Consider the following 114,456-nt stretch of genomic DNA (forward strand, 5'->3'; position numbering starts at 1 on the left):
CCGGGATCGCCAGGCAGAAGTAGGCCCCGTAGTAGGCGGACTGCACCAAGGAGGACTGGAAGTTGTTCATGGAGAACACGGAGCGGAAGACCTTGACCAGAGGATCGGTCATGTTTCCGGCCAGGCCCCAGGCGGCGAAGCAGGAGACCAGCAGACAGAAGGGCAGCACCATGCCGGGATACAGGAACCCCCGTTTGGCCGTCCCCTTTCCGACAGGGGCCTCCTCAGCCACGGACTCACGGATCGCAGTCATCACAGCACGCCCTTCTTGAGAATGAGGTTGCCGTACAGGACAGTCTCCCCAGTGAGGACGACGGCGTAGACGCTGGGGGTGTAGTCGTAGAAGGCCATGCGCTCAATCGTCTTGACGCTCACCGGTCCGGCGTCCTTCTCGGCCTCGTTCCAGATCTGCTCGTAGACGTCCCAGACCGGCGGCCGGGGGTCGTCGCCCACCGTCTCCATGAGGGCCACCTGGTAGCTGCTGTAGCGGTCCAGGGGCATGAGCGTGAGGATGGACCGCAGCAGGTCGGGGATCCCCAAGCCGTCGGCCCGCACCGTGGTGGGGTGGAGGTGGTGCCCGGGGAAGTTCGCGTCAGCCAGGAGAATCTCATCCCCATGGCCCATCTCGAGCAGGATCTTGACGAGTTCGGGTGACAGGTTGGCGGGAATGTTGCGGAGCATCGTTGCTCCTTTCGTGTGGTGGGTGTTCAGTTCAATGTGTGGTTGCGCTCGACGTGCCAAGTGGTCAGTCGGCGGTGGCGTTGCCCAGCCGTTCCCGCATGGCGTCGAAGGCGCCGGGATCGGCGATGGCCCCGGAGGCCTCGACCTCCACGGAGCCGATGCTGCGGCGCAGCACCTCGCCGCGCGCGCCGGGGTCGAGGACCTCGGCGGCCTCGAGCTGGGCGAGGATGTTGCCCAGGGCACTGGCCTCCGGTGTGCCCACGATGACCTGGCGGTGGCAGGCCGCCGCCGTCATGGCCGGCAGGAGGCTGTTGCGGGCCCCGCCTCCCACCAGGTGGATCGGTGCCGCCGGGTCCAGCTGGTCGCCGACGACGTCCTGCAGTCCCTGGGCGTAGGCGGCGTGGGCGCAGGAGAGCGACTCGAGGATGAGCCGGACCGTCTGCGCCGGCCCCTCGGGAGCCACCTTGTAGTGACTGCGGCACCACTGGGCGATCTTGTCCGGCATGTCGCCGGGACTGGCGAAGAGCTCGTCGTCGGGGTCGATGACGACGCCGAGGGAGGCGCAGCCTCCCGCCGCCTCGACCAGCGCACCGGTGTCGGGCTCGTTCCAGGCTCGCTGGCACTCCTGGAGCAGCCAGAAGCCGGTGAGGTTGCGCAGCAGGCGGATACCTCCGTCGGTGCGGACCTCGTTGGTCAGTCCGGCCCGCAGCGCCGCTTCATCCAGGACGGGGCTGGGAACCGCGGCTCCGATGAGGCTCCAGGATCCTGAGGAGATGAACAGGCGCACCTCGTGACCGGCCAGACCGAGGGCATGGACGGCGCAGGCGGTGTCGTGCCCGCCGGGACGCACAATGGTGATCCCCTCCGGGGTCGTCCCGGCCACCGTGGCGTCATCGACGAGCGGGGGCATCCACCCCTCGGGAATCCCGGCGGCCTGGAGCACGCGAGCGGACCACTCGCGCGCCCCGGGTGAGGCGAGTCCGGTGGTCGAGGCGATCGCCCGCCCCGCCTGCGCGGGGGCTCCGAGCAGATGGGCCACGAGGTCGGGCAGGGGCAGGAAGCGATCCACGCGATCGATGAGGTCGGGCTCCTGCCTCAGGTCCGCGTAGAGCTGGTAGACCGTGTTGATCTGCTGGGGCAGGATGCCGGTCTCCCGCCAGGCGGCCTCCACAGGGAGGGCCCGGTCCAGGTCCGCGGCCCAGCGGGCCATGCGCCGGTCCCGGTAGGCACGCGGGTCGCGCAGCAGCTCTCCGTGGGCGTCGAGCAGGCCGTAGTCGACCCCCCAGGTGTCGATGCCGATGGAGTCGGGGGCCCGCCCCAGGCGCTGCGTCGCCATGGCGATGCTCCGACGAACACCATCCATGATGCGCTCGAGGTCCCAGGTGAGGGTGCCGTGGTCGTCCACCGCCTGGTGGTGGAGGCGGAAGACCTCCTCGGTGCTGATGACCCCCTGCCGGTAGGTCCCCAGGACCGCTCGCACAGAGCTGGAGCCGAGGTCGAGGGCAAGGGCGTGGTGCTCGCCGGTGCTCGTCATGGCGGCACTCCGTCAGCGGTAGAGAGGACCGAAGGTGGCGCAGGCCCGGAAGTCAGCGCTCTCGGGCTCGGCGGTACCGAAGGGCACCCAGGCCTTGGGGCGCAGGATCCTCTCGCGCTCGACGTTGTGCATGTAGACGGGGATGCGCAGCATCGAGGCCAGGGTGATGAGGTCGGCACCGAAGTGCCCGTAGCCGGTGGCCGTGTGGTTGGCACCCCAGTTGGCCATCCAGTCGTAGACAGAGGTGAAGGCGCCCTGGCCGGTCAGGCGCGGGACGAAGAAGGTCGTCGGCCAGGTCGGGTCGGTGCGGTTAACGATCTGGTCACGCACGTCGTCGGGCAGCTCCACGGTCCAGCCCTCGGAGATCTGGAGGACCGGCCCCTGGCCGGCCACGAAGTTCAGGCGGGTCGCAGTGACGGGCATGTTGCCGGCGGTGGTGAAGTGCGTGGAGAAGCCGCCTCCGGGGAAGTACTCGCGGGTGGCGGCATGGAAAGTGGAGGCCTTCAAATCCGCCTCGATGTCCGCCTCGGTGATCTCCCACCAGTGCTTGATGATGGGGTTGCCCTCGGCGTCCTTCTCCTGGCCGGTGGCGTTGAGGGTGGTGGCCCCGGAGTTGCGCAGGTCGATGAAGCCGTTCTCGGCGCGCCCCTCGAGCTTGTAACCGGTGACCCGCTCAACGGCCTCGGGGCTCCAGTAGGTGCGCACGTCACTGAAGAGCTGAGGACGGTGGGTCAGGACGGAGTTGAAGAGCATGGCCACGGCGTTGCCGGCGTCGCCCTCCGTGGCGAAGACCTTCTCGGGCCGCTTGCCGTTCCAGTCGAAGGTGGTGTTGAGGAAGGTCTCGAGGATGTCGCCGTTGGGCTTGTAGTCCGTCCACTGACGCTGCCCCTGGAAGCCCGCCGCGATGGCGTCGTGGCCCTCGGCCTCCTCGACGAAGCCCAGCTCGGCCAGGGCGGGGTTGCCCTCCATGAGGTCGCGTCCGATGAGGAGCATCTTGATGCAGTAGTCGAACTGCTCGTCGTACTCCTCCTGGGTGAAGCGGTTGGCCTCCGGGTTGCGGTTCTCCCCGATGGTGAGGTGCTCCCGGGCCCAGGCCAGGGCGGTCTCGTACTCCTGGTGGTCGTAGATGCCGTGCGCGATACGGCGGTCGATCTCGATCATGTCGATGTACTCGGCGCGCATGCCCAGGTAGTCGACGAAGAACTGCTCGGGGACGCGGCAGCCGGCGATCCCCATGGAGACGGTCCCGATCGAGAGGTAGCTGCGCCCCTTCATGAGGCCGACCCCCAGGGCGGCGCGCACGTAGCGCAGGATGTTCTCGACGACGTCGTCGGTCAGGCCCGAGTCGTTGGCGTCCTGCACGTCGTGGCCGTAGATGCCGAAACAGGGAATGCCCAGCATGTTGTAGGCGGCGGCCGCGGCGGCCAGGGTCACGGCCCCGGGGCGCTCAGTGCCGTTGAAGCCCCAGATGGCGTGCGGGATGGAGGGGTCGAGGTCGAGGACCTCGGTGATGTAGTTCCAGGAGGCGGTGACGGTCAGGTCGGCACACACGTTCTCGGTGCGGAACTGCTCCTTGCAACGGTTGGCCTCGGCCACGCCCCCGATCGCGGTCTCGGAGACGACGCAGCGCACTGGGCTGCCGTCGGGGTAGGTCAGGCGCGAGGAGATGAGCTCGGCGACATCCTTGGCCAGCTGAGCGGTCTTGTCCTCGAGGGACTCCCTCACGCCACGACGACGTCCGTCGATGAGGGGACGGATTCCGATGGCGGGGTAGGACGCAGCGGACATGGCAAGTTTCCTTTCACTGGGCGACGATGACCAGGACCCACATCGATGTGAGCGCAAACATAGGATGACTCCGACCGAGCGGTCATGTCAAGCATGAAAACAGAAACGCGAAATCGTAGACATGAGAGCGCCAACATGAGACGATGCCTCGGTACCACTTCTGACGCAACGGGGCGCGCAGCGGTACGCCCCGGGGAAAGAGCCCATCATGCTTCTCAACGACGCTCGACAGCAGATCGCCGACGCCTGCTCCCACCTGTCCGACGACGGCCTGGTCGTCGGCACCGCCGGCAACCTGTCCGTTCGGGAGGGGGACCTGGTCGCCATCACCCCCTCGGGGCTGCCCTACCAGGAGATGCGCCCCGACCTGGTCGCCGTGGTCGAGTACGCCACCGGCAAGCAGGTCGAGGGGCCGCTCAAACCCGCCAGCGAGCTGGACCTGCACCTGACCGCGCTGCGGGCGACCGGACAGATGTCGGTCGTGCACACCCACTCCTATGCGGCCACTACCGTGGCCAGCCTCGAGGGCGTGAGCGCGCTCCCGGCCGTGCACTACTACATCTGCATGTTCGGCGGCAGCGACGTGCGGGTGGCCGACTACGCCATCTACGGCTCCCCCGAGCTGGCCGCCAACGTCTCCAAGGCCCTCGAGGGACGCACCGCGGCCCTCATGAGCAACCACGGATCCGTGGTGACCGGCCCGGACCTGGCCTCCACCTATGTCCTGGCCCAGGAGCTGGAGTGGGTCTGCGAGCTCTATCTGCGCACGCTCGCCGTCGGCACCCCCAAGCTCCTCACCGACGAGCAGATCGAGGCGGTCGCGTGCAAGATCCGGGACACCGGCTACGGTCAGCACGCCCCGGCCGAGGAGGGCTGAGCGCCGCCGCGGCCACAGAGGACGCGGCCTGCCGGCCGGGTAGGGTCTTCCCCATGACGAGGATCGTGGCTGGAACCGTGGGCGGACGCAGGATCGAGGTGCCCCGGTCCGGGACGCGCCCCACCTCCGAGCGCGTCCGCGAGGCTCTTTTCGCCCGCCTGGACCACTACGGGGTGCTCGACGGCGCCCGGGTGCTGGATCTGTGCGCAGGTTCCGGCGCCCTGGGCCTGGAGGCCGCGAGCCGGGGAGCCGACGAGGTCACGCTCGTGGACTCCTCGCGCGGTGCGTCGCAGACCTGCCGACGCAACATCCACTCACTGGGCCTGAGTGGGGTATCGGCGGTGACCGCGAAGGCGGCCGCCTTCCTGGCCGGCCCGGCGGGCGCTCCGGCGGACCTGGTGCTGATCGATCCTCCCTACGAGCTGAGCGAGGAGGAGCTCACCGCGATCCTCACTGCCCTGATCCGCAGCGAGGATCCGTGGCTGGCGCCGCGCGCCGTCGTCGTCGTCGAGCGTTCGACGCGCTCACCGGAACCCACCTGGCCGGCGGGGCTGGAGCGCTTCGCGGACAAGCGGTACGGCGAGACCACGGTCTGGTTCGCCGAGCCGGCCTGAGCCGGAGACGCTCCTCGGCCCTCACCCTGGTGCCTCAGGCTCTTTCGAGGAAGGCCTGGGACTCCTCATCGAGGCGCTCGACGATCGCTGCGGCCAGGGCCCGGTGGTCGCTCAGCTGAGGATCGGCGGCCACGATCCGCTCGGCCTGACGCCTCGCGGTGGCGATGAGGCGGGCATCGCGGGTCACGCGCAGCAGGTCCAGCCCGGAGGTGCGCCCCGACTGCGAGGCCCCCAGGACGTCACCTTCGCTGCGCAGCTCGAGGTCGGCCTCGGCCAGCGCGAATCCGTCCGTGGTGGAGGCGAAGGCCTTGAGCCGGTGGAAGGCGGTGGAGCCGACCTCCGCACCGGTGACCGCCACGCACAGGGACGGTCTGCTGCCGCGCCCGACCCGCCCGCGCAGCTGGTGGAGCTGGGACAGTCCGAAGCGCTCGGCGTCCAGGATGACCATCATGGAGGCCTCAGGCACGTCCACCCCCACCTCGATGACAGTGGTGGACACCAGGACCGGGGTGTTGCCCGAGGCGAAGTCGGCCATGGCGGCTGCCTTGTCCTCGCCACTCATGCGTCCAGTGAGAACCCCGACGCCGATGCCCCCCAGAGCGGGCTCGCCGGCCAGCCGCTGCCTCCAGTCCTCGACGGCGGCCAGCGGGCGGTCGGGATGCGAGCCGTCCCCTTCCTCCGCGAGCGCCTCCTGCTTCGGCCCGTCATCGGTCTCGACAGCCGCCGCGCCGTCCATCAGCGCCTGCCGGGGCTCGTCGTCGACCTCGATCCGTGGGCACACGACGTAGACCCTCCCTCCGGAGGCGACCTCCTTGGCGGCGCGCCGCCAGATGCCCTCCACCCAGGAGGTGCGCGACCACGGGACGAGGTGGGTGGGTACGGCGCTGCGCCCAGCGGGCAGCTCGTCCAGGACGGAGGTGGCCAGGTCCCCGAAGACCGTCATGGCGATGGTCCGCGGGATCGGGGTGGCCGTCATGACCAGGAGGTGGGGCGTGTGGGTCTGCCCAGTGGCCGGGTCGGTCAGACCGCCGCGCTCGCGCAGGGCGTCGCGCTGGGCAACACCGAAGCGGTGCTGCTCGTCGACGACGACCAGGCCGAGGAAGGGGATCTGCACCGTGTCGGACAGCAGGGCGTGGGTACCCACGACGATCGCCGGCTCGCCGGCGGCCAGCTCAGTGAGGATCCGACGGCGCTGAGCGGCGGGGGTGGAGCCGGTCAGCAGGTGGACGCGGGTGGCGCGTTCGGCGCCGCCGAGCATCCCGAGGCGGGCCATGGGCCCCAGGACGGCCTCCAGTGAGGAGTGGTGCTGGGCGGCGAGGACCTCGGTGGGGGCCAGGAGGGCGGCCTGCCCGCCGCCTCCGACCACCTGGAGCATGGCACGCAGGGCCACGAGAGTCTTGCCGCTTCCCACGTCGCCCTGAAGAAGGCGCTGCATGGGAACGGTGCGGGCCAGGTCGGTGGAGATCTCCTGACCGACCCGCTTCTGCCCGGCGGTCAGGTCGTAGGGCAGGCGGGCGTCGAGGTCCGCTCTCAGGGAGCCCTCCGCCTCCGGTACGGGCCAGGCGACCGCGGTGCGGGTCGCCTCATGATGGGCTCGGCGCTGGGCCAGGGCGACCTGCAGGATGAGGGCCTCCTCGTGGCGCAGCCGTTTCCGGGCGGCTTTCCACTGCCCGGAGTCCTCGGGCCGGTGCACCCAGCGGTAGGCGGTGTAGGCGTCGACCAGCTCCGCCTCGCGCCGCAGTTCCTCGGGGAGGGGGTCGGCGACGTCGCCCGGTTCCAGCTGGTCCAGGACGCTGCGCACTGCCTTGGCCACCAGCCAGGACGGGAGGGCCTCCGTGCCGGGGTAGATGGGCATGGGTCGGGCCAGCAGGGCCTCGCGCTCGTCCTCATCGAGCTCGTCGAGGACGTACAGGCGCGGGTTGGACAGCTGCTTGCGTCCGCGGTGGAGTCCCACCTTGCCGCTGAGCAGGACGGTGGTTCCGGGGGCCAGCTGGGCGGCTCGGGCGCGCATCTGGCCGGCCGCACCGAACTGGACGAGGTCCATGGTGGAGGCGCCGTCGGTGACGGTGGCCTCCATGAGGGCCGGGACCCGTCCGGAGCGGGTGCGCCGGGAGGAGGCGCGCACGACCTGGGCCTGGATGGTGGCTTGCTCACCCTCGACGAGGGTGCGCATGTCGGTCAGCTCCCCCCAGGTGTCGTAGCGCCGGGGCAGCAGGCGCAGCAGGTCCGCGCCGGTCTCCACCCCCTGCTTGGCGAGCTGTGCGGCCGTGCGCTTGCCCACGAGCCGGGTCACAGGCCGCTCGAGCAGGCCGACGCTACCGGGACGGGGCGTGCGGGTTGAGCGATCAGACGAGCCGGACACGGCCCCACCCTATGACGAAGGAGCCTGGGAGCCCTTCAAGACCCGAGGCGCTTGCATATGCGGGCGACCTCGGGGCATGGCAGCGCGCAGAGAGGGCTACTCGATGGCGATGAGGACGTCGGGGTGCTCCTGGCCGCCGGCATGAACAGCGACCTCCACGTCCTCGCCGACCACGTGACCCCGGGCCCCCACCGCCGCGCTGGCGGCCAGGGCACCGACGTCCCGGCCGGCATTGCGACCGGTGATGACGGTGAGCAGCTCATCGGAGGGCCGCAGCGCCGAGGCCACGGCGCGAGCCACGGCCTCACCGTCGGCCTGGGCTCCGTTGAGGGCGATGGTGCGCAACCCCGCGGCGGCGCTCCAGGCGCGGCGGGCCAGCTCGGCCAGCTCTGCCTCCTCGCCCCTGCCGGCCAGGGCCACCGCGGCGGCCAGGACCCGGGCCTCGTCGTCGGTGTCGCACACGAGGAGCTGAATGCCCTCGGCCTCATAGCGCTCCGAGGCCACCCCGGCGCGGGCGGTCTCTCGAGCGGCGCCCATCTTTCGGGTGGTACCCACCGGAGGGCGGACGGTGGAGACGGCGGAGCGGGCCGCCAGGAAGCGGGCGGCATCGTGGGCCGCCTCGGTGCAGGCGGCGTCACAGGGCAGCACGATGACCTGGGAGGACCCCAGGTCCGCTGCGGCGCGGGCGATCCCCTCCCGGTCCGGGTTGAGGACGACGGCGGCGTCGGAGCGGGCGAGCTGCTCGATGAGCCCGGGAGCCCGGGTACAGGCGATGACGCCGACGCCGGACTGCCGTGAGCGCACGGCCAGATGCGGGGCCTGCGCCGGTGCGGTACGGGGGGCGGCCGCCTGGGAGGGGTGCATGCGCACCGACTGCGCCTTGCGCTCGGCCCGGCGCGCAGCCAGACGCTCGAAGGAGACCACGTGCCCCGTGGGGTCGGAGTCGAACGCCTCCCACGGAGAGGGCGGCTCGTCCGTGGGGCTCACCAGGGCTGTGGGGTGGAGGTGGTGGATGCAGATCTGCCGGGCACGGCCCGCGTGCGGCAGTGCGGCACGCGGGGTGTCGGTGTGGACGTGGACCTGGTAGAGGCCCACCCCCAGGGCGTCCGGGGTGCCGACGACGCCCACGGAGTCGCCGATGCGCTCCAGATCCCGGCGCAGCTGACCGGCCTGGACCGCGGTCGCCTCCAGCAGGTACATCACCTCGAACTCGCCGGTGGACATGCCCAGGGGCTCGGGACCGACGCTGTGCGGAACCCCGCCGGCGGCCAGGTCGGTGAGCATCTGACGGGCGACGGCGGTGTAGGGGGCGTGCTCGTCAGCGTCCTCGTGGCCCTGGCGCAGCTCTGGGTCCTCAGTCGTCCCGCGGCCGGCGTCCTGCATCGCGTCGATGGTGTCCGACAGGCAGGTCAGCAGCAGCATGAAGGCCGCTCCCCCGGCATCCACCGGGCCGTGCCCGAGGCCCGCGGTCTCCACAACGGACTCCTGGGCGCCGAAGGCGGCAGCGGAGGCGATGAGGCTCAGGGTGGCGGGCGAGCTCGCCGTCGCCTCCTCCAGGGCGGAGCGGGCCGCCGTGGCCGCGTCCCGGGCGACTGACAGCAGGGTCCCCGAGACCGGGCGTGAGACCGCGGCCCAGGTGGTGTCCGCCATGGCCTCGTAGACGTGGACAAGCTCGACGGGACGCAGGCCGGTGGGGTCGGGGGCCTCGGCGCAGACGTCCGCGAAGGCGGCCAGGGCCTGGGAGATCAGAAGACCCGAGTTCCCTCGGGCTCCCCGGACGGCGCCGTCGGCTGCAGCGCGGGCCACCTGGGCGGCATCAGCGGCCCGGCCCAGTCGGTGGAGGGCGTCGGAGGCCGAGCGCAGGGTGAGTAGGACGTTGGTTCCAGTATCCGCGTCCGGCACGGGGAAGACATTGAGCACATCAACCAGATCCCGGGTCTGATCGGCAACGATCTCCGCCAGCGCGATCCAGCGCCGCACTGCGGCCCCCTGCAGCACACGGGTCCCTGAGACAGGGGTAACGGGGCGGTGTCCTTGAGACTGCGACATCTTCGCCTCCCCTGGGTCCTGGCTACGACCAGCACACCATGTGTGTCACGCTACGAACACCTTCTGTTCCATTGCATGATCTGCATATGTGCAGGCGTTCAGCGAGCCTGGTTCATGGCTGGGCCGAGCCTTCGGTTTGATATGTGGTTTTAGAGTACCGTCCCAGGCACATTCCTCCCACCGGAGCGAGGCGCCCGCGCACGGACCGCGCCCTGGGAGACGCGAAACCGAAGGGACACTCGGACCACCGGAGCGCTGGTCAGGCCGCTACCACCACACCCGCCCAGGACACACGACCTACAGGTAGTGAGATGCAGCACATCTTGAACTCATGTCACCCTACTCCCCGGACACCACGCAGAGCAGCATGTGCCCGAACGCACGCCAAGGCGGCTTGGGGCGCCGCACACGGGTCCGCTATTGTGTTCGGGTTGCCCGGCGCCCGCGCCTGGGCGGTAAGACCTGGCGCCAGGCATCAGCCTGAGCGTTGAAGCATTGAAGATCAGGAGTGAGACCGTGGCTGCTGTGTGCGACGTTTGCGGCAAGGGCCCCATCTTCGGCAAGAGCGTCTCGCACTCCCACGTGCGGACCAACCGCCGGTGGAACCCCAACATCCAGCGTGTGCGTGCTCTCGTGGGCGGCGCCCCCAAGCGCCTCAACGTGTGCACGTCCTGCCTCAAGGCCGGGAAGGTGACGCGCAACATCTGAGCGCATCATCTCGAGTCCTTCGAGCACGAGGCCGCCGCTGCGCAAGCAGTCGGCGGCCTTTGTCGTACCCCGTGTCCCTCAACGGGTGACGGCCCGTCATGTGTGGGAGAAGTGGTCCCATCCGGTGTGCTCCTGCGCGGGCTCTCCTGCCAGCAGGACACCCGGTCGGTGCCCCAGCACCCGGGCCGGTGAGGACTGCGGGCTCAGGACCCGGCCGATCACCCGGGCGCCGGCGGGCAGCCGATCAAGTGCGTGTGCCGGGACGGTGGCAAGCAGTCCGTGGTCCTCTCCCCCGGTGAGCAGCCAGCTGCGGGCCAGGGCGTGAGCGGCCGATCCGTCACAGCCGCCCACGAGCGCAGCCACCGGCTCGAGGAAGGACGCGTCCGGCAGGTCGCCAGGATCGTCGAGGTCGATGACGACGCCGCTGGCACGGGCGATCCGACCGGCATCCCGCAGCAGCCCGTCGGAGACGTCCAGCATGGAGGTGGCGCCGGCCCGTGCCAGGTCGCGGCCCGCAGCCAGGGGCGGGGCGGGGGCGCGGAAGGCCTCGATGCAGGCCCACGCCTGTGGATGCTCCTGACCTGAATGAACCACGGCTCCCGAACCTGATGCGCAGTCAGAGCCCGCACTGAGCAGGGCGAGTCCCGCTGCGCTGCGCCCCAGGGTTCCGACGTGCACCACGGCGTCGCCGGGCCGGGCTCCGCTTCGCAGAACCGGGGCTCTGCCCTCGAGGTCGCCCAGGACCGTGACGGACACGATCAGCGAGTCACCGCCACTGAGGTCACCGCCCACGACGCCCGCCCCGCAGGGCTCACAGCCCTGGGCCAGTCCTCGGGCGAAGTCCCGTACCCAGCCGACCGGGGTGGACGCGGGCATGACCAGGCCGACGACGAGCGCGACGGGCCTGGCCCCCATGGCGGCGGCGTCGGCCAGGTTCTGGGCCGCGGCCCTGGCCCCGACGTCGCGGCCCGTGGACCAGTCGGTACGGAAGTGGCGCCCTTCGACCAGGACGTCGGTGCTCACGGCCGTGCGCGAGTCGGGGAAGGACAGGACCGCGCAGTCGTCCCCCGTGCCGACGGGGGTCTGCGGGCCGCGGGGCAGGAGGGGGGTGATGACGGCGAGGAGCTCCTCCTCGCTGAGGTCACCGACCCGTGCGCCCTGCCCCGCTGCCTCTGCGCCGGCCGGGGCCGGCTCAGCGGTTGACATCGGTGGAGCGGGCCACGGCCAGCTCGATGAGCTCGGAGACCAGCTCGGTATAGCCCAGGCCGGAGACCTGCCACATGTAGGGGTACATGGAGAAGGGGGTGAATCCGGGCATCGTGTTGATCTCGTTGACGACTGCCTCACCGGCATCGGTGAGGAAGAAGTCGACCCGGGCCAGTCCCTCGCAGCCGAGCGCCTCGAAGGCCCGGGCGGCGGTGTCCATGAGGAGATCGCGCGCCTCGGGGCCGATGCGCGCCGGGCACACCATGGCCACGGCGTCGTGCGCAAGGTACTTGGTCTCGTAGTCGTAGAACTCGCCTGCGCCCTGGGAGGCGTCCATGGCGATCTCGCCGGGCTCGGCCACCCGGGGGGCGTCGTCGCCGCGGCCCTGAAGGACGGCGACCTCGACCTCGCGTCCCACGATGCCGCTCTCCACGAGGACCTTGGGGTCGACCGCGCGGGCCGCCTCGATGGCCCCGGCCAGGTCCTCGGGGCGGTCGACCTTGCTGATGCCCAGGGAGGAGCCGGCGCGGGCGGGCTTGACGAACAGGGGGTAGGTCAGGGACCGGCAGGCCTCCAGGATCGCCTCGGGGTCGCGCTTCCAGGCATGGGGGCCGACGACGACGTGCGGCGCCGTGGCGATGCCCGCGGCCCCCAGGAGCACCTTGGTGACCTGCTTGTCCATGCCCGCGGCACTGGCCAGCACCCCGCAGCCGACGTAGGGAATGCCCATCATCTCCAGCATGCCCTGGATGGTCCCGTCCTCGCCGTAGGGCCCGTGCAGCAGCGGCAGGACGACGTCGACCCGCCCCAGGATCTCAGGCCCCGTGGGGCCGAGCACCGTGAGCTCGCCGCCTCCCAGGGGTGCGGTGAGCCTCCCGCGTCCCAGGCCCTCGGCGGTGATGGTCACCGGGGGGCGGTTATCGCTGAGCTCGAGGGCTGCCGGATCATCCTCGACGAGCAGCCACTGGCCCTCGGGGGTGATGCCCACCGGAAGGACCTCGTAGCGGTCGCGGTCGATGGCTGACAGGACACCGGCGGCGGTGGCGCAGGAGATCGTGTGCTCACCGCTGCGTCCGCCGAAGACGACGGCAACACGCAGGGTGGACTTGTCAGAACTGGGCACGGAGGGGCCGGTTTCCTGGAGGGCTGTCATAGGTCCCACGCTACCGCGCTGCGCCCGACATGCTGATAATGCACAACGAACCCGGGATAAAGCAGGCCTCCACACCCCTGGGAGGCTAGGCCTGCGACGGTGCCGCGTGCACGCCCTCGGACTTGCGGGGACGAGCCAACAGCGCGTCAGTGACCTGCGCAACGCTGGCGGCGCCCTCGACGACGGTGACGACCCCGGCGGTGATGGGCATGTCCACGCCGTGGGCCCGGGCCAGGTCCAGGACGGCACGGGCCGACTTGGCGCCCTCGGCCACGCCCCGGGAGGCCGCAGCGGCCTCGGCCACGCTCATCCCCTCGCCGAGGTGGCGGCCGAAGGTCTGGTTGCGGCTCAAGGGCGAGGAGCAGGTGGCCACCAGGTCCCCCATGCCGGCCAGCCCGGAGAAGGTCTCCGGGCGAGCCCCGAGCTTGAGGCCCAGCCGGGTGATCTCCACCAGGCCCCGGGTAATGATCGTGGCCTTGGAGTTGTCCCCCAGGCCCCGGCCCGCGGCCGCGCCGACGGCCAGGGCGATGACGTTCTTGACCGCCCCGCACAGCTCGACGCCCAGGACGTCGGTGTTGGTGTAGGGACGGAAGGTGCCGGTGGCGCACAGTGAGGCGATCCGGGCGGCGACCTGCTCGTCGTCGGCGGCCACGACGGTGGCGGTGGGCTGGCCCGCAGCGATCTCGTCGGCGAGGTTGGGGCCGGAGACGACCACGACGCGGGAGGAGTCGATACCCAGGGCCTCGGCCAGGACCTCGCTCATGCGCAGCCCGGTACCCAGCTCGATGCCCTTCATGAGGGAGACGGCCACGGCGTCGTCGGCCAGAGCGCCCCTGAGGGGCTCCAGGACCCTCCGGGCCTCCTGGGAGGGCACGGCCACGACGACGATGCTCGCCCCCGTGACGGCCTGGGCCAGATCGGTGGTTGCCTTCAGGCCCTGCGGCAGGCGGTGACCGGGGACGTAGCGCTCGTTGGTGCCGGCGTTGATCTCCTCGGCCACCTCCCGGCGCCGGGCCCAGATCGTCGTGGGAGTGCCGGCCTGGGCCAGGAGGCTGGCGAAGGTGGTGCCCCAGGCTCCTGAGCCGATGACGGCCGCGGCCGGGCGCAGCGGCGCACTCGTTGCGGGATCGACGCCGCTCACTGGTCCTCCTCCTGAGTATCCGCCTCGGGCAGCGGGTCGGGGCGGCGCACACCGATCTTCCCCTTGCCGGGGTCGCCGTCGTAGTGCATGTCGAAGGGGCGGGGGGCCTTCTCCCCGCGAAGCTCCTCAACCAGGGCAGTGATGGCCCGCATGATCTCGGCGGTGCAGGCGCGCACGGCCTCGCGGTCCTGGGTGTCCTGCCCGAAGCGGGACAGGTCCATGAGCTCACCGATGGTGACGCGCACGTCCTTGCGGGGGAAGGGGTGGAAGGAACGCCCGTAGGTGTCCAGGATCTCGTGGGCCCCCCACTGCCCCATGGGCAGGACGGGGGCGCCACTGGTCATGGCCAGCCGGGCCGCCCCGGTCTTGGCCACCATCGGCCACTTGAGGGGGTCTCGGGAGAGCGTGCCCTCGGGGAAGATCATGATGGCGCCGCCGTCGGCCAGGACCTCACTGGCGGCCTTGAGGGCCGTGGCCGCGTTCTGGGTGCCCCGCTGGACCGGGATCTGGCCGCCGGCCCGCAGGATGGAGCCGAGCACCGGTACCTTGAACAGGGTGGACTTGGCCAGCGAGTAGACGGGGACATCAGCATCGACCAGGGCTCGCATGGCCGTGAGCGAGTCGAGGTCGGTCAGGTGGTTCGCCACGGCGATGAAGCCGCCCTCGCGGGGGATGTTCTCCAGGCCGCTCACCGACTGCCGGGAGACCATCTTGAGGAACGGGATGATCGCCCCGCGCGCGGCGAAGCGGTAGAACGGGGTCATGGGACGTGTTGCAGGCACGGGTGAACTCTATCGGCTTCAGCGCGGTGAACGCGGCCGTCCGAGCCGAGCCCGCGGCCCGCACGGCTCTGGCCTCGCGAATCCTCGGGCAGGGACCGGCCCGCCTCAGGCCAGGCGGGTGACGGCGGCGTTGAGGGACTCCAGCTTGGACATGAAGTGCTCGTAGCCGCGGTCGATGAGGTTGACGCCCTCGACCCGGCTGGTGCCCTCGGCGGTCAGGGCCGCGATGAGGTGGGAGAAGCCGCCGCGCAGGTCGGGCACGACGATGTCGGCACCGGTCAGCGGCGTGGGCCCGGAGATGACCGCGGAGTGGTAGAAGTTGCGCTGGCCGAAGCGGCACTCGGTGCCGCCCAGGCACTCGCGGTAGACCTGGATGGTGGCCCCCATCTTGCACAGGGCACCGGTGAAGCCGAAGCGGTTCTCGTAGACGGTCTCGTGGACGATGGACAGGCCCTGGGCCTGGGTGAGCGCAACGACGAGGGGCTGCTGCCAGTCGGTCATGAAGCCGGGGTGGACGTTGGTCTCCACCACGATCGACTTCAGGTCACCGCCGGGGTGGTAGAAGCGGATGCCCTCATCGGTGACGTCGAAGGCGCCCCCCACCTTGCGGAAGGTGTTGAGGAAGGTGGTCATGTGGCTCTGGTGGGCTCCACGCACGAACACGTCCCCGCGAGTGGCCAGGGCGGCCGAGGCCCAGGAGGCGGCCTCGATGCGGTCCGGCAGGGCCGAGTGGGTGTAGCCGCACAGCTCGTCGACGCCCTCGACGTGGATGGTGCGGTCGGTGTCCACCGAGATGATGGCGCCCATCTTCTGCAGGACGTCGACCAGGTCCATGATCTCGGGCTCGACGGCGGCATTGCGCAGCTCGGTCAGTCCGTGCGCGCGCACAGCGGTGAGCAGGGTCTGCTCGGTGGCTCCGACCGAGGGGTAGGGAAGCTCGATGACGGTGCCCTTGAGACCGTGTGGCGCGGTGAGCCGGATGCCCTGGGCCTGCTTGTCGACCGCGGCGCCGAACTGGCGCAGGATCTCCAGGTGGAAGTCGATGGGGCGGTCACCGATGCGGCACCCGCCCAGGTCGGGGATGAAGGCCTCCCCCAGGCGGTGCAGGAGCGGACCGCAGAAGAGGATCGGGATGCGCGAGGAGCCGGCGTGCGCGTCAATGTCGGCCATGTGGGCCGACTCGACCTTGGACGGGTCCAGCTGGAGGATGCCTTCGCGCTGGTCGTAGTCGATGCTCACTCCGTGCAGGCTCAGCAGCCCCGAGACCACGTCGACGTCACGAATGAGCGGGACGTTGCGCAGCACTGAGGGAGTCGACCCCAGCAGCGCCGCCACCATCGCCTTGGGAACCAGGTTCTTGGCTCCGCGGACGGTGATCTCACCAGTCAGCGGGCGACCACCCTCGACCTGGAGCAGACCGTCGACCATGCACACCTCCATGCGTCATCTGGGCGTGCCGCGCGCGTGAGCCGCTCACCCATCCCCGCGCAGGCGCGCGAGGCCGTCCCAGCATAAGCGCACCGAAGGGGCTCCCAGGACCTTTTTCAGGGCCGTATCAGGTGGCCTTCGACTCACAGAAAGTGCCGATTAATCCCAACCAACGCCGTGCCAATACCGATGAAACTCGGAGGGGGAGCTCTTCCGCGCGCCGACTTCGAGCCTTCCGGTCCTGCTCAGGGCCGGGGCATATCCGCGGCCCGCGCCGAGACGACCTCCTGGGCCGGCAGGTGCTTGGCCGGCAGGGTGCGCGGCTTGAAGGCCGGGCGGGCCTCCTCGTAGGCGCGGATGGCGTCTTCCTGGGTGAGGGTCAGGGAGATGTCGTCGAGTCCCTCCATGAGAATCCAGCGGACGTAGTCGTCGATGGAGAAGGCACACCGGAAGGAACCGGCCTCGACCGTGCGGTTCTCCAGGTCCACCGTCACCTCGGTGCCCGGCTCAGTCTCGAGGATCTTCCACAGCTGCTCGCAGTCCTCCTGGGAGACCACGCCGGCCACCAGCCCCTGCTTGCCGGCGTTGCCGCGGAAGATGTCGGCGAAGCGGGGGGCCAGGACGACCTTGAAGCCGTAGTCCTTGAGCGCCCACACGGCATGCTCCCGCGAGGAGCCCGTGCCGAAGTCGGGACCGGCGACGAGCACCGATGCCCGCTTGTAGGCCTCCTGGTTGAGGATGAAGTCGGGCTCACCGGCCCGCCAGGAGGCGAACAGGGCGTCGTCGAAGCCCGTGCGGGTGATGCGCTTGAGATACACCGCCGGGATGATCTGGTCGGTGTCGACGGCGCTGCGCCGCAACGGGGCGCCGATGCCGGTGTGTCGGATGAACTTGTCCACGGTCGTTGAGCTCCTTGCCTCTACTCGGCCCCTACCGGGCCTGTCCTCGCCTGTATGCCTTCATCTCCTGCGCGCCGGCCCCTACTGGACGGTTGCCTCAGGCGCGGCGGAGACCGGCGCAATCGCCGGGACCGTCGGGATATCGCCCGAGTCCTGCGTGGCCTCGGGACGCGGCGGCAGGTCTCCCGGGGCCGACAGCGCCCCGCGCACGGCGGTGGCCGCGGCGACGACGGGCGAGACGAGGTGGGTTCGTCCACCCTTTCCTTGACGCCCCTCGAAGTTGCGGTTGGAGGTGGAGGCCGCCCGCTCCCCGGAGGAGAGCTTGTCGGGGTTCATGGCCAGGCACATGGAGCAACCGGCGTTGCGCCACTCGGCACCGAAGCTCGTGAAGACCCGGTCCAGGCCCTCGGCCTCGGCCTGCAGACGCACTCGGGCCGAGGCCGGCACCACGAGCATGCGCAGCCCCTCGGCCTTCTTGCGCCCGCGCACCACCTCGGCGGCGGCCCGCAGGTCCTCGATACGGCCGTTGGTGCACGAGCCGATGAAGACGGTGTCGACCTTGATGTCGCGCAGAGGCGTTCCCGGAACGAGGTCCATGTACTCCAGGGCCCGTTCGGCGGCCAGCCGCTCGGTGGCGTCGGCGATGTCCTCGGGGTCGGGGACCCGCGCGGACAGCGGCAGGCCCTGTCCGGGATTGGTTCCCCAGGTGACGAAGGGCTCGATGTCCTCGGCCTGCAGCACCACCTCGGTGTCGAAGACGGCGTCGGGATCGGTGCGCAGGCTGGACCAGTACTCCACGGCGGCGTCCCAGTCCTCGCCGACGGGGGCGTGAGGACGGCCCTTGAGGTAGTCGAAGGTGGTCTGATCCGGGGCGATCATGCCAGCCCGGGCCCCACCCTCGATGCTCATGTTGCAGATCGTCATCCGGGCCTCCATCGAGAGCTGCTCGATGGCCCGCCCGCGGTACTCAATGACGTGCCCCTGGGCGCCGTTGGTACCGATCTTGGCGATGATGGCCAGGATGATGTCCTTGGCCCCGCTGCCCGAGGGCAGGTCCCCGTCAATGGTGACGCTCATCGTCTTGAAGGGGGCGATGGGCAGGGTCTGGGTGGCCAGGACGTGCTCGACCTGGGAGGTACCGATACCGAAGGCGAGGGCCCCGAAGGCGCCGTGAGTGGAGGTGTGGGAGTCGCCGCAGACCACGGTCATGCCGGGCTGGGTCAGGCCCAGCTGCGGACCGACGGCGTGGACGATCCCCTGGTCGGCGTCCCCCAGGGAGTGCAGCCGTACCCCGAACTCGGCGCAGTTGGCACGCAGGGTCTCGATCTGAGCGCGGCTGGTGACGTCGGCGATCGGCAGGTCGATGTCCACAGTGGGGGTGTTGTGGTCCTCGGTGGCGATCGTCAGGTCGGGACGACGCACCGGGCGTCCGGCCAGTCGCAGCCCCTCGAAGGCCTGGGGACTGGTGACCTCGTGGACCAGGTGAAGGTCGATGTACAGCAGGTCGGGGGCGCCATCGCTACCCTTGGACACCACATGATCGCGCCAGACCTTCTCGGCGAGAGTCATTCCCATCGACTTCATCCTCTCAGCAACAGTGTTCCCGATCCGCCCGCACTCAGCAGCGCCCGACGACGCCACTGACTCGCGCAGACCGCACGAGGCGGCCGCGCCGCATCCGAGGCCATGGCCTTGGCCTGCAGGATGCTGACACTGCGCCGCCTCCCTGGCGGACCCTAACTTGAAATCTCATACCTTGAAATGCCAGTATCAGATTATGGACAGCCCCTCAGAGAACTCCCCGGAGAACGACAGCAGCGGCGTCGGCGTCATCGACAAGGCGGCCCTGGTGATGAGCGCACTGGAGTCGGGGCCGGCGACCTTGGCCCAGCTGGTGTCCACCACGCACCTGGCCCGCCCCACGGCTCACCGCATCGCGGTCGCCCTGGAGTTCCACCGCCTGGTCACCCGCGACTCCCAGGGACGCTTCATTCTGGGCCCCAGGCTCACCGAGCTGGCCAGCGCCGCAGGAGAGGACCATCTCCTGTCCGCCGCCGGGCCGGTGCTGGCGGCTCTGCGCGACAAGACCCACGAGTCGGCGCAGCTCTACCGCCGCCAGGGGGACGTGCGCATCTGCGTGGCCAATGCCGAGCGCCCGATCGGGCTGCGTGACTCCATTCCCGTGGGCGCCACCATGTCCATGCAGGGCGGCTCGGCCGCCCAGGTGCTTCTCGCCTGGGAGGAGCCTGACCGCCTGCACCGGGGCCTGGTGGGGGCCCGCTTCACCGCCACCATGCTCTCAGCGGTCCGACGTCGGGGGTGGGCTCAGTCAGTTGGGGAGCGCGAGCCCGGGGTCGCCTCCGTCTCGGCGCCGGTACGCGGTCCCGGAGGCAAGGTCGTGGCCGCGATCTCGATCTCAGGACCCATCGAGCGGATGGGGCGTCAGCCCGGCCGGGTTCACGGACACGTGGTCATGGCCGCGGCGCGTCGGCTCTCCGAGGTGCTCACCGACACCAGTACCGTCTGACGGAGGTCGCACCTCATTCCCACCCTCGCGGTGACTGCGGCACCCCACCGCCCCTCAGGCACCGACCAGGGCGATGGCGCGCTGGTAGGTATCGACGTGCATCTGCACCACAGTGCCCCACTCGGGCAAGGGGACGTTCTCATAGTTGTGGGTCTTGATGCGCTCGAGCAGCTCGTCGTCCCCCAGGAGGCTGGCGAGCTCACGGACCAGACCGGCGTCATCGTCGGCAAGAAGGCCATCGACGCCGTCGGTGATGAAGTCGCGCACCCCGCTGGAGCGCAGAGCGACGACGGCCAGCCCCGCACTGCGGGCCTCCAGGGTGGAGATACCGAAGGACTCGGCGGGCGAGGTCTGCAGGTAGATGTCTGCGCGTGTGAAGGCCTGGGCGAGCTCAGTGCGCTCGACACGACCCACGAGCTCGATGCGGTCGGCCAGGCCGGACTCGGCAACCTCCCGGGTGAGTCGCTCACGCAGCGGGCCATCCCCGTAGATCTTGAGGATCGCATCGGTGCCGGGGGTGCTCCTGACCGCCTGAGCGAAGGCGCGCACGACCTGCAGGGGGCGCTTGCGCTCAACCCATCGCAGAGAGGCCACGACCGTCACCGGCCGGTGAGGCCGTCGCTCCTGGGGACCAGGGCGCTCCAGGCGCCAGTCCTCGACGGTGATGCCATTGGGCAGAACGGTGACGGGGTCGCCAGCGCCGGCGCGGCGGACCTGGGCGGCGAGCATGGAGGACACGGCCGTCAGGTCGGCGCCGCCGCGCTGCCACAGCCGCACGGGGCTGACGGGCCCCAGCGCTCCGGCCACGCGCGCCCAGGATCCCAGGACGCAGTGGAAGGTGACGGCCAGCGGGAGCCGCGCTCGCCGGGCGGCGGCGATGCCGGACCAGGCGAAGGGTGAGACGACGCCGACGTGGGCGTGAACGACGTCGGGGCGCAGGCGGGACAGGAGGTCGTCGAGCTCGCGGCCGGCTCGAGGATGAACGGGCAGCTCACTGGGCAGATGCGCGGTGGTGCGGTAGACGGGGAAACCATCGACCCTTTCGACGCTGCGGCCACGACCGTCACCGACCGGCGTGGCGGTGACGACGGCAGGCTCATGGCCGGCCAACTTCAGGTTGCGGGCGAGATCCCGCACCTGAGTCTCGATGCCGCCCAGCCTGGGCGCATAGCAGTCGGAGACGATGAGGACGCGCATGGCTTCAAGTCTGCCACGTCCTTCTTCGGCGCAAGCCGCTGACAGGTACCTCACGCCTCGCAGACTCTCGTCGGCAGACGAGGTCAGCAGGTCGCCTCAGTACTGCGCAGTTCGGCGATGGCCTTCTCGAAGTCCTCCAGGGAGTCGAAGGAGGAGTAGACCGAGGCGAAGCGCAGGTAGGCGATCTGATCCAGCTCACGCAGGGGGCCCAGGATCGCCAGCCCGACGTCGTGGGAGTCGACGAGCGCCTGGCCTCCGACGCGAATGGCCTCCTCAACCTGGTGCGCCAGGAGCGCGAGCTGATCGTCAGAGACGGGGCGCCCCTGGCAGGCGCGCCTGACCCCGACCACGACCTTGTCCCGACTGAAGGGCTCGACGACGCCGGAGCGCTTGCGGACCGACAGGCTGGCGGTCTCCAGCGTGGTGAATCGGCGCCCGCACTGCTGACACTCCCGACGACGACGGATGGAGGTGCCGTCCTCAGCGGTCCGGGAGTCGACAACGCGCGAGCCGTCATGACGGCAGAAGGGGCAGTGCACGCCTACAACCTCCGAACTCACTGGACTACGTGTCAGTCCATCGGAGGGTAAACGCCCGGCGGGCCGCCCCGCAAGCCCGCCTCGAGGAGCGACCCCCGCACCGATTCTCACGCCGTAGGAATCTCCAGCGTCTGCCCGGCACGGATGGTCGTTCCCTTCAGGTCGTTGAGCTCGGCGATCCGGGCCACCATCCCCGGGACGTCCGCGGTCCCGCTCGCCTCGGCGATGTCCCACAGGGACTGACCGGGACGAACCACCGTGGTGGTGGTATCCGCCTGCACCTGCGCAACCGCCGTAGCGGAGCCCGCCCAGGCCATGCCCGCCAGGGCCCCGATGGCCAGTCCGCTGCATGCGAGCACGAGGGCCGCGGCGATGACCGCGAGACCGCCACGAAGAAGCCGCAGTCCAGCTGGGGAGCGCACCTCCGTCTCCACCGCCTCCCGCGGGCGGGACGGGATGGACTCACCCTTGCCGGGACGCTGAGCGGCGCCGCCTCTCCGGCCCTCCTCCTGCGGGGCGCTACGTCGCAGCCCAGCGGCACGCACCGCCGGGTGCTGCGGGGCCAGCCTCTCCAGCTCCGAGCGACGACCCCGCAGTGCAGCAGGCGCCGCGGGGCGACGCATTGGCAGCGCTGCCGGCAGCGCCGGGACACGAGCGGATGCGACCCCGGGGCGCTGCGCGCCCTCGACACCACGCCGCAAAGGAGCCTCGGGGACGAAGTCGTCAGTGACCAGCCTCAGCCGAGGCCGACGGGAGGACTGCCCGCCAGCCCGGCCACTGGCCGGCCCAGCGACGGGCTCATCGGTCCGAGCCCGAGAAGCCTGACGGGACGGGAGCGGGATGGCGATGGCACTCACGGCAACCTCCTGAACACATGTTCGACGAACGCTTGTTCGATACATTAGCGCCTGAGAGGCAACACGTCCAGCACATCTTCGAACATGTGTTTGAATCGTGGTCGCGTCGCCGGTAGGCTGGTCATGTCCAAGACGATCACGGACCACCGACATCTATTCCGCGCCCTTGACGCCCCCGGGCCCGAGGGCCGTCCGGCAGGGAGGGCCAGGACCATGAGCACCACAGCACGCCAGGGCGACTCATCGACCCCGATGCCGCACGGCGGAGCCGGCGGTGCTGAGCAGATCAGCGCAGCAGCGGTCATGGAGGTCATCAACGACCTCGACAAGCGCGCCCGCGCGGTCTATGAGGCCGTCCGCGCGGCCATCGCCACCCACGGCTACCCGCCCTCACTGCGTGAGATCGGAGAGCAGGTGGGCCTGACCAGTCCCTCCTCCGTCAAGCACCAGCTGGACAAGCTCGAGCGCCTGGGCCTGGTGCGCCGAGACCCCAATCGTCCTCGAGCGATGGAGGTCGTCTCCGCCGACAGCGGCCCTAGTGGCCGCGCGACCGCCTCTGGAGGCACCGCTCACGTCTCCTCGCTCGACTCCCCCAGTGTCCCCGGCATCGAGGACGGGGACGCGGTCGCCGTCCCGCTGGTGGGGCGGATCGCCGCCGGGACCCCGATCCTGGCGGAGCAGGAGGTCACCGATGTCATGGCCCTACCCCGCCGCCTGACCGGCGAGGGCGAGCTCTTCATGCTGGAGGTGCACGGGGACTCGATGATCGAAGCCGCTATCTGCGACGGCGACTGGGTGGTGGTGCGCTCCCAGCCCGACGCGGCCAACGGCGAGATCGTGGCAGCCATGATCGAGGACGTCGACGGCGCCTCGGCCACGGTCAAGGTGCTCTCGCGACGCGACGGCCACCAGTGGCTGCTTCCCCGCAACTCCAGCTACGCCCCGATCGACGGAGACCAGGCCACGATCATGGGCAAGGTGGTCACGGTGCTGCGCGCCCTGTAGGCACGCCAGGCCCGCATGACGGAAGGCCCGCCCCGTTGACCGGGGCGGTCCTTCCGTGTTTCAGACCGGTGGCTCAGTAGCCCAGGCCGCGTGCGACCTCGCGCAGGTGGTCGGCGGAGGCGGTCAGGCGCTCCTTCTCCTCGGGGGTCAGGGGCAGCTCGAGGCGGCGTCCGGCGCCCTCACGTCCCACGATCGTGGGGACGGCCATGCACACGTCGGAGATGCCGTGCCAGTTGTCCAGCAGCGGGGAGATGGTGAGCACCCGCTGCTCGTCGTTGAGGACGGCGCCGATGATGCGCTGCACGGCCAGGCCGACGGCGTAGTTGGTGGCGCCCTTGCCCTCGATGATGCGGTAGGCGGAGCGGACCACGTCGTGGGCGATGCGCTCACGCTTGGACTCGTCGAACACGCCGCCGTCAAGGGTGGTGCCCCACTGGGTGATCGGCACACCACCGATCTCGGTGGAGGACCACAGGGGCACCTCGGAGTCGCCGTGCTCACCGGCGATGTAGCCGTGGATGTTCTGGACGGCCGTGCCGGTCTCCAGGGAGATGAGGTACCGCATCCGGGCGGTGTCCAGCACCGTGCCGGAGCCGAAGACCTGGTTCTCGGGCAGACCGGTGATCTTCTTGGCGCAGTAGGTCACCACGTCCACCGGGTTGGCCACGAGGACGAAGATGGCGTTGGGAGCGACCTCGACCAGCTTGGGGAGGATCTTCTCCATGATGCCGACGGTGGCGCCGGCCAGCTCGAGGCGGGACTGGCCGGGCTTCTGCTTGGCGCCGGCGGTGATGGCGATGACGTCCGCATCGCGGCAGATCTCGGGGTCGTCGGAGCCGGAGACGGAGCCGGCGGAGGTGAACTGGATTCCCTGGGCGATGTCGAGAGCCTCGGCCTCGACCTTCTCCTTGACGATGTCCTGCAGCACGACCTCGCGGGCAACGCCCTTGGTCACGCAGGCGTAGGCGAGGGTGGAGCCGACGGCCCCGGCACCGATGACAGCGACTTTGGAGGGGCGGCCGGAACGGTTGGTGGGGTAGGAGCCTTCAGCGGTAGTGGTGATGTGGTCTGACACGTTCTTCTCCTCAATGGGATCTGCTGGGCAGGACCGCAGGGGCGCGAGCACCCGCTCGCCTCAAGCCTACGTGCATATCCTCCCGAGGGGCACATACCCAAAGGCCCAGCCGACGGGTTCACTCCTCCACCGGGGCATCGGAACGGAGAGCAAGACGCCTCAGAGCGGCACGGACCACATCGGGCTTCGTCGTCGGCCACAGGGCGGGCATGGAGCGGGTGAGGAAGCCCCCATAGCGCGCCGTGCGCAGACGCGAGTCCAGGACGGCGACGACGCCGCGGTCCTGGCTGCGGCGGATGAGGCGCCCCGCCCCCTGGGCCAGGAGCAGGGCCGCGTGGGTGGCCGATACGCTCATGAAGCCATTGCCGCCGGAGGCCACGACGGCGTCGGTGCGGGCCTGGGCGACCGGGTCGTCGGGCCGGGGGAAGGGGATGCGGTCGATGACGACGAGGCGGCAGGTGCGCCCGGGCACATCCACGCCCTGCCACAGCGAGAGGGTGCCCACCAGGCAGGCTGCCTCGTCCTCGGCGAAGGCCCGCACCAGGGTGGGCAGCTGGTCGTCGCCTTGGGCGTAGACGGGCAGGTCGGTGGCTCCGCGCAGCACCTCGGCGGCCTCCTGGGCGGCGCGCCGGGAGGAGAACAGGCCCAGCATGCCGCCTTCGGAGGCCTCGACCAGGGCGAGCATCTCATCCAGGGCGGCCTCGGAGATGCCGGCGCCGGGGCGGGGCAGGTGGGCGGCCACGTAGAGGATGCCCTGACGGGGGTAGTCGAAGGGGGAGCCGACGTCGAGGCCTCTCCAGGGCTGCTCGGCCAGGGTCAGACCCAGGGAGCGGGCCATGGGGTCGAAGCTGTCCCCCAGGGCGAGGGTCGCCGACGTCATGACGCTGGCGCGGCCGTTGAGCAGGTGGCCGGCCACCGATCCGGCGACCTCGATGGGGGCCAGGAGGAGGCGCGGGGGCTCGGCGCCCATGCGGGGACGCTCGATCCAGGCCACGTCGCGTCCCTGGGCCACCGAGTCCGAGGTCATGCGGTCCAGGGCGTCGACCAGGTCCGCGACGGCGGTGCGGGCGACCGCCAGGCCCCCGGCGGCCTCGCTGGAACGGTCGCGGCCCAGGGCGCGGGCCTGGTCGCGCACGTCGGAGGCGACCTGGCGGGCGGCGCCGTCCAGGAGCACGAGCGCGTCGTGCAGGGCGGTGGGCAGGGGCGCCTCCAGGCGGCCGTCGGGCAGCTCGGCCAGCGCGAGCTGGAGGGTCTGGCCCGCGGACTCCAGCTCGCTGACCAGCACGGAGGCGTGCTTGCGGGCGGTGGCGGCGGTGCGCGCCACGGCGGCCGCCGACAGGGCGATGGTGCCCTGGGAGCGGATGCGGTCGGCCAGCTCGTGGGCCTCGTCGACGATGAGGACCTGGTGTTCGGGCAGGACCCCGGGGTTGCCGGCCACGACCACGCCGAGCATGGCGTGGTTGGTCACCACGAGATCGGCCCGGGAGGCGGCGGCGCGCGCCAGCTCGGGGAAGCACTCGGACTTCAGGGGGCAGGACTGTCCCAGGCACTCGGCCCGGGAGACGGAGACCTGGGCCCAGGCGCGCTGGGAGACGCCGGGGACGAGGTCGTCGCGGTCGCCGGTATCCGTCCTGGCCGCCCACTCGCGCAGGCGGACCACCTGCTCGCCCAGGCTCGCGTCGCTCCCGTGCCCGGCGGCCGGCTGGGCGATGGCGTCCCCGACGCCGAAGAGCGCGGCCTCGTCCTCCTCCGGCGGGTAGCCGCCGTCCAGGCGGTGGCGGCACAGGTAGTTCTGCCAGCCCTTGAGCAGGGCCACTTCGGGGCGGGTGCCGGTGACCTGCTCGACGGCGTCGGCGGCCAGGGGCGCGTCCTTGGTGAGGATCTGCCGTTGCAGGGCCAGGGTGGCGGTGGAGACCACGACCCGGGCACCGGCCTGCACGGCATGGGCCATGGCGGGCACCAGGTAGCCCAATGACTTTCCCGTCCCGGTGCCGGCCTGCACCAGGAGGTGGGTGCCGTCGGCCAGGGTCTGGGCGACCTCCCGGGCCATGGTGGTCTGCCCCTGGCGGGGGCTGCCGCCCATGGTGCGCACCGCGGTGTCCAGGACGTCCAGGACCCTGCGGTCGCCGGCGCAGTCAGTGTCAGGCCGGTCCGTGCGGCTCGGCTCGCTCGGGGTCACGGTGCCTCTCAGTCGACGGTGACGCCTGCGGCGGCGCCCTCGATCTCGGCCGCCAGGGCGGCGCCGACGCGCGCAACGACGTGAGTGCCCGCTTCGACGTAGTCGACTGTGTCGATCTCGCCCTCGGCGTGGACCCGGGAGACGAGGTCCCCACGGGAGTAGGGCACCACGACGTCGATGCTCACCTGCGGGTGGGGCAGCATCTGCTCGATGCGGGCGCGCAGCTCCTCGATCCCCTCCCCGGTGCGGGCCGAGACCGCGACCGCCCCGGGCAGGCCGGTGCGCAGCGCGGCCAGGGTGACGGCGTCGGCGAGGTCGGTCTTGTTCAGGACGATGAGCTCGGGCACGTCCAGGGCTCCGGGGATCTCAGACAGGACGGTGCGCACGGCGGCCACCTGGCTGAGGGGGTCGGGGTGGGCGGCGTCGACGACGTGCAGCACGAGGTCGGCCCCGGCGACCTCCTCCAGGGTGGAGCGGAAGGCCTCAATGAGCTCGTGGGGCAGGTTGCGCACGAAACCGACGGTGTCAGTGAGGGTGTAAGTGCGCCCTTCGGAGGTCTCGGCCCGCCGGACGGTGGGGTCGAGGGTGGCGAACAGGGCGTCCTCGACCATGATGCCGGCCTCGGTGAGGCGGTTCATGAGGGAGGACTTTCCGGCGTTGGTGTAGCCGGCGATCGCCACCGAGGGGATGGCACCGCGTCGGCGCGAGCCCCGTTTGGTCTCACGCGAGGGCGCCATGGCCTGGATCTCGCGGCGCAGGCGGGCCATGCGCTGGCGGATGCGGCGCCGGTCGAGCTCGATCTTGGTCTCTCCGGGGCCGCGTGAGCCGATGCCCTGACCGGCGGCCACGCGGCCTCCGGCCTGTCGGGACATGGACTCGCCCCATCCGCGCAGGCGCGGCAGGAGGTACTCGAGCTGGGCGAGCTCGACCTGGGCCTTGCCCTCACGGGACTTGGCGTGCTGGGCGAAGATGTCCAGGATGAGGGCGGTGCGGTCAACGACCTTGACGCCGACGACGTCCTCCAGGGCTCGGCGCTGGGAGGGGGCGAGCTCACCGTCGACGATGACCGTGTCGGCGCCGGCCGCGGCCACGACGTCGGCCAGCTCACGCGCCTTGCCGCTGCCCAGGTAGGTGGCGGGATCGGGGTGGTCGCGCTTCTGGATGAGGGCGTCGAGGACCTCGCTGCCGGCGGTCTGGGCCAGGGCGGCCAGCTCTCGCAGGGAGGTGTCGGCGTCCTGGGTGTCGCGCACCTGGCCGCTGCCGCCCGGTGCGCCGGCGGCCGGGCCGTGGGGCCGGGGCAGCTCCAGGCCGACCAGGACGACCTTCTCCAGGCGGACCTGGCGGTACTCGACCTCGCTGACGTCCTCCAGCTCGGTGGACAGTCCGGCCACACGGCGGCGGGCGGCGCGGGCCTCCCGCTCCAGGGCGCCGTCGTCGAGGCCGTCCGCGTAGCCACCGGCGTGCTCGTGCTGGGCGGCGGTGGAGGCCAGGGCGGTTCCGGTCCGGGACAGGACCCGGGCCACAACGTCATGGACGTCGTGAACGTCACGGACGTCACGGCCCTCATGGGCGTCACGGGTGTCTGCTGCGTCCTCAGGGGTGGAGGGGGTGCTGGGGGTAGTGGAGTGGTGATGGGTCACAAAATGTCCTTCGTCGTATGCCTGCGCCCCTCCGATGGGGCGCGATGGTTCTGGCGGGGAGCGGCGCCGGCCGCCGTTTCAGCGCATACGAAGGATCCACATGGGGGCGATGGTACTGCCCGTGGGCGCGTGGGGCCACCCGCCGACTCGGGCGGCGCGTCGGGCCAGTAGCGGGGTGAGGAGGAGCCCCACGGCGAGCAAGATGAGTGTCGGCCACAGCCGGTCCGTCTCGGCACCGGATGCCGTGGGGGCGACAAAGGCCGTGGTGACCGTCCCCAGAACCGCACCGCCGGCCGCATCGGCGATCGTCACGGCGGTGGCGGCCTGGGCGTTGGTGATGCCATCGGGCTCTGCGGGATCGGTGACAATGCGGTTCATGGTGTCCAGGTGGGTTAGGCCCATGCCGATGCCGGCCACGCCGTAGCCCACGGGCAGCCCCCACCAGCCCGGTCGGCCGAGGACCGTGGTGGTCATAAGCGCGGCGCCGAGGACGACGAAGGCCTCAGCCAGCGTGGTGCGGCGGCGGTAGGCCTTCGGTTCCCGTGCCGGATGGGCCCCGCAGACAATCGCAACGACCCACCAGCCGATACCGCCTGCGGTGAGCGCCCAGCCGATCTGGGGCGGGGTCATGTCCAGGACATCGTAGGCGCTGGGAGCAACCAGGTAGTCCAGGGTCAGGAAGAAGGCGCACCCCCACATCAGGGTGGCGATGCCCGCGCGCCGGCCGACCGCCAGGCACAGGGTCCCTGCAGGCAGGACGCGGGAGCAGGACCAGAGCACCAGTGCGGTCCCTCTGGCGACTCCGGGCCAGAACCAGGGGCTGGAGGCGCGCAGCGCCCCGATGATAGCCACACCTGTGGCCATGGCCCTGGCGGGCAGGCCCCGCAGGATCTCCCCGAGGACGTAGACCTCGATGTTCGGGGCGAGGGCTCCGACGACGGCGCCGGAGGCGCCTCCCGTTAACTTCTCCGATGTGCTACCGGACCTTCCGACACGGGGTCGGATGGTAGCGGAGACATCGTCATCACATCAGGCTACCCGCCTCGATACAACCGCTGTGCGGCGTTCCAGCCACCGCCGCACCACCATGAAGACAGCTCCGGCAAGCGCAGCGTGCACAAGGCTGATCGCGGGCACCTCGGGCGTGTCAAACTCGATCCCGACCCCGGAACTGATCCAGCCAAGACCACCCAGAAGCACGCGGTTGATGGTGAGAAACGTGTGATGGAAGGCGATCGCAGAGGTGAGCGCACCCGGTAGTGGGATCCGTCGGGCCGCAACCAGTGTGAGGCCGAAGACGAACAGCAAAGCTATGTAGAAAAAGGGGTCGTTACCGCTCGGCGCCAGAGAGAAGCCCGTCGTTCCGCCTCCCAGAACGAGCGTTGACATCATTCGAATCAGATTGCTCAACGCCGTAGTGAGGCAGAAGAGAACCGTGATCGTCATGGTGGCCGCGAGCGGCCCCCAGCTTTCCCGTAGGGTCGACCACCCGTAGCCGCGCAGCGCGATCTCCTCCGGCAATGCCTCGTACAGTAGCAGGACGACCGCGTTGACTGCGAGGAAGGTTGCGAGCGCCGCCGGTTCGAGGTGATCGAACCGGGCCCAGCCGATCAAGAACACGGGTGTCCACACAACAGCCCCGGTCCCGACACCGACGGCCACCCCGGTCGCGGCCGCGGCGGGCCAGTGACGTGATAGGCCCATCCCGGCGAGAGTCCTGCGGTCAAGGAGGCGACGACAAGCCACGATCGCGGGGACAACGAACAATGTGACCAGAACTGCCTGAGACACGGGAATGAATGCAGGTCCGGTCTCAGTCCTGGATCCGACAGCCTGTGCGATCGCTATCGAAAGATTCAGCCCCAACGTCAAGATTGCCCAGCCGCTGAGCGCCTTTGCGAGAGCCCTGTATCGGCTCATGACAACATCCCTCTCCTACCGCCCTAACCCCTATGGAGAGAAGATCGTATTACCATAAAACTGCGTCTCGCAAAATCGGCACTCCTCGCCTGGCAAGGGGGCAGCGGACTGATGACCGCCTTGGTTTCCTTCCCCTGTCGACGAGCAGAGCCCGGGTAGCCTGGTGGGCGTGAGCGAGCACTACTTCACCGCCTCCCCCGCCGTCGAGGCGGAGGAGCGCACCCACCGCTTCTCGATCCGCGGCGTCGAGCGCACGGTGGTAACGGCCTCGGGTGTCTTCAGCGCCGACCGCCTCGACAAGGGCACCCAGGTCCTCCTCGATCACGTCCCCGATCCGGCCCGGACCGGCACGTTCCTCGACCTGGGCTGCGGATGGGGGCCGATCACGCTGGCCCTGGCCGGGGCCGCTCCACAGGCACAGGTCCTGGCCACCGATGTCAACGAGCGCTCCCTGGCCCTGACCGCCCGCAACGCCGCTGCCGCAGGCCTGGACAACGTGCGCACCGCCCCGGCCGACGCGCTGCTGGCCGAGCTGCGCGAGACATCGACGCCGGTGGATCTCATCTGGTCCAACCCTCCGGTGCGCATCGGCAAGGAGGCCCTGCACACGCTGCTGCTGGACTGGCTGGCGCTGCTGTCCGACGACGGCGAGGCCTGGCTGGTGGTGCTCAAGAACCTGGGAGCCGACTCCCTGGCGACCTGGTTGAGGGACCAGGGCTGGGAGGTGAACCGAATGGCCTCCTCGAAGGGCTTCAGGGTCCTGCGAGTGCGCCGCCGGCACGGCTGACATGCCGCCGGGCCGGCTACCGGCGTCGTCGCCTCGCCAGGCGCAGATCGATGACGGCGACCCCCGCGGCCACGGCGATGGTGGCCACGACGGCCAGCAGACCGGCTTGAGCGGCGGCCTCCCAGCCCGAGGAGTGCGAGACGCGGAAGGTCAGGCCCGTGATGACGGCGATGCCGATGGAGGCGCCGATGCGCTCACCGGTCTGGAGGATGCCGCCCGCGGCCCCGGCGTACTCCAGGGGGACGTCGGCCAGGGAGAGGGTCTGGTTCGGGGAGACCACGAGGCCCTGCCCCACTCCGAGCACCAGCAGCGTGAGGGTCAGCCACCAGGGGCTCCAGCCCGCGCGCGCGTGCATGTGCATGATGCCGATGCTCCCCAGTAGCCCGACCATGCCCAGCACCATGCCGCCGAGCACCATGACCCGCCCCACCCGGATCACCCGGCGGCCGGCGACGGCGGCGGTGATCGATCCCGCCAGGGCGGCCGGGACTCCGATGAGGCCGCTGGCCAGGGCGGTGGATCCCAGGCCGGCCTGGACGTACTGGGCCACAATGATCCATACGCTGGTGTAGCCCAGGAAGTACACGGCGATGGCCAGGCTGCCGTAGGCGAAGGAGGGGATGGCCAGCAGGCTGAGGTCCACCATGGGGGCGCCGCCCCTGGACCGGTAGCGCCTCTCCCAGGCCACCCAGGCGCCGATGACGCCGATACCGGCGGCCTCCAGGCCCCAGATCCAGGTGCCGGCCGGGGCCTCCATGAAGGGGATCATGATGAGCAGCGTGCCAACGGCGAGCAGTCCCATCCCCACCGGGTCGAGATCGACCCCGCCACGCTGGGCGGCCCCGGCGCTCCCGGCGGCGTCGCCATCGTCGGTCTGCTCCGTGCTGCTCTCCCGCTGCCAGGCGGAGGCCGGCAGGTAGCGGCGCGCGGCCCAGATGCCGGCCAGGGTGAGGGGGACGTTGATGAGGAAGGAGGCGCGCCAGCCCCAGTCGTCCCCGAGCCAGCCGATGAAACCGCCGCTGAGCACCGGCCCCAGCGCCACCGAGACCCCGATGACGGCGCCGAAGAGCCCGAAGGCGCGTCCTCGGGCCTCACCGGAGTAGTACTGCTGGATCATGCCGGTCACCTGCGGGTTGAGCAGTCCCGAGCCGATTCCCATGACAACCCGGGCCAGGTTGAGGGTGACGACGTCGGGGGCCAGGCCCGAGGCGAGGGATCCGGCCCCGAACAGGAGCATGCCGATGACGAAGAGCCGTCCCCGCCCCATGACGTCGCCGGCGCGGCCGGCCGGGACGAGGGCGACCCCGAAGACGAGGGCGTAGCCGGAGACGACGAGCTGGAGCCCTGCGGTTCCGGCGTTCAGGCTGTGGGAAACGGCCGGCAGGATGACATTGACCGAGGAGACTGCCAGCAGCGAGACGAAGGCGGGGATGAGCAGTGTCGGCAGAAGCCGCTCATGGTTCGGACGCGGCGTCTGGGCTGGGTCGCAGGGGCGAGGCGTGGGCACGTCGTGAGGCTACCGCGTGCCGGGCCGCTCACAGCTGTGAGGCCGCGGCGTGCTCGACGTCCTGCTGAGCCCGGCTGGGAGGCTCCCCGGGGGCGGGCGTGGACCAGGCTCCGGAGCGGATGTCCAGGACGATGCCGATCAGCAGGGCGATCCCGATCACCAGGGCGATGAGCACCAGCAGGATCCATCCGGCGGAGTCGCTCCACAGGCCGGTTCTCGCCAGCAGCCTGCTGGGGCCATCCCAGCCGGTGGCGATGATGGCGGAGACGGAGCCGAGGATCCCGGCGGTGCTCACGCACCACCGGTAGGTGGCCCTGAGCCGTCCCGGTGCCAGGGCATCGATCAGTGTCACGATCACCAGGGCGATGACGAGGGGGTAGAGCAGGAACGTCACCGGCCCCGCGATCTTGAGGATGGCATCCAGTCCGAGGTTGGCCAGCGCGAAGGCGACGATCGCGCAGGCGGCGAGCTGCCGGTTGAAGGAGACGGCCGGCCAGGCGGTGTAGGCGTAGCCGGCCCAGGAGGCCAGCAGCCCCACGGCGGTGGTCAGGCAGGCCAGGATGACGATGGCGGCGAAGATGACCACTCCCGAGGTCCCCAGCGTGGAGGAGGCCGCGTTGCTCAGCAGCGCGGTGCCCTCCTCGGCGTCGGCGGTGATCCGCCCGCGGGTGTGGGTTCCCAGGACGGCCAGGCCGATGTACACCAGACCCAAAAGCGCGGCGGCGATACCCCCGGACAGGATCGTGCTGCGCACCAGGGCAGGGGAAGAGGACAGGCCTCGTTCGCGCAGGGAGGAGATGACCACGACACCGAAGACGGTGGCCGCCAGGACGTCCATGGTGAGGTAGCCCCGAGTCAACCCGGTGGTCAGGGGGTGGCTCACGTAGTCCCCGATGGCCTCGCGCTCCACGCTGGGGAACATCAGGATGGCGGCCCCGCACAGCAGGGCCAGCAGGGCCAGCAGGGCGGGAGTGAGCCAGCGCCCGACGCGGTCGGCCAGGCGGCTCGGACTGCGGGCGATGCTGAAGGACACTCCCATGAACACCGTCACATGCGCCAGCAGGGCCAGGCGGGAGTGATGAATCCCCAGCAGCTCGAGCACCGGAAGGGTCGCCAGCTCGTAGGCGACCGTGGCGGCACGGGCGATACCGGTCAGCGGACCGATCACCAGATAGACCGCCAGCGGCATGACGGTGCCGAATCGGGGTCCCACTCTGCGAGCCAGGCCCAGGATCCCCTCACCGGAGGCGGAGACGGCGACCACGGTGATGAGCGGCATGAGCACCCCGGTGGCAAGGAAGCCCGCCATGGCCGGAACGAAGCTCCTGCCCGAAGCGGCCCCCAGCAGGGGCGGGAAGATGAGGTTGCCCGCCCCGAAGAACAGGGCGAAAAGCATCAGGCCGGTCGGCAGGATGGCGCCGACGGTGGTGCGTGTGGATGGCTGGCTCATAGTGGTGGTCGGTTTCTCTTCTCGGATGTGGCGTCGGTGCGACGTCCGGGAGCAGTGTGGATGGCGGCGGGGCTGAGGGGCCTCAGGCGACGGTGATCCGCCCGGTGATCGTGGCCGGGCCGGTCAGCAGCAGGCTGCTGTCCTCGCCCAGGGGGTCGGCGCCCACGTGGACCCCGATCTCTCCGCCGGGAACGAGCAGTCGGTAGTCCTCGGGAGCGCCCGGACCGCTCCAGGCGTGCAGGGCGACGGCGACGGCGCAGCACCCCGCTCCGTAGGAGAGGGACTCCCCCACGCCGCGCTCCAGGACACGCATACGGGCGATACCCACCGGTGAGTGGGTGTCGGGGTCGGTCTCCTCCCCCAGCGGCACGACGAGCTCGAGGTTGGTGCCGGCCTCGGGGGCGGGGTCGTAGGCGACCGGGTCCGCGGAGTCGGTGAGCCCTGCGAAGGCGGCAGCCTCGAGCTCGCCCTCCTCCCCCAGGGCGACGACGGTGTGGGGGCCGGCGATCTCCACGCTCAGGGCGGCCCGCACCCCGTCCAGGCCGGGGACGACGACGGCCGTGTCCCAGCCCTCGTCCTCGGCCTCCTCGGGGCTGGCCAGGCGGGCCGGCCCCATGTCCACGGTCCACAGCTCGCCCAGGCGGGTGATGGTGCGGGCCCCGCCGCGCGTGCCGATGGTGACCGACTCGCCGTCGGCGATGGGGCACAGCCCCTCACGGTCCAGGACGTGGGCGAACAGGCGTGCGGCGTTGCCGCTCATCTCGGCCACGGTTCCGTCGGCGCGGTAGTAGTCCATGAACCACTCGGCCTCGGGCACGGAGGCGGCGAAGGCTCCGCCGCCGGGGAGGGCGGTGGTCCGCACGACGCGCACGAAGCCGTCGGCGCCGATGCCGCGGTGGCGGTCGCAGACCGCTGCGATGTCGGCGCCGCTGATGGCGACCTCGCAGCCGGGGTCGACCAGCATGAGGAAGTCGTTGAGGGTCGCGTGGCCCTTGATGAGCTCGCGACCGCGAAGACCTGTCGAGTGCGGCATGGTCCCTAGCCTAAGCGACGCCGCGACCCGCGCAGACGAGCTCCCATGCCTGCCGGGTGAGCCGGGAGCGCTCGGAGTCGGTGCACTGCCCGGTCTCGGTGAGGGCGACGTCGATCCAGTGCAGCCGTGGGTCACGCCGGAACCACTTGATCTGGCGGGAGGCGAGCTGGCGGGTGGCCAGGGCAGTGGCCTCAACCGCCTCGGGCACACTCATGGTCCCGTCGATGACCGCGAGCGCCTGGGCGTAGCCGATGGCGCGCGGGGCGGTCTCCCCCTCCCGCAGGCCCTGGTCGATGAGGGCCTCCACCTCCTCGATCAGGCCGCCGTCGAACATGGCGCGGGCCCGCTCGTTGATGCGCTTATCCAGGAGCCGACGCTCGCAGCGCAGGGCGATGTGGACGGTGGGGGCGATGTCCTCGTAGCGGGGCAGGGAGGCGGAGAAGGGACGGCCGGTGATCTCGATGACCTCCAGGGCCCGCACGATCCTGCGGGTGTTGGAGGCCTCCACGCGCTCGGCGGCGACCGGGTCGAGGCGGGCCAGTTCGGCGCGAAGGGCAGCGGTCCCCTCCCGCTCGGCGCGCTCACTCAGGCGGCTGCGCACGGCCGGGTCGGTGCCGGGGAAGTCGAGGTCGTCGGTCAGGGCCCGCACGTACAGGCCGGAGCCTCCAGCGATGATCGGCAGGTGGCCCCGTGACTCGACGGCATCGATGTCTCCGCGGGCGCTGCGCTGGAAGGCCGCCACGGATGCCCGGTCCCTGACGGTGAGGACGTCGATCTGGTGGTGGGGGACGCGGGCCCTCTCGGCGGGGCTGGGTTTGGCGGTGCCGATGTCCATGCCGCGGTAGAGCAGGGAGGCGTCGGCGTTGATGATCTCGGCGCGGGTTTCCGGTTCGTCGGCTTGTATCCGTTCGGCGAGGTCGAGAGCCAGGGCCGACTTGCCGGTAGCGGTGGGGCCCACCACGACGAGTCTGGGCAGGCAGGGGGCGCTGGCCGCCTTGGGGCTCATGGGGCTCAGATCTCCGGCAGGAGAGGCCCCACGAGGCTGAGCGCCTGGGTGCAGGCGGACAGCGCCGTGTCCAGGTGGAGGCGCAGCTGGGCGTCGGTGACCCCGGCGGACAGATCGGTGAGGTAGGTGGCGCGCACCAGCGGGCCGATGGGGGTGTCGATGACGCCGACGGTGGGGAAGAACTTGTCCCGGTTCCAGTCGTTGACGCTGGCGGCGATCTCATCCCTCTGGGAGGCGGGGGCGGCCTCCTCCCAGTCCCCGGAGACCAGGAGCCAGCCGTCGTGTCCCTCAGGGATCTCGATGACGAAGGGGAAGGAGTCCCAGGTTCCCAGGAGGCAGGGGTGCTCGCGGTCCTCGGTCAGCTGGACGTTGTACTCCATGGGGCCGGTGAGCATGGACTCGATCCGGGCCAGTGTCAGCCCCTGGGGCTCCTCATCGGTCGAATCCAGGTCCGACGAGCGGTCGGCGCCCTGTCCTCCCGCTGCCGGCTCCTCCTCCGACCGGCCTGATGTGCTCGACCAGCTGCGTGAGGCGTCCAGGGTCTGCGCCGAGGCGGTTGTCCTGGCCGGCTCCGATGGACCGCTGGAGTCGGTCGGAGTGGTTGAGTCGGCTGATTCCCCTGAGGCTGCGGGTTCCGCGGGACCTGTGACGTACGGCGAGATGGTCGGGGGCTCGTCGGATCGGCTCTGGGAGTCGACCGGCCCGCTGCTGCGCCGGTGGTCCAGCGCCCGTACATCCCACTCCTTGCCCAGGAGGCGTGCGATGAAGTCGGTGAGGCGTTGCAGTCTGGGCATCACGGCTCCAGGCTTCCGCGCAGCTCGTCGGGGAACTGCTCCTCGGCCTCGTGCATGAGGGCGACGATGAGCCGGCAGCCGCCGAAGACGAAGTCCTCGAGCTGTCGGTCCGTCATTCCCGCCTCGAGGGGGTAGGTGTACTCGCCGTGAAGACGCACGACTCCGCCGTCGGCGACGGTGAGGTAGGCCTTGGGGCCGATGCGGGTGGTGTTCCAGTCCTCGACCAGGGCACGCAGCTGGGTCAGGTGCTCGGTGTCGGCGATGCGGTGCCAGATTCCGCGCATCTGGACGGCCCTGGTGTCCTGGAAGATGGCGTGGACGGTGACGTAGCGCCAGGGGATGCCGATGTCACCCTCGTCGTCGATGAAGTAGCGCAGTCCCAGTCGTTTGACGCACTCGTGGATACGGTCGACGTCCACGGGCCTGGGGACCGTGGCGGCGGCAGCAGAGCTGGCGTCGAAGCTGGGCATGCTTCCCAGCCTAGCGGGGCCTACGGGCTGCTCCCCAGCGCAGCCCGGCCCGCTCCACCGTCAGCGCAATCAGCCGTGGTCCGCCTCAGGCCGGTGCGCCCACGCGCAGGGTGGGCAGACCCAGGCTCACCGGGGCGGTGTCGGGCTCGGGAGTGGCGCAGGCCTCGGCCTGACGGCGCTCCCAGGCGTCCCCGGCGCGGGTGCGCCGCACCTGGAACAGGGCGGGGCCGTCGTCGAGCCAGAGGCGGTCACCGGGCTTGAGGGCCTCGTTGGCGGCCGCGGCGCGCGGGTCCAGCTCGCGCCCGCAGCGGGCGGAGTCGGCGATGAGGTTGTGGGGGGCGCCGTGGGTGACGCGCACGGTGACCATGTCGCCGGGGCGCGGGGCCCCGCCGGCGTAGTCGTCCTCGGTCAGACCCTCGGGCAGGGCGACGTGGACGAGGCGGTTGTCGGCGGCGCGCCCGGAGATGCGGGCGGTGACCGCATCCCGGCGCCCTTCGCCCTCGGCGACGAGCACCTCCACGACGCGCCCCTCCTGGCGCTCGTTCTCCTCGTGGGCGATGCGGCGCACGAGCGCGTCGAGCCGGCGGTAGCGGTCCTTGACGACCTCGGTGGGGACCTGGTCGTCGCGGTCGGCGGCGGGGGTGCCCGGGCGCGGGGAGTACTCGAAGGTGTAGGCCGAGGCGAAGCGGGCCTGCTCGACGACGTCGAGGGTGGCCTGGAAGTCCTCCTCGGTCTCGCCGGGGAAGCCGACGATGATGTCGGTGGTGATGGCGGCCTCGGGCATGACGGCGCGGACCTTGTCCAGGATGCCCAGGAAGCGCTGGGTGCGGTAGGAGCGGCGCATGGCCCGCAGCACCCGGTCCGAGCCGGACTGCAGGGGCATGTGCAGGCTGGGCATGACGGCCTCGGTGGCGGCCATGGCCTCGATGACGTCGTCAGTGAAGGCGGCGGGGTGGGGGCTGGTGAAGCGCACGCGCTCGATGCCCTCGACTGAGCCGGTCGCCCGCAGCAGCTTGGCGAAGGCGCCACGGTCCCCGAAGCCGACCCCGTAGGAGTTGACGTTCTGCCCCAGGAGGGTCACCTCGATGGCGCCCTGCGCGGCGACGGCCTCGACCTCGGCCAGGACGTCGCCGGGGCGCCGGTCGCGCTGCTTGCCGCGCAAGGAGGGCACGATGCAGAAGGTGCAGGTGTTGTTGCAGCCCACGGCGATGGAGACCCAGGCGGCGTAGGAGGACTCGCGACGGGTGGGCAGCGTGGAGGGGAAGACCTTGAGGGACTCCTCGAGCTCGACGGCGGCCGCGGAGTTGTGCCGGGCGCGCTCGAGCAGGGCGGGCAGGACGTCGAGGTTGTGGGTGCCGAAGACGACGTCGACCCAGGGGGCCCGCTCGACGATCCCCTCCCCCATCTGCTGGGCCAGGCACCCGGCCACGGCGATCTGCATGCCGGGGCGCTCGCGCTTGACGGCGGCGAGCTGGCCCAGGTTGCCGAAGAGCCGGGTGGCGGCGTTCTCACGCACGGAGCAGGTGTTGATGATGACGACGTCGGCCCCGCCGTCACCGGCGTCGGTGGCGCGGGCGGCGGCCTCGGGCACGTCCTCGACGCGCAGGTAGCCGGCTCTCTCCAGCAGTCCCGCCATGTGCTCGGAGTCGTGGACGTTCATCTGGCAGCCGAGCGTGCGCACGTGGTAGGTGCGCGGCAGGCCGCCTCGGGCGTCAAGAACGGGGGCGGAGGTGGTCAGCGTGGTCATCGCCGAGCAGTGTAGGTGGCGGCGGGGCCCCGCCCCAGCCCTGGCGCAGCGTCGTGACCAGATGCACGGCCGATGGTCCTCGACCTGGGCCTCACGGCGCGCCGCTTCCATTCTGCTGCGCGGATGCGGGCTCCTTCACTAGGATGTGACGCGCCACACGACGAGAGGGAGGGTCATGACGGCGCCCCACACACCCACGCGCTTCCTGGACCGGCACCTGGGCACGACGGGAGCGGACCTGGACACGGTCCTGACCCGCATCGGTGCACGGAGCCTGGAGGACCTGGCCGTCCGGGTGGTCCCCGCCACCCTTCCCGTCCTCGACCTCCCGCAGCAGCCCGAGCGACCCGATGCCGTCGTCGGCGGGCTGAGCGAGAACGAGGCCGTCGGCGCGCTCAGGTCCCTGGCCGCCCTCAACGACCCGCACACCGAGATGATCGGGCGCGGTTACCACCCCACCGTCACCCCCGCCGTCATCGTGCGCGACGTCCTGTCCAATCCCGCTTGGACCACCGCCTACACCCCCTACCAGGCGGAGATCAGCCAGGGGCGCCTGGAGGCCCAGCTGCTGTTCCAGACCGTCGTGGCCGATCTCACCGGCCTGCCGGTGGCCTGCACCTCCCTGTTGGACGAGGCCACGGCCGTGGCCGAGGCCGTCCTGCTCATGACGCGCGCGCACCGCGGCCCCGGCGCTCCCGTGCTCCTCGACTCCGGCCTGCACCCCCAGCTCATCGAGGTGGCCTCGGCCCGGGCCGAGGCCCTGGGCATCGACGTCGAGGTCGTCTGCCTCTCCACGATCACCGACGACGGCGCTCCCCTGACCGGGGCGGTCCTCGCCCACACCACCAGCCGCGGACTCGTCCAGGACCTCGCCGGTGCCGTCGCGGCCGTCCATGCCCGCGGCGGCCTGGTGGCAGTCGATGCCGACCCGCTGGCCCTGACGCTGCTGACCGAGCCGGGCGCCGTCGGCGCGGACATCGCCGTCGGTACCGCGCAGCGCCTGGGGGTGCCCCTGTTCTTCGGAGGCCCCCACCCGGGCTTCATGTCCGTCACCGAGGCGCTGCGGCGCCAGCTGCCGGGACGCGTCGTCGGCGTCTCCCGGGACACCGAGGGCCGCGAGGCCTACCGTCTGGCCCTGCAGACCCGCGAGCAGCACATCCGCCGAGAGAAGGCCACCTCGAATATCTGCACCGCGCAGGCCCTGCTGGCGGTCGTCGCGGCCTTCTACGCGGTCCACCACGGTCCCGAGGGCCTGGTGTCCATCGCCGAGCACGTGCACCGCCGGGCCGAGCACCTGGCCGTCGGCGCCTGCGCGCTCGGGCTCGCCCTCGAGCACGAGGAGTTCTTCGACACGGTGAGCGTGCGCCTGCCCGGCGCCGCCCGCCGGGCCATCGAGCGCGCTGAGGCGCTGGGCTACAACCTGCGCCTGCTCGATGCCGACCACGTGGGTGTGAGCGTCAACGAGACCACCACCGATGACGACGTCACCACGGTCCTGCGGGCGCTCGCCGACTCCCTTCCCCGCGCCGCGCAGGATCCCGCCCCGGGCACCAACGGCGCATCCCGGTTCCCCCTGCCCACCTCGCTGGCGCGCACGAGCACCTTCCTGACCCACCCGAGCTTCCACCGCCACCGCAGCGAGACCGCCCTCGTGCGCTACATCCGGCGGCTGGCGGACCGCGACCTCGCCCTGGACCGGACGATGATCCCGCTGGGCTCGTGCACCCTCAAGCTCAACGCGGCCGCGCAGTCGGCCGTATGGCTCAGCCCCGGGCTCGCCGGCATCCACCCCTACGCCCCCGCGACCCAGACACGCGGCTGGCGCCTGCTGCTGGACGGTCTCGCCGACCGGCTGGCGCGGCTGACCGGCTACGACCGGTGCAGCCTGCAGCCGGCCTCCGGCGCCCAGGGCGAGCTCGCCGGCCTGCTGGCGGTGCGCGGCTACCTCCGGGCCACCGGGCAGCAGCAACGCGACCTCGTCCTGGTACCCGCCAGCGCCCACGGCACGAACGCCGCCTCGGCCGCCGGCGCCGGCTTCAGCGTCACGGTGGTCGCCACCGCCGAGGACGGCTCCATCGACGTCGACCACCTGCGCGAGCTCCTGGCCGAGCACGGTCAGCGCATCGCGGCCATCATGCTCACGTACCCGTCCACCCACGGCGTCTTCGAGCCGCAGGTCACTGAGGTCACCGCCCTCGTCCACGACGCCGGCGGCCAGGTCTACATCGACGGCGCCAACCTCAACGCCCTCACGGGGCTGCTGCGCCCGGGTGACCTCGGTGGCGATGTGTCCCACCTCAACCTGCACAAGACCTTCGCCATCCCTCACGGCGGCGGCGGTCCGGGCGTGGGGCCCGTCGTCGTCAAGGAGCACCTGGCCCCGTACCTTCCGGCCGGCCCCGCCGGATCGGCCCTCCCGACGGACGAGGACCACGACCGGGGCTTCGGCGGGGCAGCCGTCATGGGGGCCCGCTTCGGCTCGGCGGGGGTCATGCCGCTGGCCTGGACGTACCTGGCCACGCTCACCGACGCCGATCTGCGCCGGGTCACCCTCACGGCGCTGGCCCACGCGAGCTACCTCTCGCAGGCGCTCGCCGACGTCTTCCCCACCCTGTACACCCATCGCGGGCACGTGGCGCACGAGTGCGTCCTCGACCTGCGTGCGCTCACCGCCGCCACCGGCGTGACCGCCGAGGACGTGGCCAAGAGGCTCATCGACTACGGGTTCCACGCGCCGACCCTCTCCTTCCCCGTGGCCGGCACGCTCATGGTCGAGCCCACCGAGTCCGAGCCCCTGGCCGAGCTGGACCGCTTCATCGCGGCCATGCGCTCGATCCGTGCCGAGATCGACGAGGTCGCCTCGGGGGCCGTGGCGCTGGAGGACTCGGTGCTGCGCCGCTCGCCGCACACGCTGGCGGCCGTCACGGCCGAGCCCTGGCAGCGGCCCTACTCGCGCGCCACCGCGGCCTTCCCACTGGCGGGCATGGAGACGGACAAGTACTTCCCCCCGGTCTCGCGGGTGGACAACGCGTGGGGCGACCGCCACCTAATGTGCACCTGCCCGCCACCCGATGCCTTCGAGGCGCACGAGGCCTGAGCCGAGACCACGTCTGACGAGGAGACAGCGATGAGCGAGCACACCCAGACCAGCGCAGCCGTCCTGCGCACCACGCCCCTGCACCGCGTGCACACGGCCCTGGGCGCGTCCTTCACCGACTTCGGCGGCTGGCAGATGCCGTTGCGCTACACCTCTGACCTGGCCGAGCACCACGCGGTGCGCCGCAGCGCGGGGATCTTCGACCTGTCCCACATGGGTGAGGTCAAGGTCGCCGGCCCCGAGGCGGGCGCCGCCCTGGACCACGCGCTCGTGGGGGCCCTGTCGGCCGTGGCGGTGGGGCGCGCCCGCTACACAATGATCGTCTCACCCTCCGGCGGGGTCATCGACGACCTCATCGTCTACCACGTGGGCGACGACGAGTACCTCGTGGTGCCCAACGCCGGCAACCGCGAGCGCGTCGCCGCCGAGCTGGTCGACCGTTGCGCGGGCTTCGACTGCACGGTCGAGGACATCTCTCTGCGCACCTGCCTCATCGCCGTCCAGGGGCCGCGGGCGCAGGAGGTGCTCGTCGGCGTCGTCGAGTCCGGTGCCGCCATGCCCGGCGCCCTCAGGCCCCTTGAGGGCTCGGAGCAGGAAGACTGCGGACCGGACGTGCTGTGCGGTCCCACGCTCTTGGAGCACCTGCGCTTCTACGCGGCCGTCAGGGCGACGGCGGCGGGGCACTCGGTGCTGCTGGCCCGTACCGGCTACACGGGTGAGGACGGCTTCGAGCTGTTCTGCGGCGCCGAGGACGCCGTGGACCTGTGGACGGTCATCACCAGTGCCGCGGCGGCCCTGGAGCCCACCGTCATCGACGGCGAGCAGGTGCCGGCGCTGTCCCCCTGCGGACTGGCGGCGCGCGACTCCCTGCGACTGGAGGCCGGGATGCCCTTGTACGGGCACGAGCTCCACGAGGGGATGACGCCCTACGACGCCGGCCTGGGCGCGGTGGTGCGGCTCAACAAGGGCGACTTCATCGGACGCGACGCCCTGGCCGCCCGGGCCGAGCAGGAGGGCGCCGAGGGAACCTCGGTGCTGGTTCCCCTGACCGCTGAGGGTCGGCGTGCGGCCCGGGCCGGTGCGCCGGTACTGGGCGACGACGGCGAGGTGCTCGGTACCGTGACCTCCGGCCTGCTGTCACCCACCCTGGGTCACCCCGTGGCCCTGGCGCTCCTGCGTCCCTGGAGTGAGGACGCCCCCGCCTGGCCCGTGGGCACGGCGCTCGTCGCCGACGTGCGCGGCAGGCCGCTGGAGGTCACGGTCGTCGACTCCCCCTTCTACAAGCGGACCCGATAAGGCGTCCCGCACCACCCACCACCACCTGACAGGAAGGACCCCATCATGGCTCAGAGCGTGCGCGCTCACCTGCGCTACAGCATCGACCACGAGTGGCTGGAGGACGGTGAGCCCGCACGCGTGGGCATCACCACCGTCGCCGCCGACGCCCTCGGTGAGGTCGTCTTCGTCGACCTGCCCGAGGTCGGCGCCCAGGTCGAGGCGGGCGAGCCCTGCGGCGAGCTCGAGTCGACCAAGTCCGTCTCGGACCTCGTCTCGCCCGTGAGCGGCACCGTCGTCGCCGTCAACGATGCGGTCGTCGACGAGCCGGGCACCATCAACGAGGACCCCTACGGTGCCGGCTGGCTGTTCACGGTGACGGTCAGCGCTGAGGGAGATCTGCTCAGCGCCCAGGACTACGCAGACAAGTTCGACGCCATCGTCGACGGCTGAGCACTCAGGACCCGCTGTCGGCGGCCTTGCGGCGGGCGGCGAGGTCGGCGTCGTGCCGGGCCGCCGTGGCGAAGGCCGCGCCGGGCTCGGCGATGGAGCCGAAGGAGGCCAGGTCGCGACGGAAGACGACGGCGGCCAGCCAGTCCATCATGATGCGCACCTTCCGGTTGAGGGTCGGCATCGCGTAGACGTGATAGCCGCGGTGAGCGGTCCAGGCGGTGAAGCCGCGCAGGTCCCGACCCATGATGCGGGCGACGCCCTTGCCGATGCCCAGGGAGGCCACGGTGCCCAGGTTCGCGTGCGCGTAGGACTTCAGAGGCACACCGTTCTCGTCCCCGGCGGCGAGGACGGCCACGAGGTTGTCGGCCAGCAGCTTGGCCTGACGCACCGCGTGCTGGGCGGTGGGGGCGCAGGTGGCCTCGGGGTCCTCGGAGGTCAGGTCCGGGACGGCGGCGCAGTCTCCGGCGGCCCAGGCTCCCTCGACCGGCACGCCGTCGCGCGCCACCTGGAGGGTGGGCAGCGCGGCGACACGGCCGCGGGCGTCGATGGGCAGGTCGGAGGCGGTCTGCAGCACCGGGGCGGCCTTGACGCCGGCGGTCCACACGATGGTGTCGGCGTCGAACTCGGTGCCGTCGGACAGAACGACGTGGCCGTCGACGCAGGAGTTGAGGAAGGTGTTGAGCCGCACGTCGATGCCACGCTCGCGCAGCTGCTGCAGCCCGTAGCCGGAGAGCTCCTCGGTGAGCTCGGGTAGGATGCGGCGCGAGCCCTCGACGAGGACGAAGCGGACGTCGCGCTGCTCGATGGAAGGGATGGTGCGCACGGTCGCGCGCGCCATGTCCTCGAGCTCGGCGATGGCCTCGACGCCCGCGAAGCCTCCTCCGACGAAGACGAAGGTGAGCAGGCGCCTGCGGCGCTCGGTGTCCCAGGTGGAGGCGGCGTCCTCGATGCGGGTGAGGACCCGGTTGCGCAGGGCGGTGGCCTCCTCGACCTGCTTGAAGCCCATGGCCTGCTCCGCAAGACCGGGAATCGGCAGGGTGCGGGCCTCGGCGCCCAGGGCGATGACGAGGTGGTCGTAGGTCAGGGTGTAGGGCTCGACCGGCTCGTGCGTGGACTGGGGGGTCGGGGGACGCACGGTGACGGTGCGGCCCGCGTGGTCGATGGCGGTGACGGCGCCGGTGATGATGGTGACGCCGTCGAGGTTACGGCGGTGGGGCGCGACGACGTGGCGTGGCTGGATGGAGCCGGCCGCGACCTCCGGCAGGAAGGGCTGGTAGGTCATGTAGGCGCGCGAGTCGATGATGGCGATCTCGACCTGGTCGAGGTTGAGCTGGGCGCGCAGGGCCCGGGCGACGCAGAAGCCGACGTAGCCGCCACCGGCGATGACGACGCGGGGCGGACGGCGGCTGCCCGTGCCGGCGGCGACGTCGGGGACGTCATGGCGGGCCGGACGTACGGCCAGTGCGAGGGCGGCTCCGGCGGCCAGGAGGCCGGCGGTCGACAGGGCAATGGTGGTGCGACGACTCATGGGCACAATCTAAGGGCACCCTTAGTACAAGATCACGCTAGGACCTATTTCCTAGACATGGTTCCTGTCACAGTGCCGTGCCCGGCCAAGAGCCGCCTTCACCGGCTTCCTGCGACCACCGTCCACTGATCCAGGGCCAGAGCGGCCGCCCCTCGCGCCCACTCGTCGAACTCGAAGGGACGCAGCAGGACGGGCACGGGCGCGGCGGCCCAGTGCCGCAGACCGCCCACCTCCTCATCAAAGACCTCGCGGTAGGTCTCCACCACGGCGACCCCCTCCCCGGAGACGACGACGAGCTCGGGATCGACGTAGGCGATGAGAGTCCCCACGACCCTTCCGATCGCCAGCACCGCACGCCGTAGGACGTCGTCGACGCCATTGTGGCGACGCATGTCGGGACTCAGGAGCAGATCGAGACTCAGCTCGCCGGCCTCACACTCCAGGTGCTCGGCGGCCGCCCGCAGGATCCCGGGGGTCGAGGCGAGGGCCCGAGCGCACCCGGGGTGCCCGATCTCGCAGCTGGGCCCCGAGGGATCCACCGGCAGGTGCCCGACACTGCCGGCCGCCCCCTGCGCACCGGAGACGACCTCACCGGCCACCACGACCCCGCAGCCGATTCCAGCCCCCAAGGTGACCATCGCGAAGGGGTCCTTCCCGCGGCCGGCCCCGAACCACGCCTCGGCGTAGGCGAAGGCGCGCACGTCGTTGGCCGCGACGCAGGGCAGCCCGGTGGCCTCGGTGACCATGGCGGCCAGAGGTACGTTGCGCCATCCCAGGAAGCTGGCCACCACCACAGTCCGTCTCCCGACGACGGCCGCCCCCAGGGAGATTCCGATGGCATCGGGCCGTCGCCCGCTGCGCTCGGCCAGCTGCACCACCACCGAGACGATGAGGGCGGTCACGGAGCCGGCATCGGTGTCGGTCAACGGCCGAGAGTCACTGATGAGGACCTCGCCCAGCGGATCGGTCAGGACGGCGTAGAGGCGGTCATCTGTGAGCTTGATGCCTGCAACGGTGGCACTGCTCGGGACGACGGCCAGCAGGCGGGTGGGTCGCCCCGGCCCGGCCACCTCCACCGGGGGCTGCTCCTCGATGAGTCCCGCCTCGATGAGGGGGCGCACCGTACGGGTCGTCGTCGCCGCGGACAGCCCCAGGCGCTCGGCGAGGTCGCCGCGACTCATGGGGCCGGCGGAGATCAGGGCGAGCAGCGCCCTGGCGCCGAGGCTGCGTCCACCGCCCATCGTCGACTCCCACTCCCATCGTCGTCAGTTGCCACTGGGACCGCACGGCCTGTGACCTGGGACGACGTTCACCGCCGTCCACGTCGTACCGACACTGTAGAGCAAACCCTTGCAAAATCTAGCATCGTCAATTATTTTCATCTTACAAGGAATCACTCCTGGTTCCTCCCCCTCCCCCGGAAGGACGATGATGACCCTCCATCTGCGATGCGCCGACACCTCCGTGGTCCTCGACCTGCCCGACGACCGTTTCCCGGTGGTGCGCCACTGGGGCCCTGACCTGGGTGGCGTCAGCGGTGACGACCTGTCCGACGCGGCCCTGGCCGCCAAGACGTCCTTGGGCACCAACACCGCCTGGATCACCAACGACCTGCCGATCCTGCCCCTGGCCCACCTGGGCTGGAACGCGCGCCCCGCCGTGGCGCTCTCACGCACCGACGGCTCGGCCTTCTCACCCCATCCCACCGCCTTCACCCACGAGGAGGGCTCCGAGGACACCCCGGCCGGAACCGTCCTCGTTGTGCGTTCCAGCGGAACCGACACCGCCCACGAGCTGACCCTGGGCACTGAGCTGCGCCTGGAGGCCTGCGGCCTGGTACGTCTGCGCGCCTGGGTCCGCAATGACCGCCCCGAGTCCGACGGCGAGCAGGGGGCCGACCTCGTCGTCGGCGAGCTCACGCCGGTACTGCCGCTGCCCGACAGCGCCGACGAGCTGCTGGACACCACCGGACACCACGTCCAGGAGCGCCGGCTCGTGCGCACCCCCTTCACCCCGGGTACCCGCCTGCGCGAGTCCTGGGAGGGACGCCCGGGGCACGACGCCGTCACCTGGCTGACAGCCGGCCCCACCGGCTTCGGATGGCGCAGCGGGCGCGTCCATGGCGTTCACGCGGCATGGTCCGGCAACGTCCGTCACCTGGCGATGAACCCGGCCTCGGGCCGCAAGCTCCTGGGAGCCGGAGAGCTGCTCCTGCCGGGCGAGGTCTCGCTGGCCCCGGGGCAGACCTACACCTCTCCGTGGACGGTCTTCTCCTGGGGCGAGGGCCTGGACGCCCTGGCCCAGCGCAGCCACGCCTGGCTGCGCTCGCGCCCCTCCCACCCCACCCGTCCCCGCCCGGTGCTGCTCAACACCTGGGAGGCCGTCTACTTCGACCATGACCTGGACAAGCTCAAGGCCCTGGCCGACGCCGCCGCCCAGGTCGGTATCGAGCGCTACGTCCTGGACGACGGCTGGTTCGGATCCCGCCGCGACGACACCTCGGGACTGGGCGACTGGCAGGTCTCCCCGGAGGCCTGGCCGAACGGCCTGGAGCCGCTCGTGGAGCACGTCCACACCCTGGGCATGGAGTTCGGCCTGTGGTTCGAGCCGGAGATGGTCAACGTCGACTCCGACGTGGCCCGCGCCCACCCGGAGTGGATCCTGTCCGACGGCGCCGGCGGAGCGCCCGAGCACCGCCACCAGCGAGTCCTGGACCTGTCCGCTCCCGGAGCCTGGGACTACTTGTTCGATACCATCTCCACCCTCGTGGAGCGCCTGGACATCGCCTACCTCAAGTGGGACCACAACTCCCCTCTGCTGGCCACGGGGCATGAGGTCTCCGACCCCACCGCGGGGCGCCCGGGGGCGGCCGCCGTCCACGACCAGACCCTGGCCGTCTACCGTCTCCTGGATGCGCTCCATGAGCGCTTCCCCTCCCTGGAGATCGAGTCCTGCGCCGGCGGCGGCGGCCGCATCGACCTGGGGATCATGGAGCGCACTCAGCGGGTGTGGGCCTCGGACTGCATCGACGCTCACGACCGCCAGAACATCCAGCGCGGCACCACGCTGCTGCTTCCTCCCGAGTTGGTGGGCACCCACGTCGGCTCGGGACGGGCCCACACCACCTTGCGCGACCTCGATCTCGACTTCCGGGCCGGTACCGCCCTGTGGGGCCATATGGGTGTGGAGTGGGACCTCACCGAGGCCGACGACGCCACCCGCGAGCGCCTGGCCTCCATCATCGCGCTGCACAAGGAGCTGCGCGGCCTGCTGCACTCGGGGGTGACGGTCCACGCGGACCTGCCCGACGACGACGTGCTGCGCATCGAGGGGGTCGTCGCCCCTGACGGCTCCGACGCCCTGTTCGAGATCGCCTCGCTGGGCCAGCTCCTGGCCTGGCCCACGGCGCCGCGCCCTCTGCCCGGCCTGGACCCCTCACGCCGCTACCACGTGCGCCTGGCAACGCCGGTCTACCCCGAGCTGAGCCTCGCGGCGGGCTGGATGGCCCAGGGCGTCACTCTGCCGGGCTCCTACCTGACCACCACGGGTCTGGCACTGCCGGTGCTGCATCCCGACCACCTCGTCCTGCTGCGTGTGAGCGCCGTCGACTGAGGACTCGGCGCCCCTCCGAGTCGCTGATCCGTCCTCTCTTCTTCTACCCGCCCCTACCCCGCCCGTCCGTCTTCGACCCGTTTTCCCTCATCACCGTCGATTTGGAGACCCGATGTCAACCTCGACCCCGGTCGCACGACCATCGCGTCGGCAACGCAAGCCACGCTCCGACCTCAAGCTCGGCCTCGCCTTCATCCTCCCGGCGACGATCGGCCTCGTCGCCTTCTACATCTGGCCCCTCATCCGAGGCATCTGGCTGTCCTTCACCGAGTACAACCTCCTGACCCCCGAGGAGTTCACCGGCCTGGACAACTACAAGCGCATGGTCCAGGACGACACCTTCTGGAACGCCGTCGTCGTCACCGTGGAGTACGTGGTCATCAACATCGGTCTGCAGACGATCCTGGCGCTCCTCATTGCCGTCCTCATGCAGCGCCTGACCCAGTCCACCTTCGTGCGCTCCATCGTGCTGACGCCCTACCTGGTCTCCAACGTGGTCGCCGCCATGCTGTGGCTGTGGATCCTGGACAACACGCTGGGCATCACCAACCAGCTCCTGGAGTCCCTGACGGGCTCAGCCGTCGACTTCTTCTCCTCGTCGATGGCCATCCCCACCATCGCCATCATCAACGTGTGGCGGCACGTGGGCTACACGGCCCTGCTCATCTTCGCGGGTCTGCAGTCGATCCCGAACACGGTCTATGAGGCGGGCAAGATGGACGGCGCCAGCGAGTGGCGGATGTTCTGGCGGATCACCGTCCCGCTGTTGCGTCCCATCCTGGCGCTGGTGCTCATCATGACGATGATCGGTTCCTTCCAGGTCTTCGACACCGTCTCGGTGGCCACCCAGGGCGGCCCCGTCAACGCCACCCGCGTGCTGCAGTACTACATCTACGACATGGCCTTCGGACGCTTCCAGTTCGGATACGCCTCAGCCATGGCGGTGGGGCTGCTCCTCGTCCTGGCGGCGATCACGATCCTGCAGTACCGCATGACCCGTGCCGGCGAGACGGACCTGGACTGAAGGAGGACCACCCATGACCACGACAACCGCATCCGTCTCCTCCGCGCCGTCCCCCAAGGCGCCCGCTGCGGCGTCCTCCCAGGCCCCGGGGCGCCGGTTCACCGTCGGCAAGGCCCTGGCCTGGGCGGCGATGATCCTCATCATGCTGTTCACGCTCCTGCCCTTCTACTGGGTCCTGCGTACGGCACTGTCCTCCAACGCGGGCATCACCGCCCACCCCACCAGCCTGCTGCCGGTGGACATCAACCTGCGCGGCTTCGCCCGTGTCTTCGGCATGCAGTCCACTAAGGAGGCGCTGGCCGACGGCGGCAGCGGCGCAGCCATCAACTTCTGGCTCTACCTGCGCAACTCGGTCATCATCTCCACACTGGTCACCGTGGGGCAGGTGTTCTTCTCGGCGATGGCCGCCTACTCCTTCTCCCGCCTGCGCTGGAGGGGACGCGACACGGTCTTCGCCGTGTTCCTGGGCGCCCTCATGGTCCCCTCGATCTTCACGCTCCTGCCCAACTTCGTGCTGGTCAAGCAGCTCCACCTCATCGACACCTTCCTGGGGGTGGCGCTGCCGACCATGTTCATGACGCCCTTCGCGGTGTTCTTCCTCAAGCAGTTCTTCATGAACATCCCGCGCGAGCTGGAGGAGGCCGCCCTGCTCGACGGCGCCTCCAAGGTCCGGGTGTTCTTCACCCTCATCCTGCCCATGGCCAAGGCCCCGATCTCGACGCTGGCGATCCTGACCTACATCACGGCCTGGAATGACTACTTCTGGCCCCTGCTGGTCTCCTACACGGACTCCTCGCGGGTGCTCACTGTGGCTCTGGCCGTCTTCCGCTCCCAGGCCCCTCAGACCGGTCCTGACTGGGCCGGGCTCATGGCCGCCACGCTCGTGGCCGCCCTCCCGATGCTCCTGCTGTTCATGGCCTTCGCCCGGCGCATCGTCAACTCCATCGGCTTTACCGGAATCAAGTGAGGCACCAGATGACGACTCAACCGATCAGCCCTCTTCGCTCCTCACTGTCGCGCCGCAGCCTGCTGTGCGGCTTGGCCTCGGGCGCGGCCGCCCTGACCCTGGCCGCCTGCTCCGGCGGCTCCAGGAAGTCGGGAGCCGGCGCTGTGGAGTACTGGATGTGGGACGCCAGCCAGCTTCCCGCTTATGAGGCCTGCGCCAAGGCCTTCGAGGCCAAGACCGGCATCAAGGTCAACATCACCCAGATCGCCTGGGGTGACTACTGGACCAAGCTGACGGCCGGCTTCATCGCCGGGACAGGTCCAGACGCCTTCACCGACCACATCTCCAAGTTCGCCCAGTTCGTGGACCTGGAGGTCCTGGTCCCGCTGGAGAAGCAGGCCGCCTGGGCGGGCGTCGATGAGTCCGCCTTCCAGGAGGGCCTCATCGACCTGTGGAAGGGGGAGGACGGCCACCAGTACGGCTGCCCCAAGGACTGGGACACCGTGGCGGTCTTCTACAACCGGGACATGCTCACCCAGGCGGGCCTGTCCGAGGCGGACCTGGCCGACTGGTCCTGGAACCCCGCTGACGGCGGAACCTTCGAGAAGATCCTCGCCCGCCTGACCGTGGACAAGAACGGCGTGCGCGGAGATGAGCCCGGTTTCGATAAGAACCGCGTGGCCGTCTACGGCCTGGGTATCCAGGACGCCGGTACCGGGGACGGCCAGACCCAGTGGAGCCCCTTCACCGGCTCAGCCGGCGACTGGTTCTACACGAACAAGGAAACCTGGGGTGACCACTACCGCTACGACGAGAAGGTCTTCCAGGACACGATGGACTGGTACTTCGGCCTGGTGGACAAGGGATACATGCCTCCGCGCGGCGCCTTCTCCTCCACGACCAGCACCGATGTCCAGCTCGGCAGCGGCAGGATCGCCATGTGCTTCAACGGGTCGTGGATGTTCGGCACCTATGCCAAGCTCAACGTCAAGGTCGGGATCGCGGCGAACCCCGTGGGCCCCAACGGCAAGTCGGTCTCCCTGTTCAACGGGCTGGGCGACTCGATCTCCAAGCAGTCGGCCAATATTGACAACGCCTCCAAGTGGGTGGCCTTCCTGGGAACCGCTGAGGCGCAGGACATCGTGGCCTCTCACGGAATCGTCTTCCCGGCGATCGCCTCCTCCACGAAGAAGGCCGTCAAGGTCTTCGAGGAAACGGGGCTTCCCACCAAGCCCTTCACCCAGCACCTGGAGGACAAGTCCACGTTCTTCTTCCCACTGACCTACTTCGGGGCGGATGTGGGCGCCATCATGAAGCCGGCGACGGACGACCTGTGGGCCAACCGGGTGCCGGCCTCAACGCTGACGAAGTACAACGAGCAGGTCAACCTCCTGTTCAAGACGTCCAAGCACAAGAAGAGCTGACAGCTCAGTTGCTCGTGACCAACCACGGGCCGGGTCCGGCGCATCGCCAGGCCCGGCCCGTGATCGTCAACGCAGCCCCACGATCTGCCCGGTGTCGAGGTCGACGTCGATGCGCTCGGCGGCGGGCCGGCTCGGCAGGCCCGGCATGGTCGACAGGCTGCCGCAGATCGCGTAGACGTAGCCGGCCCCCGCGGCCAGGCGCACCTCTCGCACCGGCAGGCGCCACCCGGTGGGCACGCCCTTGCGGCCGGGTTCAGCGGACAGGGACAGCGGGGTCTTGGCAACGATGACAGGCAGGTGGCCGAAGCCTGCCTGCTCGTAGGCCTCCAGCAGCCTGCTCGCGGCGGGGGTGTAGTCCACGCCGTCGGCGCCGTAGAGGTCGGCGAGCTTGGAGATCTTGGTGCACAGGTCGTCCTGCAGCTCGTAGGCGGGTCGGCTGCTGGCCGGCTCTCCCGCCTCCTGGCAGGCATCGACGACGGCTCCGGCCAGGTCGAGGCAGCCCTCGCCTCCCCTGGTGACGGGGTGGCAGACCGCGACCCGGGCTCCGGCGTCGCGGGCGATACGCGTCACCTCCTCGATCTCGGCGTCGTGGTCGGTGGGGAAGACGTTGACGGCCACGACCGGGGTGATGCCGAAGCCCCGCACGATCTGCAGGTGCTTGAGCAGGTTGGCGGCGCCGTCGCGCACGTCATCGACGTTCTCCTGGAGCATCTCCTCGGGCAGGTCCTTGCCGCTGACGAGGCGGTGGCGTCCGCTGTGGGCCTTGAGCGCCCTGATGGTGACCACGACGACGGCGACGCTCGGGTGCATCCCGGAGACGGCGCACTTGAGGTCGATGAAGCGCTCCAGGCCCATGTCGGATCCGAAGCCGGCCTCGGTGAGGATGTAGCCGCCGTCGTGGGCTCCTGCCGCGGCGACGCGGTCGGCGATGACCGAGGAGCATCCGGTGGCAATGTTGCCGAAGGGGCCGGTGTGGACCAGGACGGGGGTGCCCTCGCCGGTGCGCAGGAGGTTGGGCTCGAGGGCGTCGCGCAGGACGGCACACATGGCCCCGGCCGCCTTGAGCTCCTCCGCGCTGATCCACTCGCCGCTGCGGCTTCGGCCGATGACGATGCGCCCCAGGCGCCTGCGCAGGTCGGACAGGTCCGTGGCCAGCGACATGATGACCATGAGCTCACTGGCCGGGGTGATGTCGAAGGAGGCCTGCCGGGTGACTCCATCGATCTTGGACCCCAGGCCGGTGACGATATGGCGCAGGGCGCGGTCGTTGACGTCCAGCACCCGGGGCCAGGTGATGGTGCGCTCGTCAATGTCGAGCTCATTGCCGTGGTGCAGGTGGTTGTCGATCATTGCCGACAGGAGGTTGTGGGCGGCGGTGATGGCGTGGAAGTCGCCGGTCAGGTGCAGGTTCATCCGCTCTGCCGGCAGGATGCGGGCGCTCCCGGAGCCTCCGGCTCCGCCCTTGATGCCGAAGGTGGGGCCCATGGCCGACTGGCGCAGAGTCAGGACTGCCTGCTGGCCCAAGCGGGTGAGCCCCTGGGCCAGCCCGATGGCCGTGGTGGTCTTGCCCTCCCCGAAAGGCGTCGGCGTGATCGCAGTGACGACGACGTAGTGAGGGCTACTCGCCCCACCGCCACTCACGTGCTGGCTGGATTCCAGCGCCCGCAGGTCGATCTTGGCCACATCACGGCCATAGGGGATGACGTGCTCGGCGGCGATTCCCGCTGACGCCGCCAGCGCGTGAAGGTCGATCGGAGCGTCGGAGCCGCCAGCGGCCGCAATCACCTGGGTCATGGATGAAGCCTAGTCGGAACCGGCTCCCGGCTTCTGTCTTTCGCCATGGAGCCGCCAATCAGTGGAACATTGCTTGCCCCTGACAAAGAGTCATACCTTCAGCACGCCGAGCCTTATTCGACTAGTCTGTCGGTTACCCATCGGCCAACCATGGAGGTTGTTGTGAACCGTCGGATCGTCCTCTCCGCCCTCGCCGCATCGGCGTCACTGTGCCTTGCCGTGACGGGATGCTCCGGCACATCGGGGACATCGCAGGCCGGTGCCAGCAGTTCTGCGACTGCGTCGCCCGCGGGCCCTGTCGGCACCGTCGATCCGCCGTCGGGCATCGAGGGCCTCGACAAGCTCGGCCTGTCGAAGGCCACGATGAGTATCAAAACCGCTCCCGGACTGAGCAACTATGACGAGAAGGGCCTCACCTACGTCGACCCGATCACGGATCCGGCCGCTGATCTCTCGGTCCATCACGTGACCTGGGACGGTAAGGAGACCTGGAAGGCGAGCGTGCCGGTCCCCAGCGGCGCCGATCCCGCCTCGCTGAGCCCCATGATGAGCTATGACGACGCACTGGGTGTCGTCTCCTACTGGTTCACCACCGACCAGGTCGACCGGGAGGACTCCACGCTCCGCCTCCACCCGGTCAGCGGTAAGCTTCACTGGTTCGACACCAGCACTGGGAAACAGGGCTCTGATCCCTTTGCCGAGGATGGGAACACCTACTCGGCGCACACGCAGCTGGTCGGAGGGCTTCAGATAGGCCCAGGCGGCGGAATGAGCGCCGTGAAGATCGTGGACTCCTCACACACCCTTGTGAGTCACTCCGCGCAGGAGCTGGGACTCACCGACGGCAGTCGGGGCGAGTTCTACTCATGGAAGGGGCAGGTGCGTTTCAGGGGCACCGAGCCCGCCGACCCCGCAGATCTCCTCAAGCTCAACACCTCCAAACCCATCCCCGACCTCAGCGCCGACGCCCGAATCTGGACCACGCCCACCAGAATCCTGGTTCTGGACCAGTCGGACAGCCGCTTGCAGTCTGTGACCGACAGTGGGGCGCAGGTCCTGGATCTCAAGGGATGCACCATTCCACCCAAGAGCAACCTCACGGTCGGCAGCGGCGACACCTATGAGCACCTCGGCCAGCTGCGCATCGCTCAGGACGGGACCACTGAGTGCCTGTCCAAGACCATCGGGAACCCCTCCGACACCATCAGCACCACCCTGAGCGATGGCAGCATCATCGTTCGTTCCACCGCCGATGAGGGAAAGACCTTCTCCTTCCGCTACATCAGCGCCGACGGCTCCACGAAAGTCGATCTGCCGAAGAAATCGGTCCCCAGTGCCCACGACAACCACCTCGTGTACTCCACCTCCGCCGACGGCGTCTCAACCGTGACCGCCTTCAGTGAGAAGGATCTCAAGCCCTCGAGCTCCTGAGCCATGGGCCCCCTCGGGGCTACTCCTCGGCGAGGGCCTCGGCGATGGCCCGCATGGTCACTTCCCGGCTGTAGCCCTTGCGCCCCAGCACGGCCGCGGTGCGACGCCGGCGCACCTCCCAGGGCAGGTGGCCGGTGGCGGAGAGCTTCTTGCGAGCCAGCGCCAGCGCCGCTGAGTCCTCGTCCTCGGAGCTGATCTGCTCGAGGGCCTCGGCGACGTCCGACTCACCCAGCCCCTTGCGCCGCAGCTCCTCGGCGATGGCTCGCCTGGCCGCCCCCTTCTCCGCGAAGCGGGTGCGCGCGAGGCGGGCCGCGTAGGCGGTGTCGTCAATGACTCCGGCGGCCTCCAGACGGTCGAGGACCTCGGAGGCTACACGGGGGTCCACCTCCTTGCGCTCGAGGAGCTCGGCCAGGGCGGCGCGAGGGGCCGCGCTGCGGTCCAGGCGGCGCAGGACGATCTCCCGCGCCGCCTCGACCGCCTGCGCATGGGCGTCAGGGATGAGCCAGGGCATCAGAACCCGCCGGCCTCCTCACCGAAGATGGTGTCCGACTCATCCGCCGACGCCTCCTTGGAGGTCTTGACGCCCTTGGAGGTCTTAGCAGTGGAGGTGGCCTTCTTCCCGCGCCCTCGGGCGGTCTTGACCGCGCTCGTGGCGGCGGTGTCAGCACTCTCCACCGGGACGGCTGCCGCGGCCACGGCGGCCTCGGCAGCAGCAAGCTCCTCAGCCTCCCGGGCCTTGCGGCCGGGCTCACCGATGCCCAGGGCGGCGAGGATCTTCTCCTCGATCTCGGCAGCCAGCTGCGGGTTGTCCTTGAGGAAGTTGCGGGCATTCTCCTTACCCTGACCGAGCTGGTCCTCCCCATAGGTGAACCAGGCCCCCGACTTGCGCACCACGCCGTTGTCCACTCCCAGGTCCAGCAGGCTGCCCTCGCGGGAGATGCCCTGGCCGTAGAGGATGTCGAACTCGGCCTGCTTAAAAGGCGGCGCCATCTTGTTCTTGACGACCTTGACCCGGGTGCGGTTGCCCACAGGCTGGTCCCCGTCCTTGAGGCCGCCGATGCGGCGCACGTCCAGGCGCACGGAGGCGTAGAACTTCAGGGCCTTCCCGCCGGTGGTGGTCTCCGGGTTGCCGAAGAACACACCGATCTTCTCACGCAGCTGGTTGATGAAGATGGCGGTGGTGCCGGTGGAGGACAGCGCACCGGTGATCTTGCGCAGCGCCTGGCTCATGAGGCGGGCCTGGAGACCGACGTGGGAGTCCCCCATCTCTCCCTCGATCTCAGCCTTGGGGACCAGGGCCGCCACGGAGTCGATGACGATGATGTCCAAGCCGCCTGAGCGCACCAGCATGTCGGTGATCTCCAGGGCCTGCTCCCCAGTGTCCGGCTGTGAGACCAGGAGGTTGTCGATGTCGACGCCCAGGGCCTTGGCGTAGACCGGGTCGAGGGCGTGCTCGGCGTCGATGAAGGCCGCGTTCCCGCCGGCCCTCTGCGCGCTGGCCACGGCGTGCAGGGCGACGGTGGTCTTTCCGGAGGACTCCGGCCCGTAGACCTCGACGATGCGTCCCCTCGGGAGCCCTCCGACTCCCAAAGCCACGTCGAGGGCGACCGACCCTGTCGGGATGACGGAGACCGGAGGACGGGACTCGTCCCCCAGGCGCATGACGGATCCCTTACCGAAGCTCTTGTCGATCTGGGCGAGGGCTGTGGCCAGGGCCTTGGAGCGGTCCTGGGTCTGGCTGGCAGCAGGCATTGTTCTACCTCGGTTCTCAGGGCGGCGCGCAGCCGCGGCGGGCATGGCTGGTCAACTTCGGCGAGGTCCCCTCTCCGGGGCTCACCAACGACGGTATGCCTGACCACTGACATCTATCTCCGCCCCGCATCAGCCCTGTGGACTCAGGGGGCCTAGTCGTCGTTCGTGGAGAACAGTACCCGAACACCTGTTCGATCATGACATCATCGTCACGCGCGTGTCGGCGACTCCAATCCTGTCCCCAGCACCCGCCCTCATCACCTGGGCTCAGCGACGCGGATCCGAGCGGAAGATCCACCGCTCGGCATCCGAGCGCTCGGTCTCCTCGCACAGCAGGCCCCAGACCTGCTCCGGGGCCACACCGTCGTCGAGCGCCTGCACGCAGGTCACCCCCAGCCCCGGAAGAACCAGATCCTGGGCCAGTGACCGGCCGTAGGCCGGACCGAAGACCGCCTCGACGGCATTCCAGAACTCCGAGTGCTTCACCACTCCCCCTTTGTCAACAGGCAACCCGGCGGCGAGTCCACTCATCGTGGCCCCACCGCCGGGAAGGTCGGCTCACTGGTAACGATCTGCGCGCCACAAGATCAGCGCACGCAGAGCGTCAGCGGATGGTCACCGCAGGGCGACCCCCTGCTGACGCACGAGCTCATCGGGAACCGTGTCCGGAATCATGACGCCCTCGGTCAGGGCGATGCGGTCGGAGACCTCACGCAGCACCATGGACAGGGGGGCGTCAAGCGCCTGGCAGATGGAGGCGAGCAGCTCGGAGGAGGCTTCCTTCTGGCCGCGCTCGACCTCGGAGAGGTACCCCAGGGAGACACGGGCCTGCGAGGAGACCTCGCGCAGCGTGCGCCCCTGGTGCTGTCGGACGCCGCGCAGGACCTCTCCGATCTCGCGGCGCAGGACGACATTCTCGTGCTTCGGGGTGTCCACGGACACACCGTACCCTGCCCCGGGTCCCTGGCGCATCGGCATCCGGTTGTTGATCGGGCGAGTGGTGCGGGGGTGAGTCGTGTTGTTCATCGTCTAGCACAACCATTCACGTCGTGGATTCATTCCCGCCACGTGGGGCCAGCTCTCCGGCTCCGGTGACGTTGAGAACCACTCTACCGGCATTCCTGAGAGAAATCTGAAACACGTCTTAGTCTGCGGTCTGTAGTTGGTCAGTCGTCATTGAGAAGCAATCAGGGCTGCGGCCCACACTCGTCCTTCTGTAGGAAGCCGATGGCCAGCTCACACACCTCCATCACGGTGGCGCACCGGATCTGCGAGCGATCACCGCTCAGGTGCAGCTCACGGTGCCTCTGCCCCCATGGGGCAACAACCGCGACATGGACCGTTCCGGCCGGATGACCGTCGGCCGGCCCCGGCCCGGCCACCCCGGTGGTGGCCAGTCCCAGATCCGCCCCGAGGAGCCGGCGCACTCCGTGCGCCATCTGCAGGACGACATCGCGGTCCACCGGCCCGGTCAGCTCCAGGTGCGCGGCATCGACCCCAAGGACCTGCGCCTTGATCCGGGTGGCGTAGGCCACGACCGCCCCCACGAGCACACGGGAGGCGCCGGGAACCTCCACCAGGCTGGAGGCGACCTGCCCACCCGTCAACGACTCGGCGATCGCCAGAGTCATTCCGCGATCCGCGGCGGCCTGCAGGAGAGCCCTCGCCACGCGGACGCGGCCCTCGGTGCCGGGCGCGCCCTCGATCACCACGGCTTCCACCCTGGGGCGGTCACTGGCCGCTCCCTCCGTTCTGACGACTCAGCAGCATCGCCTGGCGGACGTAGTCCAGGCCGGTCACCACCGTGACGACGAGCGCCGCAGCCACGATGACATAGGCCGCCTTGGTCAGGAACGCGGCCGGCCCCGCGGACAGCATGAGCATGGACCATGGCGTGAGCAGCCCGACCAGCCCCACCATCTGGAGCGTCGTCTTGATCTTGCCGCCGCGCGAGGCCGCCATGACGGCGCGGCGCAGCATGAAGAAGCGCATGACCGTGATGCCGAGCTCGCGCACGACGATGAGGATGGTGACCCACCACCACAGTCGTTGGTTGACGCTCAGCAGAACGAAGGCGGACAGAGTCAGCGCCTTGTCCGCGATCGGGTCGGCGATCTTGCCGAAAGAGGTCACCAGACCCCACGAGCGCGCCAGCTGGCCGTCCAGACGGTCCGTGAAGGCAGCGACGACGAAGACCACGACTGCGGCGAGCCTGGCCCGGTCCCCGGGTAGCAGGGAGAGCCAGATGAAGACGGGCACGAGCAGCAGGCGCAGCACCGTCAGGACGTTGGCGATGTTGAGCAGCGGCGCCTGCTCTGACTGCGCGGCGCCATCCGGGGCGGTCGGGGCGTTCATCAGGTCCAGCCTAGTCGCGGACGGCCTCCCACCGACGCAGAAACCTCGATCCGTCTTCTCAACGGCCTCGCATCCGAGCGGCTGCACCGTACGCGCTATGCCCCACTGCAGACGACACGCGGCATAGGATCCGTTCTCACCCGCGGTTCACGCCGACATCCGGGCCCCCCGCACCGCTGGAACGAGCATGAACCGTGTACGCACTCTTAAGGTTCACTTCATACATTCATCATCATGCACCCCTCCACTCCTCCACCCTCATCGTCACCGGACTGCGCCGGCCTCACCCGCAGGTCACGGGGTCCTGGCCTGCTGACCGCCGTCGTTCTCACCGCATCCGTCGCCATGAACGGTTGCTCGACGAGTTCCGATCAGGCGGTGCCGGCTCAATCGCCGACTCCGTCCGCCTCCGCCAGCGTCGGCGGCTCGCAGGACGTCCACTTCACCGTGGGTTACGCCGGCGACGTCCTCATGCATATGCCGGTGATGGAGTCCACTCCGGCAGGCTCAGGGGATATCACCGCCAACATCGCCGCTGAGACCCCCTGGGTCGAGGGCCTGGATCTGGCCCTGTGCGGGATGGAGGTGCCCGTCGCTCCGGACGGGGTCTACTCGGGTTACCCCGCCTTCGGCACCTCTACCGAGGTCGTGGCCGCCTTGGCGAGATCCGGCTGGGACGGCTGCGCGACCGCCTCCAACCACGCCGCGGACCGGGGGGAGGCCGGCGTCGTGGCCACCTTGGACGCCCTGGACGCTCACGGGTTGGGCCACGCGGGCACCTACCGGAGCCAGCAGGACGCCTCGGTGCCCTTCGCGCTCTACGAGCTGGAGCGGGGCGGGCGCACCGTGACCGTCGCCCAGATCTCCACGACCATGGACCTCAACGGCCTGGAGGATCCCACCGGATACTCCGTGTCGCTCAACGACGTCGGCGCCATCACGAAGGCGGCGAAGTCGGCCCGTGCGGCGGGTGCCGATCTCGTCGTCGTCCATTCCCAGCTCGGTGAGGAGTACGAGACCACGCCCAACGACAAGCAGGTCTCCTACGCCCAGTCCCTGGCCGACACCGGGCAGGTCGACATCTTCTTCGGCGCTCATCCCCATGTGCCTCAGCCCGCCGAGAAGCTCTCCGGAGGAGTCGGGGGCAAGGGGATGTGGGTGTCGTACTCGGCAGGCAACTACATCTCGAACCAGGATGAGGAGTGCTGCGCCCCGCTGTCCGACGTCGGTCAGCTGGTCTGGGCCGACGTCACCTCCCACGCCGACGGCTCGGTGAGCGTGGACAAGCTGAACTGGCACCCGTTCACCATGGATCTCGCCGGCGGCCACAAGATCAGGGACCTGGCGGCGCTTCACAACGGCGAGCAGCCTGCCGGCCTGGGGCTGAGCAAAGAGCAGATCGACCGGCGCTGGAGCCTGCTCACCTCTCAGGTCAAGGACGCCTCGACCATGGCCACCACACCGCCCAAGCCCACCGGACCGGCTCCGACGATTCCCAGTCGGGAAGAGGTCATCACACGGGCAGGGGCACACCCGGCCCCGCAGGGCGCGGCGTCGGCCTCCGCCTCACCACGATGAGCCGCGGCCTGTGAGCGACCAGGCGTCCTCGGAGTCCTCATCGGCGGAGGTGTCGTCCCAGGACTCCGACTCCGGCAGGCTGGAGGCGACATCCAAGGGGTCCGTGCTGTAGCGGTTCGACGGCATGACCGCAGTACGGGGCTCATTCGCGGCCGGAGCCGACGGGGCCTCGGAATCGGGCTCGCCTTGAGACGCGTCAGGGGCCTCGGGACTCTCCGCGCTTCCCGGCGCACCGCCCTCGCCCTTGATCCAGGCCAGGGTCTCCTCGAGCTGCTCGGGCTGGACGAGGACGTCGCGGGCCTTGGATCCCTCCGAGGGGCCGACGACCTCACGGGACTCGAGCAGGTCCATGAGGCGTCCGGCCTTGGCGAAGCCGACGCGCAGCTTGCGCTGGAGCATGGAGGTGGAGCCGAACTGACTGGAGATGATGAGCTCGGCGGCCTGCAGGAGCAGGTCCATGTCATCACCGATCTCCTCGTCGATCTGCTTCTTGACCTCCGGGACGACGACGTCCTCGCGGTACTCGGGCGTCAGCTGGGACTTGACGTGCTCGACGACGGAGCGGATCTCGGACTCGGTGACCCACGAGCCCTGGATACGCACTGGCGTGGAGGCGCCCGGGCCCAGGTAGAGGGCGTCACCCTGGCCGGTGAGCGTCTCGGCCCCGTTCTGGTCGAGGATGACCCGGGAGTCCAGCTGGGAGGCCGTGGCGAAGGCCAGGCGCGAGGGGACGTTGGACTTGATGAGGCCGGTGACCACCTGGGCGACGGGACGCTGGGTGGCCAGCACCAGGTGGATCCCGGCAGCGCGGGCCAGCTGGGTGATGCGCTGGATGGAGGCCTCCACGTCCTTGGGGGCGGTCATCATGAGGTCGGCGAGCTCGTCGACGACGACCAGGAGGTAGGGGTAGGGGCTCAGCTCTCGCTGGGATCCCGGCAGGGGCTGGACCTCGCCTGCGCGCACCGCCTTGTTGAAGTCGTCAATGTGCTTGAAGCCGAAGGAGGCCAGGTCGTCGTAGCGGGCGTCCATCTCGCGCACCACCCACTCCAGGGCCTCGGCCGCCTTCTTCGGGGAGGTGATGATCGGGGTGATGAGGTGGGGGATGCCCTCGTAGATGGTCAGCTCCACCCGCTTGGGGTCCACCAGCACCATGCGCACCTCCTCGGGGGTGGCACGCATCATGATCGAGGTAATCATCGAGTTGACGAAGGAGGACTTACCCGAACCGGTCTGCCCGGCCACCAGCAGGTGCGGGGTCTTGGCCAGGTTGGTGACGACGTAGTCGCCCTCGACGTTCTTGCCCAGCCCGACCACCAGCGGGTGCGCCTGCTTGCGCGCGGCCTGGGAGCGCAGGACGTCGCCGAGCTTGACCATCTCCCGGTCGCTGTTGGGGATCTCGATGCCGATGGCGCTCTTACCCGGAATGGGTGTGAGCAGACGGATCTCGTCGGAGGCCACCGCGTAGGCGATGTTCTTCTCCAGCCCCGTGATCCGGGAGACGTTGACCCCCCGGCCCCGGTGAACCTCGTAGCGGGTGACCTGGGGGCCGCGCGTATAGCCGGTGACCGTGGCGTCCACGTTGAACTCGGCGAAGACGTTCTGCAGGGACTCCACAATGGCGTCGTTGGCGGGGGTGCGGGTGGAGTGGCCCGGGCCGGGACCGAGCAGCGCGTCATCGGGCAGGGTGTAGGTCGATCCGTCGGGCAGAGCCATGTTGCTCAGGTCGCTCATGGCGATCTGGTCGGCGAGGTCGGGCTCCTCCAGCGCGACCTCGGGGGTCTCCTCAGTGACGGCGTCGAAACCGGAGGGCGGCTGCGGGGTCGGCTGCGGCGCGCTGCGCTTGGCCGATGAGGGTTTGCGCTGCCCTCCTGCGGCCGGGCCGGAGGCCACGGAGCGACCCGCCGGGCCGGCGGGCCTGCTCCGGGTGGGAGAGGCGGCTGAGGGAGCCGGGGAGGCGATGACGTCGGTCTCCTCGCCCACGTCCGGGATGACGAAGTCGTCGCCCTCGGAGTGAGCGCCGTGATCGGCGCCCGGCTCGAAGAGCTCGGTGATCGTCGTCTGCTGGGCCTGCCGGTCGGCCGAGCGCTTACGGCGGCCACTGCCCCGTTTACGTGAGGCCGACTCCTCCACCTCCAGGGCGGAGCGGAAGGGCTCGTCGCCGTCGTAGGAGTCCAGGAGCGCCGTCTGATCCGAGTCCGCGCCCGAGGCGCCGGCCCGCCCAGAGCCTCCACGAACCCGCCCCAGCAGGCGCCGGGCCAGGGAGTCACCCGATCCATCGGCGCCGTGGGAGGCTCCGTCACCGTCCGCGGCCCGGTACTGATCCAGTAGGTCACGGATCTCGGCAACGGTCTTGCCGGACATGACCAGGGCGGAGAACGCGGTCAGGAGGAGGAACAGGATGAAGGCCCCCACGGAGGAGAACAGAGCCGCCAGCGGGTAGCCCACCAGCCACCCCAGCAGCCCTCCGGCAGCCTCCAGTCCGCCGAGGTTGTTCCTGAGGACCGGGTTGCCGCTGCCGACCTGGATCATTCCGGTCAGAGCTGTCAGCAGCCCCAGGCAGCCCACGGAGACCCGTGCGTGCACCGCCCCCAGGCTGTGGACCCGCAGCATGGCGATGCCCAGCGCCGCCAGGAGCGGGGGCACGAAGACACCCAGGACACCGACGGGGCCCGCGGCGATGTGGTGCAGGAGATCGCCTGCGGCGCCGGAGATCCCGAACCACTCGCGCAGTGCCAGCACCGCTGCGAGGGCCAGGATGAGGAAGGCCCAGCCGGTACGGCGGTAGCGTCCGCCCGAGGGCCCGGTTCCAGGCGCGGAGAAGGGTGCGGCCCCTGGAGCGGAGCCGCCGCGATTACGTCCTCTGCCGGTTCCCGGTGAAGGCGCAGCTGTTCTCGTGGTGCGACGATTGGCCATGATGCTCTAGAAACTATCGGATTCTCGGTGTCATTGACCTTGCCACGCCGCCCGCCCCGGCCGGAGACACGTCACCTTCTCGGTGCCGCGGCCCGGTGCGGGGACTCATCCCCTGAGGGTAGAGGCAGGCGCGCCCCGGGCCCCCGTCAGGACCTCTCGTCGTCGGCGCGGAGGAACTCATCGATCTCCTCGCACAGCGGGGCCTGGGCCGGGCCGCTGCGGGCCACGGCGTGGGCGGCGGCCGCGTTGGCTCGCCTGGCCGCCTCGACGACGTCGAGCCCGCCCAGGAGGCCGGCGACCAGGACACCGGTGTGCGTGTCTCCCGCTCCCGTCGTGTCCACGACCTCACGCACGAAACCGGGTACCTCGATCGGCTCACCGCCCACCGGGTGGAGAACACAGCCGTTCACGCCGGTTCGGTGGACGATCAGTGCTTCAGGGCAGGCCTGCCGGATGGCACCGGTGCCGCCCAGTCGCTTCTCGAGGCGCCCCATCTCCAGGTCGTTCCCGGTCAGTATCGTTGCCCTCCTCAGCAGCGGAAGGAGCACCTGGTCGGGGATGTCGGGCTGCACCGGGCCGAGGTCGATCACGAGCCCGACGCCGTCGGGGATCGACAGGAGCCAGTCGGTCAGGATGCCACGGCTCGTGTAGTGGGCCAGGTCGTAACCCGTGGCGTAGACCCAGTCCCCGGCCCTGAGGTCGATGCTCTCGAGATCCTCACGCTGAGGCTCGCCCTCAACACCCGCGGTGGTGATGAAGGTGCGTCGGCCGGAGGGCTCGATGAGCGTCGTGCAGGTGCCGATGTCCCCGACGAGCTCCTCGACGAGCAGCTCCACCCGGTCCAGCCGCATCGACTCGCGCACCCGCGCGGAGTTGGGTCCGGTTCCCAGGGTGGCGGCCAGGGCCGTGGGAACACCCTGCCGGGCTGCGGCCGAGACCACGGTGTACCCGCCACCGACGACCGGACCCGACGACGCCCCGGTGATCGCCCCTCCCGGCGTCGGCACACTGCTGACGTGGAGGGGGATGTCAATGAGGATGGATCCGGTGGATATGAAGCACGCGGGCCGGAAGAGAGTCATGCAGTAAGCGCCCTCCCGCTATGCCTCGATGACGACCGGGACGATCATGGGACGGCGCCTGAGGCGGCGCCCGATCCAGCGCCCCAGGGTGCGGCGCATGACCTGCTGGAGGGAGTAGGCGTCCGCCTTCCCGGTCTCCAGCGCAGCCGACAGGGCCTCAGTCACATCGGGAAGGATCTCCTCGAAGACCGAGTCGTCCTCCGCCACGCCCCGCGCCTGGATGTGGGGGCCGGCCAGGATCGTGCCGGTCGTGGTCTCCACCACGGCGTAGACCGAGACGAAGCCCTCCTCCGCCAGGATGCGGCGGTCCTTGAGCTCGGCCTCGTCGATCTCCCCCACCGAGGAGCCGTCGACGTAGATGTAGCCGCAGGGCACCTGGCCGGCGATACGGGCCACTCCCCCCTCCAGGTCGACGGCCACGCCGTCCTCGCACAGCATGACCCGTTCCGGGGCGATTCCCGTCTTGACGGCGAGCCCACCATTGGCCACCAGATGACGAATCTCACCGTGAATGGGCATGACGTTGCGGGGCTGGACGATGTTGTAGACGTGGAGCAGCTCCTCGGAGGAGGCGTGCCCGGAGACGTGGACCTTGGCGTTGCCCTGGTGGACCACGCGTGCCCCCAGCCTCATGAGCTGGTTGATGACCCGGAAGACGGAGTTCTCGTTGCCGGGGATGAGGGAGGAGGCGAAGATGACGGTGTCCCCGGGCTCGATGGTGACGCTGCGGTGCTCGGAGTGGGCCATCCGGGACAGGGCCGCCATGGGCTCTCCCTGAGAGCCGGTGACCATGAGGACTCTCTCGTGCGGGGGCAGCGAGGTGATGTCCCGGGCATCGATGAGGACGCCGGCGGGGACCTTGAGGTAGCCGCGCTCGGCGGCGATCCCCATGTTGCGCACCATGGAGCGCCCCACGAGGGCGACCCGCCTGTCGTGCAGGGCGGCGGCGTCGAGGACCTGCTGGACCCGGTGGACGTGGCTGGCGAAGGAGGCCACGACGATCTGCCCGTCGGAGTCGGCGAAGACGTTGTCCAGGACCTGGCCGATCTCGCCCTCATGGCCCACCATGCCCGGGACCTCGGCGTTGGTGGAGTCAACGCAGAACAGGTCCACGCCCTCCTCACCGAAACGGGCGAAGGAGCGCAGGTCCGTGATGCGCCCGTCGATGGGCAGGGAGTCCATCTTGAAGTCACCGGTGGCCAGCACGTTGCCGGCATCGGTGCGGATCATGACGGCCATGGCGTCGGGGATGGAGTGGTTGACGGCCACGAACTCCAGGTCGAAGGGGCCGTAGGAGACCTCCTCGTGCTCGATGACCTGGCGCAGCACCGGGCGGATACGGTGCTCCTTGAGCTTGGCCTCCACGAAGGCCAGCGTGAGCTCGCTTCCCACCAGGGGGATGTCGTCACGCAGGCGCAGCAGGTAGGGCACACCCCCGATGTGGTCCTCGTGCCCGTGAGTCAGCACCAGGGCGACGACGTCGTCGATGCGGTGCTCGATGGAGGAGAAGTCGGGAAGGATGAGGTCGACGCCCGGCTGGTCCTCCTCGGGGAAGAGCACACCGCAGTCAACGATGAGCAGCTTGCCGCCCAGCTCGAAGACGGTCATGTTGCGGCCGACCTCGCCCAGGCCCCCCAGGGGAGTGATGCGCATGGCGCCATCAGCGAGGGGGCCGGGGGTCTTCAGCGCGGGAAAGTTCGTCACGCGGGCATCCTACCGAGGATGTCTCGGATATCGATTGATACGGCGCGAGGCAGTTCGACGCCGTCGTGGTTCTGCAACGTTCCGACGGCGAGTTCAGGGGCTTACCGGGTTCGCTCTACGATATGCCGGTGACGACCACGAGCCTGCCGGATGACGGAGCCAGGGACACCGCTCCCTCTTCGTCAACCGAGTCACAGCCGAGTCCCGCTCCTCGTGAGAGCCGGCGAGGCCTCCTGGGAAGAGCCGCCCTGGCAACGACGGCGGGCGTGCTCGGCGCGGGCGCCGGCGCAGGAGCCACTCACTGGCGGGAGACCCACCTCTCCCCCACCGCCAGAACCGCCCCTCGCCCGGCGGGCCCCGGCAGCGCGCTCAGTACGCGAGTGGTCTTCCAGACCGACGGGAAGTCCGGAAAGCTGGCGCTGACCTTCGACGACGGGCCGGACCCCCGTTGGACTCCACGGGTGCTCGACATGCTGGCGAGGTTGCACGTGCGGGCCACCTTCTTCGTTCTGGGCTCCGCGGTGCAGGCCCATCCCGAGCTGATCGCGCGACAGGTCGCCGAAGGACACGAGGTCGGGGTCCATAACTGGGTGCACACAGACGTCTACGGCGTGAGCTTCTCCGAGCTGAGCGACTCGGTGGACCGCACGTGTGAGGCGATCGAGGCGGCAGGCGCCCCGTCTCCGCGCCTGTGGCGGCCTCCCTACGGCCGGGTTGACGCGCCGGCCATGATGGTTGCCTCGCTCAAGAGGATGGACCTGCTGCTGTGGAGCGTTCACACGCCAACGGCGGCGGCCGCCGACGCTGTCAAGGACGTTGCCGGCGCCGGGTCGGTGGTGCTGTGCCACGACGGGCGCACGCAACCCTCCGAGGGCCTGTTCTCCGCCCTGGAAGGAGGTCTGCGCTCACTGCTGGAGCGAGGGCTCACGGTCACGACGGGTAGCGACCTGCTGGCCTCCGCCTGATGGACCACTGAAGAACCCTCACCCGCATGAGCGCGGTTCACCGCGGCGGCATGGGGCGAGCAGATGGGCGAGTACACAAGGCGCCCGCTCCACCGTGCGGTGGAGCGGGCGCCTGTTCCTCGTACCCCCAGCCGGATTCGAACCGGCGCCGCCGCCGTGAGAGGGCGGTGTCCTAGGCCACTAAACGATGGGGGCAGGCTATGGAGTTGTGAACCAGCAGACCTAATCGGACTGCTTGATCCGTACCCCCAGCCGGATTCGAACCGGCGCCGCCGCCGTGAGAGGGCGGTGTCCTAGGCCACTAAACGATGGGGGCTTATGACAGTCCGAATACCGAAACCGGTAACCGGACCCTCGTACCCCCAGCCGGATTCGAACCGGCGCCGCCGCCGTGAGAGGGCGGTGTCCTAGGCCACTAAACGATGGGGGCCACAGATCATGAGATCCGCTGGGGTACCAGGACTCGAACCTAGAATAACTGAACCAGAATCAGTCGTGTTGCCAATTACACCATACCCCAAAGGGCTTCACCCCGGAACGGATCACGTCCGAGGCAGCGGGCAGTAATCTACACGCCCACCCTCAGCCCATCAAATCGCCAGGAGGTGAAGACCGACACACAACGGACGTCTCGGGATCGTCCCCCTCCATCCTCCCACTCGCCGCCTCACAGGCCCCTGGCAGCCGGCACCGCAGCCCCTCCTGAGTGCTCACAACCAAGCGGAGCTCCAGAGGCATCCCCTACACTCCCATCTAGTTCCTGCTCACCCCACCCTCCTGGAAGGCCTTATGCCCATCCACCCTCAGCGCCACCAGGCATGTCGCGGCCCGCGCAGCAACCGCCTCCTCACCCTTGGACTGACCCTGACCGCAGCACTTGCACTGAGTGCCTGCGGGCCGGCCCACAAGGGGCAGCTGACCGTCGAACCTGCGAACGCCTCCGCCGAGGCCAGTACCTCCGCCCCGGAACCATCCGAGACGCCGAGCCCAACGCCGTCGGCAACAACCTGGACGGCCCCGAACGTCACGATCTCCAACGACACCACCGGCACGTGGCACCGACAGGACGACATACTCAAACAGCCGACCAACACATCATCAGAAATCAGCCAGGCCTACAATTTCGACGCAGAAGGCTGCCTGGCCATCATCTTCTACAAAGCGAACCACTCAATCTACGACGAAAGAAAAATAGGTGGAGACAACACCACCTCCTCCGCCAAGATTCAGGAGACGATGCCGAACCACAGCTCTTTCGCGATGACCTCAGGGCCGACTTCCGTCAGCGCCGTACGAGACGACAATGGAACACTCCCCGGATACGAGATCGGCTACACGGCCACCGTCAAGTACGCCAGTGGCTCGACGGGCGACGTGGCTGGATATCGTTTCTTCCGCCAGATCAGCGATCAGGGTGTCACCCTGGAAATCTTCCTGGAGTGCTCCCCGGACAAGCTCGCCTCCGCCGACACATGGCACCAGTTCCTGTTCTCGACACGAGTGTCGGGACTCGATGCTGGGGCCATGAAGTAGAAGGGCTCCGACACCGATCCACTGCGTCCATCCCTCCTTCCTCACCACCAGGAGAGCCGCATTGCCTCACCCAGCACCGCACCACCACCAGATGCTCCTTACCCGTACCCCCTCCAGAGCTCGTCGCCTGGCCCTGGGGATGTGCCTCGCAGCCAGTCTGGCGCTGAGCGCCTGCGGCCCCGCCCACCAGGGACAGCTGAGCGTCGAGCCCGCCGGCGCCTCCGCCGAGGCCAGCCCCTCCGACTCGGAACCATCCGAGACACCGAGCCCGACGTCGTCGAAGACGCCGTCCGCCACCCCCTCTGCAGCCGCCACGTGGTCTCGACCGTCAGTCACCTTCACCAACGAAGATACATCCGTCTGGTCCCGAAACGACGATCTGGCCAACACCGATAAGAACTCCGATTCTGTCCACATCGAGGGATACCAGTTCACCAACGGGCAGGTCTGTCAGGGGTACATCAGCCAATACGTCTCGGAAAAATATTTCACGCCCCACCCCATCGATGGGCTGCAGTCGATGACTGACGTATCGATTAAGACTGACGACTACACAACCTATCAGACCACCAGCACCCCTTCGCCTGTCGAAGCAGTGCGCGACGACAACGGAACGATTCCCGGTTACGAGGTGGGATTCAGCGGTAACGTCAACTTCTCTAACTCCCCGAATACACCTGTCGTGGGATATCGTTTTAGCAGGACCGTCGGAAAAGAGGGATACGTCCTGAATGTTGCACTTGTGTGCCAAACGGATACACCGGCCTCTTTAGAGCAGTGGCACACAATTCTCGCCGGTATCCGAGTCCAGGGAATCGACGCCGGAGCCATGTAATCGGCCGGCGCGGCCCGCAGAAGAGCGGGACGGCTGGTGCGGTCCTGTACTCAGCTCCGCACTCACTGAGCCGGTGGGGCCGGGACGCACGCGCTAGCGCTGCGTCCCGGCCCCACCGGCTCAGTTCATCGTGCAGTCACCTCACCCGAGCCGGACCCGAAGAGTCTTCAGCCTGGCCAGGGTGGAGCTGCTTCCGAGGATCTCCATGGACTCGAACAAGGGCGGAGAGACCTGTCGCCCGGTCACCGCGACACGCAACGGGCCGTAAGCCAGACGCGGTTTGATCCCCTCGCCGTCGGGCATGCCCCGCCCCTCGACGATGGCGGTCTTGAGGGCCTCCTCCAGATGGTCCTTGTCCCACTGCTCAGGATTGAGCCCCTCCAGGGCGCTGATGCCCGCATCCAGCACGTCTCCGGCCGATGCCTTGAGCTTGGACAGAGCCTTGTCGTCGACGACGAGATCGTCGTCGGACACGAAGAGGAAGCCGAGCATGTCGCGGCTCTCTCGCAGCAGCTGGATCCGCGTCTGAATAAGGGGGGCCGCCGCGTTGAGGATCTCCTGCTCGCGCGCCGTGAGCTTGTCGAAGGCCTCCGCTGAGACCAGTGGCACCTGAGCGGTCTCACCGGTCGGGTCGGGGTAGGCATCGGCGAGGTAGGGCACCAGCCGGTCCCGGAAGTCGATCTCTCCCAGCGCACGCACCTGCTCGGCGTTGATGGCTTCGCACTTCTTGGGGTCGAAGCGGGCCGGGTTGGGGTTGACGTCATGGACGTCGAAGGCCTCGATCATCTCCGCGGCTGAGAAGACGTCGCGGTCCGCGCTCAGTGACCACCCCAGGAGGGCCAGGTAGTTGAGGAGACCCTCGGGGATCATGCCGCGGTAGCGGTGGATGAGGAGGTTGGACTGGGGGTCCCGCTTGGACAGCTTCCGGTTGCCCTCCCCCATGACGTAGGGCAGGTGCCCGAACTCTGGAATGACCTGAGCCCGACCGATGTCCATGAGGGCCCGATAGAGGACCACCTGCCGCGGGGTGGAGGACAGCAGGTCCTCACCGCGCAGAACGTGGGTGACGCCCATCGCGGCGTCGTCAACGGGGTTGACCAGGGTGTAGAGGGGCTCACCGCCTGCGCGCACGACGACGTAGTCCGGCACGCTGCCGGCCTTGAAGGTGATGGGGCCGCGGACCAAGTCGGTGAAGGTGATGTCCTCATCCGGCATCCGCATCCGCAGGACGGGCAGGCGACCCTCGGCGCGGAAGGCGTCCTTCTGCTCCTGGGTCAGATCGCGGTCGAAGCCGTCGTAGCCGAGCTTGGGGTCCTCGCCACGCTCACGGTGGCGCGCCTCGATCTCCTCGGGGGTGGAGAAGGACTCGTACAGGTAGTCGGCAGCCAGCAGCTCGGCGGCCACCTCCTTGTACAGGTCCATGCGCTGGGACTGGCGGTAGGGCTCATGAGGGCCCCCCTTGCCCACGCCCTCGTCCCAGTCCAGGCCCAGCCAGGTCAGGGAGTCCAGGATGGCGTCGAAGGACTCCTCGGAGTCTCGGGCGGCGTCGGTGTCCTCGATCCGGAAGACGAAGGTTCCGCCGGTGTGGCGGGCGTAAGCCCAGTTGAACAGGCAGGTGCGCACCATGCCCACGTGAGGGGTTCCCGTAGGTGAGGGGCAGAAACGTACGCGCACGGACGATGAGCCCTGCTCCGGGATACCGGAGGTGCTGGTGGGCTCAGGACGGAAGGCGGATGAGTGATCACTGAGTTCAGGCATGATGGGGCCAGGATAGTCCCCTCTGACGCCACCCAGGGAACAGGTCGGGCCCCTCGGGCGGGCCCCCGCCACGCCGGCCGCCGCCGGCACCGTGAACGCTCCAGCTGTCAGAACCAGCAACCCAGGCCCCTGTGGCAAGGTGCCCAGCAAGCACCGCCCTCCTGGCAACGACGGCCTTTCTTTCCATCAACATGTTCTGCCGACCATGCGTTTCCCAGAATTCATCATCCGACACGGAGACACTATGAGGGGGTCCCTCACCTGAAGTATTCGACCTTGACCCCACGAGATGGGGATCTCACCCCATCGCTCTGCGCACTCAGACGAATTAACGTGGCACCCGTGAGATCATGATGTCGCCGCTAGGAAGTTCTCGCGGCTCCCACCAGTGGTGATGACATCCCCAGCCCGTTCGGGAAGACTCCCGACTCATCGTTCCTTGGAGGCCTCATGTCCCCGTCCCCTCATCCCGCAGCACGTTCCGCCAGCCGCCGCCGATCATCACTCAAACTCCCCCTTGTCGCCGGCCTCAGCCTTGCTTTGGCCCTCCCGGCTCTCGCGGCGTGCCAGGACGAGTCCGGCCCCGCGCGTCCCAGTGCCTCCAGCAGTGCGTCATCATCCGCCAAAAAATCGGACAAGACTGCAGAACCATCGGAAAAGCCCTCCAAGGGAGGTAAGAACAGCAACGTCGAGTACGTTCCTTCGTGGGAGTTCCCGCAGTCTCACTCCGGGTGGAACGTGACCACCTACGACACCGACGGCAAGAACAGGATGGAAAAGTCGAACGGTTGCGTGTTCTCCGCGACGCAGAACCTGTACGAACCGAGCGGTGAGGGTGATCGCGCCGAGTCGGACTATCAGGCTGAGGCCTTTATCGCCGCCTATCAGAAGCCGGAATTCACGAATGTCTCCTTCGAGCCCACCAAGGACGATTCCACCCTGGTCAAGGACACCGATGGTCACCCCATCGAGACCAGGCGGCTGGACTTCACGTACACCGGCACACAAGACAACAAGGACTACAAGATCACCAGGGTCATCCGTGTATTCAGCACGGTGGGCAGACCCGTCATGCTCCAGGCGGCGTACGCCTGCCCTGTTGATGCCTACTCCGCCAGTGAGATGGAGACGCTGTTCAAGGCCACACCGATCAGTAATCCCGGTCCGACAGACATGGATGAGGGCACATCTGACAACGGAACCGGCAAGGGCTCCAAGAGCGAGGACAAGAAGAGCGGATCCGAGGACAAGAAGAGCGACGAGAAGGGCTCAGGAAGCTCGCCCAAGGACACCTGATCGACTCTCCCTCGGCTCACCATGAGCCGATGAGTAACGCCGGTACCTACCGGCATGGGTGGGGTTCTCGGAACATGTCTCGAGAACCCCACCCGTCGTCGTCTTCGGGGCGAGGACTCCGGCTCCGCGGGGCCAGACGTGTCGCCTCAGCGGCGAACCACTGGGTTGGAGAAGGAGCCGATGCCCTCGACCTCGACCTCGACGCGCTGACCGGCTCGGATCTCGCCGACTCCCGCCGGCGTGCCGGTGAGAATGACGTCGCCGGGCAGGAGGGTGAAGATCGTCGATACGTAGGCGACCAGCTCGGGAATCGATCGGATCATGTCAGTGGTCCGTCCCTCCTGGACGAGGCGGCCGTCGACCCGGGCGCGCACCACCGCGTCTCCGGGTGAGAAGAGCGGCTCGCGGCCGGGCTCGGGGACCTCGATCCACGGCCCCAGGGGGCAGGAGGTGTCGAAGGCTTTGGCCCGCACCCACTGCGGCTCGGCGCGCTGGCGGTCTCGGGCCGAGACGTCATTGGCCACCGTATAACCCAGGATGACGTCGTCGGCATGGTCCGCGGGAACGTCCTTGGCGAGGGTCTTGATGACGACGGCGAGCTCAGCCTCGTAGTGGACCTCCTCGCTCCAGGTGGGCAGAACGATGGGAGCATCGGGGCCGATGACGGAGGTGTTGGGCTTGAGGAAGACGACCGGGTCGCGCGGCGGCTCGTCCTCCCCCATCTCGGCGATGTGGCCCGCGTAGTTCTTCCCGATCCCCACGACCTTGGAGCGCGGGATGACCGGCGACAGGAGCCGGGCCTCACGCAGCTCGACGACCTCCCCAGTGGCTTCGGGCAGGGAGTAGAGGGGGTCTCCCTTGAGGACCAGGAGGTGCCCCTCGGACTCGCCCGAGGCGACCTCATGCTCGGGTAGGCCCTGAACGATGCCGTAGCGGGGCTCGTCACCGGTGGAGAAGCGCGCGATCTTCATGGGCCTCAGCCTAGCGCTGTTGGGCTCAGCTGCCCGAGGCCTCCTCGAGCGCGGCGCGACGCTCCGTGATGGCGGCGTGGGCGGCGCCGTCGGCGGCCCAGATGTCTCCGGGGAGTGTGCCGGGCAGGTAGGGGTTGTCGGTGGCGATGAAGCGGATCTCGTCCTTCTCGCCGGCCTCGACGGCGCGGCGCTGGGCCTCCCAGTCGCGCAGGGCTCCGAAGGCCCAGCCTCCCAGGGCGAGGATGGAGACCATGTTGATGACGGTCATCGCCCCCATGACGAGGTCGGACAGGTTCCACACGAAGGTGAGGGTGGACAGGGAGCCGACGGCGGTGGCCACGATGATCATGGCCCGCAGGGCGTAGTGCTTGTGCTGCTTGCCCTGGAGGTAGTCCATGTTGACCTGGGCGTAGGTGTAGTTTCCCAGGAGCGAGGAGTAGGCGAAGACGAAGATGATGACGGCCATGAGGTATTGCGCCCAGCCACCGAGGACGTTGGTGACCGATGCCGAGGTCAGGGTGTTGGCGGCGCCATTGGCAACCTCCGGGGCGGATTGAGCGGCCACCGGGTCGTAGACCCCGGAGAGCAGGACGATGAGGGCGGTGACAGTGCAGACCACGATCGTGTCGACGAAGACGCCCAGGGACTGCACGAATCCCTGCTGGACAGGGTGGGGGACGGTGGCGGTGGCTGCGATGTTGGGGACCGATCCCTCACCGGCCTCGTTGGAGAACAGGCCTCGGCGGGTGCCGTTGAGAAGTGCGGCGGTGAATCCCCCGGCGGTCCCGGCGAAGGCCTGGTCGACTCCGAAGGCGCCCTCGAAGATGGAGAGGATCGCTCCCGGGATCGCGGTGACGTGCAGCACCAGGATGGCCACGGCGATGAGGGCGTAGACCACCGTCATGATCGGCACGAGCCACTCCGAGACGGCAGCGACCGACTTGATGCCCTTGAAGATGATCGGCGTGGTGATGACGACCAGAGCAACGGCGGTCATCCACGGCTCGACGTGGAAGGTGCTCTCCATCGTGGCGGCGATCGTGTTGGCCTGGGTGGCCTCGTAGGCGAAGCCGAAGACGAAGGTGATGACGACGGCGAAGAGCTTGGCGGCGGGCTTGGAGCCCAGGCCGCGCTGGATGTAGTAGGCCGGGCCGCCGCGGAAGGTGCCGTCGGGGTGGGTGACCTTGTAGAGCTGGGCGAGGGTGGCCTCGATGAATCCGGTGGCCATGCCCACCAGCGCCACGATCCACATCCAGAACACGGCACCGGGGCCACCCATGGTGATGGCGATGGCCACACCCACGATGTTGCCGGTGCCCACGCGGGAGGCCAGCCCGACGGCGAAGGCCTGGAAGGAGGAGATCCCGCCCTCCTTGCTGTCACGGGAGGAGGTGATGGCCCGCACCATGTAGGGGAAGAGCCGCAGCTGCACGAATCCGGTCCGCATGGTGAAGTACAGGCCCCCCAGCACGAGCAGCCAGGCGAGCAGGTAGAGGAACAGGTGCCCGGCGGCGTCATCGAGGATCTTGGCGCCATCGTTGAAGAAGCGCTCCAAGGATGCGGTCCAGCCGTTGCCTGCGCTGGATGCCGCACTGGTCAGGGAAGCCAGAACCGGTTGCACGTGAGATCCTCCGTAGGGGTGGGACGACGGCGCGGGCGAGGTGGGCGTCGGGCGCGCGAACCAGCACGGGAGCGGTCCGGGATACACGTCCTGCCCACGTCCCCCTCCTTCGGGAGGGAGGGCACCGTATTCGCGAAGGCTACGGATACAGTGTTTCGATTCGGTGACGGCCCTGTGGCATCGCTGCCGCACGTGCGCGAGGCGCGTGGTGCGTTGTGCGCGACACCGCCCATCTACCGCTCGCCTGCCCCCTCCCAGGCGCCTTCCGGCAGAGGCGCCGGAAGGTACTCGGAGTCCCTGCGGAAGACCGACTTGTCGCCCTCCGCCGTTGACGTGCCCCGCCTGGCCTCCCAGTCCCTGAGCGCTCCGACGACCCATCGGCTCAGGAGCACCAGCGCCACGAGGTTGATGATGGCGCCCAGCCCCAGGAGCACGTCCGCCAGGGTCCACACGGTGGTCAGCTGCTGCACGCTGCCGATGCCGGCGCAGATGACAGCGCCGATCTGCAGCGCACGCGCGACCCAGGGACGATCGGTGAGGTAGTCGAGACAGACCTGGGCGTAGGAGAAGGCCCCGATGATGGTGGTGTAGGCCAGGACGACGACGAGCAGCGCCATGGGCCAGCGGCTCCACTCCCCCACGAGATGGGCGATGGCGTCCTGGGTCAGGGTTCCGGCACTGTCCTTGGCACTCGCCCCGGGCTGGAGGACGTCCGCGCCGGCGACCAGGATCGCCAGCGCCGTCGCGGTGCAGACGAACAGGGTGTCCACCACGACCCCGAAGGCCTGGATGAATCCCTGCTGGACGGGGTGGCTCACGGTGGCCGAGCCCGCGGCGCAGGCGGCCCCTCCGAGTCCCGCCTCATTGGAGAACAGGCCGCGGCGCACGCCGTTGAGCAGCGCGGCGGTCACCCCGCCGGCCAGGCCGCCCAGCCCCTGGCGCAGGCCGACGGCCCCCTCGATGATGGACCACAGCGCCTCCCACGCCTGGACGGGGTGGGTCAGGAGGATGGCCAGAACCAGCACCAGGTAGGCCAGCGCCATGAACGGGGCCAGGTACTCCGCCACGCGGGCCATGGCGCGCAGGCCTCCCAGGAGGACCGGCGCGGTCAGGGCCACGACGAGGACGGCTCCCAGACTCGGTGAGAGCCCTCCGGCCCCCTGAAGGGAGGCGGTGATGGCGTTGGCCTGCACCATGGGCATGACCAGGCCGTTGGCAATGAGGAAGACGACGGCGAACACCCCGCCCAGGATCGGCAGCCCCAGTCCTCGTGAGATGTAGTAGGCGGGACCACCGCGGAAGGTGCCGTCGGGGCGACGCACCTTGAACAGCTGGGCGAGCGTGGCCTCGCTGAAGGCGGTGGCGGTTCCCAGGATCGCCACGAGCCACATCCACAGCACGGCTCCGGGGCCGCCCAGGATGAGTGCCAGGGCGACCCCGACGATGTTTCCGGTCCCCACCCGACAGGCCAGTCCGACGGCGAAGGCCTGGAAGGAGGTGATGCCGCCGTGGCTCCCGTCGCGGGAGCCGACCACTGAGGCGGCGATCGCGTCGGTGTGCCGCAACTGGACAGCCCCAGTTCTCACGGTGAAGAAGATGCCCGCCCCGATGAGGAGCCACATGAGGCCCCAGGAGTAGAGCATGTCGGAGAAGGAGGCCAGGGCGGCGTCGACCTGGCCCATCCATGAGATGCGCCCCAGAGGTGGCATGGTGATCAGCCCCGCTTCGCCACGTCGTCGGGCTCCCAGATACCGGGGACCACGTCTCCGGGCAGCAGGGAGTTGCCGTGCCCCACGAAGGCGGGCTCGGTGATGCCCCGGGCACGCTGGGACTCGAAGTCCCGCAGGGCTCCGATGACCCAGGGGGCCAGACGGACGATGACGACGAGGTTGAGCACGCCCAGCAGTCCCAGGGCGATGTCGGTCAGGGCCCAGACGATGGGCAGCGTCAGGACGGTGCCACCGAAGGCCGCCGCGGTCAGGACGATCCCGAAGACCTGTTCGGCCCGGCGCTCTCCGCCCAGGAAGTTGACGTTGACCTGGGCGTAGGAGTAGCAGCCCAGCACCGTGGAGAAGACCAGGACGAAGATGAGCACCACCATGGGCCAGGTGGTCCAGGCGCCCAGATGCTCGGCAACGGCCTGCTGGGTGAGAATCGCGCCGACCAGGGAGTCGTCTCCAGGATGGTAGGTGTCGGTGGCCAGCAGGATGAGCAGACCGGTGGCCGTGCACACGAGGATCGTGTCGACGAAGACGCCGAAGGACTGGATGAGCCCCTGACGCACGGGATGGGCGACGGTCGCGGTGCCGGCAGCATTGGGGACGGTTCCGAGCCCGGCCTCGTTGGAGAACAGACCGCGGCGCACACCGTTGAGCAGCGCTGCGAGGACTCCTCCAGCGGTGCCGAAGAAGGCCTGGTTGACGCCGAAGGCCCCTTCAAAGATGCTCACAAGGACCTCGAGAAGCTTGTCCGCGTTAAGGACGATGACCACCACGGCCATGAGCACGTAGGCCAGCGCCATGACGGGAGCGAGCCACTCCGCGACGCGGGCCACGAGCCGGACTCCCCCCAGGACCACCGGCGCGGTCAGTAGAACGAGGAAGACCCCGACCATCCAGCCCGAGACGCTGGGGACGGTGGCGGTGATGACCTCGGCCAGCGAGTTGGTCTGCACCATGACCACTGTGACGCCGACCGAGACGATGCACATGGCGGCGAAGACCTTGCCCCACAGAGCCGATCCCAGGCCGTTCTTGATGTAGTAGGCGGGGCCCCCACGGAAGGTGAAGTCCCGGCCGCGCTCCTTGAAGATCTGGGCGAGCGTGGACTCCACGAAGCTGGTGGCCATGCCGATGAGGGCGACGACCCACATCCAGAACAGGGCGCCGGGGCCGCCGGCCACAATGGCCAGGGCCACTCCAGCGATGTTGCCGATGCCGACGCGCGCGGCCAGCCCCACGGCGAAGGCCTGGAAGGAGGAGATACCGCCCTGCGCACCGGATCGGGACCCGGACAGCGAGTTGACCATGGTGCCGAAGTGGCGCAGCTGAACCAGGTGGGTGCGAGTGGTCAGGTAGATGCCGACCAGGATGAGCAGGGCGGCAAGAAGGTAGGTGTAGAAGAAGTCGTCGACGACCTTGAGCAGGTTCTCGATACCGGTGAGGTTCATGCGTCGGCTCCTGTCGAGGCGGCGGGCTGGCTGCTGGCCGGGGTGGCTGCGGGAACGCCGTCGTCGGCGGTGCCGCCCGCCTCGGCCAAGTGGGTCCTCTCGCCGGTCCAGACATCACCGGGGAGGTCACCGGGCAGGTAGGGGTTGCCCACGCCGCTGAACAGGGGCGCGACTCGTCCCGCCGCGCGCTGAGCGTCCCAGTCCCTGAGTGCCCCCACTCCCCAGCGAGCGAGCCAGATGAGGGCGACCAGGTTGGTCAGGGTCATGACGGCCATGGTGATGTCGACGGTGTTCCACACGACGGTCAGAGAGGCGAGCGCCCCCAGCCCGGTCGAGACCACCGAGACGAGCCGGGGCAGCCACCGCCACTCGGGCCGCTCGGAGATGAAGGTCATGGAGACCTCGGAGTAGGTGGCCGCGGCGATGATGGATGAGAAGGCCAGGACGAAGATGACGATGGCCATGGGAATGGCCGTCCAGCTGCCGAGGGTGGCGGCGACAGCGTCGGAGGTCAAGGTTGCCGCGGCATCGGGGGTCAGCGTGCCGGCCTTGACGAGGGCGGGGCTGTAGACCCCGGAGACCAGGATGATGAAGGCGGTCGCGGTGCACACGACGATGGTGTCGACGAACACGCCGAGGGACTGGATGAGGCCCTGCTGGACGGGGTGGGCCACGGTGGCGGTGGCGGCAGCGAAGGGGGCGGTGCCCTGCCCGGCCTCGTTGGAGAACAGGCCGCGGCGGGTCCCGTTGGTCAGAGCGGCGATGATGCCCCCTGTCATCCCTCCGGCGAAGGGCACCGGGCCGAAGGCCGAGAAGACGATCGTGACCAGCAGCCCCGGGAGCTGAGTGATGTGGAGAGCGACGATGACAACGGCCATGACGACGTAGACCAGGGCCATGATCGGCGCCATCCACTCGGTGACGCGGGCGACCCGGCGTACTCCGCCCAGGATGACCAGGGCGGACAGCCCCACCAGCACCGCGGCGGCGGCGCTCGGGGGCAGGTGCAGCGGGGAGTCAGGGCCGATGACCCCGGCGACGGCGTTGGACTGGACCATGATGATGGAGAAGCCGCAGGTGAAGATCGTCAGTCCCGCGAAGGCGACACCCAGGGGGCGGCTGCGCATCCCGCGTGCCATGTAGTAGGCGGGCCCGCCGCGGAAGGAGCCGTCGGTGTGGCGGACCTTGAACATCTGGGCCAGGGTCGCCTCGAAGAAGGCGGTGGCCATCCCGACCAGGGCGACCACCCACATCCAAAAGATCGCACCGGGGCCGCCCAGGATGAGGGCGGCGGCCACTCCGAAGACATTGCCGATGCCCACGCGGGCGGCCAGGGAGATCGTGAAGGCCTGGAAGGAGGAGATCCCCCCCTGAGCACCCGAACGCGACCCGGCCACCTGGCGGAACATGTCCGGCAGGCGGCGGAGCTGCACGAAGCCGGTGCGGGCGGTCAGCAGGATCCCGGTACCGACGAGCACCCACATGGTGATGTGGAGCGTGATCCAGTCCGAGACCGCCGCGAGCTGAGCAGCGAGGACATCCATGGGAGATTCAGCCTTTCACGGTGTCACGACAGGTGGGGACGGCCCGCATGCTCTCATGAATCGCCGCCCGGGACATAGTGCGGTCGTTCCTCAGGACGCGGGCGCGGCTCCTCAGCATCGGATTCCCGCGCTCCTCCCCGGATCGTTCACGATCGAGCCTCGTGAGACGATGACGCCGTGACCTCCCAGACTGCTCCGGCCCTCAACGCGATGCTCGATGCCCTCATTCCGGCTGACGATCCCGAGCGCGTCCCCGAGCCCGAGGAGGTCTACCTGGCCTTCTCAAGCTGGGCGGAGACGACCGGCCGCCCCCTCTACCCGCACCAGGATGAGGCGCTGTCGGAGATCCTGGAGGACCGCCACGTCATCGCCGCCACCCCGACCGGTTCGGGCAAGTCGATGATCGCGCTGGCAGCCCACACCGCCTCCCTGGCCCGCGGGGGCCGCTCCTACTACACGGCCCCCCTCAAGGCCCTGGTCAGTGAGAAGTTCTTCGAGCTGGTGCGCCTGTTCGGGGCCGATAACGTCGGCATGGTCACCGGGGACACCTCCATCAACGCCGCCGCCCCGATCATCTGCTGCACCGCGGAGATTCTGGCCAACCAGTCCCTGCGCGAGGGCGAGGACATGGACGTGGACTGCGTCATCATGGACGAGTTCCACTACTACGCCGACCCGCAGCGCGGCTGGGCCTGGCAGGTGCCCCTCCTGGAGCTGCCCCAGGCGCAGATGGTGCTGCTGTCGGCCACGCTGGGCGACGTCTCCTTCTTCGTGCGGGACCTGCGCGAGCGCACGGGCCGCGAGGTCGCCGTCGTCGACGACGCCGTGCGGCCGGTTCCGTTGGAGATGGAGTACGTCGTCGAGCCGATCGGTGAGCTGCTTCAGCGCCTGGTGGGGCAGGACAAGGCGCCGGTCTATGTCGTCCACTTCTCCCAGAAGGAGGCGGTGGAGCGGGCGACCTCCCTGCTGAGCGTGGACCTGGTGCCCAAGTCCCGCAAGGCCGAGGTTGTGGAGGCGCTGGGCGACTTCCGTTTCGGGGGCGGTTTCGGGGCCACGCTCTCGCGGCTGCTGCGCGCCGGGATCGGCGTGCACCACGCGGGCATGCTGCCGCGCTACCGGCGGCTGGTGGAGCGACTGGCCCGCGAAGGCCTGCTGTCCGTCATCTGCGGCACGGACACGCTCGGGGTGGGGATCAACGTGCCGATCCGCTCAGTGGTCATGACCTCCCTGGTGAAGTTCGACGGCTCCAAGGAGCGTCACCTCACCGCCCGAGAGTTCCACCAGATCGCCGGGCGGGCCGGGCGCGCCGGCTTCGACACCCGCGGCTACGTCTCCGTCCAGGCCCCCGAGCACGTCATCGAGAACGCCAAGGCGCTGGCCAAGGCCGGCGACGACGAGCGCAAGCGCCGCAAGATCGTGCGCAAGAAGGCCCCCGAGGGGCGAGTCAACTGGACCGACAAGACCTTCGAGCGGCTGCGCGACGCGGCCCCGGAGACACTGACCAGCCAGTTCCAGGTCACCACCACCATGGTGCTCAACCTCATGGAGCGCGCCGGCGACCCAGTGGCGGCGATGGCGCGCCTGCTGGAGCGCGCCCACGAGCCCGAGGCCCAGCGGCGCCGCCACGTGCGACGCGCCCTGGAGATCTACCTGTCCCTGCGCACGGCGGGCGTCCTCACGCATGTCTCCAGCGCCCAGGCCGCCGCCGATGGGCGCCCTCGGCTCCGCCTGGCGGTGGACCTGCCGGCCGACTTCGCCCTCAACCAGCCCCTGGCGCCCTTCGCCCTGGCGGCCATGGACCTGCTGAACGTGGAGGCCCCGGAGCACACGGTCGACGTCGTCAGCGTCGTCGAGGCCACCCTGGACGATCCGCGCCCGCTGCTCTACGCCCAGCAGCGCGCCGCCCGCGGCGAGGCGATCGCCGCGATGAAGGCCGAGGGCATGGACTACGAGGAACGCATGGCCGCCCTGGAGGAGGTCACCTGGCCCCAGCCGCTGGCCGACCTGCTCTCCCCCGCCCTGGAGATGTATAAGCAGGCCAACCCGTGGATCGCCGAGCACGAGCTGGCGCCCAAGTCGGTGGTGCGCGAGATGGTGGAGAACGCGATGACCTTCTCCGACCTCATCTCCCGCTACGAGCTGGGCCGCAGCGAGGGCGTGGTGCTGCGCTACCTGACCGACGCCTACCGGGCGCTGCGCCAGGTCGTGCCCGAGGAGCACCGCACTCCTGAGGTGGTCGAGCTCATCGACTGGTTGGGGGCGCTCGTGCGCGCCGTCGACTCCTCCCTGCTCGATGAGTGGGAGGCGCTCGGTCAGGCCCAGGCGGGCAAGGCCGGCGAGGCCGCCGGCCTGCTGGAGGGCGACCGTCCCGGTGCGGACGACTCATCCGGGGTGGAGCGGGCCTTCGGCGCGGACGAGAACGGGACGGTGGCCTTCACTCGCAACCGTCACGCCTTCCGGGTGGCGGTGCGCCGGGAGATGTTCCGGCGCGTGGAGCTCATGGCGCGCGACGACGTCGAGGCCCTGGGCCGTCTGGACGCCTCCTCCGGCTGGGGCGAGGACCGCTGGGACGAGGTGCTGGGCCGTTACTGGGACGAGTACGACTGGATCGGCACCGACACCTCGGCTCGGGCGATCTCGCTGGCGCCGCTCGACGAGGCCCCCGATGAGACGGCCCTGGCGGCAGCCGGGGTCAGTGAGCGCCTGCGCGAGGCCCTGGAGGCCTCTGGCAGGCAGGTGTGGCTGGCCACGCAGGTCCTGGAGGACCCCGACGGCGATCACGACTGGCGGCTGACGGCCCTGGTAGATCTGGCCGAGTGCGACAGGGAGGGGCGCACGGTCATCCACCTGCTGTCCGTGGGCCCGCAGCAGGGTTAACCCGCCTCGTTGGCTTCCACGACGGACCTGACCGGCTGGCGCAGGACGGTTTTCATCCTCTCGGGTGCCACGCGCCTGGGGTCGCTGAGGTAGATCTCGTGGTGGGGCCCATTCCAGGTGAGGCCGAGGCCCGGCATGACCTCGTCGTGCAGGCGCGCCAAGGTGGGGGCCTCGTCGTCGTAGGTGCCCACGTGGAGGATCTGCAGCGACCTGCCCTCGCTCAGGGAGAGCTCCTTGAGAGCGGAGACGGGCAGCTCCGGCTTCTTGCGCGCCGCCTGCGCCAGCCCCTCGGCGATGTCCTGCGAGGAGACCGCCTCGGGCAGGGGGATCATCATGGTCCAGTCCCACTCCCCCTTGTCACCGGCGACGAAGGCCGCATTGTCGGCGCTCGTCCACAGTCCCTCCAGGGGGCCGACGACGAAGTCATCGCCGGTTCGTTTCTTCAGCACGGCGCGGATCGCGTAGGCGCCCGCGTAGAGCACCTGGATCGCGGTGGCGTAGGCCGGTGAGGTGTTGGGGTCGCCATGGCCGTCGATGGCCAGGTAGGTCATGGCCGGCACGTCCACCTCCGTGAAGTCGGCCTTTCCCGGCAGGTACAGGTCCTTGCGGTCCTTCTTGATGTCAGTCCTCATCACTGTCTGCTTTCTTCAGGAGGGATCGGGTCCAGGCGAGATCCGCTTCCTGGCGCAGGATCTCGTAGTCGAAGATGGCCAGGGCGTGCTCCTCGTCGACCTGGGCACGCAGGGCGCGCAGCTCATCGAGCCTGCCGAGGAGCGCCTCGGCGCGACGCGCGAGGAGGGCCGCGAGCGCAGGATCGTCGAGCCGGCTATAGGCGTTGAGCGCCGGGAGCACACCGGCGGAAGGCGGAGCCGGGGCGAGGACACGTTCACCGGCGGCCTGTCTCAGCTCGCGGCGCCCGGCCTCGGTGACGCGGAAGACGGTGCGCCGCCCCTGAGATCCCTCATCGGGCTCGAGGAGCCCCCGCTCCGACAGGCGCTTGAGGAGGTAGTAGACGGAGGAGAAGGCCAACGATGTCCACTGACGGTAGCCGCGCTGCTCGATGACCCGGTCAAGGTCGTAGCCATGGCGCGGCTGCTCGGCAAGGAGAGAGAGGACAACGATGTCGGCGTCGGAGGACATACCGATACTCTAGCGCTAGAGTAATGGTGAGCAAGTCGGTTACCGGGCTGATTCACCGGAGCGGCGAGGTCGAAGGATTCTCGGTTACGGGCAGACCGCGCGGGCGAGCTGGCGGATCTGGGCCGGCCGGGTGCGGCAGCAGCCGCCGACGAGCCGAACCCCTTCGGCGATCCATGAGGGCGCCAGCTCCGGGATTCCAGCCCCGTCACCTGTGGACTGCCAGGTCTTGGTCGCCGGGTCGTAGAGATCGCCCGCATTGGGGTAGGCCACCAGCGGCTTGCCGGTCGCCGCACGCAGTACCGGCAGCGCGCGGGCGACGACGCCCGGGGCCACGCAGTTGATGCCGACCGCGACGACGATCTCCTCCTGCTCAGCCCAGGCCGCCGCCTCGGCCAGCGGCGTACCGTCCGCAAGCGTGGAGCCGTCGGGGCGCACCTGAAAGGAGACCCAGCACTGGGCCTGAGGGGCGAGGTCCGTGACCATGGAGGCGAGCGCCCGCGCCTCATCCAGTCGCGGAAGCGTCTCCAGGGCGAACAGGTCGACCCCCTCCCCCACCAGCACCTCGATGCGCGGCAGGTGAACCTCCTGGAAACCGGGGTCCTCAAGGATGTCGATGCCGTAGGCACCGGTGTACTCACTGCCATCAGCCAGATAGGCCCCATACGGCCCGAGCCCTCCGGCGACGAGCACCGGCTCCTCGGGATGCTCCTTGCCGAACTGGCGGGCCGCCTCCTTGGCCAGGCGGGCGCCGGCTGCGATGACCCGCCTTGCTCCGGCGGTATCCTCCCCGGAGCGGACCAGCGCCGGAAGCGTGGCCTGGTAGGTGTTGGTAGTGATGACGCGAGCCCCCGCATCCAGGTAGTCGGAGTGCACCTCGCGCACGACGTCGGGCGCCATGGTGAGCGCGCGCGCCGACCACAGCGCGTTGCGGGTGTCGACCCCGCGGGCGTCGAGCTCGGTCCCCATCGCCCCGTCGAGGACGACCGGACCTCGGGCCAGCAGATCAGACAACCGGACCGGCTCTCGCCCGAAGGACGTGGCGGATACCGAGAGCGTTCGCATTGCGACACGGTATCGAATGGCTCGAGACCGCACCGGTAGCGTCTCAGGCATGGACCCGGTTGCACATCACCGCGAGCCCGCCCCCGCATCGGATACCTCACCCGCTCCTCCGCCTCAGCCCCGGCACGATGGCGCCGAGGATCCGGGAGGCCCCGACAACCAGGGGCATGTCACCGCGCTGGAACGCCGCATGAACCGCCGTCATCTCATGATGATTAGCTTTGGCGGAGTCATCGGCACGGGACTGTTTCTCTCGACCGGCAACACGATCCACCAGGCCGGCCCCTTGGGGACCGTGCTGGCCTACTCCATCGGTGCCGTCATCGTCTACCTGGTCATGCTGTGCCTGGGAGAGCTGAGCGTTGCGATGCCCTTCACCGGCGCCTTCCATGTCTACGCCCGCCAGTACCTGGGGCCGGCCACGGGTTTCGTCACTGCCGTCCTGTACTGGCTCACGTGGACGGTCGCCCTGGGAAGTGAGTTCACCGGCGCGGCGATCATCATGTACGGGTGGTTCCCGGGCGTTCCGGTATGGGTGTGGGCGGCCGCCTTCATCGTCCTGGTCCTTGTGCTCAACATGGTCTCGGTCCGGGTCTTCGCCGAGGCGGAGACTGTGCTGTCCGGGATCAAGGTGGTGGCCATCATCGTGTTCATCGCTCTGGGCACGGCCGCAATCGTCGGGCTCCTGCCCTACGAGGGGCACCGCTCGTTCCTGGGGCTGACGAATCTGTACCGGGACGGTCTCTTCCCCAACGGCTTCGGCTCGGTGTTCACCACGATCCTGGCCGTCAACTTCGCTTTCTCCGGCACCGAGCTCATCGGCATCACCGCCGGGGAGGTCGAGGATCCGGGCACCACTGTTCCGCGCGCGATCCGGGCGACCCTGGCCCGCCTGGCCATCTTCTTCATCGGCTCAATCATCGTCATCGCAGCGCTGATCCCGTGGGAGAGGGCCGGAGTCGAGGAGAGTCCCTTCGTGACGGTCCTGTCCAGAATCGGCGTGCCATACGCCGGGGTCCTCATGAACATCGTCATTCTGGCCGCGATCCTGTCGGCGGCGAACTCGGGGCTCTACGCCTCGACCCGCATGCTGTGGTCGCTGGCCAACGAGGGCACTCTGCCCAAGGTCCTGGCGCGCACTAATCGCTTCGGGGTGCCCGCCCTGGCGATGGGCCTGTCCATGGTCGGCGGGCTGGCCTCGCTGCTGACCTCGACCTATGCGGCCTCCACGGTCTATCTGGTCCTTGTGTCAGTCTCCGGTCTCGCCGTCGTCCTGGTCTGGGTGGTGATTGCCGCGTGCCACCTGTCCTTCCGACGGCGCTGGCTCGCTGAGGGCCGCAGCCTTGAGGACCTGGCCTACCGGGCTCCCGGGTATCCGTGGGTCTCGATCGCGGCGCTGGGGCTGTCTATGGCCTCGTGCCTGCTCATCGTCTTCGACCCCGAGCAGCGCGCCGGCCTGGCGATCACCGCCGTCTTCCTCGTGGTCTGCTACGTGGGCTACTGGGGAGTCAACCGCCGCGTCAGTCTGTGAGCCGCTGGCGGTCCGGCACCCGAGGGGCCTTAGCGGGTCTCGATGATCTGCTTGCCGAAGGGGAAGCAGGTGACGGGGATGAGCTTGATGTTGGCCACGGCCAGTGGGATCCCGATGATGGTGATGGCCTGCGCCGCGGCGGTGGTGAGGTGGCCGATGGCCAGCCAGAGCCCGGCGACGAGGAACCAGATGATATTGCTGATCCCGCTCATGGCGCCGGCCCCGGGGGCCGGAACCACCTCACGCCCGAAGGGCCACAGGACGTAGGCGGCGATACGGAAGGAGGCGACACCCGCTGGAATCGTGACGATGAACAGGCAGGCGATCAGTCCGAAGAAGACGTAACCGAGGAACAGCCAGAACCCGCCGAAGACGACCCAGATGATGTTGAGCAGCGTGCGCATGGCACCTATCTACCACACCCGGGCACCTCGGGAGGCCCGCGCCCGGGCGGTCACCAGAAGATGCGCTGAGCGATGGCGTCGGCGAAGTTGTCCAGCGCCTCCGGTGCCGCCCCGAGGTAGAGGCCCGCATCGATCAGCGAGACCTCCATGAGGTAGAAACCGCCCTGACCGTCCCCGACGACGTCGACACGGTTGAACAGGAGCTGGATGTCGCGGCCAGAGACCTCCTTGATCAGCGTGTGGATAGCCTTGCGCACCCGCTCACCCCAGAGCCACTCCTGCTCACTGGGCTCGCGCGCCGTGACGATCTCCTCGTGGATCTCGTCGGTGGACTTGAAGGAGGGGTGGAGCATCGGGGCCTTCTCCACCGCGTGGGACAGCACGCCGTTGAAGTAGACCAGGGAGACCTCGCCCTTACGGTCGACCTCCTCGAGGTAGCGCTGGACCATGACGGTGCGCCCGCGGCGCAGGTGGTGCATGGCGTCATTGATCGCGGCGGACCGGGAGGCGGCGTCGGTGGCGGTGTATCGCCCAGTGCCGCGCCCACCCGAGGAGACGGCCGGCTTGACGACGAAGTCGCCATGGGCCGGGAAGCGGGTGTGAACCTGGTGCTTGGAGTATCCGGCCTCGGGTTCCAGCCATATCGTCGGGATCATGGGGACCCCCCACTCGCTGAGCCGGGTGAGGTAGTGCTTGTCCGAGTTCCAGGTGACGACGTCGGGGTGGTTGGCGAGCCTGGGCACTGACCGGGCCCACTGGAGGAACCGGGAGTAGTTGCCCTTGGTGGCGTAGTCGCGCACGCTGCGCAGCACGACTGTGCCGGACTGGCTCCAGTCGACGTCGGGGTCGTCCCATACGGCAACCCGCGGCTCGATGCCCCGCGCACGCAGGGCATCCGGCAGGCCACGGTCATCGTCATCAAGGTGAGGGAAGTCGGCGCAGGTCGCCAGCGTCACGATCGGGTCGCTCATGCGGCCCACGCTACCGCGCGCAGCACCGCGGCGAGAGCCACCGACATGTGACACTGAACCGCGCCCGCAGCAGCGAACATGACTACCTACCGGTTGGGGCGACCAGCAGGTCTCCGTTCCGCAACCTTTCGACACCCGCACGCTGCTCAGCCCGCGTGTGCGAGGGTGTCACAATGCCGAGGTGACTTCTCAAACCCGCAAGCCGCGCATCACCGCCGCGCAGCGCTACTGGGCATCCATGGCCGCTATCGTCGTCGTGACCATTCTTGCCGCGGGCCTGCTCGGAGGAACCGTCTCGATACTCACCGGCGCCCGCGCTGGCCGCAGCAGCATGTGGGGCGGCATGGCGGTCGCACTGGTCATGTTGGCGGGCTGGACCCTCGGCACCCGGGTGCGCGACCGCAAGAAGCTCGACCTGCCCCTGTGGCACCGTCTCACCGAGGAGCAGGCGGCCACGCTGAAGCAGTACCACCAGTGGTCTCGCACCGGCCGCATCGAGCAGGACGACGACGCCAAGCGCACTTCCGCCGGGCGGAGCGGCCATCGCCGCAGCGGGCGGACTGGCGCTGGCGCATCGAAGGCAGCGCCGTCGAGGGGGTCTTCCTCGACCGGTGCGATGTCGAAACGCGACCGCGCCCGTGCCGCCGACGTGCGCCGTCGCAGGCAAGGCCGCGAGGGCCATTCATCGCACTGAACGGGGACACCGGGCAGCACGCAGCGGCAACGCGACCCCCAACCCCACCGCATCCTTGAGACTTGCCGCACAATCGCCTGGTTTCACGGATCCTGACTGGACGAAGCCCTCCTCCATCCGTAAAGTATTCCTCCGTCGCCCAGCGAGCCACGTCGAATGACATCGCTGTGGTGAAGGCACCGCTAGCTCAATTGGCAGAGCAGCTGACTCTTAATCAGCGGGTTCAGGGTTCAAGTCCCTGGCGGTGTACGAGTCTTCCAGCCCTCGGGGCCGGAAGAGCTGGTCACAAACTGACCGAGCACCGCTAGCTCAATTGGCAGAGCAGCTGACTCTTAATCAGCGGGTTCAGGGTTCAAGTCCCTGGCGGTGTACCACGAAGGGCACGCGCTTCGCCCGGGATGATCCCGAAGGCACAGCAGAGGCGCATGACGGCGGTCGAAGACAACCGCCTCCGCACTGAGAAATTCTCAGGACGCCACCGTTTCATCGGTTCCTACGCCCTCGTGACCACGGTCTGCAGCGGCGCAACCGGCCGCTGCGCCAGGAGTCTTGACCCGCGCACGCCGGCTCGGCAGGTACGTCCCCGCTTCGGCACGTGCTGCGACCCCAGGCCCCATTGGGCCGACGACGTTGAAGGAAGATGAGGAGATACGTATGACACGCAACATCCACACCATGACCACCATGACGACTCCGGCCACCGGGCCGGAAGCCACTGACGCTCTGGCCGACGAGGCCGCCATCAGGGAGCTGTTCGCCGCCCGCGCGGAGCTCGCCTCTCTGGGGGCAACCACCTCCCCCTCGCGCCTCGAGCGGGCGCTGGAGCGCCTGGAGGCGGCACAGCAGGCCTCGCGGCAAACACTCGCCCAGGCCGCCTGACCGGCCGGCTCTGCCCGGAGCCGGGTCGGGGGTCCCGGGCGACTGACGTCCTGAACGTTTGCCAGATCACGAAAGTAAGTCCTCGAATTCACTGCCGCAGGCACCGGAGGCGATGCGAGGATGAGCGCATCTGTCCAGGAGCCCGAGGAGGACCCATGACCCAGCTCGCCGCCGGTGATCGAGCCCCGGAGTTCGCCCTGCCCGACCAGAACGGCCGTACCGTGACCCTTGGCGACCTTTGCGCCAGCACGGACAAGGGCGTCATCGTCTACTTCTACCCCAAGGCCTGCACTCCGGGATGCACCAAGGAGGCGTGCGACTTCAGGGACTCCTTGGAAGCACTCGAGGCGGCCGGCTATGCCGTCGTCGGCATCTCCCCCGACCCGGAGAGCGCGCAGGCCAAGTTCTCCGACCGCCACGACCTGACCTTCCCCCTGCTGTCGGACGCCGACCACGCCGTCATGGAGGCCTGGGGAGTGTGGGGCGAGAAGAAGAACTACGGCAGGGTCTACACCGGCGTCATCCGCTCAACCGTGGTGGTAGCCCCCGACGGGACCGTGGCGCTGGCCCAGTACAACGTGCGAGCCACCGGTCACGTCAAGCGGCTGCGCGCCGCACTGGGCGTGGACTGAGTGGACTGATATGAGCACAGCAGCGGTCGCCGCATTCTGCTATCCGGGACTTGGATCGGTAGAGTAGGCGCCGCACAGCGCGAGTGGCGGAATTGGTAGACGCCCCAGGTTTAGGTCCTGGTGCCTTCGGGCGTGAGGGTTCGAGTCCCTTCTCGCGTACCAACAAGCTCTCACCCGAACCCACCCCAGTCGAAACAGGCTGGGATGCGGTTCCAGATGTTGAACAACGCTCACCCACCAGGGTGGGCGTTGTTCGTGTTGTGGAGCCCGTGGGCTCGTCGCCAGCGGTGGGCGGTGTGGTCGGGGTGTCAGGCTGAGCCGCGTGCTGTAGGTGGTGCGCATGGGCAGCGGCGTGCAGGGTCAGGATGCGGCGGTGGGCCAGTGCTCACTCCTTGCCGACGCCCGGTACCGATGAAGACCTCGATGTCCTCGATACTCATCTTCGTGCCGCCTCTGGCTGCATGGGCGCAGGGCCAGCCGGTGGACAGGCCGGCCCCGCACCCGCACCTGCGAAAGACCTCTACCGCTTTGCGGTGGGTCGTTCCCCTTATCAGCGGTCACCAGCGCCCGGCTGCCGCAGGTGACTTTCGCCCCCGGATCACCTAAGGACAGGGGCAAGACCCCCATGCCCACAGCAGCTGGCCCAGCCCCGGACCACCCGGGACCAAACAAGGTAACGGGTAGTAGCCTTCGATCGCCGGAAGTCGGCACATTCCACCACCTGTTAGGGCCAGTTCAGCACATGCAGCATGTGTGTGGAGCCGTCGATACGCTGTTCAGGTAACATTCAGCCATGGTGACGGTGAAGCTTGAGCGACATGCGTGGGAAGTCGGAAACGAGCTCGGTGCTGGCGCGTATGGATCGGTGCGAGAGGCGCAGCGGGACGGCGTCGAACGTGCGGTGGCGAAGTTCGTACCGATCAAGCCTGGCGCTCAGCGTGAGCTCCTGATCGGTGCCTCAACCGACTTACCCCACGTCATGCCCGTGCTGGACAGTGGTGAGCATGACGGCATGTACGTCCTGATCATGCCGCGCGCCGAGTATTCTCTCCGCCAGTACATTACGGATAATGTCCTGAGCCTCAAGGAGAAGATAGCCATCCTCTCTGATGTTGCACACGGGCTGAAAGAGATTCAGAACGCAGATCTGGTTCATCGTGACCTGAAGCCAGAGAACGTGCTCTATACGGACGGCGTCTGGAGGCTATGTGACTTTGGCGTCGCCCGCTATCAAGATGTCGCAACATCTGCTGCGACGCGTAAGTTTAGCTTCACGGCGCCGTACGCTTCCCCTGAGCAATGGCGGAATGAACGGGCAACACCGTCCACCGACATATATGCCTTCGGGGTGATGGCCTACGAACTCATAGAAGGCCAGCTGCCGTTCCAAGCGAACACCGTCGAAGAACTACGAGAGATGCACCTTCACGCTGCTTCGCCGGATTTGAGCGTCGAGGTGCCGCGGCTACAGGTCATGGTCAAACAGTGCCTCTACAAAGCGGCTGGAGCACGCCCCACCGTCGATTGGGTTATACAGCAACTTGCCCACGCTGCAGACGCTCCTGCAAGTCCTGGCATACAGCGACTACAGCAAGTCTCGCAACACTTTTCGGCGCTGCGCTCGCAAGCGTTTGCCGACGATGAGCAACGCAAGACGTTGCTGGAACAGCGCAAAGAACTATTCCAATACGCATGCCAGTCATTCGAGCATCTCCGTGTGACAGTACAGACCACGATTGTTGATAACGCACCTCTCGCAAAGACTGAGCAACGGGACGAGCAGACGAATCTCGGTGAGAAGATCACGAACTCAAGCGTGACGTTGGCCGCGGCGTGTCTCGAGTTTGTGGGCCCACGAATAGTCGAACCAGAGCGATGGAGCGGACCATTTGAGGTGATTGCCTGCGCAAGTATTCAGTTACTGCAAACATCGACTTACAACGACTATCCTGGACGGTCACATTCTCTGTGGTACTGCGATGCGCTGCATGAGGGGCGGTTTGAGTGGTTTGAACTTGCGTTTATGGATCTGCTTAACCATCAACGAATGGTGCCATACGCCGCACAGCCAGAAGAGATCTCGATTGCATTCGAGCGAGTGATTAGCGGCACACAACTTGCCTGGCCCCTCGAGCAACTTGATCGCGCAGACCCGAACGAATTTGTTGACCGTTGGATTGGCTGGTTTGCAGAGGCAAGCAGTTCCAGACTGTTTAGTCCATCAACCATTCCTGAGAAGCCTGTTGAGCGCAATTGGCGGGGAGCTTAAATTCCGCCAGGTTGGTGCCGTAACCGCCAAAATTGCCAGCCGACTGCCTACAGAACGCGAGGAGTTTTTTCAACCTCCCAGCATCGATATACACTCAGAATCAAGCTTTAATCTTGATTTGTGTCAGCCTATACTCATCGTTACGATAATACCGATAATCGTGACCACGAGAGTCGACACCCCGACAGTAAGGGCCCAACAGGAAGCCTTGTCTGCGCTTTTGCTGCTCTCATAGATTCTCTGATCCACACTTTCCATCTTCTGGTTGAGTTGCTGTAGATTAGCGGCCATTGTCTGCAGTACATCCAACTGGGCAGCAGCCATTTCGACCTGTCTCTCGGCCCGCTCATCGCGCTCCTGAACAGCCTCTGCGATCTCGGCTAGCGTCACTTCAAAGTTACGCCTATATTGAAACTCATTATCTGGTTGAACATTGACTGACTCTAGAAACGCTGACGCATCGTCTCTATAAACTTGTGGAATTATGTCTTTCGCCGGAGGCACTGATTCGACGATCTTCTTTAATGAGTCGTTTTGTATGACCGCTTTAGGATCAAAACTTACTGGCACTCTAATTCGTGAAATTTGCTCCGCCACACGTTCATTAAGCGCTCGCATAGCAGGCTTCAGGGCGTCGGCAAGCTCCTTGCTTCGTCTCAATGCTTCTTCATGCTGAGGATGAGACTCGTCATTGATAGCTTCTTGCATCTCTCGCAATGTCATTCGAACACCATCACCCCCATCCGCTTCTATAGCATCCATCATCGAATCGACGGATGCATCGTCTTCGTGAGAGACTTCATCGTCCGTCTCATTATCGCCCAGTGGGTTTGTTTCTTTGCTCTTGTCAGTCATTTTTACTACTATTTTTTTAGTAACGACGCTCATATTGCCCAGTTTACGACATCCTGTATCAACCTTAGCTCTGCGGTTGCTCGGTTCTCAAGTACGTCAGAACCACTGCATCACGACGTGCCTGCCGTTTTTTATCTTCAGATACCTTTAGGTCGGGCTCTAGTTGCCCACGAAGTTGGAGCTCCGCCAAACCCAACCGCTCCGGATAGTCTCTGGGTGACGTGTAAAACCTGCCATTTCTGAGTAACTTCTCGGCCGAGCGACCACTGAGCCCCATTGCTTCACCCACTTCGGCAACAGACATGCCTGACGACTGAAGCGACAACGCGGTGCGGCACCGCTCGACTGCCCGGGCAACGTCAGTAGCGTTACGGGTGCTTTGGATCTCATACTTCTTTGCTATCTTCGAGACCGTTGCCGGGCTGACGCCCAGAGCCTTGGCTGTGGCCGTATAGCTCATGCCTGCACGAACTTTTTCCACAACATTCGCCTCGAACTGCTGTCGCTCCAAGGCTTGTTTTGCTTCCTTCTCTTCGTAGAACATGCTGCGAATTTCAGCCAGCGCCCAGTCGACAACCAAGGGCGAAGGCCCCTCAGCTGCTCCCTCTAATGGAACGTGCGGGATTAGATGATGATTACCGACGAGATGACTATAAACCTTGCGTGACAGATGGAAGCGAGATTCTTCAAGGTCATCGCGTATACCTTGCGGGGCATTCTTCCACCACGTTACAAGTTCTTGGATAATGAGATCCACCGGAATGTGATTCTTAACCTCTTGGACCGTCGGGATTGCTACCCAGGAGTTTAAATCGAACCCTCGACACCCTTTATATGATTCTGGCCAGAATATTCCAGGAAGTAGACACTTCTTTCCTAGCATTTGCCAGTATCGCGCTACGGAATATACTTTTGGCGCAGCGCCAGCGTTTACATACCCCGCCTTCTTACCATTGAGTTCTAGTCGCACCGCGCAGGGGTCAAAAGGATTATTAGGTTCAGGTATCGCCGAGAACGCGACAGACCTTTTCCCAAATGTTTTAAGATTTCTTCGTGAACCAATTATCGACGTATATGCAGCCTTGCAATAGGCTGCCCCCGAGACACGTCGCCAGTAGTAAGGAACAGAATCATAATCGGGAGGAGCATCAGTCAACACAAAAGGAATGTTGAGATCAATTGGGCAGTAGCATCCATCATCGTTCAACTGTTTCACAGCTCCTCGTTTTATGGGTGCATCGACTATTGCCAGCTGTACTGGCGATTCCCGTTGCGCTTTGCTTGTAGGAGCGATGAGCACCTTCTCGACCTAAGAGTATCCCTCTCATGCTTTCAAGTCAGTATAGCTTGCCCAGCAACTAAGAAGTGCCAGCCTAATTGAAATTACTTCCCAGTATATTTTATCCGGATTATAAAAGCGCTAGAATTAATAATGTAATGTACGACGCTGAGTTCTCTCCCCACCATCGCCTTTGTCGACTTAAGGCCGCGCTGTTGGCCGTTTCTCTGACGCTGGCCGGCATCCTCCTCATGATGCTTAACGCGTGGTCGACTCCGCTGCAGTTGGGCGACTGGCAGTGGCTGCACGCCCTGCCGCTGGGCGAGCTGGGTGGGACGCTGTTTGGTGCGGGGCTGCTCTCGACGTTCTTCGAGTACACCTTCCGGAGAGACCAGGAGGCGCACACGCTTGCCCGCTTCCGCCAGATCATCCGTGAGGAGGCTCCGGCGATGCGTGATCCGGTGGTGGAGGGCTTCGCCATCCACCTTGAGGACTTGAGGTGCGTGGCGACGCCGGAGCTGCTGGACGACATCGCCGCCAACGTCATGACCTCATACAACTAGACGCCACCCGGTGCGCCGTAGAACTGGTGCGCCTGTTGAAGCAGGGCCAGGAGGTCCTCCTTACTGCCCTCCAAGGTGCCGGGAAGGTAGACGCGCTCCTCCTTGCCCATCCCACGGTCGGCAACCTCATTGATCTGCTGGCTCAGCTGGGCGGTGCTCGGGTCCTGGCGGCGCATCTGCCGGCCCAGCGGCGTCAGGGTGTAGCCGATCACCAGCTGCGCTCGTGAGCCACTGTCGGGAGTGACTTCCTGCCCGAAGAACTCGGCGATATCCGACCAGCGTGCGGACTCATTGACGATGTTGCGCCGTTCCAGGCGCAGCCCCTCAGGCGTCACCACCAGTCGACTGCGGAGGATGATCTTCCTCATCATGCCGGGGATACCGATGACGCCGAAGAAACCGATACAGGCGATACCAGCGAGCATGTAGAGGAGCGGGGAGCTCGACTGATTCGCAATCAGAATGATCCAGACCCCCACCGCTGTGAAGCCGACGCAGCCCAGAAGGCTTCCCCAGAGACGCATCGGTGACTCCGGAATAACAAGCATCCCGGTGCCGCGCAGCTGCTCGCTCATCTGACGAACTCGTCCGGCATCGACTCCCACGTGACTCGTCTCCTTACCCCTCATCGGTACGACGGATACGCCCCCTACCCTAGTGACCTCACGATGGTGAGGGGCCCTATCCGACCAGGAATTCACCCGAAGAGCTGATTCCCGGCTCCCGTCTCGGGAGGTGGAGGCGCCGGGCTACGACGCAGTGATCGGTTCCCTCCCCATCACCGCACTTACGCCCAGCGACGTCCTGAGTCACTCCTCGTGCTGGACGACCTCGAAGCCGAGGACCTCCACGCTCATGCCCCGGCGCTTGTCGTCCTCGTGCCCGCCGGCGGGCCGCGCCGCGCTCCAGCGCTCGTAGTCCTCACGCCTGTCCCACCGGGTCACCACGAAGTAGCGGTCCTCTCCGACCAGCGGGCGCAGCAGCTCGAAGCCCTGAAAGCCCTGTGAGGTGTCAACGCCTCGCTTCCGGGCGGCGAAGCGCTTCTCGATCTCGGCCTGGGCTCCCTCGGGGAAGGTCAGTGCGGTGATGTTGACATAGGTCATAGGTGCTCTCCTCTGTGTCTCCGTCGGCTCACGGCCGCAAGCAGATATCTCAACGAACGCTACCGCCTGACCACCGGTGCGGACTACAGACATGAAGCATCCCGCGGTGTTGAGCCGCCCCGATACCGGATGGCTGCCGGGTAGCCTGAGCCCATGACAACTGCCCCCTTCACCCGCAAGGACGGCCGCGCCGTCGACGAGCTGCGCCCCGTGACCATGACCCGCCACTGGCTCGACCACGCCGAGGGATCGGTCCTGGTGACCTTCGGGCGCACCCGGGTCCTGTGCGCCGCCTCCTTCACCGAGGGCGTCCCACGCTGGCGCAAGGGCAGTGGCGAGGGCTGGGTGACCGCCGAGTACGCCATGCTCCCCCGGGCCGGCTCGGAGCGCTCCGGCCGGGAGTCCGTGCGGGGCAAGGTCGGTGGCCGCACCCATGAGATCTCTCGCCTCATCGGCCGCAGCCTGCGCGGCATCATCGACGTCGCCGCACTGGGTGAGAACACGATCGCCCTGGACTGTGACGTGCTGCAAGCCGACGGCGGCACCCGCACCGCGGCGATCACCGGCGCCTACGTGGCCCTGGCCGACGCCGTAGCCTGGGGCACGCAGCGCGGCCTCATCAAGGCCCGTCCCGGCAAGCCGGTGCTCTCCGACTCGCTGTCGGCCATCTCGGTGGGGATCATCGACGGCGTTCCCTGCCTCGACCTGCCCTATGAGGAGGACGTGCGCGCCCAGACCGACATGAACGTCGTCCAGACCGGGGACGGGCGCTTCATCGAGGTTCAGGGCACCGCCGAGCATGCCCCCTTCGACCGCTCCGAGCTCGGAGAGCTGCTCGACCTGGCCGCAACCGGCAACAGCCGTCTGGCGGCGCTCCAGCGCCAGGCCCTGGCCGGCCCCAGCGGTGAGCCCTTCACCGTGTCCTCGGCGGACTCCTCGCCCCAGTCGCAGGCCTGAGCCGTGAGTGCCTCGTCCAACGCCGACGGCGCCGCCCCGCTCACGAACCGGGTCCGGGTGCCCGCCGGAGCCCGTCTCGTCCTGGCCACCCACAACGCCGGCAAGCTGGCCGAGCTGCGGCAGATCCTGGCGCCGCTCGTGCCCGGGCTGGTGCCCGAATCCGTCATCTCGGCCGCCTCACTCCAGGCGCCTGAGCCGGTGGAGGACGGTCTGTCCTTCGCCGACAACGCCCTGCTCAAGGCCCGTGCCCTGGCCCGGGCCACGGGCCTGCCCGCGGTCGCCGATGACTCGGGCCTGTGCGTCGACGTCCTGGGTGGGGCGCCGGGGATCTTCTCAGCGCGCTGGAGCGGCCAGCACGGGGACGACACCGCGAACCTTCAGCTGCTCCTGGCCCAGCTGGCCGACGTCGCCGACCCGCACCGCGGCGCCCGCTTCACCTGCGCGGCGGTCCTGGTCCAGCCGGCCTCCGGCGGGCAGGCAGAGCAGGTCACCACCATCGAGCGCTCCATGGAGGGGCGCCTGGTCCACGCTCCTCAGGGCGAGGGGGGCTTCGGCTACGACCCGATCTTCGTGCCCGTCCAGGAGGACGAGCCGGGGAGTCGGAGCCGCACCACCGCCCAGATGACACCTGAGGAGAAGCACGCCATCTCCCACCGGGGACAGGCCTTCCGCGCCCTGGCGCCGGTCCTGGCCGAGGTCCTGGCCGGCTGAGCCCGCGAGGGCGCCGTCAGTGAAGTGCCGTCAGTAGTGTGTCACCACGGTGGTACCGATCTCGGACCACTGCCAGATCGCCTGAGCGTCCGGCACCGGGATGTTGATGCAGCCGTGCGAGGACTCATCCGTGCCGATACCGAACTCCTTGACCCAGGGGGCGCCGTGGAGGGCGTAGCTGTCGTGCCAGTAGCTCACCCACGGGACCCCTCGTTCGCAGTAGGGCCACTCGGGGGTGCAGCCCATGTCCTGCGCCTGGTAGCGCAGGTAGATCTTGTAGGTGCCGGTGACGGTCTCGTGCCCGACGCCGCCGTGGTTGATGAGGATCGGCCCGTAGACGACCTTCTGGCCCTCGTAGGCGGTCAGTGTTGAGTCGGTGAGGTTGACATCGACCCACTTCTCCCCCGCCTTGGCCTGGTAGGCGAAGCGCTCCGGCCCGTTGGGCACTACCCGGTTCTCGGTGGAGTGGGGCACCTCGTTCCAGCTGATCTGTTGGCTGACGCTCCGGCCCTGGCCGAGTCCCTGGACGAGCGCCGTCGTGGCCGGCTCGATGTTGCCGGCCTTCCTTCCAGCCTTGCCCGGGCGGGCGAGCTGGAGCACCGTGCCGGCTGAGTCGACGTCGTTGATGGCGTTGACCGGTGTGCGCTCCTCCGGCGTACTCAGTGAGGTCACCCAGGCCCTGACTCTCTCCTGGGAGACCGTCGGCACGATGCGGCCCTCCTTGATGGGGAAGTCGATCCATGAGGCCTTCTGAGCCTTGGAGGCGGCGTGCGCTGCGCCGTCGACCGTCACCTGGAGCTCGGCGTCCAGCAGTGCCGTTGCCGATTGTGCGACCGAGCTCGCCTCCTGGGCGCTCACCGTGGGCTCGGTCCGGCGGATCGACACCGGCGCGGTATGGTTCTTCGCCAGCTCGCGTGCGGCGACGTCGAGCGCCGCATCAAGATCAGCGGGGTCGATGGCGTCGCCGGCTCGTCCCGATGAGGCGGTGAAGCCGCCGCTGCCCTCATTCCAGGTCACGGCCGGCTCGACGACGTGGTTGCGCAGCGTGCTGCTCAGTTGCGACACCAATGCGGCGCGGGCCTCCTGGTTGACCACGTACCGCACCGCCACCTGCCGTGTCCCCACGATGCCGTGCATGTGGGTCACCAGTGACCCCGCCCCGGACACGGCGGCCTCCACGGTGGCCCGGGCATCGACCTGGGCGATCCGGGCTAGCGGAACCGTGGTGGGGGTTCCGTCGACGGTCAGCGTCAGTGACGCCGACGCGGCCCGCTGAAGCACGAACGCGGTCAGGGTCGACCGGTCCATTCCGGTCACATCCTGGCCCATGAGGATGGTTCCGCGCGGAGCCCGCCCCTCGTGCCTGTGAAGGTAGACGACCGATCCGCCCACCGTTCCTCCCAGAATGAGGCAGACGGCGATCAGGACGCCGACCCACCGAAGCGGTCGACGTCGACTGGCGCAGTGCTGCATGGCGCCAAGGTACGAATGACCGGGTTGTCATTGCGTAAAGACAACTGAAGACAAGCGACCTGTTACCGGAACGAGTCCGGGCCGACCACCGCGGGGCTAGGTGCCCTCCCTCTCCTGCTCGGCGAGGCGCCGCGCCACGGGCTTGGGGGTCAGGGAGTCGTGGGCGCGCACGTAGCCGTAGAGCCATCTCCATCCGCCCAGGAACACCAGAAGGAAGGCCCCGGTCATCACCGCCCAGGAGGCCATGGCGGTCACGTCGTCGAATGCGGATGCCACCTGGCGCAGCACGGTCCAGACCACCCAGCTGATCCCCACGACGATGAGTCCCTCGGGCAGCGCCATCTCCAGGTGATCGGGGCGGGAGCGTCGCACGAGCCAGGTCACGCCCCAGGCGACGAGGAGGGCTACACCCGCCTGCCACAGGGAGGCGGGCACCTCCTCCAGGCTGCGGGTGGAGGCGGCACCGAACAGGGCCACGAGGGCCGCCGCCGCCAGGTCGGCGGGAACCACCAGCCACCAGCGCGTCCGTCTTCCTCGGGTCCAGGGGCAGTCCGCCCCGTCGGGAAGAGCCGGGGTGAAGGAGACCGTTCTGCGCGGGGCGGGGCGATCGTGCCCGTCAGCGCTCACAGCTCCCAGACGGCGTCCGCCGTCGCCGCTTCCAGCGGGCCGGAGTAGACGGCTGCGGCCTCCTTGAGGGGCACGGCCGGATCCGTCCAGGGCTGGATGTGGGTGAGGACCAGGTGCCCCGCGCCGGCCTGGGCGGCGAGCTCGCCGGCGCGACGCCCCGTCATGTGCATGCCGCCCACGGTGTCGCGGCCCTCGACGAAGGCCGCCTCGGCCAGGAGGAGGTCCACTCCTTGAGCCATGTCGCTGATCGTCTGGCAGATGTCCGTGTCCCCGGTGAAGGCCAGGCTGACCCGACGGGAGGGGTCCTCCTCGCTGGGACCCTCGATCCGGTAGCCGTAGGCCTCCACGGGGTGGAGCGCCTCGAAGGGGGAGATCACCAGGGGGCCAACGCTGTAGGACCTGCCGGGCACGGCGGTGACGAAGCCGAACTCCGTGGCGTAGCGCTCACTGGGCGGGACGCCGTCGACCCCCTGGAGACGCTCCAGCAGCTCCGAGGGCCCCAGGCAGGCCACCGGCCCGAGAGCCCCGGTGGGCAGCCAGCGTCGGTAGACGTGCATGCCCACCAGGTCCACCATGTGATCGGCGTGGCAGTGGGAGATCGCAATGGCGTCGAGCTCGGCGGGATCGAGGTGGCGCAGCAGCTGGCCCATCGACCCCGGCCCGAGGTCCAGCACGATCGAATAGGTGCGCACCGCGCCGTCGGCGTCGACTCCTTCGGCCTGCACCAGGTAGGAGGAGGCCGAGGACTGGGGGCCCGACATGGAGCCGGAGCAGCCGATAATCGTGAGTCTCATGCAGATCCTTGGTGGGAGGTGGGAGGTGAGGGAGGGTGGGGCGGCCCGGCAGGGGCGCCGGCTGCCCCAGGGGCGAAGGCGACATGCTCAACGGCGGTGACCTCGGGGCCCAGGAAGCGCCGGGCCAGGACGGAGAAGGCCTCCGGGTCGCCGGTGGAGGCGAAGTCATGGCGTGGTTCGGGGGCCTCCGGCCCGCGCAGAAGGTTCTTGCCGGCCAGTGCCCGGTAGACGTCCTTGGCGGTCTCGTCCGAGGAGGTCACCAGGGTCACGTCTCGCCCCATGACATAGGAGATCGGCCCCACCAGCAACGGGTAGTGGGTGCAGCCGAGGATGAGGGTGTCCACACCGGCGGCCTTGATGGGGGCCAAATACTCCTCGGCGACGTCGAGTACCTCGGGGCCGGTGGTCACCCCCCGCTCGGCCAGCTCGACGAAGCGCGGGCAGGCCTGTGAGACGAGCTCGACGCCGGGAACGGCCTGGAGGGCATCGTCGTAGGCGCGCGAGTCGACCGTCCCACGGGTGGCGATCAGCCCCACCTTGCCGTTGCGGGTCACTCGGGCCGCGGTACGTGCCGCCGGGTGGATGACCTCGATGACCGGAACTCCCCGTCCCAGGGTGTAGCGCTCCCGCGCATCGTGCAGGACGGCCGCCGAGGCGGTGTTGCAGGCGATGACGAGCAGCTTGACCCCTCGGTCCACGAGCTCGTCCATGATGCCCAGAGCCAGCGACCGGACCTCGGCGATGTCCCTGGGACCGTAGGGACTGTTGGCCGTGTCCCCGATGTAGAGCACCTGCTCATGGGGCAGCTGGTCGAGGACAGAACGGGCGACGGTGAGGCCACCGACCCCAGAGTCGAACATCCCGATCGGAGCATCATTCACACCGCGAGACTATGCGGGCCCTGTGCCCCCGAACAGCGCGGATACCAGTGATTCCTGCCACCAGGTGACCATGTCGTAGACGAGCGCCGTCCCCCGGTACCACTGCTCGCGAGAGGTCTCCTCCTCGGGGGCCTCCTGGAAGGCGGCTGCGTGAACGTGCTCGGCGTCCTGAGCCGACTCGATGCCCAGACGCTGGGCCAGCACGAGCCGGATGTCATTGCTCGCCCCCAGCCAGTCGGACTCCTGGCCCGGGGCCACGAGCACCGTTCCCTCAGGGCCCGACGGCGCCCGCAGCTCGGCGGCCAGGCGCGCCAGGCGGTCGACCTTGTCGCCCCGCAGGCGCGCACGAGTCAGGCTGCTGACCTCCATCGAGGTGATGGGATCCTCCGAGGCCTGCGGGAGCAGGACAGCGATAACGGGGTCCGCGCTCGGGCGGCCGGCATGGACGTGGTTGGTCGGCGCATCGAGGTCGAAGTCCAGGGCCTCCAGGACCTCACGATCCCGCTCGCTCTCCCCCGGGCGGACCGGGTCGGGACGCGACGGCGAGGAGGTCTCGGACTGGCCAGCCCCCTGGGGAGCATCCGCTTGGAGAAGGGCCCTCACCTCCAGGGCCAGCCTGGCCAGGAGCTCGCGCTCCCAGTCGTCAAGACCGCAGGCCAGCCCCTCTGGGACGCGGCGGAAGGCTCGCATCAGCGCCCTCCTGAAGAGTCGTCAGCACCGGCGTCGTCACCCACGGGCTCGATGGTGGCGCGCAGGCCGTATCCGTGCATCGCCGTGACATCGACCTCCATGCGCTCGCGGGCTCCTCGGGAGACCACGGCGCGGCCGGTGGTGTGCACCTGCATCATCCGGGCCTCGGCCACAGGCAGCGAGAAACCGAAGTAGGAGTGGAACACCCAGGTCACATAGCTCATCGTGTTGACCGGGTCGTCGTGGACCACGGTGCACCACAGGCGCTGGGCACGGACGCGCGACTCCTCCAGGATCTCCGGTTCAGCAACGGGCAACGAGGTGCTCATACCACCAGGGTAGCGGTGAGCCGCGATAGGTTGTTCCCGTGAACAGCTACGCACCCTCTGCCGATTCCGCCGCCGCCTCCATGGACGTGTCCATGGCCTCCACCTCCCTGCTGACCGACATGTACGAGCTCACGATGCTGCAAGGAGCACTGGCATCGGGGGCCGCCTCACGGCGCAGCGTCTTCGAGCTCTTCGGCCGCAGGCTCCCCGGGTCACGCCGCTTCGGTGTGGTGGCGGGCACTGGTCGGCTGCTGGACGCCATCGAGGCCTTCACGTTCACCCCCGCCCAGATCGACTTCCTGCACCGCACCGGGGTCGTCAACGACGAGACCCTGGACTTCCTGCGCGACTACCGCTTCTCCGGGACGATCCGCGGCTACGCCGAGGGCGAGTGCTACTTCGCCGGCTCCCCGCTGCTGACCGTGGAGGGCACCTTCGCCGAGGCCTGCATCCTGGAGACCCTGGCCCTGTCGATCTACAACTACGACTGCGCCGTCGCCGCAGCCGCCTCCCGTATGACCATTGCCGCCCACGGGCGCCCCTGCGTGGACTTCGGGGCGCGCCGGGCCCACGAGCAGGCAGCCGTCGCCGCGGCCAGGGCCTCGGTCGTCGGCGGTTTCGTGGGAACGAGCAACCTGGAGGCGGGGCTCCTCTACGGCATTCCCACTGTGGGGACCTCGGCCCACTCCTTCACCCTCCTGCACGACACCGAGGAGGAGGCCTTCGCGGCGCAGGTGGCCAGCCTCGGACCGAGCACCACGATCCTGGTGGACACCTATGACATCGCCACCGGCGTAGAGCGGGCCGTCAAGGCGGCCCGTGCCGCGGGCGGTGAGCTCGGGGCGGTGCGCCTGGACTCCGGCGACCTGGTGGCTGAGGCCTTCAAGGTGCGCGCCCAGCTCGACGCCATGGGGGCGACCTCGACGAGAATCACCGTCACCAACGACCTCGATGAGCACGCCATCGCGGCACTGGGGGCGGCCCCCGTGGACTCCTACGGCGTGGGCACCAAGCTCGTGACGGGCTCGGGGCGCCCGACTGCGGCGCTCGTCTACAAGCTGGTGGAGCGCGAGGGCGCCGACGGCACCATGGAGGAGGTCGCCAAGTTCTCCTCGGGCGGCAAGTCAACCGTGGGTGGCCGCAAGTGGGCCGGCCGCATCCTCAGCTCCGAGGGCACGGCCGCCGAGGAGCTGGTGGTCGCCTCCAGCTCGCAGGACGAGGGGATGTCGGCGTTGAGCCAGGCCGGTGCCAGGCCGCTTCAGGTGCTCCTGGTCGATGAGGGCCGGATCATCGAGGAGCACCGCGGCAAGGAGGCCTTGAGCGCCGCGGCGGAGCGGCACCGGGCGTCGCGCGCCGAGCTCCCCTACGACGCCTGGCGTCTGAGCGACGGCGAGTCGGCGCTGCCGACCCGTCACATCGACCTCGACGGGCGAGGCGCCACCCGACGCTGACCGGCGGCCAGGGGCGCATCCCGCCCCTGGCCGGCGCTCCTTGTCAACGTTATCGGCGTTATCAGCGTTGTCGGCGTTGTGTCCTCAGCCTTATCAGCACTGTCAGCGCTTGCCGACGAACCAGCGCCGCAGGGTCTGGATGCGCTTCTCGATCTCCTCGGTGGAGGCCGCCGCGACCTCCGGTCCCCCGCACACGCGCCTGAGCTCGTTGTGGACGACGCCGTGGGGCTGGCTCGAGCGGCGGGCCCAGGCGGCCACCAGCTGGGAGAGCTCCTTACGGGCCGCTGCCCGCCGCCGGGCGTCGTCGACGCCTGAGTTCTTCCGCCTCTGCGCCTCGGCGGCGGCCTGCTTCTTCTGGGAGGCGATCTGCTTGTCCTGGCGCTGGCGCAGCAGGGCGGTCACCTGCTCGGGCTCCAGCAGACCGGGCAGCCCCAGGTACTCCTGCTCCTCGATACTGCCCACCATGGCGCCGGTGCCGAACTCGCCGCCGTCGAAGAGCACGCGGTCGAACTCGGCCTGGCTGTCCATGGCCTCGAAGCCCGGCAGCAGCTCGGCCGAGGCGTTCTCAGTCTTGTTGGCCTCGGCGAGGAGCCGGTCCTCGGGGCTGAACAGGGCGTCCTCCTGCGCCGCCGAGTCGGGGCGGCTCAGGACATGGTCGCGGGCCACCTCCATCTCCCCGGCCAGAGCCAGCAGCGGCGTGACCGAGGGGAGGAACACCGAGGCGGTCTCACCCCTCGCCCGCGAGCGCACGAAGCGCCCCACGGCCTGGGCGAAGAAGAGCGGGGTGGAGGTAGAGGTGGCGTAGACGCCCACGGCCAGGCGGGGCACATCCACTCCCTCGGAGACCATGCGCACGGCCACCAGCCAGCGGTCGGTCGAGGCGGAGAAGGCCTCGATGCGGCTGGAGGCGCCGTTGTCGTCGGAGAGGACCACGGTGGGGGCCTCGCCGGTGATGGCGCGCAGCTGCTTGGCGTAGGCGCGAGCCTTGGCCTGGTCGGAGGCGATGACGAGGGCTCCGGCGTCGGGGACCTGGCGACGCACCTCGGTCAGGCGCTGGTCGGCGGCGGCCAGGACCGCGGGGATCCACTCCCCCGCCGGGTCGAGCGCGGTGCGCCAGGCCTGGGACTCCAGGTCCTTGGTGAGGGGCTCGCCCAGGCGCGCCGCGACCTCGTCGCCGGCCTTGGTGCGCCACCGCATCTGCCCCGAGTAGGACATGAACATCACCGGGCGCACGACTCCGTCGCGCAGGGCGTCGGAGTAGCCGTAGGAGTAGTCCGCCTGGGAGCGTTTCGCCCCGGAGGCGTCCTCCTTGTACCGCACGAAGGGGATCGGGGAGGTGTCGGAGCGGAAGGGCGTTCCAGTCAGGGCCAGTCGCCTCCGTGCCGGAGTGAAGGCCTCCCGGATCGCGTCACCCCAGCTCAGGGCGTCTCCCCCGTGGTGGATCTCGTCGAGGATGACCAGGGTGCGGGCCTGATCGGTGCGGGCGCGGTGCAGGTTGGCGTTGGCGGCCACCTGGGCGTAGGTCAGGGCGACGCCGTCGAAGCGCGAGCCGAGTGCCCCTTGGGAGTTGGAGTAGGAGGGGTCGATATGGATGCCGACGCGGGCGGCGGCCTCGGCCCACTGGTACTTGAGGTGCTCAGTGGGGCAGACGATCGTCACCTTGTGGACGTCTCCGGAGCTGAGCAACTCGGTGGCCACCCGCAGCGCGAAGGTCGTCTTGCCGGCCCCGGGGGTGGCCACCGCCAGGAAGTCCTGGGGCATCGTCTCCAGGTACTGCCCGAGCGCAGCGGCCTGCCAGGCGCGCAGTGAACCTGCTGTTCCCCAGGCGGCGCGGCGCGGGTAGGCCGGGGAGAGGTTCTGGGCCGCCGACGTCGAGGCTCGCGTCGGGGTGGGATGGGTCGCCTGGCCGCCGCGGGCGGCGTTCACCGACCGCCTCGCCCGAACGGGAAGCGGGGGAAGCGAGGCCCCTTGCCATCGCCGGAGCCCTCCCCGTTGCGCATCTCCTCGTAGATGGACTTGCAGGTGGGGCACACCGGGTACTTCGACGGGTCGCGCCCGGGCGTCCACACCTTGCCGCACAGGGCGACGACGGGACGCCCGGTGACAGCGGCCGCGGCGATCTTGTCCTTGCGGACGTAGTGGGCGAAGCGGTCGGCGTCGCCGTCGTCGGTCGACTGGAGCTCCTCGCGCTCCAGGACAGCCGTACCGACGCCCTGGGTGGGCTCGGCGGCCGGGTCTGTCGGGGCTCCGGGCGATCCGGGATCGGCACTGGCGAGGACGTCTGTCATGCCGCCCAGTGTAGGTCGGACAGCGCGCACCGGCAGTCGCCCGCCCCGCCCCTGTGGGCAGGCTCTCCCTTGAGGAGAGCCTGCGCCGTCGTCAGTGCGTCGAGGTGAGCCGGCTGGCGGCAGCGGCATCGACCAGCACGAGGGCGTCGTCGTGACGCTGCATGACGGTCGCCGGCCACTGGGTGCTGACCTCACCTTCGACGAGCTGGGCGATGGCCTCGGCCTTGCCCTCGCCGGTGGCGATGAGGACCAGCTTGCGGGCCTCCATGATGGTGGCCAGCCCCTGGGTGATGCACTGGGTGGGCACGGCCTCGACGTCGCCGCCGAAGAAGCGAGCGTTGTCCCGGCGGGTCTGCTCGTGGAGCTCGCCCAGGTGCGTGCGCGAGTCGAGGGCGCCGCCGGGCTCGTTGAACCCGATGTGCCCGTCGGAGCCGATGCCGAGGATCTGCAGGTCGCAGTATCCGGCCGCAGACATCTGCGCCTCGTAGTCCCGGCAGGCGGCCTCGAGGTCCTCGCTCAGCGCGTCCGGGCCGTGGAGGGCGCCGGGGCGCATGTCGACACGGGAGCGCAGGTTGGTCTCCATGAAGGTGGCGTAGCGCTCCGGGTGGCCTGCAGGCAGGCCGACGTACTCGTCGAGCATGAATCCAGTGACCTCGGCGAAGCTGAGGCGTCCGGCGGCGCAGCGAGCAGTGAGCTCGTCGTACAGGGGCAGGGGCGAGGAGCCTGTAGCGGTTCCCAGCACGGCTGCCGGTTTGTCCTTGAGCAGCGCCTCGATCTCGTCGGCCGCCCGCTGCGCGATCGCCTGCGCGGAATCCAGAATGACAAGCTGCACGGTGATGTCCTCTCTGACACAACAACTGATGGTATGGGGTGTACGGATCTCTGAGAGCCGCTCATTGAGTGAGCGAGTTTAAAGCAATCCTACCCCGAGCCATCAGAATCAATCACCCCGTTGTGGTGTGACCAGGGCGATCACACCGGCTGGGAGTGTCCCGGCCAGGTGCGGATCGTGGCGAGAACCTGAGGTCCTCGCCGATCCAGCACCCGCCCGCCGAAGACGACTCCGCCCCACAGCAGCAGACCGCACCACACGACCCCCGCGACGAGCGCCACCCAACCCCACACCGGCGCACCTTGGACGACGCCGTAGACCGCCACCCCCAGAACCGGGGAGCACACGGCCAGCAGAAGCAGGATCGCCGCCATCTGAACGAGCGCGGCCAGGAAGGCCGTCCCCGAGGTCCGCGAGCGCATGGGGCTGTCCCCGGGGGCGAGTGTCTCGTAGGGCAGCAGGACGCTGGCGAGGCAGGACCAGGCCAGCGCACAGCCGTAGAGCGCCAGGCAGGCACCGGTGACGGCGGGCAGCGCCTCCCATCGCCCTGTCCACGCGACCATGAGCAGGTCGATGACGACCAGCGCGGGAACCTGCCACACGGCCGCCCCGACCACCCGCCCCAGACGGTCGTGGACCCCACGGATCCCAGCGCTGATATGACTCCACAGGGCGGTGGAGTCCAGGCCGAGGTCATCGTGGATCGCCCACCCCATGAAGACGGCCAGGGCGGGTGCCATGAACAGCAGCGGGGCCGGCGCGTGCCCGAGGGCGAAGCTGGTGTCCACCGGCTGGCCGTTGACACCGGCGGAGAACCGACTGGAGTTGAGAGCAGGACCCAGAACGATCACAACGGGAAGGAGCATGGCGGACAGGAACTGAACCAGGTACCTGGGATCGGTGCGCCAGTAGCGCAGGCTGCGGGCCGCCACGGCGGCGGCGGGCGCGGGCAGGGCGGCGCCGAGCCTGCGGGCCCATGGCAGCACGTCGGGCAGGCCCTGATTCCGCGCGTCGGAGTCCGCACTACCGGCTGCGTAGGCCCGCGTCCGGGTGTGCGACGTCCCCGGAGAGGTCATCACCTTGCCCACCACGCGCTGCCACAGGGGCAGCAGGATCACGGGGAGGATCCATGCTCCGACCGCCAATGCCAGTGCCGGCAGCACGGAGCCGGCGGACATGAGGCCAGGGGCCGCGAAGGCCCACCCGAAGGGGCTCAGGCCCATGACCTTGGCCAGGGTCCGGAGCTGTTGAAGAAAGCCGGTGGGATCGTCCCCGAGGATCCGGGGGATGAGATTCGGTGCCTGCGTCACCACCAAGAAGGCGACAAAGGCGATGATCGCCGTCGTCTCACGCCCACGGCGCGAGGAGGAGATGCCTGCGGCCGTCACGATGATCCGGGACAGCAGGACGCAGGCGGCCAGGGCGGCCGGAGCGCACAGCAGCGCCAGGAGCGCCGCCGCGAGCTGGCCCGCCAGCAGCCAGGTGAGAACCGGGATGAGGCAGACGGCAGCCGTGATGCAACCGGGGATCCCCAGGGCGCCGGCGGCCACCAGGCCGAGCGCCAGACCTCTGGACGGAGCGGCCCAGGCCGCCATGGCGCGGGGGTCCAGGGTGGAGTCGACCCCGGTGACGAGCAGTGGCACCACGGCCCAACCGGCCACCAGCAGCGCCCCGAGAGCCCCGAGAACCAGCCCGATGACGTCAGGGGAGGCCTTGAGCCCCAGTCCGACGGCGCCGGCCAGCACCATGACGAGCGCCCCGATACCGTAGAGGGCCCCGAACACGGTCCCGATGATGGCCCAGATGTTCTTGGTCAGCGCGTTGACGGTCAGGCGCCACTTCAGCTTGACGAGGGTCGCAACCACGACAGCCCCTCCGTTCGCACGTGGCCCCCCACCAGCTCGGTGAAGCGCTGCTCAAGGTCCGCGCCGGCGGCGACCTGCTCCGTCGTGCCTGCGGCGACGACCCGGCCGGCATTGATGATGGCCACGTGGTCGCACAGGCGCTGCACCGTGGCCATGACGTGGCTGGAGATGACCACCGTGCCGCCGGCGGCGGCGTAGTCCCGCAGGATCGCCTGGATCGTCTGGGCGGAGATCGGGTCGACGGCCTCGAAGGGCTCGTCCAGGACCAGGATGGAGGGCGAGTGCACCATGGCGCAGGCCAGGTGGATCTTCTTGCGCATGCCCGCCGAGTAGTCGGCGACCAGGGTGGTTCCGGCGTCCCACAGCCCCAGTACCTTGACCAGCTCGGTCGCCCGGGGCACGACGACGTCGCGCTCGAGCCCACGCAGGAGTCCGGAGTAGGTGACGAGCTCAAGACCGTTGAGACGGTCGAAGGTGCGCAGCCCGTCGGGCAGGACCCCCAGAAGGGTCTTGGCCCGCTGAGGCTGCGTCCACACGTCGACGCCATGAACGAGTACCTGACCGGCGTCGGGTCGCAGCAGGCCGGTGGCCATCGACAGGCTGGTCGTCTTGCCCGCTCCGTTGGGCCCGACGATGCCGTAGAAGCTGGATACGGGAATGTCGAGGCTCAACCGATCCACCGCGACTTTGCGATCGAAGGCCTTGACCAGCCCCCTCATCTGAAGTGCTGGAACGGAGGCAGGAGCGGGCGAGGCCCCGGCCAGTGCGGCAACCGCGTCTGTGCCGTCGGGCGAGTTCACCGCGAATGTGGAAGCAGACATGTTTCCACTGTAAAAGCCTTATCCTATTCAGCCCTCCGCCGCAGGGAGGAGATCACTGATCCCGACATCCTCCTGGAGAACCGCCCTGAGCTTCATCAGCCCGATGAGGAGGGAACCGCTGGAGAACACGATTCGGCCCGTTGCCACGCCTCGACTGGGCGGCAACGGGCCGGAATCAGGACATCAGGGGCGCGGCCCCACGTATCACTCGGCGACAGCCTTCTTCAGCGAGGAGCCGACGGTGACCTTGACACCGTAGCCGGCGGGAATCTGAATCTCCTCACCGGTGCGGGGGTTGCGGCCAGTGCGTGCGGCACGCTCGACGCGCTCGATACCCATGAGGCCGGTGATCTTCACGGCCTCACCCTTGGCGACGTTCTCAACGAGGACATCCTGGAAGGCTCCCAGGAAGGCGTCGGCGTCGGTCTTGGTCAGGCCGGCCTTCTCGGCGATGGCGGCGATGAGCTCGGTGCGGTTGACGGACATGTCTTCCCTCTCGATCGTGGACGGACACCCTTGTGTGGTGCCACTTCTGGCAACGCTACGCATAAAACCTTGGGTTTGTCAGGTCAGACCGGAGTGTCGCGCTGGGTAGCGAGTAACAATTCGCACATTTGCGCCACAACAGTCACATCCGTCACACACGGAGCGAGTCGCGGAACGGCGCCGTTTCCTTGCGCCCTTCCGCTCATTCCTTCCACAGGGCGCCGGGCAGCGCGCTGGCGAACCACGAGGTGATGGTCGTCGGGTGGGTGATGGCGGTTCCGACGACGACGGCGAAGGCGCCGTGCTCCATGGCGGCGGCCGCCTGCGCGGGCGTGTGGACCCTGCCCTCCACCACCAGCGGGACCTCCGCGATGCCGGCGACCTGGTCGACGAGCTCGAGGTCGGGCCCGTCGGTCTTGGGACGCTCCCCGGTGTAGCCGGCCAGGGTGGTCCCCAGGATGTCCACTCCCGCGTCCTGTGCGGCCTTGGCGTCATCCAGGGAGCCGCAGTCGGCCATGATGAGGACCTCGGGACGGGCCGCTCGCAGCCCCTCGACGGTCTGGGCCAGGCTCAGCCCGTCGGGGCGGGGGCGCCGGGTGCCGTCCAGTGCCACGATCTGGCTTCCGGTGGCGGCCACGGCGATGGCGTGGGTGAGGGTCGGGGTGATGAAGACGCCGTCGTGCCCGTCCTTCCACAGGCCGATGACGGGGACGTCGACGTGCTGGCAGATGAGGGCCAGGTCCGCCAGTCCTTGTGCACGGATGCCGACGGCGCCGCCGGCGACGCAGGCCTGGGCCACCTGGTCCATGGTGCGGGGGTCGCGCATGGGCTCGCCCGGGTAGGCCTGGGCGGAGGCGATGAGCCCTCCCCTGAGGCGTTCCAGGACGGGGTGGTCCCCCGCCGTGGCGCCCTGCACCTGCGTTGACGGCTGTGAAGATGACTGCTCGGTCATAGGTGTGTCCTGTCTGATGGTGCCCAAGCCCGGCGGCTAGGGGCGATGGTTGTCGTTGCTGGCGGCCAGGGCGAGGGCACCGCGAGCCGCGCCGACGATCGGCGCGGTGGTCCCCAGGGTGGCGGGAAGGATCTTGATGGGAGCCAGGGGGTCGATGATCTCTGCGGCGAAGGTCTGCCGCAGGGGCTCCCACCACAGGTCACCGGCGCGGGCCAGGCCACCGGAGACGACGACGACGTCGGGGTCGATCACGGTGACCAGTCCTGCCAGGGCTCTGCCCAGGCAGGCGGCCGAGTCGCGGTAGACCTCCGCAGCGATGTCGTCCCCGGCAGCGGCGCGCTCCTCGACCCCGCGGGCGTCGGGAACGTCGGGGTCTCCGCCCTTGGCCAGGTAGCGGCGGTGGATCTGGGGCCCGGCGGTGATGCCCTCCAGGTGCCCCGTCCTGCCGCAGGTGCAGGGTTCGCCCTGAGCCCCGGGGACGGGGACGTGGGCGATCTCGCCGGCCACGTGGTGAGCGCCCCTGCGGGTTCGCCCCTCGAAAACGAGGGCGCCGCCGACCCCGGTGCCCACCGCCACCATGAGGACCACCTCGGCCCCGGTACCGGCACCGAGCCAGGCCTCTCCGGCGGCGTAGGCGTCGACGTCGTTCTCGACGTGGATCGGCAGCTCACCCAGCCCCTGGGCGGCGAGCCGCTCGCGAACTCCGGCGGCGACCTGCGTGCCGGCCCATCCGGTGATGGCGTCAGTGGCCGACAGGATGGTCCCTCGCTCGACGTCGACGACGCCGGCGGTGCCGATCCCGACCGCCGTGATCGCCGCGGCCTTGCCGGGTTCCTGGTGCGTTCCGGTCTCGACGACCGTCGCGATCAGGCCGCTGATGGCATTGAGCATGGCGGTGGGGCCCTCGTGAGCCGGGGTCGGGCAGGAGCTCACCGGTCCTTGCAGGGTCCCTCCGGAGTCGACCAGTGCGGCGGCCATCTTGGTGCCGCCCAGGTCGAGTCCGACGACGAGCGGGGCGCGACCGGACGACGATGATGATGGGGCAAGGGGTGTGGATGGGAGGACATCCTGACTCATGACGCTCTCCGACGGGATGTTGGGCGCTGGCGCACCGGGGTGAGAAATGGATGAGGGGCGGCCGCAGGAGGCCGCCTGGTGCGAGGCTCTAGGCCTCGCCGCTGCCACGGCGGCTGCATGTCCGGATCGGTCGGTGCCGCGACCACCGGCCATGCAGCCGCCGGGACGTCAGATGAGGCCCTGAGCCTTGACGATCTCCAGGACCCGCTCCTTGGTCTCGCCCTCGAGCGCCTTGACGGGGAAGGCCATCTCGTTGGTGGCGATGATCCCGATCGCCTCCATGGCGGTCTTGAAGGCGCCGATGCCGGTCGCGTCGGCCGAGCGGCCCTGGGGTACGAAGACGATCTCGAAGCCGGCGCAGACCTCGTCCTGGAGGCGGCGCACCTCGTCCCACGCCCCGTCGCGGGAGGCCTTCCACATCTCGGCGTAGCGGACCGGGTCCACGTTGCCGTATCCGGGGACGAGGCCGTCGGCACCCAGCAGCAGCATGCCGTCGACGACGCACTCGTGGCCGGTCAGAAGGGCCAGGGGGTGGCCCACGGCCTCATTGGCGGCCACCAGCCTGCGGAAGGCGACGTCGTTGCCGGAGGAGTCCTTGACGCCGGCCAGGACACCCTCCTTGCCCAACTCGACGAGCAGCTCGCAACCGAGCTTCGCGCCGCCGAGGCGCACGGGGACGTCGTAGGCGAAGACGGGGACGTCGATGGCCGCGGCGATGGCGCGGAAGTGAGCCTTGATCTCCTCGGCATCGTTGAGCGCGTAGAACGGGCAGGTGGCCACGATCGCCTCGGCGCCCAGGGCGGCTGCCCGACGAGCCTGGTCAATGACCCGGTGGGCGGTGGTGTCGATGGCACCGGCGAGCACCGGGACGCGTCCTGCCGCGGTCTTGACGACCCGCTCGATGACGGCGTCGCGCTGGGCGTCAGTGAGGTAAGCGACCTCTCCGGAGGACCCCAGGGCGAACAGGCCGTTGACACCACCGGCGATGAGGTGCTCGACGACCTTGTCCAGACTGTCGAAGTCAACCTCGCCCGCAGCGGTGAAAGGGGTGACGACCGGCGGGATGACGCCGGTGAAACGGTTGTCCATTGTGGTGACTCTCTTCATTGAAAGGATATCGGACGTCTGACATCTGACGTCACGAGACATTGTTGCAGATGCTCCCGGTTGGCGCCACCCCGGGGCCCGGGTCTCCTAGCGACCGTATGTACCGGTGAGGGGCGGACCCGGGTGGGTCCACCCCTCACCATGAGGCGACGGCACCTCCGGCCGCGGCCGGAGCCGGCTACTCAGACATCAAGCAGCGAGGGCACTGCCGACAGCAGAGTGCGCGTGTACTCCTCCTGAG

The 114,456-nt window shown here is 68.9% G+C and carries 99 protein-coding genes, 7 tRNA genes and 1 pseudogene (2 of these 107 running past the window's edge); 32 read left to right on the forward strand and 75 right to left on the reverse strand.

Annotated elements, in window-relative coordinates:
• The 4 genes from fucP to AB7V09_RS05290 form a co-directional block, all read right to left on the reverse strand.
• On the reverse strand, positions 1-253 hold the 5' portion of the coding sequence (gene fucP / locus AB7V09_RS05275; RefSeq protein WP_419143138.1) for an L-fucose:H+ symporter permease. It extends 1,076 nt beyond the left edge of the window; the window shows 253 of its 1,329 coding nt (coding positions 1-253); it begins with the start codon at positions 251-253; its stop codon lies beyond the left edge, outside the window.
• A complete protein-coding gene (locus tag AB7V09_RS05280) occupies positions 253-681 on the reverse strand; it encodes an RbsD/FucU family protein (RefSeq protein ID WP_419143139.1) in 429 nt (142 codons plus the stop codon). Before AB7V09_RS05280 ends, fucP begins: the two co-directional genes overlap by 1 nt.
• 64 nt (positions 682-745) lie before the next feature.
• A complete protein-coding gene (locus AB7V09_RS05285) occupies positions 746-2,215 on the reverse strand; it encodes a rhamnulokinase (protein WP_419143140.1) in 1,470 nt (489 codons plus the stop codon).
• A 12-nt stretch (positions 2,216-2,227) separates the two neighbouring features.
• A complete protein-coding gene (locus AB7V09_RS05290; protein WP_419143141.1) occupies positions 2,228-4,003 on the reverse strand; it encodes an L-fucose isomerase in 1,776 nt (591 codons plus the stop codon).
• Positions 4,004-4,211: 208 nt separating this feature from the next.
• On the opposite strand from AB7V09_RS05290, the gene AB7V09_RS05295 reads away from it, so the two are divergent.
• Together AB7V09_RS05295 and rsmD are read left to right on the forward strand one after the other, a co-directional pair.
• Positions 4,212-4,880: a class II aldolase/adducin family protein gene (locus AB7V09_RS05295; protein WP_419143142.1), complete on the forward strand. Its 669-nt coding sequence runs from the start codon at positions 4,212-4,214 to the stop codon at positions 4,878-4,880.
• A gap of 53 nt (positions 4,881-4,933) precedes the next feature.
• A complete protein-coding gene (gene rsmD / locus AB7V09_RS05300) occupies positions 4,934-5,494 on the forward strand; it encodes a 16S rRNA (guanine(966)-N(2))-methyltransferase RsmD (RefSeq protein WP_419143143.1) in 561 nt (186 codons plus the stop codon).
• Between the two features lie 34 nt (positions 5,495-5,528).
• On the opposite strand, the gene AB7V09_RS05305 is transcribed toward rsmD, so the two are convergent.
• Positions 5,529-7,787: an ATP-dependent DNA helicase RecG gene (locus AB7V09_RS05305; protein ID WP_419143201.1), complete on the reverse strand. Its 2,259-nt coding sequence runs from the start codon at positions 7,785-7,787 to the stop codon at positions 5,529-5,531.
• A gap of 165 nt (positions 7,788-7,952) precedes the next feature.
• The gene (locus AB7V09_RS05310) at positions 7,953-9,905 is read right to left on the reverse strand and encodes a DAK2 domain-containing protein (RefSeq protein WP_419143144.1); all 1,953 of its coding nucleotides are present in this window, start codon (positions 9,903-9,905) and stop codon (positions 7,953-7,955) included.
• 516 nt (positions 9,906-10,421) lie between these two features.
• Here AB7V09_RS05310 and rpmB point away from each other — a divergent pair.
• Positions 10,422-10,613 (forward strand): 50S ribosomal protein L28, encoded by a 192-nt coding sequence (gene rpmB, locus AB7V09_RS05315; RefSeq protein WP_004565195.1) that lies wholly within the window; start codon positions 10,422-10,424, stop codon positions 10,611-10,613.
• A 96-nt stretch (positions 10,614-10,709) separates the two neighbouring features.
• On the opposite strand, the gene AB7V09_RS05320 is transcribed toward rpmB, so the two are convergent.
• The 7 genes from AB7V09_RS05320 to leuC form a co-directional block, all read right to left on the reverse strand.
• Positions 10,710-11,819 (reverse strand): thiamine-phosphate kinase, encoded by a 1,110-nt coding sequence (locus tag AB7V09_RS05320; RefSeq protein WP_419143145.1) that lies wholly within the window; start codon positions 11,817-11,819, stop codon positions 10,710-10,712.
• Positions 11,806-12,972, reverse strand: coding sequence for a D-alanine--D-alanine ligase family protein (locus tag AB7V09_RS05325; RefSeq protein WP_043537613.1), 1,167 nt, complete (start codon positions 12,970-12,972; stop codon positions 11,806-11,808). The genes AB7V09_RS05320 and AB7V09_RS05325 overlap by 14 nt, the downstream gene beginning before the upstream one ends.
• A gap of 85 nt (positions 12,973-13,057) precedes the next feature.
• On the reverse strand, positions 13,058-14,113 hold the full coding sequence (locus AB7V09_RS05330; protein ID WP_314177881.1) for an NAD(P)H-dependent glycerol-3-phosphate dehydrogenase: 1,056 nt from the start codon (positions 14,111-14,113) through the stop codon (positions 13,058-13,060).
• Positions 14,110-14,877 (reverse strand): lysophospholipid acyltransferase family protein, encoded by a 768-nt coding sequence (locus tag AB7V09_RS05335; protein ID WP_075415032.1) that lies wholly within the window; start codon positions 14,875-14,877, stop codon positions 14,110-14,112. The genes AB7V09_RS05330 and AB7V09_RS05335 overlap by 4 nt, the downstream gene beginning before the upstream one ends.
• A 123-nt stretch (positions 14,878-15,000) precedes the next feature.
• The gene (murA, locus tag AB7V09_RS05340) at positions 15,001-16,323 is read right to left on the reverse strand and encodes a UDP-N-acetylglucosamine 1-carboxyvinyltransferase (protein ID WP_009747258.1); all 1,323 of its coding nucleotides are present in this window, start codon (positions 16,321-16,323) and stop codon (positions 15,001-15,003) included.
• 245 nt (positions 16,324-16,568) lie between these two features.
• The gene (gene leuD, locus AB7V09_RS05345; RefSeq protein ID WP_004565201.1) at positions 16,569-17,222 is read right to left on the reverse strand and encodes a 3-isopropylmalate dehydratase small subunit; all 654 of its coding nucleotides are present in this window, start codon (positions 17,220-17,222) and stop codon (positions 16,569-16,571) included.
• A gap of 81 nt (positions 17,223-17,303) precedes the next feature.
• A complete protein-coding gene (gene leuC, locus AB7V09_RS05350; RefSeq protein ID WP_009405579.1) occupies positions 17,304-18,797 on the reverse strand; it encodes a 3-isopropylmalate dehydratase large subunit in 1,494 nt (497 codons plus the stop codon).
• 202 nt (positions 18,798-18,999) lie between these two features.
• On the opposite strand from leuC, the gene AB7V09_RS05355 reads away from it, so the two are divergent.
• Positions 19,000-19,749 carry an IclR family transcriptional regulator gene (locus AB7V09_RS05355; RefSeq protein WP_004565203.1) on the forward strand — a complete coding sequence of 250 codons (750 nt, stop codon included), beginning with the start codon at positions 19,000-19,002 and terminating at the stop codon, positions 19,747-19,749.
• A 54-nt stretch (positions 19,750-19,803) separates the two neighbouring features.
• On the opposite strand, the gene AB7V09_RS05360 is transcribed toward AB7V09_RS05355, so the two are convergent.
• The 3 genes from AB7V09_RS05360 to AB7V09_RS05370 all read right to left on the reverse strand — a co-directional run bounded on the left by AB7V09_RS05360 (position 19,804) and on the right by AB7V09_RS05370 (position 22,342).
• On the reverse strand, positions 19,804-20,946 hold the full coding sequence (locus tag AB7V09_RS05360) for a glycosyltransferase family 4 protein (protein ID WP_419143146.1): 1,143 nt from the start codon (positions 20,944-20,946) through the stop codon (positions 19,804-19,806).
• An 83-nt stretch (positions 20,947-21,029) separates the two neighbouring features.
• Complete coding sequence (gene nrdR, locus AB7V09_RS05365) at positions 21,030-21,485, reverse strand: transcriptional regulator NrdR (RefSeq protein ID WP_419143147.1); 456 nt, start codon at positions 21,483-21,485, stop codon at positions 21,030-21,032.
• A gap of 107 nt (positions 21,486-21,592) precedes the next feature.
• Positions 21,593-22,342 carry a LysM peptidoglycan-binding domain-containing protein gene (locus tag AB7V09_RS05370; RefSeq protein WP_419143148.1) on the reverse strand — a complete coding sequence of 250 codons (750 nt, stop codon included), beginning with the start codon at positions 22,340-22,342 and terminating at the stop codon, positions 21,593-21,595.
• A gap of 213 nt (positions 22,343-22,555) precedes the next feature.
• Between AB7V09_RS05370 and lexA the strand changes: the two genes are divergently transcribed.
• Positions 22,556-23,347, forward strand: coding sequence for a transcriptional repressor LexA (lexA, locus tag AB7V09_RS05375; protein ID WP_419143149.1), 792 nt, complete (start codon positions 22,556-22,558; stop codon positions 23,345-23,347).
• 73 nt (positions 23,348-23,420) lie between these two features.
• On the opposite strand, the gene AB7V09_RS05380 is transcribed toward lexA, so the two are convergent.
• The 5 genes from AB7V09_RS05380 to AB7V09_RS05400 all read right to left on the reverse strand — a co-directional run bounded on the left by AB7V09_RS05380 (position 23,421) and on the right by AB7V09_RS05400 (position 30,161).
• Entirely contained in the window at positions 23,421-24,422 is a 1,002-nt protein-coding gene (locus tag AB7V09_RS05380) for an L-lactate dehydrogenase (protein WP_004565208.1), read from the reverse strand.
• A gap of 118 nt (positions 24,423-24,540) precedes the next feature.
• Entirely contained in the window at positions 24,541-26,505 is a 1,965-nt protein-coding gene (locus AB7V09_RS05385) for an ATP-dependent DNA helicase (protein ID WP_412095242.1), read from the reverse strand.
• 104 nt (positions 26,506-26,609) lie between these two features.
• A complete protein-coding gene (gene hflX / locus AB7V09_RS05390; protein WP_419143150.1) occupies positions 26,610-28,241 on the reverse strand; it encodes a GTPase HflX in 1,632 nt (543 codons plus the stop codon).
• 78 nt (positions 28,242-28,319) lie between these two features.
• A complete protein-coding gene (locus tag AB7V09_RS05395) occupies positions 28,320-29,093 on the reverse strand; it encodes a hypothetical protein (protein WP_419143151.1) in 774 nt (257 codons plus the stop codon).
• 177 nt (positions 29,094-29,270) lie between these two features.
• Positions 29,271-30,161 (reverse strand): hypothetical protein, encoded by an 891-nt coding sequence (locus AB7V09_RS05400; RefSeq protein WP_419143152.1) that lies wholly within the window; start codon positions 30,159-30,161, stop codon positions 29,271-29,273.
• Positions 30,162-30,330: 169 nt separating this feature from the next.
• Between AB7V09_RS05400 and AB7V09_RS05405 the strand changes: the two genes are divergently transcribed.
• Positions 30,331-30,948 carry a class I SAM-dependent methyltransferase gene (locus AB7V09_RS05405; RefSeq protein ID WP_419143153.1) on the forward strand — a complete coding sequence of 206 codons (618 nt, stop codon included), beginning with the start codon at positions 30,331-30,333 and terminating at the stop codon, positions 30,946-30,948.
• A gap of 16 nt (positions 30,949-30,964) precedes the next feature.
• Here AB7V09_RS05405 and AB7V09_RS05410 read toward each other — a convergent pair whose 3' ends face one another.
• The 7 genes from AB7V09_RS05410 to miaB form a co-directional block, all read right to left on the reverse strand.
• Positions 30,965-32,455 carry an MFS transporter gene (locus tag AB7V09_RS05410; RefSeq protein ID WP_419143154.1) on the reverse strand — a complete coding sequence of 497 codons (1,491 nt, stop codon included), beginning with the start codon at positions 32,453-32,455 and terminating at the stop codon, positions 30,965-30,967.
• A gap of 28 nt (positions 32,456-32,483) precedes the next feature.
• Complete coding sequence (gene brnQ / locus AB7V09_RS05415; protein WP_419143155.1) at positions 32,484-33,905, reverse strand: branched-chain amino acid transport system II carrier protein; 1,422 nt, start codon at positions 33,903-33,905, stop codon at positions 32,484-32,486.
• Positions 33,906-33,987: 82 nt separating this feature from the next.
• Positions 33,988-34,938: a diaminopimelate epimerase gene (locus AB7V09_RS05420; RefSeq protein ID WP_419143156.1), complete on the reverse strand. Its 951-nt coding sequence runs from the start codon at positions 34,936-34,938 to the stop codon at positions 33,988-33,990.
• 10 nt (positions 34,939-34,948) lie between these two features.
• Entirely contained in the window at positions 34,949-35,944 is a 996-nt protein-coding gene (gene miaA, locus AB7V09_RS05425) for a tRNA (adenosine(37)-N6)-dimethylallyltransferase MiaA (RefSeq protein WP_419143157.1), read from the reverse strand.
• A 5-nt stretch (positions 35,945-35,949) separates the two neighbouring features.
• Positions 35,950-36,738 (reverse strand): YbjN domain-containing protein, encoded by a 789-nt coding sequence (locus tag AB7V09_RS05430; protein WP_419143158.1) that lies wholly within the window; start codon positions 36,736-36,738, stop codon positions 35,950-35,952.
• Positions 36,738-37,208, reverse strand: a complete 471-nt coding sequence (locus tag AB7V09_RS05435) for a YbjN domain-containing protein (protein ID WP_004565218.1) — start codon at positions 37,206-37,208, stop codon at positions 36,738-36,740. The genes AB7V09_RS05430 and AB7V09_RS05435 overlap by 1 nt, the downstream gene beginning before the upstream one ends.
• A gap of 85 nt (positions 37,209-37,293) precedes the next feature.
• Positions 37,294-38,955 carry a tRNA (N6-isopentenyl adenosine(37)-C2)-methylthiotransferase MiaB gene (gene miaB, locus AB7V09_RS05440; protein WP_419143159.1) on the reverse strand — a complete coding sequence of 554 codons (1,662 nt, stop codon included), beginning with the start codon at positions 38,953-38,955 and terminating at the stop codon, positions 37,294-37,296.
• A 175-nt stretch (positions 38,956-39,130) separates the two neighbouring features.
• On the opposite strand from miaB, the gene gcvP reads away from it, so the two are divergent.
• The 3 genes from gcvP to gcvH are packed head-to-tail and all read left to right on the forward strand — an operon-like array spanning position 39,131 to position 43,780.
• The gene (gene gcvP, locus AB7V09_RS05445; protein ID WP_419143160.1) at positions 39,131-42,052 is read left to right on the forward strand and encodes an aminomethyl-transferring glycine dehydrogenase; all 2,922 of its coding nucleotides are present in this window, start codon (positions 39,131-39,133) and stop codon (positions 42,050-42,052) included.
• 30 nt (positions 42,053-42,082) lie between these two features.
• Positions 42,083-43,348 (forward strand): glycine cleavage system aminomethyltransferase GcvT, encoded by a 1,266-nt coding sequence (locus AB7V09_RS05450; protein WP_419143161.1) that lies wholly within the window; start codon positions 42,083-42,085, stop codon positions 43,346-43,348.
• Between the two features lie 45 nt (positions 43,349-43,393).
• Positions 43,394-43,780, forward strand: a complete 387-nt coding sequence (gene gcvH / locus AB7V09_RS05455; RefSeq protein ID WP_419143162.1) for a glycine cleavage system protein GcvH — start codon at positions 43,394-43,396, stop codon at positions 43,778-43,780.
• A 4-nt stretch (positions 43,781-43,784) separates the two neighbouring features.
• Here gcvH and AB7V09_RS05460 read toward each other — a convergent pair whose 3' ends face one another.
• Together AB7V09_RS05460 and AB7V09_RS05465 are read right to left on the reverse strand one after the other, a co-directional pair.
• Complete coding sequence (locus AB7V09_RS05460) at positions 43,785-45,308, reverse strand: NAD(P)/FAD-dependent oxidoreductase (protein WP_419143163.1); 1,524 nt, start codon at positions 45,306-45,308, stop codon at positions 43,785-43,787.
• A 98-nt stretch (positions 45,309-45,406) separates the two neighbouring features.
• Entirely contained in the window at positions 45,407-46,549 is a 1,143-nt protein-coding gene (locus AB7V09_RS05465) for an ROK family protein (protein ID WP_419143164.1), read from the reverse strand.
• Between the two features lie 190 nt (positions 46,550-46,739).
• Between AB7V09_RS05465 and AB7V09_RS05470 the strand changes: the two genes are divergently transcribed.
• From AB7V09_RS05470 to AB7V09_RS05485, 4 genes are all read left to right on the forward strand, one after another.
• Positions 46,740-48,920, forward strand: coding sequence for an alpha-galactosidase (locus AB7V09_RS05470; protein ID WP_419143165.1), 2,181 nt, complete (start codon positions 46,740-46,742; stop codon positions 48,918-48,920).
• A gap of 112 nt (positions 48,921-49,032) precedes the next feature.
• The gene (locus AB7V09_RS05475) at positions 49,033-49,944 is read left to right on the forward strand and encodes a carbohydrate ABC transporter permease (protein WP_075255119.1); all 912 of its coding nucleotides are present in this window, start codon (positions 49,033-49,035) and stop codon (positions 49,942-49,944) included.
• Between the two features lie 13 nt (positions 49,945-49,957).
• On the forward strand, positions 49,958-50,911 hold the full coding sequence (locus AB7V09_RS05480) for a carbohydrate ABC transporter permease (protein ID WP_419143166.1): 954 nt from the start codon (positions 49,958-49,960) through the stop codon (positions 50,909-50,911).
• A gap of 8 nt (positions 50,912-50,919) precedes the next feature.
• Positions 50,920-52,314, forward strand: a complete 1,395-nt coding sequence (locus AB7V09_RS05485; protein WP_419143167.1) for an ABC transporter substrate-binding protein — start codon at positions 50,920-50,922, stop codon at positions 52,312-52,314.
• 66 nt (positions 52,315-52,380) lie between these two features.
• Here AB7V09_RS05485 and AB7V09_RS05490 read toward each other — a convergent pair whose 3' ends face one another.
• Positions 52,381-54,108, reverse strand: a complete 1,728-nt coding sequence (locus AB7V09_RS05490; protein ID WP_419143168.1) for a formate--tetrahydrofolate ligase — start codon at positions 54,106-54,108, stop codon at positions 52,381-52,383.
• Positions 54,109-54,270: 162 nt separating this feature from the next.
• On the opposite strand from AB7V09_RS05490, the gene AB7V09_RS05495 reads away from it, so the two are divergent.
• Positions 54,271-55,539: a hypothetical protein gene (locus tag AB7V09_RS05495; RefSeq protein ID WP_419143169.1), complete on the forward strand. Its 1,269-nt coding sequence runs from the start codon at positions 54,271-54,273 to the stop codon at positions 55,537-55,539.
• A 19-nt stretch (positions 55,540-55,558) separates the two neighbouring features.
• On the opposite strand, the gene AB7V09_RS05500 is transcribed toward AB7V09_RS05495, so the two are convergent.
• The 6 genes from AB7V09_RS05500 to pgsA form a co-directional block, all read right to left on the reverse strand.
• Complete coding sequence (locus AB7V09_RS05500; RefSeq protein ID WP_279014011.1) at positions 55,559-56,050, reverse strand: regulatory protein RecX; 492 nt, start codon at positions 56,048-56,050, stop codon at positions 55,559-55,561.
• Complete coding sequence (recA, locus tag AB7V09_RS05505) at positions 56,050-57,291, reverse strand: recombinase RecA (protein ID WP_419143170.1); 1,242 nt, start codon at positions 57,289-57,291, stop codon at positions 56,050-56,052. Before recA ends, AB7V09_RS05500 begins: the two co-directional genes overlap by 1 nt.
• Before the next feature lie 267 nt (positions 57,292-57,558).
• On the reverse strand, positions 57,559-57,777 hold the full coding sequence (locus AB7V09_RS05510; protein ID WP_419143171.1) for a DUF3046 domain-containing protein: 219 nt from the start codon (positions 57,775-57,777) through the stop codon (positions 57,559-57,561).
• Positions 57,778-57,906: 129 nt separating this feature from the next.
• The gene (locus AB7V09_RS05515; protein WP_004565236.1) at positions 57,907-58,317 is read right to left on the reverse strand and encodes a helix-turn-helix domain-containing protein; all 411 of its coding nucleotides are present in this window, start codon (positions 58,315-58,317) and stop codon (positions 57,907-57,909) included.
• Positions 58,318-58,478: 161 nt separating this feature from the next.
• Positions 58,479-59,003, reverse strand: a complete 525-nt coding sequence (locus AB7V09_RS05520) for a CinA family protein (RefSeq protein WP_419143172.1) — start codon at positions 59,001-59,003, stop codon at positions 58,479-58,481.
• A gap of 19 nt (positions 59,004-59,022) precedes the next feature.
• Positions 59,023-59,646, reverse strand: coding sequence for a CDP-diacylglycerol--glycerol-3-phosphate 3-phosphatidyltransferase (pgsA, locus tag AB7V09_RS05525; RefSeq protein WP_419143173.1), 624 nt, complete (start codon positions 59,644-59,646; stop codon positions 59,023-59,025).
• A gap of 234 nt (positions 59,647-59,880) precedes the next feature.
• Here pgsA and AB7V09_RS05530 point away from each other — a divergent pair, with 234 nt between their 5' ends.
• The gene (locus AB7V09_RS05530) at positions 59,881-61,224 is read left to right on the forward strand and encodes a CapA family protein (RefSeq protein WP_419143174.1); all 1,344 of its coding nucleotides are present in this window, start codon (positions 59,881-59,883) and stop codon (positions 61,222-61,224) included.
• Here the strand turns inward: AB7V09_RS05530 and AB7V09_RS05535 are convergent.
• The 3 genes from AB7V09_RS05535 to AB7V09_RS05545 form a co-directional block, all read right to left on the reverse strand.
• Positions 61,213-64,137, reverse strand: coding sequence for a DNA translocase FtsK (locus AB7V09_RS05535; protein ID WP_419143175.1), 2,925 nt, complete (start codon positions 64,135-64,137; stop codon positions 61,213-61,215). The two genes, AB7V09_RS05530 and AB7V09_RS05535, sit on opposite strands and share 12 nt — an antisense overlap.
• A gap of 146 nt (positions 64,138-64,283) precedes the next feature.
• A complete protein-coding gene (locus tag AB7V09_RS05540) occupies positions 64,284-65,219 on the reverse strand; it encodes a PfkB family carbohydrate kinase (protein WP_009405995.1) in 936 nt (311 codons plus the stop codon).
• A gap of 18 nt (positions 65,220-65,237) precedes the next feature.
• A complete protein-coding gene (locus tag AB7V09_RS05545) occupies positions 65,238-66,872 on the reverse strand; it encodes a ribonuclease J (RefSeq protein WP_075378268.1) in 1,635 nt (544 codons plus the stop codon).
• A gap of 173 nt (positions 66,873-67,045) precedes the next feature.
• Here AB7V09_RS05545 and AB7V09_RS05550 point away from each other — a divergent pair, with 173 nt between their 5' ends.
• Complete coding sequence (locus AB7V09_RS05550; RefSeq protein WP_419143176.1) at positions 67,046-67,888, forward strand: polysaccharide deacetylase family protein; 843 nt, start codon at positions 67,046-67,048, stop codon at positions 67,886-67,888.
• A gap of 122 nt (positions 67,889-68,010) precedes the next feature.
• Here AB7V09_RS05550 and AB7V09_RS05555 read toward each other — a convergent pair.
• From AB7V09_RS05555 to AB7V09_RS05570, 4 genes are all read right to left on the reverse strand, one after another.
• A tRNA-Glu gene (locus AB7V09_RS05555) sits at positions 68,011-68,083 on the reverse strand.
• A 48-nt stretch (positions 68,084-68,131) separates the two neighbouring features.
• Positions 68,132-68,204: transfer RNA gene (locus AB7V09_RS05560), tRNA-Glu, on the reverse strand.
• 41 nt (positions 68,205-68,245) lie between these two features.
• Positions 68,246-68,318 (reverse strand) — tRNA-Glu (locus AB7V09_RS05565).
• A gap of 18 nt (positions 68,319-68,336) precedes the next feature.
• Positions 68,337-68,408: transfer RNA gene (locus AB7V09_RS05570), tRNA-Gln, on the reverse strand.
• A 269-nt stretch (positions 68,409-68,677) separates the two neighbouring features.
• On the opposite strand from AB7V09_RS05570, the gene AB7V09_RS05575 reads away from it, so the two are divergent.
• Positions 68,678-69,421, forward strand: coding sequence for a hypothetical protein (locus AB7V09_RS05575; protein ID WP_419143177.1), 744 nt, complete (start codon positions 68,678-68,680; stop codon positions 69,419-69,421).
• 139 nt (positions 69,422-69,560) lie between these two features.
• Positions 69,561-70,256: a serine/arginine repetitive matrix protein 1 gene (locus AB7V09_RS05580; protein WP_419143178.1), complete on the forward strand. Its 696-nt coding sequence runs from the start codon at positions 69,561-69,563 to the stop codon at positions 70,254-70,256.
• 141 nt (positions 70,257-70,397) lie between these two features.
• On the opposite strand, the gene gltX is transcribed toward AB7V09_RS05580, so the two are convergent.
• Positions 70,398-72,014, reverse strand: a complete 1,617-nt coding sequence (gene gltX, locus AB7V09_RS05585; RefSeq protein WP_419143179.1) for a glutamate--tRNA ligase — start codon at positions 72,012-72,014, stop codon at positions 70,398-70,400.
• 738 nt (positions 72,015-72,752) lie between these two features.
• Here gltX and AB7V09_RS05590 point away from each other — a divergent pair.
• A complete protein-coding gene (locus AB7V09_RS05590) occupies positions 72,753-73,310 on the forward strand; it encodes a hypothetical protein (RefSeq protein ID WP_314158438.1) in 558 nt (185 codons plus the stop codon).
• A 146-nt stretch (positions 73,311-73,456) separates the two neighbouring features.
• Here AB7V09_RS05590 and AB7V09_RS05595 read toward each other — a convergent pair whose 3' ends face one another.
• The 5 genes from AB7V09_RS05595 to AB7V09_RS05615 all read right to left on the reverse strand — a co-directional run bounded on the left by AB7V09_RS05595 (position 73,457) and on the right by AB7V09_RS05615 (position 80,615).
• Positions 73,457-74,281 carry a fumarylacetoacetate hydrolase family protein gene (locus tag AB7V09_RS05595; RefSeq protein ID WP_314158439.1) on the reverse strand — a complete coding sequence of 275 codons (825 nt, stop codon included), beginning with the start codon at positions 74,279-74,281 and terminating at the stop codon, positions 73,457-73,459.
• A 25-nt stretch (positions 74,282-74,306) separates the two neighbouring features.
• Positions 74,307-75,902 carry an alanine/glycine:cation symporter family protein gene (locus AB7V09_RS05600; protein WP_419143180.1) on the reverse strand — a complete coding sequence of 532 codons (1,596 nt, stop codon included), beginning with the start codon at positions 75,900-75,902 and terminating at the stop codon, positions 74,307-74,309.
• Between the two features lie 233 nt (positions 75,903-76,135).
• Positions 76,136-77,611 carry an alanine/glycine:cation symporter family protein gene (locus tag AB7V09_RS05605; RefSeq protein ID WP_419143181.1) on the reverse strand — a complete coding sequence of 492 codons (1,476 nt, stop codon included), beginning with the start codon at positions 77,609-77,611 and terminating at the stop codon, positions 76,136-76,138.
• Positions 77,612-77,616: 5 nt separating this feature from the next.
• Positions 77,617-79,071, reverse strand: coding sequence for an alanine/glycine:cation symporter family protein (locus AB7V09_RS05610; RefSeq protein WP_314920591.1), 1,455 nt, complete (start codon positions 79,069-79,071; stop codon positions 77,617-77,619).
• Entirely contained in the window at positions 79,068-80,615 is a 1,548-nt protein-coding gene (locus AB7V09_RS05615; protein ID WP_419143182.1) for an alanine/glycine:cation symporter family protein, read from the reverse strand. The genes AB7V09_RS05610 and AB7V09_RS05615 overlap by 4 nt, the downstream gene beginning before the upstream one ends.
• Positions 80,616-80,825: 210 nt before the next feature.
• Between AB7V09_RS05615 and AB7V09_RS05620 the strand changes: the two genes are divergently transcribed.
• On the forward strand, positions 80,826-83,492 hold the full coding sequence (locus AB7V09_RS05620) for a DEAD/DEAH box helicase (RefSeq protein WP_419143202.1): 2,667 nt from the start codon (positions 80,826-80,828) through the stop codon (positions 83,490-83,492).
• On the opposite strand, the gene AB7V09_RS05625 is transcribed toward AB7V09_RS05620, so the two are convergent.
• The 3 genes from AB7V09_RS05625 to mmuM all read right to left on the reverse strand — a co-directional run bounded on the left by AB7V09_RS05625 (position 83,489) and on the right by mmuM (position 85,694).
• A complete protein-coding gene (locus AB7V09_RS05625) occupies positions 83,489-84,124 on the reverse strand; it encodes a GyrI-like domain-containing protein (RefSeq protein WP_419143183.1) in 636 nt (211 codons plus the stop codon). The genes AB7V09_RS05620 and AB7V09_RS05625 overlap by 4 nt on opposite strands.
• A complete protein-coding gene (locus AB7V09_RS05630; protein ID WP_075414994.1) occupies positions 84,114-84,632 on the reverse strand; it encodes a PadR family transcriptional regulator in 519 nt (172 codons plus the stop codon). Before AB7V09_RS05630 ends, AB7V09_RS05625 begins: the two co-directional genes overlap by 11 nt.
• 84 nt (positions 84,633-84,716) lie before the next feature.
• Positions 84,717-85,694, reverse strand: coding sequence for a homocysteine S-methyltransferase (gene mmuM, locus AB7V09_RS05635; RefSeq protein ID WP_075414993.1), 978 nt, complete (start codon positions 85,692-85,694; stop codon positions 84,717-84,719).
• A 190-nt stretch (positions 85,695-85,884) separates the two neighbouring features.
• On the opposite strand from mmuM, the gene AB7V09_RS05640 reads away from it, so the two are divergent.
• On the forward strand, positions 85,885-87,225 hold the full coding sequence (locus tag AB7V09_RS05640; RefSeq protein ID WP_009405596.1) for an amino acid permease: 1,341 nt from the start codon (positions 85,885-85,887) through the stop codon (positions 87,223-87,225).
• A 29-nt stretch (positions 87,226-87,254) separates the two neighbouring features.
• On the opposite strand, the gene AB7V09_RS05645 is transcribed toward AB7V09_RS05640, so the two are convergent.
• Together AB7V09_RS05645 and AB7V09_RS05650 are read right to left on the reverse strand one after the other, a co-directional pair.
• A complete protein-coding gene (locus AB7V09_RS05645) occupies positions 87,255-87,629 on the reverse strand; it encodes a YccF domain-containing protein (RefSeq protein WP_314178338.1) in 375 nt (124 codons plus the stop codon).
• A 50-nt stretch (positions 87,630-87,679) separates the two neighbouring features.
• Positions 87,680-88,600, reverse strand: a complete 921-nt coding sequence (locus AB7V09_RS05650; RefSeq protein ID WP_419143184.1) for an ATP-grasp domain-containing protein — start codon at positions 88,598-88,600, stop codon at positions 87,680-87,682.
• A gap of 181 nt (positions 88,601-88,781) precedes the next feature.
• Between AB7V09_RS05650 and AB7V09_RS05655 the strand changes: the two genes are divergently transcribed.
• From AB7V09_RS05655 to AB7V09_RS05685, 7 genes are all read left to right on the forward strand, one after another.
• The gene (locus AB7V09_RS05655) at positions 88,782-89,294 is read left to right on the forward strand and encodes a hypothetical protein (protein ID WP_419143185.1); all 513 of its coding nucleotides are present in this window, start codon (positions 88,782-88,784) and stop codon (positions 89,292-89,294) included.
• A 176-nt stretch (positions 89,295-89,470) separates the two neighbouring features.
• Positions 89,471-89,543 (forward strand) — tRNA-Lys (locus tag AB7V09_RS05660).
• Positions 89,544-89,592: 49 nt separating this feature from the next.
• Positions 89,593-89,668: transfer RNA gene (locus AB7V09_RS05665), tRNA-Lys, on the forward strand.
• A gap of 280 nt (positions 89,669-89,948) precedes the next feature.
• Entirely contained in the window at positions 89,949-90,173 is a 225-nt protein-coding gene (locus AB7V09_RS05670) for a hypothetical protein (protein WP_419143186.1), read from the forward strand.
• 155 nt (positions 90,174-90,328) lie between these two features.
• Positions 90,329-90,805 (forward strand): thioredoxin-dependent thiol peroxidase, encoded by a 477-nt coding sequence (bcp, locus tag AB7V09_RS05675; RefSeq protein ID WP_101586826.1) that lies wholly within the window; start codon positions 90,329-90,331, stop codon positions 90,803-90,805.
• A gap of 77 nt (positions 90,806-90,882) precedes the next feature.
• Positions 90,883-90,967: transfer RNA gene (locus AB7V09_RS05680), tRNA-Leu, on the forward strand.
• A 631-nt stretch (positions 90,968-91,598) separates the two neighbouring features.
• Positions 91,599-93,074 (forward strand): serine/threonine-protein kinase, encoded by a 1,476-nt coding sequence (locus AB7V09_RS05685; protein ID WP_419143187.1) that lies wholly within the window; start codon positions 91,599-91,601, stop codon positions 93,072-93,074.
• A 123-nt stretch (positions 93,075-93,197) separates the two neighbouring features.
• On the opposite strand, the gene AB7V09_RS05690 is transcribed toward AB7V09_RS05685, so the two are convergent.
• Entirely contained in the window at positions 93,198-93,962 is a 765-nt protein-coding gene (locus tag AB7V09_RS05690) for a hypothetical protein (protein ID WP_419143188.1), read from the reverse strand.
• Positions 93,963-93,993: 31 nt separating this feature from the next.
• A complete protein-coding gene (locus AB7V09_RS05695) occupies positions 93,994-95,145 on the reverse strand; it encodes a helix-turn-helix domain-containing protein (protein ID WP_419143189.1) in 1,152 nt (383 codons plus the stop codon).
• A gap of 221 nt (positions 95,146-95,366) precedes the next feature.
• Between AB7V09_RS05695 and AB7V09_RS05700 the strand changes: the two are divergent.
• Positions 95,367-95,756, forward strand: a pseudogene (locus tag AB7V09_RS05700) (hypothetical protein); the annotation flags it as partial.
• An 11-nt stretch (positions 95,757-95,767) separates the two neighbouring features.
• On the opposite strand, the gene AB7V09_RS05705 reads toward AB7V09_RS05700, so the two are convergent.
• Together AB7V09_RS05705 and AB7V09_RS05710 are read right to left on the reverse strand one after the other, a co-directional pair.
• Positions 95,768-96,376 (reverse strand): STM3941 family protein, encoded by a 609-nt coding sequence (locus AB7V09_RS05705; RefSeq protein WP_314156576.1) that lies wholly within the window; start codon positions 96,374-96,376, stop codon positions 95,768-95,770.
• A 204-nt stretch (positions 96,377-96,580) separates the two neighbouring features.
• Entirely contained in the window at positions 96,581-96,874 is a 294-nt protein-coding gene (locus AB7V09_RS05710; RefSeq protein WP_004565265.1) for an antibiotic biosynthesis monooxygenase family protein, read from the reverse strand.
• 153 nt (positions 96,875-97,027) lie between these two features.
• On the opposite strand from AB7V09_RS05710, the gene rph reads away from it, so the two are divergent.
• A complete protein-coding gene (rph, locus tag AB7V09_RS05715; protein ID WP_009405675.1) occupies positions 97,028-97,831 on the forward strand; it encodes a ribonuclease PH in 804 nt (267 codons plus the stop codon).
• 3 nt (positions 97,832-97,834) lie between these two features.
• Positions 97,835-98,542 (forward strand): RdgB/HAM1 family non-canonical purine NTP pyrophosphatase, encoded by a 708-nt coding sequence (gene rdgB, locus AB7V09_RS05720; RefSeq protein ID WP_419143190.1) that lies wholly within the window; start codon positions 97,835-97,837, stop codon positions 98,540-98,542.
• Between the two features lie 30 nt (positions 98,543-98,572).
• Here rdgB and AB7V09_RS05725 read toward each other — a convergent pair whose 3' ends face one another.
• The 6 genes from AB7V09_RS05725 to clpS form a co-directional block, all read right to left on the reverse strand.
• Complete coding sequence (locus AB7V09_RS05725) at positions 98,573-100,015, reverse strand: L,D-transpeptidase (RefSeq protein WP_419143191.1); 1,443 nt, start codon at positions 100,013-100,015, stop codon at positions 98,573-98,575.
• 96 nt (positions 100,016-100,111) lie between these two features.
• Complete coding sequence (locus AB7V09_RS05730; RefSeq protein ID WP_256699585.1) at positions 100,112-100,642, reverse strand: DUF3054 domain-containing protein; 531 nt, start codon at positions 100,640-100,642, stop codon at positions 100,112-100,114.
• Entirely contained in the window at positions 100,639-101,436 is a 798-nt protein-coding gene (locus AB7V09_RS05735) for an MBL fold metallo-hydrolase (RefSeq protein WP_419143192.1), read from the reverse strand. Before AB7V09_RS05735 ends, AB7V09_RS05730 begins: the two co-directional genes overlap by 4 nt.
• On the reverse strand, positions 101,433-102,296 hold the full coding sequence (gene murI / locus AB7V09_RS05740; protein ID WP_043537597.1) for a glutamate racemase: 864 nt from the start codon (positions 102,294-102,296) through the stop codon (positions 101,433-101,435). The genes AB7V09_RS05735 and murI overlap by 4 nt, the downstream gene beginning before the upstream one ends.
• 30 nt (positions 102,297-102,326) lie before the next feature.
• Positions 102,327-103,007 (reverse strand): DUF2017 family protein, encoded by a 681-nt coding sequence (locus AB7V09_RS05745; protein WP_419143193.1) that lies wholly within the window; start codon positions 103,005-103,007, stop codon positions 102,327-102,329.
• A complete protein-coding gene (clpS, locus tag AB7V09_RS05750; protein WP_009747364.1) occupies positions 103,007-103,336 on the reverse strand; it encodes an ATP-dependent Clp protease adapter ClpS in 330 nt (109 codons plus the stop codon). Before clpS ends, AB7V09_RS05745 begins: the two co-directional genes overlap by 1 nt.
• Before the next feature lie 80 nt (positions 103,337-103,416).
• Between clpS and AB7V09_RS05755 the strand changes: the two genes are divergently transcribed.
• Positions 103,417-104,787 (forward strand): nicotinate phosphoribosyltransferase, encoded by a 1,371-nt coding sequence (locus AB7V09_RS05755; RefSeq protein ID WP_419143203.1) that lies wholly within the window; start codon positions 103,417-103,419, stop codon positions 104,785-104,787.
• Between the two features lie 102 nt (positions 104,788-104,889).
• Here the strand turns inward: AB7V09_RS05755 and AB7V09_RS05760 are convergent, their stop codons facing one another.
• The 10 genes from AB7V09_RS05760 to AB7V09_RS05805 all read right to left on the reverse strand — a co-directional run.
• Positions 104,890-106,713: a DEAD/DEAH box helicase gene (locus AB7V09_RS05760; protein WP_075379566.1), complete on the reverse strand. Its 1,824-nt coding sequence runs from the start codon at positions 106,711-106,713 to the stop codon at positions 104,890-104,892.
• Positions 106,710-107,075, reverse strand: coding sequence for a DUF3039 domain-containing protein (locus tag AB7V09_RS05765; protein WP_004565276.1), 366 nt, complete (start codon positions 107,073-107,075; stop codon positions 106,710-106,712). Before AB7V09_RS05765 ends, AB7V09_RS05760 begins: the two co-directional genes overlap by 4 nt.
• A gap of 91 nt (positions 107,076-107,166) precedes the next feature.
• A complete protein-coding gene (gene nagB / locus AB7V09_RS05770; RefSeq protein ID WP_419143194.1) occupies positions 107,167-107,907 on the reverse strand; it encodes a glucosamine-6-phosphate deaminase in 741 nt (246 codons plus the stop codon).
• A gap of 140 nt (positions 107,908-108,047) precedes the next feature.
• On the reverse strand, positions 108,048-109,772 hold the full coding sequence (locus AB7V09_RS05775; RefSeq protein WP_075414983.1) for a transporter: 1,725 nt from the start codon (positions 109,770-109,772) through the stop codon (positions 108,048-108,050).
• Positions 109,748-110,593 carry an ABC transporter ATP-binding protein gene (locus tag AB7V09_RS05780; RefSeq protein WP_075414982.1) on the reverse strand — a complete coding sequence of 282 codons (846 nt, stop codon included), beginning with the start codon at positions 110,591-110,593 and terminating at the stop codon, positions 109,748-109,750. Before AB7V09_RS05780 ends, AB7V09_RS05775 begins: the two co-directional genes overlap by 25 nt.
• A 204-nt stretch (positions 110,594-110,797) precedes the next feature.
• Positions 110,798-111,079 carry an HU family DNA-binding protein gene (locus AB7V09_RS05785; protein ID WP_003783064.1) on the reverse strand — a complete coding sequence of 94 codons (282 nt, stop codon included), beginning with the start codon at positions 111,077-111,079 and terminating at the stop codon, positions 110,798-110,800.
• Between the two features lie 202 nt (positions 111,080-111,281).
• Positions 111,282-112,031: an N-acetylmannosamine-6-phosphate 2-epimerase gene (locus AB7V09_RS05790; RefSeq protein ID WP_009405665.1), complete on the reverse strand. Its 750-nt coding sequence runs from the start codon at positions 112,029-112,031 to the stop codon at positions 111,282-111,284.
• A gap of 36 nt (positions 112,032-112,067) precedes the next feature.
• Positions 112,068-113,108, reverse strand: a complete 1,041-nt coding sequence (locus AB7V09_RS05795) for an ROK family protein (RefSeq protein WP_075414981.1) — start codon at positions 113,106-113,108, stop codon at positions 112,068-112,070.
• A 168-nt stretch (positions 113,109-113,276) separates the two neighbouring features.
• Complete coding sequence (locus tag AB7V09_RS05800; protein ID WP_419143195.1) at positions 113,277-114,197, reverse strand: dihydrodipicolinate synthase family protein; 921 nt, start codon at positions 114,195-114,197, stop codon at positions 113,277-113,279.
• Between the two features lie 200 nt (positions 114,198-114,397).
• On the reverse strand, positions 114,398-114,456 hold the 3' portion of the coding sequence (locus AB7V09_RS05805; protein ID WP_004565287.1) for an ATP-binding cassette domain-containing protein. The gene runs 769 nt beyond the window's last position; the window shows 59 of its 828 coding nt (coding positions 770-828); the start codon falls outside the window, past its right edge; the stop codon is at positions 114,398-114,400.

This window comes from Actinomyces sp. SKVG-SVH-4(1), from assembly GCF_048514265.1.
In the GTDB taxonomy this organism is placed as follows: domain Bacteria; phylum Actinomycetota; class Actinomycetes; order Actinomycetales; family Actinomycetaceae; genus Actinomyces; species Actinomyces oris.

Bases quoted from the DNA above. Each gene is read 5' to 3' on its own strand.
- AB7V09_RS05320 (WP_419143145.1), bottom strand. From the start codon at position 11,819: ATGTCAACCGCTGAGCCGGCCCCGGCCGGCGCAGAGGCAGCGGGGCAG.
- AB7V09_RS05470 (WP_419143165.1), top strand. From the start codon at position 46,740: ATGACCCTCCATCTGCGATGCGCCGACACCTCCGTGGTCCTCGACCTG.
- AB7V09_RS05450 (WP_419143161.1), top strand. From the start codon at position 42,083: ATGAGCGAGCACACCCAGACCAGCGCAGCCGTCCTGCGCACCACGCCC.
- AB7V09_RS05765 (WP_004565276.1), bottom strand. From the start codon at position 107,075: ATGACAGACGTCCTCGCCAGTGCCGATCCCGGATCGCCCGGAGCCCCG.
- AB7V09_RS05575 (WP_419143177.1), top strand. From the start codon at position 68,678: ATGCCCATCCACCCTCAGCGCCACCAGGCATGTCGCGGCCCGCGCAGC.
- AB7V09_RS05515 (WP_004565236.1), bottom strand. From the start codon at position 58,317: ATGAACAACACGACTCACCCCCGCACCACTCGCCCGATCAACAACCGG.
- AB7V09_RS05640 (WP_009405596.1), top strand. From the start codon at position 85,885: ATGAACCGCCGTCATCTCATGATGATTAGCTTTGGCGGAGTCATCGGC.
- AB7V09_RS05615 (WP_419143182.1), bottom strand. From the start codon at position 80,615: ATGGATGTCCTCGCTGCTCAGCTCGCGGCGGTCTCGGACTGGATCACG.
- AB7V09_RS05465 (WP_419143164.1), bottom strand. From the start codon at position 46,549: ATGGGCGGTGGACGCAGCCTCGGCGCCAGGGCGCTGCTCGCCCTGATC.
- AB7V09_RS05605 (WP_419143181.1), bottom strand. From the start codon at position 77,611: ATGCCACCTCTGGGGCGCATCTCATGGATGGGCCAGGTCGACGCCGCC.
- rsmD (WP_419143143.1), top strand. From the start codon at position 4,934: ATGACGAGGATCGTGGCTGGAACCGTGGGCGGACGCAGGATCGAGGTG.
- AB7V09_RS05610 (WP_314920591.1), bottom strand. From the start codon at position 79,071: ATGAACCTCACCGGTATCGAGAACCTGCTCAAGGTCGTCGACGACTTC.
- AB7V09_RS05725 (WP_419143191.1), bottom strand. From the start codon at position 100,015: ATGCAGCACTGCGCCAGTCGACGTCGACCGCTTCGGTGGGTCGGCGTC.
- miaB (WP_419143159.1), bottom strand. From the start codon at position 38,955: ATGACCACGCTGACCACCTCCGCCCCCGTTCTTGACGCCCGAGGCGGC.
- AB7V09_RS05540 (WP_009405995.1), bottom strand. From the start codon at position 65,219: ATGACTCTCTTCCGGCCCGCGTGCTTCATATCCACCGGATCCATCCTC.
- AB7V09_RS05745 (WP_419143193.1), bottom strand. From the start codon at position 103,007: ATGCGAGCCTTCCGCCGCGTCCCAGAGGGGCTGGCCTGCGGTCTTGAC.
- AB7V09_RS05290 (WP_419143141.1), bottom strand. From the start codon at position 4,003: ATGTCCGCTGCGTCCTACCCCGCCATCGGAATCCGTCCCCTCATCGAC.
- AB7V09_RS05785 (WP_003783064.1), bottom strand. From the start codon at position 111,079: ATGTCCGTCAACCGCACCGAGCTCATCGCCGCCATCGCCGAGAAGGCC.
- AB7V09_RS05580 (WP_419143178.1), top strand. From the start codon at position 69,561: ATGTGCCTCGCAGCCAGTCTGGCGCTGAGCGCCTGCGGCCCCGCCCAC.
- AB7V09_RS05500 (WP_279014011.1), bottom strand. From the start codon at position 56,050: ATGCCCTGGCTCATCCCTGACGCCCATGCGCAGGCGGTCGAGGCGGCG.
- AB7V09_RS05690 (WP_419143188.1), bottom strand. From the start codon at position 93,962: ATGAGCGTCGTTACTAAAAAAATAGTAGTAAAAATGACTGACAAGAGC.
- gcvH (WP_419143162.1), top strand. From the start codon at position 43,394: ATGGCTCAGAGCGTGCGCGCTCACCTGCGCTACAGCATCGACCACGAG.
- AB7V09_RS05360 (WP_419143146.1), bottom strand. From the start codon at position 20,946: ATGCGCGTCCTCATCGTCTCCGACTGCTATGCGCCCAGGCTGGGCGGC.
- AB7V09_RS05355 (WP_004565203.1), top strand. From the start codon at position 19,000: ATGGACAGCCCCTCAGAGAACTCCCCGGAGAACGACAGCAGCGGCGTC.
- AB7V09_RS05625 (WP_419143183.1), bottom strand. From the start codon at position 84,124: ATGAGGACTGACATCAAGAAGGACCGCAAGGACCTGTACCTGCCGGGA.
- AB7V09_RS05685 (WP_419143187.1), top strand. From the start codon at position 91,599: ATGGTGACGGTGAAGCTTGAGCGACATGCGTGGGAAGTCGGAAACGAG.
- AB7V09_RS05530 (WP_419143174.1), top strand. From the start codon at position 59,881: ATGCACCCCTCCACTCCTCCACCCTCATCGTCACCGGACTGCGCCGGC.
- AB7V09_RS05790 (WP_009405665.1), bottom strand. From the start codon at position 112,031: ATGACCGAGCAGTCATCTTCACAGCCGTCAACGCAGGTGCAGGGCGCC.
- AB7V09_RS05535 (WP_419143175.1), bottom strand. From the start codon at position 64,137: ATGGCCAATCGTCGCACCACGAGAACAGCTGCGCCTTCACCGGGAACC.
- AB7V09_RS05595 (WP_314158439.1), bottom strand. From the start codon at position 74,281: ATGAAGATCGCGCGCTTCTCCACCGGTGACGAGCCCCGCTACGGCATC.
- murI (WP_043537597.1), bottom strand. From the start codon at position 102,296: ATGTTCGACTCTGGGGTCGGTGGCCTCACCGTCGCCCGTTCTGTCCTC.
- AB7V09_RS05480 (WP_419143166.1), top strand. From the start codon at position 49,958: ATGACCACGACAACCGCATCCGTCTCCTCCGCGCCGTCCCCCAAGGCG.
- leuC (WP_009405579.1), bottom strand. From the start codon at position 18,797: ATGGGAATGACTCTCGCCGAGAAGGTCTGGCGCGATCATGTGGTGTCC.
- lexA (WP_419143149.1), top strand. From the start codon at position 22,556: ATGAGCACCACAGCACGCCAGGGCGACTCATCGACCCCGATGCCGCAC.
- brnQ (WP_419143155.1), bottom strand. From the start codon at position 33,905: ATGAGCCAGCCATCCACACGCACCACCGTCGGCGCCATCCTGCCGACC.
- AB7V09_RS05485 (WP_419143167.1), top strand. From the start codon at position 50,920: ATGACGACTCAACCGATCAGCCCTCTTCGCTCCTCACTGTCGCGCCGC.
- AB7V09_RS05630 (WP_075414994.1), bottom strand. From the start codon at position 84,632: ATGTCCTCCGACGCCGACATCGTTGTCCTCTCTCTCCTTGCCGAGCAG.
- AB7V09_RS05280 (WP_419143139.1), bottom strand. From the start codon at position 681: ATGCTCCGCAACATTCCCGCCAACCTGTCACCCGAACTCGTCAAGATC.
- AB7V09_RS05650 (WP_419143184.1), bottom strand. From the start codon at position 88,600: ATGAGCGACCCGATCGTGACGCTGGCGACCTGCGCCGACTTCCCTCAC.
- AB7V09_RS05435 (WP_004565218.1), bottom strand. From the start codon at position 37,208: ATGCCCAGCTTCGACGCCAGCTCTGCTGCCGCCGCCACGGTCCCCAGG.
- AB7V09_RS05385 (WP_412095242.1), bottom strand. From the start codon at position 26,505: ATGGGCGGCAGCCCCCGCCAGGGGCAGACCACCATGGCCCGGGAGGTC.
- gltX (WP_419143179.1), bottom strand. From the start codon at position 72,014: ATGCCTGAACTCAGTGATCACTCATCCGCCTTCCGTCCTGAGCCCACC.
- miaA (WP_419143157.1), bottom strand. From the start codon at position 35,944: ATGAGCCCCAAGGCGGCCAGCGCCCCCTGCCTGCCCAGACTCGTCGTG.
- AB7V09_RS05460 (WP_419143163.1), bottom strand. From the start codon at position 45,308: ATGAGTCGTCGCACCACCATTGCCCTGTCGACCGCCGGCCTCCTGGCC.
- AB7V09_RS05710 (WP_004565265.1), bottom strand. From the start codon at position 96,874: ATGACCTATGTCAACATCACCGCACTGACCTTCCCCGAGGGAGCCCAG.
- AB7V09_RS05755 (WP_419143203.1), top strand. From the start codon at position 103,417: ATGGACGTGTCCATGGCCTCCACCTCCCTGCTGACCGACATGTACGAG.
- AB7V09_RS05490 (WP_419143168.1), bottom strand. From the start codon at position 54,108: ATGACCCAGGTGATTGCGGCCGCTGGCGGCTCCGACGCTCCGATCGAC.
- AB7V09_RS05800 (WP_419143195.1), bottom strand. From the start codon at position 114,197: ATGGACAACCGTTTCACCGGCGTCATCCCGCCGGTCGTCACCCCTTTC.
- AB7V09_RS05335 (WP_075415032.1), bottom strand. From the start codon at position 14,877: ATGACCCCGTTCTACCGCTTCGCCGCGCGCGGGGCGATCATCCCGTTC.
- AB7V09_RS05310 (WP_419143144.1), bottom strand. From the start codon at position 9,905: ATGTCGCAGTCTCAAGGACACCGCCCCGTTACCCCTGTCTCAGGGACC.
- rph (WP_009405675.1), top strand. From the start codon at position 97,028: ATGACAACTGCCCCCTTCACCCGCAAGGACGGCCGCGCCGTCGACGAG.
- murA (WP_009747258.1), bottom strand. From the start codon at position 16,323: ATGGTCGACGGTCTGCTCCAGGTCGAGGGTGGTCGCCCGCTGACTGGT.
- AB7V09_RS05545 (WP_075378268.1), bottom strand. From the start codon at position 66,872: ATGCGCATCACTCCCCTGGGGGGCCTGGGCGAGGTCGGCCGCAACATG.
- recA (WP_419143170.1), bottom strand. From the start codon at position 57,291: ATGCCTGCTGCCAGCCAGACCCAGGACCGCTCCAAGGCCCTGGCCACA.
- pgsA (WP_419143173.1), bottom strand. From the start codon at position 59,646: ATGAACGCCCCGACCGCCCCGGATGGCGCCGCGCAGTCAGAGCAGGCG.
- AB7V09_RS05795 (WP_075414981.1), bottom strand. From the start codon at position 113,108: ATGAGTCAGGATGTCCTCCCATCCACACCCCTTGCCCCATCATCATCG.
- bcp (WP_101586826.1), top strand. From the start codon at position 90,329: ATGACCCAGCTCGCCGCCGGTGATCGAGCCCCGGAGTTCGCCCTGCCC.
- AB7V09_RS05620 (WP_419143202.1), top strand. From the start codon at position 80,826: ATGCTCGATGCCCTCATTCCGGCTGACGATCCCGAGCGCGTCCCCGAG.
- AB7V09_RS05550 (WP_419143176.1), top strand. From the start codon at position 67,046: ATGCCGGTGACGACCACGAGCCTGCCGGATGACGGAGCCAGGGACACC.
- AB7V09_RS05475 (WP_075255119.1), top strand. From the start codon at position 49,033: ATGTCAACCTCGACCCCGGTCGCACGACCATCGCGTCGGCAACGCAAG.
- clpS (WP_009747364.1), bottom strand. From the start codon at position 103,336: ATGAGCACCTCGTTGCCCGTTGCTGAACCGGAGATCCTGGAGGAGTCG.
- AB7V09_RS05645 (WP_314178338.1), bottom strand. From the start codon at position 87,629: ATGCGCACGCTGCTCAACATCATCTGGGTCGTCTTCGGCGGGTTCTGG.
- AB7V09_RS05285 (WP_419143140.1), bottom strand. From the start codon at position 2,215: ATGACGAGCACCGGCGAGCACCACGCCCTTGCCCTCGACCTCGGCTCC.
- AB7V09_RS05430 (WP_419143158.1), bottom strand. From the start codon at position 36,738: ATGCCCAGACTGCAACGCCTCACCGACTTCATCGCACGCCTCCTGGGC.
- AB7V09_RS05295 (WP_419143142.1), top strand. From the start codon at position 4,212: ATGCTTCTCAACGACGCTCGACAGCAGATCGCCGACGCCTGCTCCCAC.
- gcvP (WP_419143160.1), top strand. From the start codon at position 39,131: ATGACGGCGCCCCACACACCCACGCGCTTCCTGGACCGGCACCTGGGC.
- AB7V09_RS05735 (WP_419143192.1), bottom strand. From the start codon at position 101,436: ATGAGACTCACGATTATCGGCTGCTCCGGCTCCATGTCGGGCCCCCAG.
- AB7V09_RS05670 (WP_419143186.1), top strand. From the start codon at position 89,949: ATGACACGCAACATCCACACCATGACCACCATGACGACTCCGGCCACC.
- AB7V09_RS05420 (WP_419143156.1), bottom strand. From the start codon at position 34,938: ATGCCGCACTCGACAGGTCTTCGCGGTCGCGAGCTCATCAAGGGCCAC.
- mmuM (WP_075414993.1), bottom strand. From the start codon at position 85,694: ATGCGAACGCTCTCGGTATCCGCCACGTCCTTCGGGCGAGAGCCGGTC.
- AB7V09_RS05780 (WP_075414982.1), bottom strand. From the start codon at position 110,593: ATGTCTGCTTCCACATTCGCGGTGAACTCGCCCGACGGCACAGACGCG.
- AB7V09_RS05400 (WP_419143152.1), bottom strand. From the start codon at position 30,161: ATGAGCCGATACAGGGCTCTCGCAAAGGCGCTCAGCGGCTGGGCAATC.
- AB7V09_RS05325 (WP_043537613.1), bottom strand. From the start codon at position 12,972: ATGACAGCCCTCCAGGAAACCGGCCCCTCCGTGCCCAGTTCTGACAAG.